The organism is Sulfitobacter sp. D7 (genome assembly GCF_003611275.1).
Taxonomy (GTDB): Bacteria; Pseudomonadota; Alphaproteobacteria; order Rhodobacterales; family Rhodobacteraceae; genus Sulfitobacter; species Sulfitobacter profundi.
Genome location: NZ_CP020694.1, coordinates 1,409,255 through 1,522,234, shown reverse-complemented (window position 1 = coordinate 1,522,234; position 112,980 = coordinate 1,409,255). Strand labels below are relative to the sequence as shown.

Below are 112,980 nucleotides of genomic sequence, written 5' to 3'. Positions count from 1 at the left end.
ACCGTCGTGGTTTGGTCGTTGGTCAGGCTGGGCAGTTGCAACAGGCCGATATCCAGTCCCATGCGATTGCCGAAAGCCTCAGGGGTGAAGGTAAATTCACCGTCATGGGGGTTGGCGTTCACCAGGTCGGGCAGACCTGCCGCGGCTTCGGAAATCGCGCGGTAGTTATTGGCCGGGATCGCACGGATCGTGATCGGACCGCTATAGGCGCCGGAGAGCCCATAGCTCCACGTGCCATCCGTCGCCAGCCCGGGGGTGGCCAGCACCGCGCCGCCACTGTCGAGGATCTCCAACACCGCCGAAGACGCCCCTTCTTCGCTGCCATTGCGCAGCGCGTCATGCGCGGTGCCGCCGCCCGCCCCATTGTCGATGAAGACACGGCCCGTCAGGATCCGCTCACCTGTCACAAGGTTCACGGAATAGGACGCTTCGTCGTCATCGGGCAGCTGGTCGAACAGGTCATCGGTCAACGGCCCCGTATTGGGATCGCTGTCGGGATCGGGCAGCGAGCTATAGATGATCTCGGCCTGGTTGGTGAAATCACCGCTGCCAAGCACCGTGGTGGTGATGGTCAGGGTCTCGCTCGCCCCGCTGAGCAGTTCATCCACGAACCACAACCCGGTATCGGGGTCATAGGTATCCCCGGTCGCGGGCGCATCGTCCGAGACATAGGCAAAGCCGCTTGGTATTTGGTCAATCACCTTGACGCCCGAGGGCGAGCCGCCGCTGACATTGGTGATCGTAATGATCCAATCAATCGTGTCCCCTTCCGAGACATTTGTGATCGGCGTCGTCGTCCCGGTCGCGGCGGCGATTTTGCTGAGTTCAAGATCACTGCCCGCCGGATCGAACCCGAAGTCTTGGTCACTGGTCACGCTATTGCCGGAAACCGGGACGCCAATCAGCGGGTTAGAGGTGCCGATGGTCAGCCCCGAGGGCAGATCAGGGTCCGCCTCATCCAGCGCGACGCGGTAGGTCGTGTTCACCATCAGGTCACCCACCGCATAGGTGCCATCGGCCAATGTATCCGTTGTGACAAGAAAGATATCATCGGCGGTATTGGCCGGGGTGCCATTGTCGGCAAAGACCGAGATGCCCACGCCCGCCCCGAAATTGGTCTCCCCATTGTCCTTCACGTCCGATGCATCCGCGTCCTCATAGATGTTGCCCGAAATGCCCCCCAGCGGGATCGGTGCTGGCCCCCGACAGGAGACGCCATCGCTGCGCCCGCCTTCGTCAAAGGGAATGCCGGAAACCAGCTGCGGCACACCCGTCGCCGTCGAAATCACGAAAAGATTGTTGGTGGTGTTGGAATAGCCATAGAGCCTGCCATCACGGTCAAACCACAGCGCATCGAACTCGCCCGCATAGACGGCAGGGCCAATCGCCTGCGGTGTCACGCTCCCCGGTGTGCCGTTGTTGACCGCCGCGCGAAACAAAAAGCCCGAGTTCCTGTCGATCCCATACATGATGCCGTCGACGGGATTAAAGGCGAGGTCTTCCGCATTGACTCCGATGGTGAGTGCGATGTCACCCAATACAATCGGTGCAGCAGGGTTGGTCAGATCAACGATCTGCCATGTATTTGGGTCAACTTCGTAGATCAGTCGCCCATTGGGTAGAATATCCCCGGCGTTCAGCGCATCGTCCGCGCCGGGGATGTTGCCGAAATCCGTGATGTCGCCAGCCCCATCAATCCGGTAGAGCCTGCGGGTGTTCTGCTCCACGCCATAGATATAGCCATCCAGCGCGTTGTAGCCCCAAGCGCCATCGCGGTTCTGCCCGGTGCTGCCAGAAGCCTCAACCGTCGTGGCGTAGCTGCCGCCGCTATCGCGGAAGGTCATACGCACCAGTGTAGAAGGTCTGTCGACGATGGCATAGAGCGAGGCATCGCAGACCAGCGGTGGCGGATCGCTGGAGATGGTCAGCGTGTAGTCTTCCACCTCCCCTTCGAAAGCAGTGGCAAGGCCGGTGCTGTCCGTCGACCAGCGAAAACGGGCGTAGGTGGGCAATGTGGTCGCCCCTGCGGGCACCGCCACCTCGAAAAGGATTGTCCCATTGGTCAGACCATCCTTATCCAGCAGACCGCCGTCTTGCAGGTTCAGCGCGACCTGCTCTCCGGCTTGGTTAAAGGTGCCGTCGCCATCAAAATCGATGAAGGCTTGAAGATAAGAAGACCCCGGCGCTCCGGCCAGATCGCTGACCGCCACTGTGATCTCGGCCAACCCGCCGCGATAGAACTGTGGCAAGGTCACCCCGTCTTCGTCATCCGACCCATCGGTATCGTCGCCCGTGGCCCCGATGGAGTTCTGCGCCAAAAGATCGATATCGGGCGCTGTGCTGCCCAGATAGACCTCCGGCGCGCCGGGGCCTTCGATGATATGCTGCGGATCGCCATAGCTGGCAGGGGCATCGCCGCGGTCGGCGTCGGGCGGTGTTCTGATGGTAATGCCATAGTCTTCGACTTCCCCATCGGGGGCGGGGGTGATCGCGTCCAGCCCAGGCGTTGAGGACCAGCGCAGTCGGACGAAAGTCGGGGTCAGCACCGCCGTGACCGGCACGCTGACGGGGAATGAAATTTCACCATTCACCAGCCCATCGAGATCCTGCGCCCCGCCGTCTTGGATATCGGTCGCGACCTGATCGCCAAGAAAGAGGCCATCGCCGCCGAAATCGACAAAGGCCTGCAAATATCCGGTGCCGGGCGTGGGCTCGTTCACCACCACGGTTACGGTGCGGGTCAGATCGCCGTAGAGTTGGGGAAAGCTCTCTTCGTCCTCGTCATCCTTGCCGTCGAGGTCATCGCCCGTGCCATCGACGGAATGCTGTGCCGACCCGTCGCCATCACCGTTGAGCGCGCCGATCCAGTATTGCGCGGTATCCGCGTGCTGCGGATCGCCATAGGTGACCGGCGCATCGCCCCGGTCGGGGCCGGAGCCTGCGTAGATCGTCGTGGGGTCATCGCGCCCCTCGCCTGGCCCGTTGGACGCGACACCATCCCCGTCGCCGGGATTTTCGGAATCCGACAGGTCCGAGACAACCGTCCCGCCCGGCGTCTCGGCAGTGACCTCCGCTTGGTTGCTGATCGTGGTGTCCAAATCTTCGGGCACCAATGTGTAGGTCGCCGTATAGACGGCCTTTTCGCCAACCAAGAGCGTGCCTTCGGGCGACAGCGATGTCGCGGCCTGAAAGGTGATCACGGGCGGCACGCCTTTGCCGCTGAACTGCGTTTCGGCAAGCTGCACATTGGTCAGATCGACATTGCCAAAGTTCTCAGCGGTAAAGACATAGGCGATCGTCTCTCCCGGGTCGGCATAGCCGTTCAGGTTGGCATCGACCAATTGCGCAAGTTTCAGCAGACCGACAGAGCCCACATCGATCGAGACCTGCGCCGGGGCCGAATAGGCCCGCGGCTCATTGGGCAGGATGATGGGCGATTGATAGCGGTAGCCGATCGGCGTCGGCGCGGCAAAAAAGGCCACGAAGGGGGTAAAGGTCAACTCTCCGGTCAGATCATCATAGCTCCACGTGCCCTCTCCCAAGACATCGAAACCCACCCGATGGCCTTCGGAATCGGTCACGATATTCTGCGCCCCGGCGGGCGGGATCAGATCGATGGCCTGTTTGGAATATTCGCTGGGCTGCCCGGAATTATTGGCGGGCGCATTGTTATTTTCGGTCGCGACGCTGTCATTGAACAGGATGTTCACCACCACAGGCTCGCTCAGCACCTGCTCTTTCACGTCGTCCTGCAGAACCGGTGCTTTGAAGTCACCACATTTCAGGTCATAGGTCTGCGCTTCGTCATAGGTTGGATTAGCAAGCCGGACGAGGAAGCCGTTGTTGGCGGTCCGGCCAAAGCGAAAGGTCGAGGTCTGCGGGTAGAAGATTTCCAAACCCGATACCGGCTGGTTGCTATAATTGCGATCCCCAGCGAGATAGAACACCTCTGTCCCGAGGTTCGCGTCCGGCCCTTCGATATAGCCGCGATAGGTGGTCGCACTGCGGTCAATCCGAACATATTCGACCGTCCCGTCGCAAATATTTACATAGACCTGCTCATTCAGCGGCCCATCAATGTCATTGATCTGAAAAAAGACATCCGCCACCACCGGCACGCCGCCCGTGTTGGTCGAGATGTTATGGGTGCCTGCCTCATAGAGGAAGAAATCCATGAAATGAGGGTCTTGTCCGGTCGAGGTGATCTGGATCTGCCCGTTGCCAGTGGCGAAAACATGATCCCGACCCGTAAAGATCATCTCACCAACAATATCGACCGTCACCCCGCCAACCGTGCCCGCGTTGCGCCACAAGGCCCGCTCACCAATGCCCGCCCCGACCACAGTGGGGGCGGCGACAGGATTTAGGATCAACTGCTGGGCCACGGCGACCTTGGTCAGCAAGGCGAACGGAAGCAGCGAAAAGAGCGCCTTCGAGATCACCCGCAGCCCTGTCTCCCGCCCGCCCCAAGCGGAGAGAGAGCGCAAACCCTGCGCCACGAACAAGCCGAGAAAATGAAAATAAAAATGCATATCTTTGCTCACAATCTTTTAAAGCAGCCTAGCAATGAACCTTTAAAACAGCTTAGCGACGAAGCGGGTTGGGAGGACTTACGCAGAAAGGTATTAAGATATGCTTCCGGTCAGACAGGTGGCAGAAGACTAGGCGCCGATACTACCTTCGCATATACCGCTACGCCTTAGCCGCTCCCCAAAACGGCCCCAGCCCCTGCCCCGCTTCGGCCTGCTGTTAACCGTGATTCGCCTCCCCCTCGGCCCCTTGCTCATTTTTTCAAAATCCCCCCTTGACCCTCCAGCGACTGGAAGCCCCATATTCGGCATATGACGGATAGAGGACGTGAAATGGGCAAAGCAGATACACTCACTTTTGGCGTGCAAAACATGAGTTGCGCGTCTTGTGTCGGACGTGTGGAGAAAGCGCTGAACGCGCTGGATGGGCTGCACGAGGCACGGGTGAACCTAGCGGCAGAGAATGTGCGGGTGACGACAGAACCGGGTTTTGACGCGGCAAAGATAGATGCGGCTCTGGTGCAGGCGGGCTACCCCCCGCGCAAGACCACCCACCGCCTGCGGCTATCCAACATGAGCTGCGCCTCCTGCGTGGGCCGTGTGGAACGGGCGCTTTTGGCGGTGCCTGGTGTGATCTCGGCCTCGGTGAACCTTGCCAGCGAAGAGGCGACGGTCGAGAGCTTGGAGGATGCCGATCTGTTGCCTGCCCTGCGCGATGCGGCGGCGCAGGCCGGCTATCCTGCGACAGTCGATGCGCCCGCGGCAGGCAGCCCTGATGCGACAGCGCGCAAAGAAGCGGAAGTCTCCCATCTCAAACGGATGACCCTGTTGGCGGCGGCGCTCACCCTCCCGGTCTTCGTGCTGGAGATGGGCGGCCACCTGATCCCTGCATTCCACCATTGGATCGCGGCCACCATCGGGAGGGAGACAAGCTGGTTCATTCAGTTCATCCTCACCACCCTCGTGCTGGCGTGGCCGGGGCGGCATTTCTATAGCAAGGGGCTTCGCGCTTTGGCGAAAGGCGCGCCGGATATGAACTCTCTCGTGGCGCTTGGATCGGGGGCGGCATGGCTCTTTTCGGTCACCGCGCTCTTTGCGCCGGGGGCCCTGCCCGAGGGCAGCCGCGTGGTCTATTTCGAAGCAGCCGCCGTGATCGTGACGCTGATCTTGCTGGGCCGCTACCTTGAGGCACGCGCCAAGGGGCAAACCGGGGCCGCGATTACCAAGCTTATGGGCCTGCGCGCCAGCAGCGCAAGGGTCGAGCGGGATGGCACAGTCGTTGAGTTGCCGTTGGACAAGATCGTCGCGGGCGATATCATCTACCTCCGCCCGGGCGAGAAGATCGCCACCGATGGCGTCGTCGTCGACGGGCAATCCTATGTCGACGAAAGCATGATCACCGGCGAGCCTGTGCCGGTGGAAAAGGCCAAAGGAACGGAGGTTGTCGGCGGCACGGTCAACGGCACCGGCAGCCTGACCTACCGCGCCACCAAAGTGGGCGGTGACACTGTATTGGCGCAGATCATCCGCATGGTCGAAGAGGCCCAAGGCGCAAAGCTGCCCATTCAGGACTTGGTCAACCGCATCACCCTGTGGTTCGTCCCGGTGGTGATCGCCGTGGCGCTGGTGACCTTTGGGGTCTGGCTTGCCTTTGGCCCATCGCTTAGCCACGCTTTGGTGGCGGCGGTAGCGGTACTGATCATCGCCTGCCCCTGCGCCATGGGTCTGGCCACGCCGACCTCAATCATGGTCGGCACCGGGCGCGCGGCGCAACTGGGCGTCCTGTTCCGGCAAGGCGATGCCTTGCAAAGCCTGCAAAGCGTCAAGACTGTCGCTTTGGACAAGACCGGCACGCTGACCAAGGGCACGCCCGAACTGACCGATCTGGTGATGATGAACGACCTGCCCGAGGATGAGTTACTGCCCCTGATCGGCGCGGTCGAGGCGCGCTCGGAACATCCCATCGCCCAAGCCATCCTGCGGCGTGCAGAAGCTGCGGGCCCAATACCGGGCGAGGTCAGCGATTTCCAATCCCACACTGGTTTTGGCGTCAGCGCGACGGTCATGGGCCGCCGGGTCACATTGGGTGCGGACCGCCTTATGACCCGCGACGGGATCGATCTGGGCGACACCGGGCGGATCGCGGCGGAGTTGGCAAAGGCCGGGAAAACCCCGCTCTACGCCGCGCTAGACGGTCAGCTGGCGGCGGTGATCGCCGTGGCCGACCCGATCAAACCCGGCACGCCGGAAGCCATCGCGCGGCTGCATGACCTCAATCTCAACGTGGCGATGATCACTGGCGACAACCGGGTCACGGCAGACGCCATCGCGGCGCAACTGGGCATCGATTGGGTCATCGCCGAAGTGCTGCCAGACGGCAAAGTGGCCGCCATCGACAAGCTCAGAGAGGGCGACAACCGCATCGCTTTCGTGGGCGACGGCATCAATGACGCCCCCGCCCTCGCCCAGGCCGATGTCGGGCTCGCCATCGGCACCGGCACCGATGTGGCGATCGAAGCCGCAGATGTGGTGCTGATGTCCGGGGACCTGCGCGGCGTGGTCAATGCCATCGACGTGAGCCAGCGCAGCATGGCGAATATCCGACAGAACCTCTTTTGGGCCTTTGGCTACAACGTGCTGCTGATCCCGGTCGCCGCGGGTGCATTCTATCCGCTGACCGGCTGGCTTCTGTCGCCCGCTCTGGCCGCCGGAGCGATGGCCCTGTCGAGCGTTTTTGTCCTCAGCAATGCCCTGCGCCTGCGCTGGATTGCCGCCCCCTTGGCAGAAAACGCAACCCCCTCACACGGCCCCCGGGCCACCGCCCCCGTGGCCGCAGAATAGGAGCGCACCATGAACATCGGAGAAGTCTCACAACATACGGGCCTGCCGCCGAAAACCATCCGCTATTACGAAGATATCGGATTGGTCAAACCGCTGCGGGATGCCAACGGCTATCGCGCCTTTCGCGAAAGCGAGATGCACAAGCTCGCCTTTTTAGGCCGCGCCAGAACCTTGGGTTTCAGCATTGAGGATTGCCGCAACCTGCTGGCTCTTTGGGAGGACAAAAACCGTGCCAGTGCCGACGTGCGGGCCATCGCCAAAGAGCATCTGGCGCAGATCGAGGCCAAGATCAGCGGCCTGCAAGAAATGCGCGACACGCTGAGCACGCTGGTCCGCGACTGCGCCGGGGATGATCGACCCGACTGTCCGATCCTAAAGACCTTGGGCACCGCAGCGGCCACATAACCACCGCTTTCAATAGCAAAAGGCGCCGCCCAGCCAAGCCGGGCGGCGCCTTTTGCGTTTTGTCAGATCCCGGCCTAGGCCTTGAGCCGGTCCACGATGCTATGCGCCGTGACCGTCCCGATCTGCGTGCCGTCTTCCATCACCGCCATCGCCGCATCCGCCCCGCGCAGCCGCTCCATCAACGCACGCACCGGGGTCTCTGCCGTGGTTTCGCCCTGCGTCGGAGCGCCGTCAACCACGCCCATCACGTCGCGCGCGGTCAGAACCTCCAGCGGGTTCATATTGGCCACAAACTCCGCCACATAGTCCGAGGCGGGGTTCGAGAAGATTTCACGCGGCGTGCCGATCTGCACAATCCGCCCGCCTTCCATGATGGCGATGCGCCCGCCCAGCTTGAAGGCTTCGTCAAGGTCATGGCTCACGAAGATGATCGTGCGGTTCAGCTCGCGCTGCAGGTCCAGCAGTTCATCTTGCAGCCGCGTGCGGATCAACGGGTCGAGCGCAGAGAATGGCTCATCCATCAGCAAAATCGGCGCTTCGGTGGCAAAGGCGCGGGCAAGCCCCACACGCTGCTGCATCCCGCCCGAAAGCTCGCCCACCTTGCGGTCGGCCCAATCGCTGAGGCTCACCAGTTTCAACTGCCGCTCGGCCCGTTCCAGCCGCTCGGTCTTGGGGACATTCGACAGTTCCAACCCAAGCGCCACATTGTCGCGCACCGTGCGCCATGGCAGTAGGCCGAACTGCTGAAACACCATCGACACGCATTCACGGCGCACGCGGCGCAGCTCTGCGGCATTGCTGGCGTGGATGTCACAAGACCAGTTTTCGTCATGCACATGCACCGTGCCGCGCACCATCGGGTTAAGCCCATTCACCGCGCGCAAAAGCGTCGATTTGCCCGAGCCCGAAAGACCCATCAGCACAAGGATCTCGCCATTCTCGACGGTGAGTGAGCAATCATGCACGCCCAGCACCTGCCCGGTCGCCGCTTCAATCTCGGCACGGCTTTGGCCTTCGTCCATCAGCGGCAAAGCCTTTTCAGGCTTGTCGCCAAAGACGATGGATACATTGTCGAATTCTACTGCTTTATTCATTTCCGTCCCACCCGCAGGATACGGTCAAGCATGATCGCCACGACGACGATCACCAACCCGGATTCAAATCCCAAGCCTGTGTTCACTTGGTTCAAGGCACGCACCACAGGCACGCCCAACCCATCTGCCCCGACAAGTGCGGCGATCACCACCATCGACAGCGACAGCATGATGGTCTGGTTCAGACCCGTCATGATCTGCGGCAGCGCATAGGGCAGTTCGATCTTCCACAGGGTCTGGCGCGGCTTGGCACCAAAGGCCTGCGCGGCCTCAAGCAGCGCCTTGGGCGTCGAAGAGATGCCCAATTGCGTCAGCCGGATCGGCGCGGGCAGAACAAAGATCACCGTGGCGATCAGGCCCGGCACCATGCCGATACCGAAAAAGACAATTGCGGGGATCAGATAGACGAAGGTCGGCAGCGTCTGCATCAGGTCCAAAACCGGGGCCACCCAAGCATACAGCCGGGGCCGATGCGCCACGGCGATGCCAATCGGCACGCCCACACCCATACAGACCACACAGGCCGAGAGCACCAGCGTCAGGCTCTCCATCGTCTCTTCCCAGTAGTCTTGGTTGAGGATGAACAGGAAGCCCAGCACCACAAAGGCCACGGTCTTCCAATTGCGTTGAATGCCCCATGTGATCGCGGCAAACACGGCGATGAGGATCAGCGGGTGCGGGGTTTGCAGCACCCAGAGGATCGCGTCGATCAGCCGTTCCATCAGGTCCGACAGCCCGTCAAAGAACCACGCCCCGTTCGTTTGCAACCAATCCAGCGCGTCTTCGGCCACATCGGCCACGGGGATCTTGTTTTCTGTCAGCCAGTCCATGTCAGTCCTTCAGGATTGGAGAATTTCGCATGAGAATGACCCGCCCCATTACTCTGAGGCGGGTCTTTTCCATCATATCGCGATGATCACTTCAGCGAAGCGACAGCTTCCATCGCGTCGCCACCATCGACGGTGGTCACACCGTCCAGCCAAGTGCTGAGCACGTCGGAGTTCGCTTTGATCCAAGCGGCGGCTGCCTCTTCCGGCTTTTCGCCGTCATCAAGGATCGCGCCCATGATCTCATTCTCCATTTCAAGCGTGAACTCGAGGTTGTTCAGGAATTTACCAAGGTTCGGGCATTCCTCAACAAAACCGGCGCGGGTGTTGGTATAGACCGTCGCACCGCCCAGATCGGGGCCGAAGTAGTCATCGCCGCCTTCCAGATAGGTCAGATCGAAGTTGGCGTTCATCGGGTGCGGCTCCCAACCAAGAAAGACAACGGGCTCTTCTTTGCGGGTGGCGCGCTGGACTTGGGCCAGCATCCCCTGCTCGGAGGATTCAACGACCTCGAACTCGCCCAGTTCAAATGCATTCTCGTCGATCATCGACTGGATCAGACGGTTGCCGTCATTGCCGGGCTCGATGCCATAGATTTCACCTTCCAGCGCATCCGCGTTGGCGGCGATGTCGGCGAAGGTCTTGATGCCCATGTCGGCGGCGGCTTTGTTCACAGCCAGCGTGTATTTCGCGCCTTCAAGGTTGGCGCGCACGGTGTCGACGCTGCCTTCTTCGCGGTACTTCGCGATGTCGCCTTCCATGGTGGGCATCCAGTTGCCCAGAAACACGTCGATGTCGCCCGACGCCATGGAGGTGTAGGTCACCGGCACGGCGAGGATCTTGGTCTCGGTATCATAGCCAAGCGCGTCCAGCACAACAGAGGCGGCGGCGGTTGTCGCTGTGATATCGGTCCAACCCACGTCGGAGAAGGTGACTTCGTTGCATTCAGCAGCAGCCAGCGAGGTCGCGGCGACCGTCGCCAGAGCGGATGTCATAAGCAGTTTTTTCATTGGTGTTCTCCCCAGAGAAGTTTTTATTGACTGATGCGCCAATCAAAAGCCATCGGCCGCGATATTGCAACCGGATTAATTTCGCCAACTTACTGGAGGGCAAAAAGCAATACTACTTGTTTCAAAACTCACTCCCGCGCGGCCTGTTTCGGGCGCAGAACCGGGGTGACATTTTGGTCCGCACCCGGCTCGGGTTCGGCGTCAATCTTCGGGGTCTCTTCGGCGGGGGCGGCGGGCGTCTGAGCAGGCGCAGCCACGGGCGTGGCGGGCGTTGACGGGGGCGCTTCGGGGGTGTCGGCCCCTCGCGTTTCCTCAACGGTTTCAGGGGCTTCTCCCTGCCCCTCTGCCGCTTTCATCCCAAATGCCGCACGGATCGCGGCTTGGGTTCCCTCGCCGTAAAGCCCGTCGATCGCGCCGTCGTAAAATCCAAAATCCGAAAGCTTGCGCTGCAGGGCTTTGCGGGTCTCGCTGTTGAAAAGTTTGGGCTCATCCTGCATCAGCCCCAGCAGCGTGCCGTCCCCCGCCCGCAGCGCGCGATAGAGATAGAGCGCCGCATCCGCCGCCCCGCGACCGGGCACTTTGCCATCGTCGATCATCGCGGCAAAGTTGAACATCGCCGCCGGGTGTCGCCTATCGGCTGCGCGGCGGAAATAGTCCAGCGCCAGATCGGAATCGGTTTCCTGCCCCAATTCGCCCTGCAGATGGATGAACCCCAGATCGTTCAGCGCGCCGGCATGGCCCCGCTCGGCGGCGTCGCGATAAAGGGCCGTGGCGCGGGCCTCATCCTGACCGACGCCGCGCCCTTCTTCGTAGAGTTGTGCAAGCTGATACCGCGCCTCGGCAGAGCCGGTCTCTACCGCCCGCATCAGTTGGGCCACAGCGGTTTCCGGGTCATAGCGCGGATCGTCAGGGTCGCTTTGCAGCGCGGCGAGACCAAGTTGGGATCGGGTGTCCCCTTGCCGCGCCAATTCGGCCAAGCGCTGGCTTTGCGCGGGGTCCAAATCCCCCCATGTCTGCGGGGCCGCATCCGCGCTGTCCGTCTCTGCGATGAAAGCTGGCGTCGGGGTCAGCCGCCCAAAGCGCCGGGCGGAGAGGCTGCCGCCGCTACGGCTGCGCAGCGTAGCGCGAAATCCGTCCAGCATGGCGCCGACTTCGACATCCGGCTCGGTCAAAACCTCGGCCAATGTGGCCGCGAAAAGGCCCGCGTTTTCACCGCCCTTGTCACAGGCGCCCACCTCACCGGAGGTGACGACCAGCGTGCCAAGACGCGGCTCGGGCGGCGGCAGCGGGGCGGTCGACTGGCGCGGGGCGGCATGGCAGTTATCAAGCAAAACAAGCCGTATCTGTCGCGCCTTGCCCGCCGCACGCAGCAGCGCAGGCAGCGCCACCCCCTGTTGCCGCAGCGCCGAGGCCGGGGCCAAGGGCGCATCGACCGGGATCAGATAGCTCTGCCCGCCCGAGGCGACGCGGCGACCCGCGTAGTAGATCAAGGCGATATCCGCCGTTTCGGCCTGAAAGGCAAAATCAGAGAGTTCCCGTTTGAGCGTGGCGCTATCCGTGTCGATCAGCGTGGTAACATCGAACCCCTGCCCCTCTAACGTTTGGGTCAGCAGCGCGGCATCGGCGCGCGGCCCGTCAAGCGGGGCGGCATCCTCATAGGCAGAGATGCCAATCACCATCGCCACACGGTCTTGGGCCGCTGCAGCGAAGGGCAGAAACAACATCAAGAGGATCGCGGTCAAACGCATATGGCGGGCTCCTTTCGGTCAGCTTCGGTTGGGCGGCGCCGCCCATTAACCTATGCTGGCAGGAAAAGGTTTCCACCATCGTAACAGTTTGAAATGAATCCGACCCTTGCTGCCGTGGTTTAGGCGTTGGGCGAAGTCTCTTCGATCTCGCGGTCTTCTTCCGGCACATTGAGCGTGGCCCACGTATCGCCATCCGGCAGTTCCGGCGGATGCGGCAAGCAATCGCGCCGGTGGATATTCGCCTTGGCCATGAAATTTGCCGAAACCGGAGCCGTGACAAAGATGAAGGCCATGATCAGCAGTTCATGCAGCGACCCCGTACCAGACAGAAACGAACTCACCATGGCCGCCAACAGATAGGCCCCGATCCCCAGCGTCGCGGCCTTGGTCGGCGCATGCAGGCGGGTCATCGGGTCGTTCAGCTTGAGCAAGCCAATCCCGGCGACAAGCACGAAGAAACTGCCGATCACCAGCAGCACGATGATAAAATAGGTGGCGATGATGTCGGGGCTCATTCGATGATATCTCCGCGCAAGACGAACCGGGCATAGGCCACGGTTGAGACGAAACCCAGCATGGCGATGATCAGCGCCGCCTCGAAATAGATCTGCGTGCCTTGCAGGATGCCCAAAAGCACGATGATGCCGATGGCATTGATGAACATCGTGTCCAGCGCCAGAATGCGGTCCCCGGTGCCGGGGCCGATCCACAGCCGGATCATCGCCATGAACTGCGCGATGGCGACCAAGGTCAGGGCACCATAAAGCGCAAGGGTCAAAAGGTCGGTCGCTTGGGTCATACGAAAATCTCCTTCAAGCGGCGTTCGTAGCGGTCTTTGATCTCATCGCGCACGGCGTCGGGGTCAGTGGCGTCCAGCGCGTGTACCAGCAGGTAGCGCCCGTTGTCCGACAGATCCGCCGAAACGGTGCCGGGGGTCAGGGTGATGGTGCCCGCAAGGATCGTGATCGCTTCGGGTTCTTTCAGGTCCAGTGGCACGACAACCCAGGCGGGCGACATGCTGGCGTTGGATTTGGTCAGGATGATCCATGCCACTTGGATATTGGCGATGATGATATCCCACAGGACCAAGATCACATAGGCGATCATGCGCAGCGGGCGAATGCCTTGGGGCCGGTCGGTCCACCACCGCGCGGTCAGCACCGGGATCACGATCCCGAGGATCAGACCAAAGACAAGCATGCCAGCGCTGAACTTGTTTTGCAGCAGAATCCACACAACGGTGAGCAACAGGGTCAGAAACGGGTGCGGCAAGAGCCAACGGATCGGTCGCATCATATCAATGGGCCTCCTCTTTGCCGTCCGACAGCTTGCCGGGGGTCTCCAGCACGGTGCTCAGGTAACGCTCTGGCCCGAACAATTGGTTCGAGATCGCCGTGGCATATTGTGTGGCGGGGCCGGCCAGCAGCGTATGCGCAACCAAAAGGGCCAGCAGGCCACCCACGGCCACATAGCTCAGTGCCGATGGTGCCTCGGCTGGGGTGGCCCCGTCTGGTGGCGCGACACTGCGCGACTTCCAAAAAACCATGCTGCCCGCGCGGCCAAAACCCACGAGGCTCAAAAGGCTCGCACCCAAGATCACGGCCCAGATCCAGACCCAATAATCATTCTCGGCAGCGGCATCCATGATCAGCAATTTGCCCAGAAAGCCCGAAAGCGGCGGCACGCCGACCATGGCGATGGCAGCAACGAAGAACAGCGCCGAGGTCAGCTTGGCCCCCGCCACCTGCGGCTGCGCCGTCAGATCAAGGTTATCGCGCCCCGCCCGCGCCAGATCGGCAATTAGGAACAGCGCGCCCGCCGCCAGTGTCGAATGCACGATATAGTAAAGTGCCGCCGCGATCCCCTCGGGGGTAAACAGCGCAATCGAGATCATCACCATCCCCATCGACCCGATCACCGAAAAGGCCACCATACGGTCCAACTGCTTTGCCGCCAGCACGCCGATCATGCCAAGCGCCAGCGACAGCAGCGCGGCAGGCAGCAGCCATGTGGTGTGCAGGTCCGCCGTGGCGGCAAGGTCTGGCGGGAAGATCAGCGTATAGACGCGGATGATCGCATAGGCGCCGACTTTGGTCATGATGGCGAAGAGCGCCGCCACCGGGCCGGGCGCTTCGGCATAGCTGGATGGCAGCCAGAAGTGCAGCGGCACCACGGCCGCTTTGACCGCGAAAACCATCAAGAGCAGCACCGCTGCGATGCGGATACCCACGGTCGCGCCTGCATCAATCAAGGCCACCCGCTGTGCCAGATCGGCCATGTTGAGCGTCCCCGTCTCGGCATAGATAGCCCCAAGCGCAAAGAGAAACAGCGTCGAGCCCAAGAGGTTATAGAGCACATATTGCACCCCGGCCCGCAGCCGCGGCGTGCCGCCGGCGTGGATCATCAACCCGTAGGAAGCGATCAGCAGCACTTCGAAAAAGACGAAGAGGTTGAAAAGGTCGCCCGTCAGGAAAGCGCCCATGATGCCCATCAACTGGAACTGGAACAGCGCGTGAAAATGCCGCCCGCGTTCGTCCCATTTCGAGCCGATGACATAGAGCAGCACGAAGAGCGCCAGCACCGCCGTCAACGTCACCATCAGCGTCGACAGACGGTCGCCCACCAACACGATGCCAAAGGGTGCTGCCCAATCGCTGAGACGGTAGAGCATGACATCGCCGCTCGACGCCTCAAGCGACAGGCCAAGGCCCACGGCGACCAGCGCCAGCGCCCCGAACAGCGACAGCACCCGCTGGATGGTGATGTGATAGCGTGCGGCCAGAATGATGAAGGGCGCAATGAATGCGGGCAGCACGATGGGCAGGATCAGCCAATGGGTCATGTGCGGTCCTCCGCCTTGGTATCGGTCAGCGGGTCGTCGACATGGTCGTCATTGTTGCCCAGATAGGCTCCGAGGGCGATCATCACCACCACGGCGGTCATGCCGAATGAAATCACGATGGCGGTCAGCACCAGCGCTTGGGGCAGCGGATCGGTATAGCGCGCGGCATCCGTGAGGATCGGCGGCGCGCCCACGGTCAAACGGCCCGAGGCAAAGAGAAACACGTTCACCGCATAGGTTAGCAGCGATGTGCCCATGATGACGGGAAAGCTCCGCAAGCGCAGCACAAGATAGAGGCCAGAGGCCGTCAGGATGCCGATGGCGGATGCGACGAGAAGTTCCATGTTTATGCCTCCGCCTTGGTGGTGTCTTCGCGCGATGGGTCGATGTCCATCGGGTGATCGGCCTCAGGCACATGCGCCCGGCGGGCCAGCCGCGAGAAACTTTCGAGCGACAGCATCACCGCCCCGACAACGGCAAGGAACACGCCAAGGTCAAAGAGCGCGGCAGTCGCCAGTTCGAACTTGTCGAAAGGCGGGATGCGCACATAGGTGAAATCCGAAGTCAGGAAAGGTTTGGCAAAGAGCCACGACCCGATCCCCGTCAGCCCCGCGATCAAGACGCCGGTGCCGATGATCCCGTGATAGGGATAGCGCAGCCGCGCCGAAGCCCAAGCAAAGCCGCTTGCCATATATTGCATCACCACCGCGATCGACACGATCAACCCGGCGATGAAACCGCCGCCCGGCTCGTTATGGCCACGCAGGAAGATGTAGAAACCCACCATCAGCACCACTGGCATGATAACGCGGGTCATGACCACCATCATCATCGGGTGCCGGTCCCCTGCCCGCGGCTGGTCTGGCTTGCGGTTCAGCAAACGCGCCCGAACGGGGCCCGACAGCAGCGTTTCGGTCAGCGCATAGATCAGCAGCGCGGCGATGCCCAGAACGATGATCTCACCATAGGTGTCAAAGCCCCTGAAATCGACAAGGATCACGTTCACCACATTGGTGCCGCCGCCACCTTTGTAGGAGTTGGCAAGGTGGAATTCGGAAATGCTCGGCGCGACGGTGTCACGCAGCAGGTAGTGATAAGACAGCGCCATGGTCGCCGCCCCCGCCGCGAGGGAGACCACAACGTCGCGCGTCCGACGCAGCACGCTGCTTTCAATCGGTGTGCGGTTGGGCAGGAAGTTCAGCGCCAAGAGCAGCAGGATAATCGTGACCACCTCAACCGTCAGCTGAGTCATCGCCAAGTCGGGCGCGCTGAAGAAGACAAAACCAGCCGAGACGATCAGCCCCACGATGCCGATCAAGATCAGCGACAACAGGCGGTTGCGGTGCAAGAACACCAAGCCGCAGGCCGCCGCCACCAGCATCAGCCAGCCCGCGATCTGAACCGCATTGGTCGGCTGCACCGCGCGGGTCGCCGCTCCCACCGTGCCAGTGGCCCAAGCGTAATAGCCCACTGCCACGACCGTCACCGCCATGATCGCGGCATAGCGCGAGAACGCCCCGTCGTGCAGACGCAGCGAAATCGCCTGCGACAGGCCGACAAAGGCCGCGATGATGCGGTCAAAGATCGACTTGGCCTCGGGCCGGGGCGTGGCATCCCAAACACGCAGAAGCGGGGTGAAAAGCGCCAGCAGGATCAGGCCACCGACAACGGCGATGATCGACATATAAAGCGCCGGACCCAGCCCGTGCCAGATTTTGAAATGCGCCGAGGGCATCTCGGCCGCGCCGCCGAGGACGGAGGCGGTCACCAGTTTGACGAAAGGCTCGGCGAGGAAAGGCGCAAGACCGATCACCACCACGGGGATGATCAACAGCGCAGGCGGCAGCCACAGGCCGGGCTTAGGGTCATGCGGATGGTCGGGATAGTCGTCACGCTCTTTGCCAAGGAAGGTATGGCCGATCAGGCGGAAACTATAGGCCGCCGAGAAGAGCGCACCAAAGGTCGCAAGCCCCGGCACCAGCCACGGCATGTCAAAGAGCTTCGTGTGCAGGGTCTCTTCCAGCATCATCTCTTTCGACAGGAAGCCGTTGAGCAGCGGGATCCCCGCCATCGACAGCGCCGCCAGCGTGGCAATGACAAAAGTCACCGGCATCAGATGCCGCAGCCCGCCCAAGCGGCGGATGTCACGGGTATGCACCGCGTGATCCACGATCCCCGCCGACATAAAGAGCGCGGCCTTAAAGGTCGCGTGGTTCAAGATGTGAAACACCGCCGCCATCGCGCCAAAGGCCGTGCCGGTGCCCAAAAGCATGGTGATCAGACCAAGGTGGCTGACGGTCGAAAAGGCCAGCAGCGCCTTCAGGTCATGTTTAAACAGCGCAATCACCGCGCCCAGCACCATGGTGATCAGACCCGCCGTGGTGACGATGACGAACCATTCCGGCGTGCCAGACAGCACCGGCCACATCCGCGCCATCAGGAAAATCCCCGCCTTCACCATCGTGGCGGAGTGCAGATAGGCCGAGACCGGCGTTGGTGCTGCCATCGCGTGGGGCAGCCAGAAGTGGAACGGGAACTGCGCCGATTTGGTGAAACAGCCCAAGAGGATCAGGATCAGCGCGGGCAGATAGAGCGGCGAGGCTTGGATCATCTCGCGGTTGTCGAGGATCACGCTCAGGTCATAGCTGCCGACGATTTGACCCAACAGGAGCATGCCACCAATCATCGCCAGCCCGCCCATGCCCGTCACGGTCAACGCCATGCGTGCGCCTTGACGGCCTTCGGGCAGGTGTTTCCAATAGCCGATCAGCAGGAAGGACGACAGCGAGGTCAGCTCCCAGAAGATCAGCAGGATTAACACGTTATCGCTTAGAACGATGCCGACCATCGCGCCTTGGAACAGCAGCAGATAGGTGAAAAACTCACCCATATGATCGTCGCGTGACAGGTAAGACCGCGCATAGGCGATGATCAACAGACCGATGCCAAGGATCAGACAGGCAAAGAAAAAGCCGAGGCTGTCGAGCATCAAGGTCAGGTTCAGGCCAAGCTGCGGGATCCAGTCAACCCGCGCGGTAACCAATTCGCCCGCCAGCACGGCAGGCAGATGCGTTAGCAACCCCACCAGCGCCACGAGGGTCACCATAAAGGTCACCCCGGCGCAGGCTTGACGCCCTGCGGAATTCATCAGTCCGGGTAACAATGCGCCCAAGAAGGGCAAGGCAACGATAAGGAAGAGGGACACGCGAACTCCTGATCTGGCGGACTGAAAGGTCACCACGTTCTGTAGAAATTTTCCCGGCACCTCAAGCGAAACCGGGCATTAAACGCCAGATTGTCGCAGGTTACACCGCAGTCCTGCCCCGTGGGATGGCGATACCGCCGCCCCTATGCCCGCTAGAATGGCCCTCGGGCGCCCCTACCCCGGTTGAAACAAGTCCCGGTAGGTGTCGCGCAGCACGTTCTTTTGCACCTTGCCCATCGTGTTGCGCGGCAATTCCGGCAGGACGATCAGCTTGGCGGGTCGTTTGAACTTGGCCAGCGATCCGGCCACATCCCCGGCGATTTGCGCAAGATCCAGCTCCGCGCCCCGCCGCGCCACCAACACCGCCACAACGCTTTCCCCGAAATCGGGATGCGGCACGCCGAACACCGCGCTTTCCAGCACGCCCGGTTGGTCGTCGAGCAGCAGTTCGACCTCCTTAGGGTAGATATTATAGCCGCCCGAGATGATCAGGTCTTTGTCGCGGCCCACGATGGTCACATAGCCATCCGCATCGCGCCGCCCCAGATCGCCGGTGATGAAAAAGCCATCTTCGCGCAGTTCGGCGGCGGTTTTCTCGGGCATCTGCCAATAGCCCTTGAAGACATTCGGGCCACGTACTTCGATGCTGCCTATCTCTCCGTCCGGCAGGGTCGCGCCGGTTTCGGGGTCGGTGATTTTCAACTCCACATCCGGCAGCGGCAGGCCCACGGTGCCCGCACGGCGCTCGCCCTCATAGGGGTTTGAGGTGTTCATATTGGTCTCTGTCATGCCGTAACGCTCAAGGATACGGTGGCCGGTGCGTTCCTCAAAATCGACATGGGTTTCGGCCAAAAGCGGAGCCGACCCCGAGATGAACAGCCGCATGTTCGCTGTCGTCTCACGGGTGAAAATCGCGTCGTCCAAAAGCCGGGTGTAGAAGGTCGGCACCCCCATCATCACGGTGGCATGGGGCATCCGGTCGATCAACCGGTCGATGTCGAGCTTGGGCATAAAGATCATCGCGCCCCCCGCCACCAGCGTCACATTGGTCGCCACGAACAGCCCGTGCGTGTGAAAGATCGGCAGCGCATGCAGCAGCACGTCACTTGCGGTGAAGCGCCACAGGTCGGCCAGCGTCTGCGCGTTCGACAAAAGGTTTGCCTGCGTCAGCATTGCCCCCTTCGAGCGCCCCGTGGTGCCGGAGGTATAGAGGAAGGCCGCAAGGTCATCCGCCGTCCGCGCGACGGTCTCGAATTTATCGGAAGCCGAGGTGGCGCGATCCGCAAAGCTGCCATCGTTCTCCGTACCAAGCGTCTCAAGCTGGCACCCTGTATCCCTAGCCAGCGGTGCCATTTCATCGCGGCGCGCGGGCTGGCAGACAAAGGCCGCGGCCCCGCTGTCGGTCACGAAATAGCGCACCTCATCCGCGGTATAGGCGGTATTGAGCGGCAAAAAGATCACCCCCGTCTGCACGCAGGCGGCATAGAGCGCCAGCGCATCGGCGGATTTGTCGATCTGTACCGCCAGCCGGTCGCCGGGCTTCACCCCCAACTCGGTCAGCACATGGGCAAAACGGGCGGCCCGGCCCAGAAAACCCGCATGGGTCAGCGTCACCCCGCCTTCGAGATGGAGAAAGGCCGTCGTTTTGCCAGCGTGACGGCCAAACAGAGTGTCATAAAGGGGGTTTGCCATCACGGTGCTCCTCGCGTGTTGTTCTTGGGAAAGCCGACTGCCTCCTTGCGGGATTACAACCGCATTACGTGGGGTAATGCAAGCCGACCAAAGCCCGCGCGCGGCGGCACAGTCGGCAAATGTCGAATTAAGGCAATAGCTTGCGGGGCGGCGCTGAGGCGCGCCGCCCCAAGGTTCAGCGGCCCATCAAACTGGGCAACCAAGTGCCGATACCCGGCAGCCAGACGATCAGGGCCAGAACGAAAAGCTTGATCAGCAAGAACGGCATCACCGACGCATAGATCTGTGGCATCCGGATTTCAGGCGGCGCCACTCCCCGCATGACGAACAGCAGCAGACCAAAGGGCGGTGTCAGCAAACCGATCTCCATGGTCAGCAGATAGACCACGCCAAGGGTCAGCTCATTGATCTCCATCGCCCCCGCCAGCGGCACGAAGACCGGTACGGTGACCATCAGCATTGAAACCTGATCAATGAAGCACCCCAAAAAGAGCAGGATCGCGATCATCCCCAAAAGCACCATCAGCGGCGTCGGATCGACCGCGTTGATCGCGTTGATCAGCCCATTGGTGGCCCCCGAGAACGACAACACCTGCGCAAAGGTCTGACTGGCCGCGATGATGAACAGGATCATCACCGACAGCTTTAGCGTCTCCATCAGCGCGCGGCCCATCTTCTCCCAACTCAGGGCGCGATAGGCGGCCCCGATGATTACGGCGGTGATGCTGCCAAGGGCGGCGCTTTCCGTAGGCGTGGCAATGCCCGCGAGCAGCGAGCCGATCACCACCGCGAAAAGCACCGACAGCGGCAGCACATAGATCACGAAAGGCGTCCAACGTTCGCGCAGCGGCATTTCTTCGTAGACATCGGGCGGCGCGACTTTCGGGTCGAGAAGGCTCCGCCCCACCACATAGGCCACAAAAAGCACCGCCAGCAGCAGCGCGGGCAGCACCCCCGCGATCAGCAGCCCGGCGATGGAAATACCCGCGAGCGAGCCCACGAGAACCGCCAGCGCCGAGGGCGGGATCAACATCGCAATCGCGCCCGAGGCCATGATCGGCCCCATTGCCATCGACGGATGATAGCCCCGTTTCAGCATCCCCGGCAGCAGCGTGCCGCCCAGCATCGCGGTATTGGCGATGGTCGAGCCGGAAAGGGCTGCAAAAATCGTGCCGCCAAAGATCGTGACGACCGACATGCGGCCCGGGATGCGCGTCACCACCCGTTCAATCGCGTCAATGGCGCGGTGCGCGACCCCGGTTTGAAAGAGTATCTCTCCCATAAGGATAAACAGCGGTATCGGCGCGAGCTGAAAATTCGCCACCGATTGCGCCGAGTTGCGCGCCAGTTGCAGAATGCCCCGGTCTCCGCCCAATACGAAGTAGGCGCCTACGGTGGTCACGGCGATGAAAGCAAATGCGACCGGCAAGCCGATCAGCAGCAAAACCGCCAATCCGCCCAGCATCAAGGTCAGTGTCAGGCCCCAATCCATGTCAAAGACCACTCAAACTACGCTCGGCCGTTTCCGGATAGAGCAGACGGCGAATAAAGATGATCGTGCAAAGCGCCAGCGATAGCGGCACAAAGGCCAGCATCCACCACTCTGGGATCACGAAAGACGTGCGGATCATCGACCCGCGTGCGGCAGAGGCCAGCACCGCTTGCAACCCGTACCAGCCCAGCACCCCTGCCGTCACCGCGCCAATGGCGCTGGTCAGGCGGGTCAAAGCATAGGCAGTGCGTTGCGACAGGTTGCTGGTGATCAGATCAACCTTCACATGCCCGCCAATCGACAGCACCCAAGGCGCGCCAAGGAAGGTGGCGATCATCAGCGCATATTGGATCGCATCCAGTGCCCCATAGACCACCGGCAGCCCCAGATTGCGCAGCACCACGTTGATCGCGATAAACACCGCGATCACCCCGAGGATACCGGCCGAGAAAACGGCCAGCCCCCGGAGTGTCCGGTCAAACAATGTTGAGATCATGGGGCGATCACTTGGTCATGCAGGCGCGCATCTGCTGCGCAAGATCGGCATCGACCTCTTCGACCGCCGCCCAACCGGCATCGCGCGCGGCATTGGTCCACGCTTCGGCATCGGCCTCGCTGAAGGTGATCGTCTCGATCCCCGCATCCGCCTGTGCGGCGTATTCCGTCGCGTTGCGGTCGGCGTTGTCGTTGTTAAGCTCTTCCATCCAAGCCGCGCCCTCTTCGAGTTTGGCGCGTTGTTCGTCGGTCAGGCCATTCCATGTGTCGAGGTTCACCAGCAGGTTCACGTCGACGTTGTAAAAGCTCGGATCGACCCGGTATTTGGTCTGCTCGTCCCAACCGAGATCCAGCACCCCTTGGCTCGGCCAGCCGTAGCCGTCGATCGCGCCGCGCTCCAGCGCGCTATAGACTTCGCCCGGCGCGGTGCGCACCAGATTGGCGCCCAGTTGCGTGAACATCGCCTGATAAACCGGTGTGGTGCGGATGGTCAGACCGCTCAGGTCCGGCCCCTCGACCGGTTTGGTCAGATAGAGGTGATAGCCGATCCCGTCGCCGCCATGGCCGAGGTATTTGACGTTCATCTGCTCTTGGTGGATGCGGTCGACCAGTTCATAGCAGCCATTCTCGCGCTGTTCTTGAATGGTGTTTTCCGCCAGATGCAGCGCGTCGCCCGTGGGCAGCAGGTTGGGGTAATAGGCCGTGGTGTTATTGGCGATGTCGACAACGCCAGATTGCACCGCGTTGCCCAATTCAAAGGGCGGCACGGCTTCCGGCCCGCCGACCATATTGATCTGCACGACCCCCTTGCCGTTCTCGTTGATCCATTCGACAAAGGATTCAAACTCGCGGCTAAAGGCGGTGCCAAGGGTAAAGGCCGACACGGCGCGCAGCGTCACTTCGTCGGCGCTGGCGGTGCTGGTGGTGGCAAGGGTGCTGACGGCAAAGAGCGCCGCGCTTAGCGTGGTTGTTGTTTTCATGATCGTCTCCCAGTTGTGATCAAAAGCCCGCGATCTCTGCCCCGGTGCTCTCGCATGCATATGCATAATATGTATCTGCATGTAATTCGTAGCGACAAGATTTCGCTACGTCAATTTAAACTCTCACCCCCTGCCCGCGCCATCGCACAGGCGGTGCCCTGCGCAGATTGTCGCGGCATTAAGATAGTTTAATGACACCCTAGCCATGAGAACATATATAGAACGCATGGCAAAACAGACACTCGATCAAAAACTGGCGATTCTCAGCGACGCGGCGAAATACGACGCCTCCTGCGCCTCCTCCGGCTCGACCAAACGCGACTCGCGCGATGGTAAGGGGCTGGGCTCAAACGAAGGCAGCGGAATCTGCCACGCATACGCCCCCGACGGGCGGTGCATCAGCCTGCTCAAGATCCTGATGACGAATTTCTGCATCTACGATTGCAGCTATTGCATCAACCGCGTGTCCTCGAACGTCGACCGGGCGCGGTTCAGCGTGGATGAGGTGGTTAAGCTCACCATCGAGTTCTACCGCCGCAACTATATCGAAGGGTTGTTTTTGTCCTCGGGCGTGATCCGCTCCCCCGATGCGACGATGTCGGACATGGTGCAGATCGCCCGCAAACTGCGGCACGAAGAGAACTTTCGCGGCTATATCCACCTCAAGACGATCCCCGATGCCTCCCCTGAGTTGATCGAGGAAGCGGGCCGTCTGGCGGATCGTCTGTCGATCAATGTCGAACTGCCCACCGACACCGCGGTGCAGCAATATGCGCCGGAGAAAAAGCCCGAGCAGATCCGCCGCGCCATGGCCAATGTGCGGATGGTCAAGGACGCCAGCAAAGAGAAATCCTTCTCCGGCAAGCGCCCGCCGCGTTTTGCGCCCGCCGGTCAATCCACCCAGATGATCATCGGCGCGGATGGGTCGAACGACGCCACGGTGCTGGGGCAATCGACGCGGCTTTACTCCAGCTACAAGCTGAAGCGCGTTTACTATTCCGCCTTCTCGCCAATCCCCGACAGTTCCGCCAAACTGCCGCTGATCCGCCCGCCCTTGCAACGCGAGCATCGGCTTTATCAGGCCGACTGGCTGCTGCGCTTCTATGATTTCCAGTTGGACGAGATCACCTCCGTCACCCGCGACGGCAATCTTGATCTTGAAATCGACCCCAAGCTCGCTTGGGCGCTGGTGCACCGCGAACATTTTCCCCTCGATGTGAACCGCGCCAGCCGCGAGATGCTGCTGCGGGTGCCGGGGTTTGGCGTGAAAACGGTGACCCGCATCCTCGCCGCCCGACGCCATCGGTCCCTGCGCTACGAAGACCTGACCCGCATGGGCGCCTCGATGAAAAAGGCCCGCGCCTTTGTAACGGCAGGCGGCTGGTCGCCCGGTGGGCTGACCGACAGCGCCGACCTGCGCGCACGTTTCGCGCCGCCGCCCGAACAGTTGACCCTGTTCTGATGCACCGCGTCTCCCTGCCCCCGATCGGCGCTGCGAAAGCATGGCGCGAGGCGGCACGCGGCTTTCTCGCGGCCGGTGTCTCGCCCGAGCAAATCCTCTGGGGCGACCATGCTGCCGCGCCCGATCTGTTCGGCGGTGAGACTGTGTCGCCAAAAGGCGGACAGGTCTCGGTCCCGCGCAGTTTTGTCTCCATGGCCGAAACCGCCGTCTGGCACAGCGACCCCGAACGCTTCGCGCGGCTCTATGCCTTTCTTTGGCGCGTGAAAGACGCGCCGCATTTGATGTCGGACCGGGGCGATGCCGACCTCGCCGTGCTGCGCGGGATGGAGAAGAACGTCCGCCGTTGCCAACACAAGATGAAGGCCTTCGTCCGCTTCCGCGAGATCGGCGCGCCCGATGCCCCGCGCCGCAGCTTCGCCGCGTGGTTCGAGCCGACGCATCACACGGTGGAGCCCACGGCGGATTTCTTCGTGCGGCGATTTTCCGACATGGATTGGCGTATCCTGACGCCCGATGTCTCGGCCATTTTCGAGAACGGCAAACTCACGTTCCAAGAGGGCCACGCCAAGCCCGACCTGCCCGAGGACGCGGGCGAGCAGCTTTGGATCACCTACTTCCAGAACATCTTTAACCCCGCCCGCCTGATGGTGAAGGCGATGCAGTCCGAGATGCCCAAGAAATACTGGAAAAACATGCCCGAGGCCGCCTTCATCCCCCAGATGATCGCCGAGGCCCCCGCCCGCGCCCGCGCCATGGCCGAGGCAGCACCAACCCTGCCGCCGGTGCGCATGGACCGCGTGCAGGCGCAGCTTTCGGCCTTCTCATCCGCTTGGGACGGCCCGATGGAGGACCTGCCCACCGCGATCCGCGCCTGCACCCGCTGCCCGCTGCATTGCCATGCGACCCAAGCCGTGCCGGGAGAAGGCCCCGCCCGTGCCGATCTGATGGTGGTCGGCGAACAACCCGGCGATCAGGAGGATCTCGCGGGCCGTCCCTTTGTCGGCCCAGCCGGACAGATGTTCGACCGCGTGGCCGCCGAGGCCGGGCTCGACCGCGAGGCGGCTTTCGTCACCAATGCCGTCAAACACTTCAAGTTCACCGCCCGCGGCAAACGCCGCATTCACCAGCGTCCCGAGACGCCCGAGATCGACCAGTGCCGCTGGTGGATGAACGCCGAGGTGGCGCAGGTGCAGCCCAAGCTGATCCTCGCCATGGGCGCCACAGCGGCGCAAAGCCTGACGGGCAAGGGCACGGGCATCCTGAAACGCCGTGGCACGATCGAGACGGGGCCAGAAGGCATCCCGGTGCTGATCACCCTGCACCCGTCCTATCTGCTGCGCGTGCCGGATCCGGCGCTGCGCGAAGAGGCCACGGCGCAGTTCCGCTCCGATCTGGCGATGGCGGCACGGATGATGGCAGAGGCGGCTTAATCCTCGGGGTCGATGACCTGGAGCGTGCCGTCCGGCAAGGGGCGTTGCAGGCTGGGCAGCTCGGCCGTTTCAACCGTAAGCCAGCGCTGCACGTCGTCGGGGTTGGTCAGGATCACCGGCATCGCCTTGGGGTGCACGGCCCCGACCTCGGCATTGGCTTCGGTGGTCAGAAAGCCATAGAGGGTATCAGTGGTCTCGCCGTCCTTCAGTTTGCGCACGCTCGTCCATTCGGTCCAAACGCCCGCAAAAAAGGCCAGCGGACGGTCCTCGCCAAGCGCGAACCAGACCGGGCGCGAGCGCTCTCCGGGGCGGTTCAGCGGTTCGGAAAAGGCGGTGAAGGGCACCACGCAGCGATGCTCGCCCCCCAGCCAGCGCCGCCAATGGGGCGAGGCGATGTTGCGGATGTTGGTCACGCCGCGGTCGGTCTTCTTGCCTTTGAGCGCGAAGGCCGGAGAGGGCATCCCCCACCGCATCATCTCCAGCACCGGACCGCCATCGCCGTGGCGCACCACCGGGGCGGCATAGTCGGGGTAGATACCGGGCATCGGCGGCAGGTTGCCTGTTTGGTCGTCGATGCCGTCGAACCAGCCGCGGATCGCGGCCTGCCCCTTGGTCAGGGAATAGAGATTGCACATCGGTTGGCCCCCTTGCCGTCATCTTGGCCCATTAGATGCGGTTTTGCCCGCGTCCGGCAAGGGCCACAGGATCTTTGACAGCACCGCAATTGATGATTTATAACCAGAACAAAATGTGAACATATGGAGTCGTGCATGACAACCGATTCTACATATGGGCAGGTCCTTACCCTGCCGCGGCGGCTGCCGTCGACACCCCCCGAACCGGGGGTTCTGGCAGCACACGCGCCGCTGACGGATGTCTTTCCGGGGGCCTTCGCCACGGCCCCGGCCAGTGCCTTCGTGCTGTCGCTCTTGCCGCGTGGCAAGGGGCCGGTGCTTTGGGTGCAGGACTTTCTGTCGCGGCGCGAGAATGGGGCACCCTATACGCCCAGCTTGCGCGGTTTCGGGCTGGAACAACCGGTGCTGCTGGTCACCGTCAACCACCCGCGCGACGTGCTTTGGACGATGGAGGAAGGGGCCGCCTGTGCGGGGCTTTCTGCCGTGATCGGCGAGGTGCACGGCGGGCCGGAGGTGCTGGATTTCACCGCCACCAAACGGCTCTCGCTTCGGGCCGAGGCCTCAAATGTGCCGCTCTATCTCATTCGCAGCGGCGATCCCGGCGGCTTGAGCGCGGCGCGGATGCGGTGGCGCATTTCCTCGCTGCCCTCTCAGGCCCATCCATACGATGCACAGGCCCCCGGCGCAGCCCGCTGGGATTTGGAACTGTTTCGCGCGCGTGGCCATGCGCCGGGGCGTTGGGTGGCTGCCCATGACCCCGACAAAAGCCAAAGCCCCCGCGCCGCGGATCGTCTCCGTCTGGTTCCCTATGCTGACGATGGAGCGGTGGCGCCGGGTGATCGCCCAATACCGCAGCGTTCCGGGGGATGAGGTGCCCGTCGTCCTGTCGCGCGACGGAACCCATGGGCCGGTGGTCCATGGGCTGAGCGCTGCCGCCACGATGCGCGGAATCGAGGCGGGCGCGCGGGTGGTCGATGTGCAAGCGATCCACCCCGATCTGCATGTCGAGCCCGCCGATCTGGAGGGCGATGAGGCGCTGATCCAACGGCTGGTGCATTGGGCGCGGCGCTGGTGCCCTTGGACGGCGCGGGATCAGGACCATGGCCTGCTGCTGGACGTGACCGGCTGCACCCATCTGTTCGGCGGAGAGGTCGCCATGCTGCGCGACATCCGCAGCCGTTTTGCGCTACAGGGGCTGACCGCGCGGGTCGCCATGGCCCCCACTCCCGGTGCCGCGCAGGCACTGGCACGCTTCGGCTCCGGCGCGCAGATCTGCGGGGCTGAGGACGTGGCCACCGCCCTCGCCCCCCTGCCCGTCGCCGCCCTGCGGCTGGATGCGCAGACCACACGGCTCTTGGACCGTCTTGGCCTCAAGACCATCGGCGCGCTGAGCGACTTGCCCCGCGCCGCGCTGATGCGGCGCTTTGCCAGCCTCAAGCCCGATCGCAACCCGCTGATCCTGCTCGACAAAGCTCTCGGCAAGGCCCCCGACCCGCTGAACGCCCCGCCGGACCACCGCCATTTCATAACCCGCAGCCGCTTGCCTGAGCCGGTGATCGACCCCGCCCCGCATCTGCCCGCGCTGGTCGATGACCTCTGCACCCTTCTGGCCCGCGCCGAGCTTGGCGCGCGGCGGTTGCGCCTGACCATCTACCGCATCGACGGCGATTGGCGCGCGCTTGGGGTCGCCACGGCGCGGGCCAGCCGTGACCCCGCGCATCTGCGCAGGCTGTTCGACGGCAAACTGGAAAACATCGACAGCGGCTTCGGCTTTGACCTGCTGACGTTGGAGGCGCTGACCAGCGAACCGCTGCCGCTGATGCAAGACCACCTCGACGGCAAACGCGACCCTTCGGCGGATGTGGCCGGGCTGCTCGACCGGCTCGCCGCGAAGCTGGGCGCGGACAAGGTCAACTGGCCGCAGTGGCGCGAGACCCATAAGCCCGAACGGGTGGAGCAACGTGTCGACGCCCTGCACGGCACGCCTACAGCCGCACCCGCCTTGCTGCGCGACCGTCCGCTGCGTCTGCTGACCCCCGCCGAGGAGGTGCGCGTGATCTATGCCGTGCCCGAAGGCCCGCCCTCGCAGTTCAACTGGCGGCGCGTCACCTATAAAACCATGCGCCACACCGGGCCGGAACGCATCGCGCCGGAATGGTGGTGCGACCGCCCCGGCACCCGGCTGCGCGATTACTACAAAGTCGAGGTCCAGGGCGGCCAGCGTTTCTGGCTCTACCGCGAGGGGGTGATCTATGACGGTCGCGGGGCCGAGCCGCGCTGGTTTTTGCATGGGCTCTTTGCCTGATGCCCGAGCAGGAAGGACATAAGCGCCGCACCTTGGGCGAAGACGGTTTTGCCGACCCGCCGCAGGCGGAGTACGTGGAGTTTGGGCTGGCCAGTTGCTTTTCCTTCCTGCGCGCCGCCTCGGACGCCGTGGATCTGATCGAGATGGCCTATCACCACGGCTATGACAGCCTCGGCATCGCCGACCACAACACGCTGGCGGGCGTGGTGCGGCTACATGTGGAGGCGGAAAAGGCGCATATCCGCCCCCTGATCGGCGCGCGTCTGGTGCTGCTTTGTGGGACCGAACTGCTGGCCTATCCGCAAGACCGCGCCGCTTATGCGCGGCTCTCGACGCTGCTGTCGGCGGGCAAGATGCAATCGGTGGACGGCGAATGGCAGCAAAAGGGTGAGACCCATCTGACGCTGGAGATGCTGGCGCAACATGCCGAAGGGCTGCACCTCATCCTCATGCCACCCGAAAACCTTGATGTCTTTGCCGCCGGCCTGCCGCGTCTGGTGAAAGCACTGCCGGACATGCGGCATGTGGGCGCAAGCTTCCTTTATCGTGGCGATGACCGGGCGCGGATCAACCGCTTGGACGCACTGGCCCGCGCCCATGGGCTGAGGATTTTGGCCACCAACGATGTGCTCTACCACGCGCGCCACCGGCGGCCCTTGCAGGATGTGATGGTGGCGATCCGCGAAGGCGTGATCGTGCCCAAGGCGGGCTATCTCTTGGCCGCCAATGCCGAACGGCACCTGAAATCGCCCGAGGCGATGCTGCGCCTCTTCGCCGACTGGCCCCATGCCATCGCCGAGACGCGGCGTCTGGCGGACAGGATCACCTTTCGCCTCACCGATCTGGCTTACGAATACCCGCATGAGATCGTCCCCGAAGGCCGCAGCCCGATGGAGGAACTCGCCCGCCTCACATGGGAGGGCGCGGCGCGGCGCTACCCGCAAGGCGTGCCCGAGGCGGTGATCAAAACGATCGAAAAGGAATTCGCGCTCATCTCCGCCAAAAAGATCGCCCGCTATTTCCTGACCATCTACGACATCGTGCGCTTTGCCCGCGAGGAAGCTGAGCCGCCGATCCTCTGCCAAGGGCGCGGCTCGGCGGCCAATTCGGCGGTCTGTTTCTGCCTCGGCATCACCTCGGTCGACCCGGCGGTGCATAACCTGCTGTTCGAGCGGTTCCTTTCCGAGGAACGCGATGAGCCGCCCGACATCGACGTGGATTTCGAGCATGAGCGGCGCGAAGAGGTCATCCAATACATGTACGGCAAATATGGCCGCCACCGCGCCGGGCTCTGCGCCACGGTGATCCACTACCGCCCACGCTCGGCCATTCGCGAGGTCGGCAAGGCGATGGGGCTGTCGGAAGACGTGACCTCAAAACTCGCGGGCACGATCTGGGGCAGTTTCGAGGGCCAGATGGACGATGACCGCGCCCGCGAGGCGGGGTTGGACCTGTCAGATCCCTATCTGCGCATGGTGCTGAAACTGGCCTCCCAGATGATCGGCATGCCGCGCCACCTGAGCCAGCACGTCGGCGGCTTCATCCTGACCGAACGCCCCCTGACCGAGATCGTCCCCATCGGCAACGGCGCCATGCCCGAGCGCAGTTTCATCGAATGGGACAAGGACGACATCGACGCGCTGCAAATTTTCAAGGTCGATATCCTCGCGCTTGGTATGCTCACCTGTATCGCCAAATGCTTTGATCTGATCGAGGCGCATTACGACCGCCCGCTGGAACTGGCCACGGTCCCGGTGGAGGATCACGAGGACGACGCCACCGGGCGACCCACCTACGACATGCTCTGCCGGGGCGACAGTCTGGGCGTGTTTCAGGTCGAAAGCCGCGCGCAGATGGCGATGCTGCCGAAGCTGCGCCCCCGCGTGTTCTATGATCTGGTGATCGAGGTCGCCATCGTCCGCCCCGGCCCGATCCAAGGCGACATGGTCCACCCCTATCTGCGCCGCCGCCAGGGGATGGAGAGCGTCGTCTACCCCGCCCCCGGCCCGGCCTATCCGCAGGACGAGTTGTTCAGCATCCTCAGCCGGACGCTGGGCGTGCCGATCTTTCAAGAACAGGCGATGAAAATCTCCATCGACGCGGCACAGTTTTCCCCGACCGAGGCCAATGAGCTGCGCAAGGCCATGGCCACCTTCCGCTCGCGCGGGACGATTGAAAAGCTACAAGACAAGATGGTGGGCCGGATGACCAACCGCGGCTATGACCCGGTCTTTGCGCAGCGCTGTTTTGACCAGATCAAGGGGTTCGGCGAATATGGTTTCCCCGAGAGCCATGCGGCGAGTTTTGCCAAGCTGGTCTATGTCTCGTCTTGGATGAAATGCCACTACCCGGCGGCCTTTGCCTGCGCGCTGCTGAACTCGCAGCCGATGGGGTTTTACGCCCCCGCCCAGATCGTGCGCGACGCCCGCGAGCATCAGGTCGAGGTGCGCGCGGTTGATGTGAATTACTCCGACTGGAACTGCACGCTGGAGCCTTGTGGCAACGGTTTCGCCCTGCGGCTGGGGTTGCGCATGGTGGACGGGTTGCAGGAGAAAGCCGCCGCGCGGATCATGGACCGGCGCGAGGCGCCTTTTGCGGATGTCGAAGACCTCAAGTCTCGCGCCGGGCTCGATGCCAAGGCGATCCGCCAGCTTGCCGCCGCCGACACGATGCGCAGCATGGGGATCGACCGACGTCAGGCGCTGTGGCAGGCCCAAGGGCTGCGCGACGCGCCCGCCTTGCCGATCTTTGACCATGCGGAGGCCGCGGCTCAGGGGCCGGAGCCGGAGGTCACCTTGCCGGTGATGCCGAAGGCCGAACAGGTCGTGGCCGACTACCAAACGCTGCGCCTGTCGCTGAAGGCGCATCCGATGTCCTTTTACCGCTCCAGCCTCGCCGCGCAGGGGTTTGCTTCGGCCCGCGATTTGGGGCGAATGGGCCACGGGCGGCGGGTCAAGCTCGCCGGGCTGGTGCTGGTGCGGCAAAAGCCGGGCAGCGCCAAGGGGGTCTGTTTCATCACGCTGGAGGATGAATGCGGCGTGGCGAACCTCGTGATCTGGCCCAATATGTTCAAGCTTTACCGCCCCACGATCATGGCCGCGCGGCTGCTGGTGGTCGAAGGGCGCGTGCAGACCGACGGGCGGGTGATCCATGTGGTGGCCGACCGGCTTAAGGACCGCTCTGACAGGCTTGCATCGCTGTCGGACGCACCGATGCCCGGCATCACCACGCGGGGTGATCACCCGACCCATCCGCTGCCCGGTCAGGTGGCGATGCATAGCCATCCGCGCGACGCGCGTGTGATCCCGAAGTCGCGGGATTTTCATTAACGAATCTTCATGTATTTGATGAAGTGTGACTCGCAAATAGTTGATACAGAACGACAACTCATAAATTAACCATCACCAGTTGACCCTGCCAGCCCGCCTCGCTAGCCTGCCCGCAATCCGTTGGGGTGCCGCAAGGCTGAGAGGTGAAAACCGACCCATCGAACCTGATCCGGGTCGTACCGGCGTAGGGAACGGAACCAAGCATCGGCCCCACGCGGCCCGTCGTTTATCCCGTATCCACACGCCCTTGGCCCATCTAACACATGGGGGCCAAATGGCGTTTCAAGCACTGACGATTGCGGGGTCCGACAGCGGCGGCGGGGCGGGGATTCAGGCCGATCTGAAGACCTTCAGCGCACTTGGCGTTTACGGGGCCAGCGTGCTCACCGCCGTGACAGCCCAGAACACCCGCGCGGTGACCGGGGTCGAGATGATCTCTCCCGCGATGATCCGGGCGCAGATGGCGGCGGTCTTTGACGATCTGGCGATCGGTGCGGTGAAAATCGGCATGTTGGGCGATCCTGAAACGATCACCGCCGTGGCCGAGGGGCTGGCGGGCTGCGCCGCGCCTGTGGTGCTCGACCCGGTGATGGTGGCAAAATCCGGCGATACGCTGCTCTCTGCCGAGGCGGTGGCGACACTGCGTGACCGGATGCTGCCCTTGGCCCATGTACTAACGCCAAACCTGCCCGAGGCCGCACGGCTGCTGGACAGGCCGGAAGCCACCGATGAGGCCACCATGCTGGAACAGGGCCGCGCCCTGCTCTCGGCCGGTCCCGGCGCGGTGCTGATGAAGGGCGGGCATGGCAAGGGGGAGACCTGCGTCGATCTGCTGATCACCGCGGCTGAAACCCTGCGCCTTTCCGCGCCCCGCCAGCACACCGCCAACACCCACGGCACCGGCTGCACCCTTTCCGCCGCCATCGCCGCGGGGCTGGCGCGGGGGCAAACGTTGCCGCAGGCCGTGCAGGCTGCGCATGCCTATCTGCAACGCGCCATTGCCGCTGCCGACACCCTCAACATCGGCAGTGGCCACGGCCCGGTGCATCATTTCCACGCGGTTTGGCCCCATGAGTGACGTCACCATCATCGGCGCAGGCGTGGCGGGGCTTTGGGCCGCGCGGGCCTGTCTGGCGCAGGGGCTGCGGCCAAGGCTCGTCGACCGCAAAGGCACGCCCGGGCCGCATGGCTGTTCATGGTGGGCGGGCGGGATGCTCGCGCCCTTCTGCGAAGGCGCGCTGAGCGAGCCTGCGGTGGTGACCCACGGGCGGCGCGCGGCAGCGCTCTGGTCTGAGATTACCGAGGTCACCCACAGGGGCACGCTGGTCCTCGCCCCGGAACGGGACCGCGCTGAAATCCAGCGGTTCGCCGACCGGACCGACGGCCACACCCCTTGCGACGCCGACGCCATCGCGGCCTCCGAGCCCGAGCTTACCGGGCGTCATCGGCGCGGGCTGTTCTTTGAGGAGGAAGCGCACCTGAACCCGCGCCAAGCCCTGCATGATCTTACCCAAACGCTCGCCGCCCATGGGGTGAAGGTCGAGCCCACGCCCCTCACCCCATCCAAGGTCGCAGGCCCGGTGATCGACTGCCGTGGCATGGCCGCCAGCGCCGACCTACCCGGCCTGCGGGCGGTGCGCGGCGAGATGATCTTGCTGCGCGCGCCTGAGATCACCCTCACCCGCCCGATCCGCCTGCTGCACCCGCGCCACCCGCTCTATGTGGTGCCGCGCGGGAACGGAATTTATATGCTGGGCGCGACCCAGATCGAAAGCGCCAGTCGCGCCCAAATGACCGCGCGCTCGGCGCTGGAACTGCTCTCGGCGGCCTATGCGCTCGACCCGCGCTTTGCCGAAGGCGAGATCATTGAGATGGGCGCCGACCTGCGCCCCGCCTTTGCCGACAACCTTCCCGGCATCGTGCAACGCGGCGCAGTGCTGCATCTTAACGGATTGTTTCGGCACGGGTTTCTCATGGCACCGGCCTTGGCAGAACAGGCCGCAGCCTTTCTTGCAACAGCGACAACAGGGGATTTATTCCGTGAAAATTGAAGTGAACGGCGAAGCGCGTGAGGTCACTGCCACGCAGCTTAACGCGGTCTTGGTGGAGCTTGGCTGGGGCGAAGCCAAGGTCGCCACCGCACTCAACGGCAATTTCGTCCCCGCAGGCGCGCGGGGCGCGACGACGCTGAGCGATGGCGACCGGCTTGAAGTGCTCAGCGCCATGCAGGGGGGCTAAGCGATGCGCGACTTTTACGGCGTTTCTCTGCCCCTGCCGCTGATGCTGGGCACCGCGCGCTACCCCTCGCCTGCGGTGATGGAGGCCGCCTTTCGCCAAAGTGCCGCCCCGGTGGCAACCGTTTCCCTGCGCCGCGAACAGGGTGCGGGTCAGGCGTTTTGGGATATGGTGCGCGGGCTCGGCGTGCATCTGCTGCCCAACACTGCCGGTTGCCATTCGGCGCGGGAGGCGATCACCACGGCACAGATGGCGCGGGAGTATTTCGGGACCAATTGGATTAAGCTGGAAGTTATCGGCCATGCCGACACCCTGCAGCCTGACCCCTTCGGCTTGGTTGAGGCCGCCGAGGCGCTTTGCGCCGATGGGTTCGAGGTTTTTCCCTACACCACCGAGGATCAGGTGCTGGCCGGGCGGCTGGTCGATGCGGGTTGCCGGGTGCTGATGCCTTGGGGCGCGCCGATTGGGTCAGGGCTGGGGCTGAACAACCTGCACGGGCTGCGCAGCCTGCGGGCGGCATTTCCGGAGGTGGCGATGGTGATCGATGCGGGCCTTGGCATGCCCAGCCATGCCGCGCAGGCGTTGGAGATGGGGTTCGACGCGGTGCTCCTCAACACCGCCGTCGCCGAAGCCCGCAACCCCGCCGCCATGGCCGAGGCCTTTGCGCTGGCCTGCCGCGCGGGCGCGCTTGCCGCCGCCTCCGGCCCGATGGGCCAGCGCGATATGGCGGTGCCCTCCAGCCCCGTGATCGGAAAGGCTTGGCTATGACCCTGCCGCGTTTTTATCCCGTGTTTGACAGTGCTGCATGGGTTGTGCGGGCGGTGCCCTTGGGCGTGAAACTGGTGCAGCTGCGCATCAAAGACGCGCCGTATGACCTGCTGCGGACCGAGATCACCACCGCGCTTGACCTCTGCCGCCAATACGGCGCGCAGTTGGTGGTGAATGACCATTGGGAACTGGCGATTGAACTGGGGGCCGAATGGCTGCATCTGGGTCAAGAGGATCTGGACACAGCCGACATCCCCGCGATCCGGCGCGCGGGAGTGAAACTGGGCCTCTCCACCCACGACCACGCCGAACTTGACCGCGCGCTGGCCCTCTCCCCCGATTACATCGCCCTTGGTCCGGTCTATCCGACCATTCTGAAAAAGATGAAATGGACCGAACAGGGCCTCGATCGGCTGACCGAATGGAAGGCGCGGATCGGAGACATCCCGCTTTGCGCCATCGGCGGCATGTCGGTCGCCCGTGCGCCGGGGGCCTTTGCCGCCGGGGCCGACACGGTGGCGGCGGTCACGGATATCACACTGAACGCCGACCCCGACGCGCGGATGCGCGAATGGCTCAAGGTGACGGCATGAGCCGCTACGCCCGCCAGACCATTCTGCCGCAGGTCGGTGCCGAGGGGCAGGAACGGCTTGCCGCCGCGCGTATGCTCGTTGTCGGTGCCGGGGCACTGGCGGTGCCGGTGCTGCAATACCTCGTCGGGGCCGGTGTGGGGCGCATCACGCTGGTCGATGGCGATGTGGTGGCCGAGAGTAACCTGCACCGCCAACCGCTCTACCAAATGGGCGATATCGGCAGGCCCAAGGTCACCGCCGCGGCAGAGGCGATGGCGGCGCTGAACCCGGAGGTGACGCTCACCCCGCGTGCCGAATGGCTTACCCCCGCCAACGCCCCCGGATTGCTGGCGGAGTGCGATATTGCCCTCGACTGCGCGGACACTTTCGCCGCCAGCCTGACGCTTTCGGATCTGTCTTTGGCGCAAGGCAAGCCGCTGATCTCGGCTTCGGCGCTTGGGATGTCGGGCTATGTTGGCGGCTTTTGTGGGCCTGCCCCCTCTCTCCGCGCGGTTTTCCCAGATTTGCCGCAGACGGCGGCCACCTGTGCCACGGCGGGCGTTTTGGGCCCCGTGGTGGGAGTAATCGGCGCGGCGCAAGCGCAGATGGCGCTGTCGGTGCTGCTGGGGCTGTCGCCTTCTCCGCTCGGGCAGCTGATGATCTGGGACGCCGCGCAATGGCGGATGTCGGGCTTTCGCTTTGACAGCGCTCCCGAACCTGCGTCGCCCGTAAATTTCATCGCCGAGAGCCAGATCGCCCCGCGCGATATGGTTATCGACCTGCGCGCCGAAGCGCCCGCGCCCTTCTCAGCCCAAGCGCGCCATGTCCCCCCCGAGGCGCTGCCGGACCTGCCGCTGCCCCCACACACACCGCGCATCGTGCTCGCCTGCCGCACCGGCCTGCGCGCGCATCACGCGGCCAACACCCTCCGCGCCCGCTGGCCGGGAGAAATCGCCCTGCTGGCCCTGTCCGGTGCCTGACCCTTTCTTGAACAAAACCACAAAATGGAGCCTTTCGTGAAACACATCCTTACTCCCCTCGCCCTGACATTGATCGCCGCCCCGGCCTTGGCCCAAGACAAGATGACAGTTATGCTGGATTGGTTCATCAACCCCGACCACGGGCCGATCATTCTGGCCGAGGAAAAGGGCTATTTCACCGAAGCGGGGCTGGAGGTTGAACTGATCTCTCCCGCTGACCCGAACGATCCGCCGCGCATGGTGGCGGCAGGCCGGGTCGATCTGGCGGTCTCCTACCAGCCGGAACTGCATCTCGCCCAGCGCGAGGGGTTGGACCTGCGCCGCGTGGGCACCTTGGTCGAGACCCCGCTGACCTGCCTCGTGGTGCGCGCCGACGGGCCGGTCAAAGAGATGGCCGACCTCAAGGGCCGGAAAGTGGGTTTCGCCGTGGCAGGCGTGCAAGAGATGCTGTTGGACGCGATGCTGAGCCACCATGGCGTGGCCCCCTCTGAGGTTGAGCAGATCAATATCGGCTGGTCGATCTCGCCCGCGCTCATGTCGGGTCAGGTCGACGGCGTGATCGGCGCGTTCCGCAATTTCGAGCTGAACCAGATGCAGATCGAAGGCCATGAGGGCCGTTGCTTTTATCCCGAGGCCGAAGGCGTGCCCGCCTATGACGAGCTGATCTATGTCGCCCATGCCGAGGATATGGACCGCGAGATGATCGCGCGCTTCCTGCATGCCACTGAACGTGCCGCGGCCGATATCGTCAACGATCCGGCTGCCAGCGGTGAGACCTTTTTTGCCTCCGATGCCGAGTTGCGCAACGAGCTGAACACCCGCGCCTGGGAAGACACATGGCCGCGTTTCGCCACCCGCCCCGCCGCCGTGGATCATGGGCGCTACGACCGGTTCGAGGCTTTCATGCAGGAAAGCGGTGTGGTCGAGACCGTGATCCCCGCCGCTGATCTGGTGGTCGATGTCACCGCGCAGGCCAAGCCATGACGGCACCCGACTACGGCGATGCCTTTGCCGCATGGCGCAGCGGCGCCGGAGAGGCGTGGCGGGACTACACCCGCCATGCCTTTGTCGAAGAGTTGCGCGCGGGGACGCTGCCACAGGCCAGCTATCTGCACTATCTACGGCAGGACTATGTCTTTCTGATCCATTTCGCCCGCGCATGGGCGCTGGCCGCAGCCAAGGCGGAAACGCTGGATGAGATGGCCGCAGCCAGTGCCACGGTTCATGCGCTTGTTCATGTAGAGATGCCACTGCATGTGGAAACCTGTGCCCGCCAAGGCATCGACCGCGCCACGCTTGAGGCCACGGCAGAGGCACCGGGCAACCTCGCCTATACACGCTATGTTTTAGAGGCGGGCTATTCCGGTGATTTCCTTGATCTGATGGCCGCACTTGCGCCCTGTGTGTTGGGCTATGGTGAGATTGGGCTGAGCCTTCGGGGCAATGATGGCCCCTATGCCGATTGGTGCGCCGTCTATGGCGGCGAAGATTACCAAGCGCTTTGCCGGGATGTTGGTGCTTTGATCGACGGCGCATTGCGGCGGCGTCTGAGCGCGGAATGGAAAACACTGCCGCGCGCCAAAACCCTGCAAGAGCGTTTCAATACCGCGACCCGGCTTGAGGTTGGTTTCTGGGGCATGGCGCTTGCGCCCGCCGCACCATGACAGCGCCTGCAATTCATCTGTCAGGCGCGCTGCAGGGGGCCGCTGCCCCCTTGATCGACAGGTTCGATGTCACCCTCAGGGCGGGGCAATGGAACGTGCTGCTCGGCCCGTCCGGTGTTGGAAAAACGTCGCTATTGCGACTTCTGGCGGGCCTGCCCTCTGCCGCCCGTCTAAACGGGCGCATCGCAGCCGATGACGATCGGCCCCTCGCGCCCCGCGTCGCGATGATGGCGCAGGATGATCAGTTGCTGCCATGGGCGAGCGCCATGGAAAATGTCACCATCCCCGCCCGCCTGCGTGGAGAGCGCGCGGTTCCTGACCGCGCCACTGCGCTTTTGGCCGAAGTGGGCCTCGCCGCCGAAGGGGGCTGCAAACCCGCCGAGCTTTCCGCCGGTCAGCGCCAGCGCGTCGCCCTTGCGCGTACCCTCTACGAAGATCGCCCCGTTGTCCTGCTGGATGAACCCTTCTCTGCCCTCGACGTGGTGACCCGCCTTAAAATGCAAGACTTGGCGGCGCGGCTGCTTTGCGGGCGGACTGTCGTGCTGATTACCCATGACCCTGCCGAAGCCCTACGGCTGGCCGATCATGCGTGGGTCGTGAGCCGCCAAGGGATCACCCCCTGCAGCCTGCCCGAAGCGCGTCCACCGCGCGAGATCGACGCGCCTAAGACCCTCGCAGCCCAAGCCGATCTCCTCCGCCGGATGGGGCTGGCCGCACCCGCGCAGGTCGCTTGATGGCGCATGTGGGGCATAGACTATGGCGCGGCGCGGTATGCTTTGCGCTTGCTCTGGCGATTTGGCAGCTTGTGGTCACCCTCAGCGGGGTGCCGCGTTTCATCCTGCCGGGGCCATGGCTTGTCGTGCAGGCGCTGGGCGTGAATGCCGCGCTGCTGTGGCAGAATGCGCTGTGGTCGGCGGGCAATCTGGCACTTGGGTTGGGCGTGGGGATTTTTTTGGGCATTGAGACGGCGCTGCTGCTGACCCTTTCGCGCCGCGCGCGCTGGTTGCTGCGCCCGATGCTGGTGGTGGCACAAGCCGTGCCTGTCTTCGCGCTCGCCCCGGTCATCACCCTCTGGCTTGGTTACGGCATGCCGTCCAAAATCGTCACCATCGCGCTTGTCACCTATTTCCCCATCGCCTCTGCTCTCTTCGACCGGCTGATGGCGCTGCCTGCGGGCCTGAGCGATCTATCGCGTCTCTCCGGCGCCAACCGTTGGCGCGAAACGCTGCTGCTGCGCCTGCCCCATGCGGTGCCCGGCCTGATCTCGGGCCTGCGCCTCGCGGTGGTCTACGGCCCCCTCGCCGTGCTGATCGGCGAATGGGTCGGATCCTCCCGCGGCTTGGGGCATCTGATGCTGATGGCCAATGGCCGCGGCCAAACCGCTCTGATGTTCGCGGCGTTGATCGTGCTGGCGGCGCTGTCTTTGCTGCTTTGGACCGCGGTCGAAGCACTGGCCCGCGGGGCGGCACGGCGGTTTTATCTGTAAGGGGCTGCGATCTGGGGTATGCTGGCGGAGGAGGTGTCCGATCAACATCCAGCCCATCCTGTTATTATATCAATACTTTTCGGACATGATCAACAGCTCACCCCACAAATACGCCCACAGTATTTGGCGTCTGGACGACTGGCCAAGTCATTGGCGGATTGCCAAGGACGGACGGACAGGCCCCAAGACCCCCCAAGGGGCTTGGGGCCTGTCCGTCCGTCCGGGATAACTCTTTTTTTTCGTTTTAATTTTTGTCCGGGCCCAATCGGAACAATGTTCTCTGAGAAGGGGTAGCGATGATGCCGCCCCCCAAACCCAGAAGGCACACATCCATGGGATATAGAACTACAACTGCACTGCCCCAACCACTCTGCACCAGGGCGGCCGATTTCCGGCCGGAACTTAATCGGCGCTATATTGTCAAAAACCTATTATGGCCTGGTGAAGTCGGCATGATCGCTGGCGCGCCCGGCTTGGGCAAAACGACCATCGTCGCCGCGTTGGCCGCTCACGTGTCCCAGGGTCGGAACTTCGGCGGCCTCTCGGTCAAAAACGCTGTCGTGATATACTATGCCGCCGAAGACCCGCACGGTGTTTTGTGCCGAGCCTTCCCCTACGCAAGCAATCCCTCTTTTGCGACTGCGCCATTCTATGTGGTGCACGGCGCTCCAGACCTGACCGATCCTTCTTGCGTGGCCAAGATTACGGCGTTCTGTGAAGCCAAGAAAGCCGAGCATCATTCAGATCGGGTGCTGATCGTCTTCGATACACTGAACCGTTGTATCGGAGATGCGGACGAAAACTCCTCATCCTCAATGGGAGCAGTGGTAGGAAACGCAGGCAGGATTGCTCACGCCGCCGATGCATCCGTATTATTTGTGCACCACGTCGGTAGCGGCAACTCCGACCGCCCACGGGGCTCCTCGGCGCTCGAAGGCAACCTTGACCTCCTCTGCATGCTGAACAAAGCCCCAGAAAGCGAAACAAAGAAGGTCGTGTTCCTGACCGCCAAAAAGCAGAAGAACGCTCAGGAGATCGGTGCGGTGCCCTTTGAAGTTACCAGTCACCGCATAGGTTTCGATGATGACGGTGAAGCGGTTTCAGTGCCCGTCGCAAGGCCCATGGAACCTCGCGCGGTTGCCAAAATTGCGTGCCCGGCGAACAAAAACAAGAAACCGCTTAGCAAAGCAGATGCACGCAAGGAGGACGTTCTGCGGCTCATGAAGGAGTTTGCCGCTCAAAACCCGGCGACCGTAGTCCAAGCGACTGCTGTCGGTGCCGGCTGTGGCGCCGCATTCAGCGAAGTGCGGGACAATCCCGATAGTCTTCGAAAAGCAGTAAAGCGCGCGCTGGAAGGCCTTGTAGCAGACGGGCGGATCGAGGAAGTCGACGGCGGGTACAGGTCCAGTCCACCCGCTGTTAGCGAGCCTGGGGTTGTGATCGAATAATATTGCGGCCACCCCCTGCCATATCCTCATTCGAACCGGAGGGGCGCGAACCTGCCCCTCCGCTTACTAAACGCTCTGACGCGGCGATTTCTTCTTCGAGCCAGTCCAACATTCCTGATGCCAATCCAAGCCGGACCGCTTTCGATACGCGCGAAAAGTCGTGTTGAGATAATCGAAAGCGCGCGCAATGCCGAAGAGAGTTTATTAGCACTCCTTCCAACGACTGCTCCATTTTTTCATTCATGATAAAGTTCCCTATGTCCAAATTTGTAAGGCGCACAACGGATAAAATAGTCATTTTATCCCACAAACCCAAACGGCACGCACATGGCACTTTTTTCTCTAAGGCACTCTGTTAAGACTTTTTCGCCGAAATGCAGAAACGCGAACCGCACCGCAGCTCATGGGCAAACTGCGGCGCATTTGAGATATATAACCAGAGAAAGTGCCGCACGAGTTGTCATCCGGCAGCGTCTCGAAGGTGCGACCGATAGCAAACAAGCCAGGTTATCCGAAAGAGCAGCAGAGAAGCGCAAAGGGCGTGCATGTGAGCGGTTCATTATCGCGTTGCCTCTGGAAGCGACGACGGAGCAGCGGGTACTTCTCGCCCGAGAGTTTGCGGAATTGCTCACCAATGGCCAAGCAGGATATGTCCTCGCTATCCACGATAAGACTGGAAACGATCGCCAGAATCCCCATTTCCATTTGGCCGCCTTCGATCTGCATTTGTCATCAGGGGGGAGAGGTCGCCCCAAAAGCGTATTGGGCATGGCCAGGAAAAACGCGGTCGAAAAGCGAGCTGCGCAATGGGCCACCCTTCACAACAGGATGATGCATAGCTGGGGGTATGGCCCCTCATCCGAACTCAGTCACCTCTCATACGCTGAAAGAGGTATCGACCGCGTCCCCGAAATACATGAGGGCCCGGTTGCGAGGCGAATGCACAGCCAGGAAAAGGCACACATCATAAAGCCAGCTTGGACGCACATTGACGCGGGGAAAAGCCGTCACGATGCGAATATAATCATTCGTGAGATAAACCTACTTAAGAAGGAAGAACAGAATGCGAGAGCCCATCGATTGGGAAAAGGAAATCCAGAGTACTCGACTTGCAGCCAGAGCGGCCGCAAGATCTTCGGAGAGAACTGTAGGAGGAGTGGCAGAGGTACTTTCCCTCCTGCGAGAACAGCAGACAAAAAACGGTGCTCTGAAGTCCGCACTGACAGCGATAGACACCCGACTCGGGAACTTGGAGACTGCGCAGCGCAACAGCGAGGCCCAACACAGCAGCCCCCCTTCGCTACACAGGCAAAAAAAGCTACCACTCCTATGGCTCATCAGCGGGGCGCTGGTAGGCGCGGCATCAGCCGCGTTTTTTATGAGCTAATCATGTTGCGAGACACACTTCTGGCGCGGATCGCAAACCGCGATGTTCGCCACTCCTCTCTTTCGAACAGGCAGCTAACGCAAGTGAATGCCCATGAACCGCTGACGTATGAGCCCCCGGGTAGCCCTCGCAAGAGGAGCCTCGCAAGCCAAACCAGATGAGCTACGAGAAGGCTTCCATCATATCCCGTTCAAGATCAGCTATCTCCCGACTGATGCACTTCACAAACAAAACCTCCAAATCTTCGGGAGACAGGGCGTCCAGCTCTTCCCTGGATTTTCTTGGCATCAAAACACCAATCTGTTGTTTCTTTTGCTCAGAATCAAAATTGTCGAAGTTCGGAAAATAGGCACTGTTATCTGCATTGTATCTTATTTCGTGATAAGTCTTTACAAATCTCTTAATTCTTTCCAAGTCACCCGCGGCAAGCACCTCACCGGCCTTTTGCTTAACAAATGCATCTAATCTCGATAGCTGTTTTATGTTTTTCGTCTGGGAAAAGAAGAACAGCCATCCGATATTTTTATTGGCAAAGTGGCAGCCTGAGATCCTCAGGTTCATCTTCCATATCAGCGGGCCCTTGTTCTTCGCATACTTCATTCCTGAAATAATTTTCATGATATTGGAGAACATTTTCTTGTATGAAGCGCGTCGGACTTCAATTCGATCCAGTCGAAAATAGTACCCTAAGTAATCGATGCCATTTGGGAGCGGAACAATCACGCTTTTACCCGAGGGCCCGACTGGATGACACTTGATCTTACGCTTAGATTTCAGAAGCTTCGGTAGAGATAACGATAGCTCACTCACTTGAGCGGGGTTCCCTAAAATCAAAACATCGTCTACATATCTGAAATAACTTATATCGGGAACTTCACTCATCTTATTATCAAAGTCTGATAGATATATAGACGAAAGAATATTCGATATGCTTAGCCCTTGCGGAACACCCTTTTCATTCCGCTGACCAACGATCTTTTTGACGCCGGTTGGCGTACTAATCGCATTCTCAATGAGATGCAGCACTTCCTTTTTTCTTATCTTCCTACGCAGTATGCGCATGAGGATCTTGTGATCTATTGAAGGAAAATAGCTCTCGATATCAAGGCGCAGATAACTGTCGGAGGCAGGCCTATTTTTTGAAGCTAAATGCACCTGTTTGATTGTAGAATGAGGAACGCGCGAAACATGTTCGGGGTATACTCTTGCGAGGAACTCAGCCAAAAACTTCAATACCAACTTATCACGAACGGTTGGTATTGATATTTGGCGCGGCGGCTTAGACGGTCCCTTTGATATCAACTTTTCCCGGTATGAAGAGAACTCATAGCTACAGTTTCGCACTTTTCGAAGAATGATATCCATCTCAGAGTCAATCCGGGATGCAAACACCTTTGACGAAACACCGTCGCGCCCAACGGCAGACCGTTCCTCAATGTATAGATCAAATAGTTCTTTTAGTTGCACCGCATTAAAAGATGCATCGAAAATTCGTCCTGGAGTTTCTTTCATGATACCCGGCAATAAATCAAAATAAAAGTCGAGAGGCCGAGCATGAATACGAAAGCGCAAGCACCCCAGAATAGAAAACCGAAGAATAAATGCTTTAATAGCATTGTCCACGACCAAACAATGCCTGAACCGTCTCTCCCCTGAATAGCGTTTTCCTGCCCTTTCCTTTTATTAAAAAGGGTTGAACTCAGCACCAGAGATTCAAAATCCCAGCTGCTATGATTTCCGTATCCAGCAAGTATCTCGTGATACTGCTGAACGAAATCTTCTTCAGGGACTTCAGCAGCCAGTAGCTTTTGGAGCCTTAAATAGCATTCTCTATGCTGAGCAGCACCTTCACCAAACTTGAAGCCGAAGACAATAACCGAAAATGCGAACACGAATACCGATAGGATCGCTGCATATACGTCAATCAAAGCACCATTTTCGACTGAAGATCTGGCAACCGACCAAGCAATAACACTAAGAGACAGCCAGCTTAGGAGTAGGTGGGCCATCCAATCGTATAACCGCAGACGTTTTTCTGCGTACATGCGACTTTTGGAAGTAATCCAGGCAGCGGCTCCGACCCCCTCTCCGGTCTTGTGAAAACCCATTTACCCAATCTCCGCACCGAAAACTTATATGTGTGTGCGAGGCATCAATCTGGTAATCATTTCCTCCGAAGAAGATAGCCGAAGCTCCAGCAAAGCCACACTTCCCAAGTTTAGCCCGTTTCCGAGCTGGCAGAATCTCTGCCCCCTCGCACACGAGGAATAAGGTGCTACCTGTAGCTCGTATTGTCCAGCATCATTTCAACCATGGCGAGATTACCCAGCAAGCAAGCGAAACTGCGAAGCCGCTGAGATCAGAGATTTTCGCCTCCCACCCACCGCTTCATGATTTCGCCATTGATCGTCTTCATGTCGTTAAAAGGCATGTGGTCGCCCGTGACCCATAGACCCCACTGTTCCATCAGCATGTGCCTTTCGTCGAGATGTTCAGTCCTATTATAGGCACGAACTGTCTTACTCCCGACGACGTGCGCCAATGCAGTTTCTGCTACATCGTCCCGTGCATTTGCCACCTCGGCTGCCCATGTACGAAACGCGGCGCGCATACCGTGGACAGTAGCAGTCGGATAATGCGACTGGAGAAGTTTCCTCATTGTGTTCTCTGAGATAATTTTGCTCGGGTTGCTTGGAGATGGAAACACTAAGTGATTGGCAGGGGATCGCGTTTCACGCAGAGCCTTAAGAAGCTCTTTGGCAGGCATGGATAGCGGAACAACGAACTTTTCTCTGCCCTTCATGTTCTCCCCCGGGATGGTCCATTCCTCAAGAGATTCATCGAACTGGTCCCACGTGGCGAGACGCACCGTTCCTGATCTGAGCGCGGTTAAGATTGTAAAGCGAAGCGCATACGCGCCCACAGAACTCGAACGGGATAGAATGCGCCAAAGATGCGGCATGTTCGCATAGTCCAGGGCTACAAAGTTCTTCGGCTTATCCCTCTGGTCGCGCATAAGCCTTGCCAAGCCCTGTGCTGGATTACCTCTCGTTCGGAAGCCCGCACCGCAGGCATGATCAAAAACGGTAGAAATTCGCTGAAGCACTCGCCGAGCAGTCTCAGGCTTTGAGGTCCAGATTGGGTCAAGGATATGCTCGATTTCGTCTTGGTGGATGTCATCAACCGAAACGCTTCCGATCGTTGGGAATGCATAGGTCTCCAAGGTCCGAATCCATTGCGCAATGTGCTTGCCGTTGTTCTTCCGATCCTTGAACTTCCTTTCATGCACCCGTCGCGCCATTTCCGAGAAGGTGATGTCCTTACCCTTGACTGCCCTTGCATAGGACCGTGGGTTTCCGCCACCTGCCACGACACGTCGTAGCTCAAGGGCTTTAGCACGAGCATCTGCCAGCGAGATTATGCGCGCGGAACCCAGACCATAGTCGCGGCGTCGGCCTCGCACGGTCAGACGCAGCAGCCATCGCCGTGCGCCAGTTGCATCGACTTGAAGATATAACCCCCCTCCATCTGTGTGCCTGCCCGGAGGCGCTGAGCGCACGAAGGCTGCGGTGAGCCTGGATTCTAAATGCGGACCGCGCTTTTTGCCCATTCCGCCGGTATCAATGAGACTTCCATCCATATTCTCACCCCACATTTTATCCCACAAATCTCGTGGGCTTGTTTGGGGGTGGATGTTGTACTTACAATGGACAAACCGTGGAAATACTGTGTCCAAATGACCGCCTATCTGCGTCAATCGAAACAATTGGCGGAGGAGGTGGGATTCGAACCCACGGTACGCTCTCACGCACGCCGGTTTTCAAGACCGGTGCATTCGACCACTCTGCCACTCCTCCGTAGCACGCTCCTCCTAGTGCGCCCAGATTGATTCGGCAAATGCACATTTTCGCGGCCAGACGCCCGCTGCCCCTTGGGGAAATTCGCCGATCTGCCCTGCGCGGTCTTTTCAAGGGCCGCTCGGTCGGGTTACTCTGCGCCAAAGCCCCTTTCAGGGGGGCGAAGGGCGTGCCGATCCAACGGCGCGACATTCTCGCGGGACATGGGTCGCGGCGCGCGACGACAGCAGGCAAGGACATCGAAGGCATGAGCAGGGACAATCAACCGTTGCGCATCAAGAAAAGCCGCGCAGCGGGCTTGGGCGTGGGCATTTTGGCGCTTGGTTTGCTGGCTGGCTGTGAAGGCGGCGATTTCAAACTTCCCTTCGGCGCGAATGAGGGTGCCAGCGCCCTGCGCAGCACCTCAACCAAACTGGTCGAGCGCGATGTCGAAGCGCCTGAAGTGTTCTCGGCCACGGATGAGGGTCTGTGGGACGGACGCCCTTCGCTTGGCGGGGTCTGGGTCGCGCATCCAGATGTGACCGAGCCTGAGCGCGTGATCGTGCGCAATGAGGCGAACGGCAAATTCGTGATCGGCGCGCTGTTTCGCCGTGAGCGGGAACTGCCCGGCCCGAAATTGCAGATTTCCTCGGACGCTGCCGCAGCACTTGGCATTCTGGCGGGCGCCCCGGCCCCGCTGAACGTGACCGCCCTGCGCCGCGAGGAAAGCGCCGCCTCTGAGGAGAGCTTTGAGGCGGAAAATACCGGCGATGCCGCTGGCACGCTTGCCGCCCCTGCCCCCGTGACGGCCACGGCATTGGAGCCCGCCGCGACCGCGTCGGCCAGTACGGCGGCCAGCACGGCGGCCAATTCAACGTCCACCGCCACAGCCAGCACCACCCCGGCGGCCAAACCGCCAGTCGCCGCGGCCCCGAAACCGGCGCGAACGGCGAGCGGTGCCAAACTGTCCAAACCCTTCGTGCAACTGGGCATCTTCAGCGTTGAGGCCAATGCCACCCGCACTGCCAAACAGATGCGCGGCGCGGGCATGGTGCCCACCGTCAAACAAAGCGCGATCAACAACAAACCCTTCTGGCGCGTGGTCATCGGCCCCGCCACCAGCCAATCCGAACTCGACGCCCTTCTTAAAAAGGTCAAGGCCGAGGGCTTTACCGACGCCTACGCCGTGTCGAACTGACAAACCGGAGGAAATGCTTCCTATGATCCGCCTTTTTGCTGCCGCCGTGGCGCTGGTGCTGACACTCCAGCCTGCCGCCGCCTTCGATACCCGCGCCACTGCCGCCTATGTGCTGGACCAGACCACCGGCACCGTGCTGTTGGCCAAAAACGCGGATGAGCCGTTGCCGCCAGCGTCGATGTCCAAGCTGATGACGCTCTACATGGCCTTTGAGGCCGTGGAACGCGGCAAGCAGAACGGCGGGCTCGACCTTGTCGAAAAACTGCCCGTGTCCGAACATGCCATGTCCTATGGTGGCTCGACCATGTTTCTCGACACCACCGACCGCATCTCTGTCGAAGACCTGATCCGGGGCATCATCGTGCTCTCGGGCAACGACGCCTCCGCCGTGATCGCAGAGGCGCTGAGCCCCGATGGCACGGAATACGGCTTTGCCCGGCTGATGACACAGCGAGCGCAGCAGATGGGGATGACCAATTCCACTTTCGCCAACTCCAACGGCTGGCCGCAGGCGGGGCATCTGATGTCGGTGCGCGACCTTGGGTTGCTGGCCAACCGGATCATCTCGGACTACCCGCAGTTCTACCCGCTCTTTGCCGAACGTGAGTTTGCCTTTGATGGCCGTGCGCCGCAGAACAAGACCAACCGCAACCCGCTTTTGGGTCTCGGCATCGGCGCGGACGGTCTGAAAACGGGCCACACCAGCGAAGCGGGCTATGGTCTCGTCGGTTCGGCCAAACAGGGCGACCGCCGGGTGATCTTTGTGCTGTCGGGCCTCGACAGCGCCGCTGCCCGCGCGCAGGAGGCTGAATCGGTGGTCAACTGGGCCTTCCGTCAGTTCACGCAGCGCGATCTGGGCGCGGCGGGCAGCCGCATCGCCGAGGCGCCTGTTGCCCTTGGCACGACCCAATCGGTCGGGCTTGAGCTGAAGGACGATCTGTCGATGCTGGTGCCCGTCACCGGCGGGGATGAGATCGAAGCCGAGGTGATCTATACTGGCCCGTTCCAAGCGCCGATCAGCAAGGGCGACGAATTGGGCGAACTGGTGGTCGACCGGGGCGAATTGCCCGCCATGCGCGTGCCGCTGGTGGCCTCCGCCTCCATCGCGCCGGGGGGGTTCATGGTTAAAATGACCGCCGCCGCGCTGCATCTGATGAACCGCCTTAACGCGGGGCCGCAGGCGACCCCTGACGTGGAAGCGGAAGCTTCGTGACCAGCGTAGAGAAGGCCCGCGCGCCGGGCCTCTTCGTGACGTTCGAAGGCATCGACGGGTCCGGCAAATCCACCCAAGCGCGGCTTTTGGCAGACCATCTGACAGCGCAGGGCCATGACGTCGTGCTGACCCGCGAACCGGGCGGCAGCCCGGGGGCCGAAGAAATCCGCGCGCTCGTCTTGCAGGGCGATCCCGATCGCTGGTCGGCTCAGACCGAAATCCTGCTTTTTACCGCCGCCCGCCGCGACCATCTGGAGCGGACCATTCGCCCCGCCCTGGAGGCAGGAAAGATCGTCATCTGCGACCGTTTTGCTGACAGCACGCGGATGTATCAGGGCCTCTCGCGCGGTGATCTGCGGCAGATGGTGGACGATCTGCATGCGCTGATGATCGGCGTAGAGCCTGACCTGACCCTGTTGATCGACATGGACCCGGCCAATGGGCTGGAGCGCGCCTTGTCACGCCAGACGGCGGAGGAGCGGTTTGAGGATTTCGGCGTCGAGCTTCAGGCCAAGATGCGGGCCGGTTTTCTAAGCCTTGCCGAAGAATTCAGCGACCGTTTCCAAGTGATCGACGGGGGCCGCGACATGGACAGCGTGGCCCATGACGTGACCGCGACCGTGACCGCCCACTTGGGGTGATCGCCCTGCCCGCTTCCCTCTGCGGCGAAACATGCTAGACCGAGGCCATGACAGACGACGCCCCCCAGCCAGACCGTGTGGAAGGTGCCCGCCACCCGCGCGACACGCCGAAACTGATCGGCCAAAGCGCAGCCGAGGCCGCCTTTCTCGACGCGTTTAACAGCGGAAAATTGCACCACGCCTGGATGCTGACCGGCCCACGCGGCGTCGGCAAAGCGACGCTGGCATGGCGTATCGCGCGGTTCCTTTTGGCCACGCCCGACCCCGATGGCGGCATGTTCGACCTGCCCCCGGCTGACACGCTTGAGATCGACCCCGAGCATCCTGTCGCCCGCCGTGTGGCCGCCGGGGCCGAAGCGGGGCTGAAATCCGTCACCCGCACGCTGAACCCCGACACCAAGAAAATGCGCAAGCAGATCGTCGTCGATGACATCCGCGCGCTAAACGGGTTCTTCCAGATGTCCGCCGCCGACGGGGGCCGCCGCGTGGTCATCATCGACGACGCGGATGAGATGAACCCCAACGCCGCCAATGCCTTGCTCAAGATGCTGGAAGAACCGCCAGAACGGGCCATCCTGCTGCTGCTGAGCCATCAACCCTCCAGCCTGTTGCCCACCATTCGCTCGCGTTGCCGTACGCTGCGGCTTGGCACGCTCGACGCGGACCAGATGGCCGAGGCGTTGGCCGGCTCGGGGGTGGAGGTCGAGGGCGACCCCGGAGCGCTGGCCGAGCTTTCCGGTGGGTCGGTCGGCGGCGCGCTGCGCCTGTCGCTGATGGGCGGGGTCAAAACCTATGCCGATCTTGTGGGGCTGATCTCTTCGCTGCCGCAACTCGACCGAGGCCGCGCCATCAAGCTGGCCGAAGCCGCAGCACAGCGCGGGGCCGAAGCCAAGCTCGACCTGCTTTTTACCCTGCTCGACCTGCTGTTGGTCCGTCTGGCACGCACCGGGGCCACTGGTGCGCCGCCTGCGCGAGCCGCCTGCCCCGATGAGATCGCCGTGCTGCAACGTCTCTCGCCCAGTCCCGCACAGGGCCGCGCTTGGGCCGATGCCGCGCAACAGATATCCGACCGCGCCCGCCATGGACTGGCGGTGAACCTTGACCCTGCCGCGCTGGTCCTAGATACCCTGCGGCAGATAGGCCAGACGGCGCCGCGATAGCCGAAAGGACAGCATGACCGACACGCCCCACATCACCGACAGCCATTGCCACCTCGACTTCGAGAGCCTGCAAGAAGACCTGCCCGCCGTCATCGCCCGCGCCGCTGACGCAGGCGTCACGCGCATGGTCACCATCTGCACCCGGCTAAAGAATGAGCCCGCCGTGCGCGCCATTGCCGAGGCGCATGATCCGGTGTTCTACGCCGCGGGCACCCACCCGATGTCCGCCGCCGAAGAACCGCTCGCCTCGGTCGATGAGTTGCTCGCCCTGACCCGCCACCCCAAGATGGTCGGCATCGGTGAGACCGGCCTTGATTACCACTACACCGCCGAGAGTGCGGAGGTGCAAAAGACCTCCCTGCGCATCCATATCGCCGCGGCGCGGGAAAGTGGCCTGCCGTTGATCATCCACGCCCGCGATGCGGATGACGACATTGCCCGCATCCTGCGCGAGGAACATGCGCAAGGTGCCTATTCCTGTGTCATGCATTGCTTCTCCTCCTCGGCTGAACTGGCCCGCGCTGCGCTGGACCTGGGGTTTTACCTGGCGATGTCCGGCATCACCGCCTTTCCCAAGTCGCAAGATCTGCGCGATATCTTCAGCCAAGCCCCGCTCGACCGTATCTTGGTGGAAACTGACGCGCCCTACCTCGCGCCGCCCCCGCATCGGGGCAAGCCGAATGAGCCCGCCTTCACCGCCCATACCGCCCGCCGCGCGGCAGAGACATTCGGCCTCGACTACGCCGATTTCGCGGCCCGCACGCAGGAGAATTTCGAGCGGCTATTTGCGAAAGCCGCCGCTTGGGAGCCCGCGCGCTGATGGCTGAGCTGCGGGTGACCATATTGGGCAGCGGCTCTTCCGGGGGCGTGCCGCGGATCGGCGGCCACTGGGGGGACTGCGACCCGAATGAGCCCAAAAACGCCCGCCGCCGCTGCTCGATCCTTGTGGAGCGGGTGACGGATGCGGGCACAACCACCGTTCTGATCGACACCTCCCCCGACATGCGCAGCCAACTTCTCGACGCGGGCGTCGGACGGCTTGATGCGGTGATCTACACCCATGCCCATGCGGACCACGTGCACGGGCTGGATGACCTGCGCATGGTGGTAATGAACATGCGCGCCCGCCTGCCGGTCTGGGCCGATGCGCCCACGCGGGACGCGCTGATCGAGCGCTTCGGCTATGCTTTCGTGCAGCCCGAATGGTCCAGCTATCCGCCCATCCTCGACATGCATGACATCACCGGCGAAGTCCGCATCGACGGCCCCGGCGGCACGCTCGAATTCGCGCCCTTTTCCGTGACCCACGGCAATATCGACGCGCTTGGCTTTCGCTTTGACGATATCGTCTATTTGCCCGATGTCTCAGCCATTCCCGAGGACTGCTGGCCGATGATGGACAACCTGCGCTGCTGGATCGTCGATGCGCTGCGCCGTGACCCGCATCCAACCCATAGCCATTTGGCGCAGACGTTGGAGTGGATCGACCGGGTGGCCCCACAAACCGCCGTTCTGACCAATATGCACAACGATCTTGATTACCACACCGTCGCCGCAGAGACGCCGGATCATATTCAACCGGCCTATGACGGGCTGACCCTTCATTTCCCCCTTCCTCATTCAGACTAGGCGGCGCCGGGCGCAGGCCAGAGGGTCGGCGCCCCCGGCGAGCCCCCAAAAGGCCCCTTTTAAGTGCAAACTCTTTTAGACGTTATTCTGCCGGTCTTTCTGGTCATCGGCTTTGGTTACGTGGCAGTCTGGCGCGGGCTGTTCCCCGTCTCTGGCATCGACGGGGTGATGAAATTCACCCAAAATTTCGCCATCCCCTGCCTGTTGTTCCAAGCCATTGCCCGCATTGATCTTTCCAGCAGCTATGACCCGCGTCTTCTAAGCAGTTTCTACGGCGGGGCGGCGCTGTGCTTTGCGCTTGGCATCCTCGGCGCGCGGGTGCTCTTTCGCCGCGATTGGGAGGACAGTGTGGCGATCGGGTTTTGTTGCTTGTTCTCGAACTCGATCCTCTTGGGCCTACCGATCACCGAACGCGCCTATGGGCCAGAGGCGCTGGCCGGAAACTATGCGATCCTGTCGTTCCACGCGCCCTTTTGCTATGGCTTGGGCATCACGGTGATGGAATTCGTGCGCAACCGCGGGCAATCGGGCCTGTCGCTGTTGCGCAACGTCAGCCGCGCGATGTTCCGCAACGCGCTGGTGATTGCGATCCTTGGCGGATTTGCCGTCAACCTCAGCGGCTTGCCGATCCCCGGTGTGGTGGATGACGCGCTGTCGCTCATTGTCCGCGCCGCTCTGCCTGCCGCCCTCTTTGCGCTTGGCGGGGTGCTGCTGCAATACAAGCCCGAAGGCGACATGAAAGCGATCCTCATGGTCTGCGCCATCGCCCTCTTGGTACATCCCGCGCTGGTCTGGAGCTTTGGCACCATGTTTGACCTGCCGCAGGCGGGATTTCGGTCCGGCGTGCTGACGGCGGCCATGGCACCGGGGTTCAACGCCTATATTTTCGCCAATATGTACGGCCGCGCGCGCCGTGTCGCGGCAAGCTCCGTGCTGATCGCGACGGGCAGTTCGATCTTGACGGTATGGCTTTGGTTGACGGTTCTGGGTTGAACGAAAGCGTCCGCGAAAAGCCTGAAATATCCGTCATTTAAGAGGGGAAGTGGTGCGGGTGAAGGGACTCGAACCCCCACGCCATAGGCGCCAGAACCTAAATCTGGTGCGTCTACCAATTCCGCCACACCCGCACTGCACCAACCGGTGCCCGCGCTGATTAGCAAACCCGCGCGGCAGATGCGAGAGCAAAAAAGCACAAGACATTAACCAGATGTTTGCATATGGTTGGTGATACCTGAGGCAGGTACAATAGAAAGAGACGCCCATGAAACCGAATACGGTCGGGTGCGTAGGCGACAACGATCGCCGTGGGGGGCAGTTTTCCCCATTTGCTGCGCTGGACACCGGTCTTGTGCAGGGCGCCCTAATTCTGACGCTGGACGGTGAAATCCCGGTTGAGTTCCTCTCGGTCGGGGATCGGGTCATCACGCGCGACAGTGGCTTTGCCAAAATCCTCCATATTCAACGCACGACCCGCAAGGTGCGGCGCATCGCGCTGGCGGCAGGATCGCTGGGCCACACGCGGCCCGAACGCGATGTGCAGCTCGCCGGGGATCAGATGCTGCTGGTGCGCGATTGGCGCGCGCGGGCGCTTTTCAACTCCGAACGCGCCTTGGTCGCAGCGCGCGCATTGGTCGACGAGGAATTCATCACCGATCTGGGTGAGGAAGAGACGACGTTGATCCAGATTTTCTGCAACGGCCCGCATATCATCTATGCCGATGGGCTGGAGCTTGGCACCGCCGATGCCGCCCGCGCTCGCGGCGCGGTGCTGCACGCCGCTTAGACCCCCAAGTCGCGCAACACCTGTGGCATCAGGTCCGGCAGGTCCTCAGCGATCAGCCCCGGGCCGTGCAGCAACGCCGCCTCCGCATGCATCCATGTGGCGAGGGTGGCCGCCTCTACCGGTGCGACCCCCCGCGCGAGCAGGCCGGTAATAAGCCCCGCCAACACATCGCCCGCCCCCGCAGTGGCCAACCACGGTGTCGCGCGGTCTTGGGTCGCACGGTGACGCCGCAGGTCCCCCTCAGGCGTGGCGATGATCGTCTCGGGCCCTTTCAGCAAGACCACGCACCCAAATCGCACGGCAGCATCCCGGGCGGCCTGCGCTTTGGCGCCCTGCCCCTCATCCTTGGCGGCCTCCGCCAAATCGGGGGCCAGCCGGGCGAACTCTCCCATATGGGGGGTCAGGACGCAGCCGGGGTGAAGGGCGGCGCGCAGATCAGCGTCTTGCGACAGCAGGGTGATCGCATCAGCGTCCAGAACAACTTGGGGCGCGGCAAGGGCGGCCTTGACCATGTCCGCCGCACGCGCCCCCAATCCCAAGGCGGGACCAAGGCAAAGCGCATTGATCCGGCTGTCTTTCAACGCCTCCGACAGCGCCGCGCCATCCGGCACTCTTTGCAGCATGATCGCCGTGACTTGCATCGCCGTTTCAAGCTGCGCCGCTGGCGGCACGCCCAATGTCACAGCCCCGGCGCCGATCCTCAGTGCCGCGCGCGCCGCCATCCGTGCGGCACCGGTCTGGCCCGGCCCGCCGGACAGGATCAGCGCATGGCCGTGGTCGTATTTATGCCCCGGCTGCTTGCGCAACAGTGCAACATCAAGGCTCTCACGGGTGATCTCGGAAATGGTCATGCAATGGGATCTAGCAACTGCCGCCCAAAGGTACAGCCTGAGACCGATTCACGAATGCTTATTTATTAGGCAAGGTGCGCAAATTCTCAGCGCCCCTTGGCAAATGCATCCGCCGCGCCATGTTACCCCCTGCCCGGCGCTGGACGTTACGCGGGCAGGATGCTCTGTCGAAACCAGAGCATAAATGCGCGGGAATTGTCAGGGGAATACCATGAAAAAGATCGAAGCCATCATCAAGCCGTTCAAACTCGACGAAGTCAAAGAAGCCCTTCAAGATGTGGGCGTTCAAGGCCTCAGCGTGATTGAAGTAAAAGGCTTCGGCCGTCAAAAAGGCCACACCGAACTCTACCGTGGTGCGGAATATGTTGTAGATTTCCTTCCCAAAGTGAAGGTGGAAGTGGTATTGGATGACGATCAGGTCGATGCCGCTATTGAGGCCATCGTCGACGCCGCCAAAACGGAGAAAATCGGTGACGGCAAAATCTTCGTTTCCCCTGTAGAACAAACAATTCGCATCCGTACCGGTGAATCCGGTTCAGACGCACTTTGACATCGGCCTTCGGGCCCAGACTACGAATAGACCATAAAGGACCTACACGATGGATACCCAGGAATTCCTGAGCAAAATCAAAGATGAAGGCATCGAATATGTCGACATCCGCTTCACTGACACCCGCGGCGCCTTGCAGCACGTTACCATCGTAAGCGATCTGGTCGACGAAGATTTCCTCGAAGAAGGCTTCATGTTCGACGGCTCGTCCATCGCAGGTTGGAAAAGCATCGAAGCCTCCGACATGAAGCTGATGCCCGACGTCAGCACCGCCTATGTCGATCCCTTCTATGCAGAAACCACGATCTGTCTGCATTGCTCCATCGCCGAGCCCGACACCGGCGAAAGCTATGAGCGTGACCCCCGCGGCACCGCCGAAAAAGCCGAAGCCTATCTGCGCTCCTCCGGCATCGGCGACAATGCCTACTTTGGCCCCGAGGCCGAGTTCTTCCTTTTCGACAACGTCAAGTTCTCGAACCAGATCAACAAGGTATCTTACGAAGTTGACGCATCCGACGGCTCGTGGAACTCCGACACCGATTATGAAATGGGCAACATGGGTCACCGCCCGGGCCTCAAGGGCGGCTACTTCCCGGTGAACCCGGTGGACGAAGCCCAAGACCTGCGCGCCGAGATGCTTTCGACGATGAAGCGCCTTGGCATGAAGGTCGACAAGCACCACCACGAAGTTGCGTCCTGCCAGCACGAACTGGGTCTGATCTTTGGTGAATTGACCGAACAGGCGGACGAAATCCAGAAATACAAATACGTGGTTCACAACGTGGCTCATGCCTATGGCAAGTCGGCCACCTTCATGCCCAAGCCGATCTTTGGCGACAACGGCTCTGGTATGCACGTGAACATGTCGATCTGGAAAGACGGCAAGCCGCTGTTTGCAGGTGACAAATACGCCGACCTCAGCCAAGAAGCGCTGTGGTTCATCGGCGGCATTCTGACCCACGCCAAATCGCTCAACGCCTTCACCAACCCGACGACCAACAGCTACAAGCGTCTGATCCCGGGTTTTGAAGCCCCCGTTCTGCGCGCCTATTCCGCGCGTAACCGGTCGGGCTGCGTGCGTATCCCATGGACCGAAAGCCCCAAAGCCAAGCGCGTTGAGGCCCGTTTCCCCGATCCGGCGGCGAACCCCTATCTGGCCTTCTCGGCCCTCTTGATGGCTGGCCTTGACGGCATCAAGAACAAGATCGATCCGGGCGAGGCGATGGACAAGAACCTCTATGACCTGCCCGCAGAAGAGCTGGCGGACATCCCGACAGTGGCCGGTTCGCTGCGCGAAGCGCTAGACGAACTGTCCAAGGACATGGACTACCTGCTGGCCGGTGACGTGTTCACCCGCGACCAGATCGAAGGCTATATCGGGCTGAAGATGGAAGAGGTTCTGAAATTCGAACAGACCCCACACCCCGTCGAATTCGGCATGTACTACAGCTGCTGATCCATCCCCGCCCTACCGGGCGATTGGAGAAATTAGAAAGGGCGCGGTTCATTCCGCGCCCTTTTGCATGGCCCCCCCGGAACAGAGCCTCCCGTGCCGCGTTGGCTTGACAGAGCAGCGAGAGAGGGGTGCGGATCATGGCCGAGGATTCAACGGCGCTGACGGATGTTGTTGACGAGCTGAAAGACGCCTCCCAGGGGAAAGACACCGTTGAAGTCGGCCAATTGATCGACGCGCTAGACCAACGGGGCTACGGCCCTGCCCTTGCTGTCATTCCGCTGATGGAGCTTACCCCCTTGGGCGGCATTCCCGGTTTCCCAACCGTTCTGGCGCTGTTGGTCGGCATCCTCGCGTTGCGGCTGCTGCTGGGCTATGAGCATTTTTGGGCCCCGAACTGGCTGCGCGAACGATCTCTGAAATCCGAAAAGGTGTTAAAGTCGGTTGAGTGGCTGCGGCCCGTGTCAGAATGGATCGACGACAAGTTGCATGCCCGGCTGTCCCGCTTTGCAGGCCCCACCGGTCAAAAGGTCGCCTGTGTCGTCATCCTTTGCCTTTGCTTCTCCGTCCCGCCGCTTGAGGTGGTGCCCTTTGCCACCTCGGCACCGATGATCGTGATCTCGATCTTCGGGCTGGCGCTGCTCTATCGTGACGGCCTGCTGATGTTGCTGGCCTTCATCGGGGCGGGCATTGCGGGACTTGCCGGCGCGTCCTATTTTCTAGGCGGCTGACCGCAACCCGCCCCACCATCGCCATAAAAGGGCCACAGGACCTAAGCAATCTTTAACGAGACCCTGCAAAGGAAGCAGATAAGATGGCGACTTCCACGACGACCTTCAACGAGCGGCTGACCCGCATTGAACAGCGCGCAAAACGCGCGGAAGGCAAGCACCGCCGCGCCAAACGCAGCCGAAAAGGGCTGATGTTTCTGGTGACCCTCGGTTTGCTGTTCGGCGGGGCGAGTTTTGCCCAAGATAGTGCCCCGCAGGTCAATGCCTGGGCAGGCACTGCGATCGAATATGTCCGCGCGCTGCTGCCGCGCTGAGGGTCAAAGATTTTACCTTTCCTTCACCAACTGAGTTGAACCGTTGTCCAGACGGGCTAACCTCTGATCGGCACACAGACGCAGAGGGTCAAACTCATGTTCAAATCACTTTTCACCACCACCGCGGCCATCTGCACCTTTATGGCCGCGCCCGCATTGGCAGCCCAATGCGGCAATACGGCCAATGGCTTTGAGGCCTGGAAAGGCGCTTTCGCCCAAGAGGCCCGCGCCGCCGGAGTAGGCCAGCGCGGACTGGATGCCTTGGCCAGCGCCCGCTACGCCAATGGGACCATCGCCGCTGACCGGAACCAGAAATCCTTTAAGTATTCCCTGTCCAAGTTCATGCAGGTGCGTGGCGCGGATACGATCGTGGCCCAAGGCCGCAAGCGTAAAGCCCGCAGTGCGGGGCTCTTTAACGCGCTTGAGCAACGCTATGGCGTGCCCGCGGGGGTTTTGCTGGCGATTCACGGGATGGAAACAGGCTTTGGCGGTTTCATGGGCAATAGCGCGGTCGTCTCGGCGATCACGACGCTGGCCTATGATTGCCGCCGCTCCGACTTTTTCGTGCCCCACGCCATCGGTGCCCTAAAGCTGGTGGACCGCGGCGCGATCACGCCCAACACCCAAGGCGCGAAACACGGTGAGCTTGGCCACACCCAATTCCTGCCCGGCAACGCGCTGACCTATGGTGTTGATGGCAACGGTGACGGCCGCGTGGATTTCTATAACGAAGTCGACGCGCTGGCTTCGACCGCCAATTTCCTGCGCCAGAAAGGCTGGCAGCCGGGGGCTGGCTATCAGGAAGGGCAGCCGAACTTCCGCGTCATTCAGGCATGGAACGCGGCGGGCGTCTATCAAAAGGCCATCGCCATCATGGCCAGCCGCATCGACGGCTAAGAACCACTTAACCTTTGTTAAGCCGCGGCGCGTCCCCTTGGGGCGCGCCGCTTGCGTTTGTGGGCTCAGCGGGCCTCTGAGCCCGTTTAATTCCCACAGGCCAACGGGTTCCCTGCAATCTTTTGGTCTGACCGGGGAACCGCCCGCAGCGTCAGTCGTTGGACTGTAGATAAGATAATTGCTGCAGACGAATGGAGGGACCCATGCACGGAATTTTCTACCTCATCGGCCTGATCGTGGTCGTTCTCGCGATCCTGAATCTCGTATTTTAAAGGAGGTCACCATGCCCGACGACAAAAACACACAGACCCAAACCGCCGCCGCGAAAGAGCAGGCGACCGCTGCGAAAGACAAAGCCGCCGCTGCCGCCAGCAGTGCTGCCGAGAGCGCCAAGGCACAGGCCCGGGACGTGGCCGACACCGTATCTGCCGAAGCCACCAACTATGCCTACCAAGCGCGTGACACCGCCGCCGACGAAGTCAAAGGCGTCGCTTCCGCACTGCGCACCGCAGCCGATGAGCTGCGCAGCGGCTCCCCGCAGGAGCGCAGCTTTAGCCAACTCGCCGATGGCCTTGCCGATGTTTCCGACACCATGCGCGACAAAGATCTGGGCGAGATGATGGGCGACCTTAATGGCTTTGCCAAGCGCAACCCGCTGGTCTTCCTTGGTGGCGCTGCCCTTCTAGGCTTTGTGGCGACCCGCTTTGCCAAAGCGTCCAGCGACCGGCCTCAGGGCGGCTATGGCGGCAGCGGCGTCGAATATGACGACGACGACCGCATCGACCGTCCCATGCCGGGTACGCCGCCCACAGGTGCCGCAAGCACCGTGCCCGGCCGCACCGCCGCACAGCCGACCCCGCAGCCTGCCGCGCCCAACGTCGTAACAGGAGAGAAAGCATGACCACCGAAAGCAATAAATCCGCCGGGAGCCTGCTGACCGAAGCACTCTCCCACGTCAGTTCCCTGATGCGCAAAGAGGTCGATCTGGCCCGCGCCGAAGTGAACGAGAACCTGAAACATGCGGGCGTGGCCATTGGGCTGATCGTCGGCGCCGTTGTCGTGGCCCTCACTGCACTGAATGTGCTGAGCGCCGCCCTCGTCGCCGCCCTGACCGAAGCTGGCATCGCCGCTGGCTGGTCCGCCGTGATCGTCGGCGTTCTTCTGGCCATCGTCGCCTACGTGATGGTCCAGAAAGGCACCAGTGATCTGAAACTCAGCAGCCTTGCGCCGACCCGCACCGCCAAAAACGTCAAGCGTGACGCAGCAACCATGAAGGAGGTCTACGATGACAAATGACTCCAGAAACCCCGAAGAAATTGAACGCGAAATCGAACGGGAGCGCGCCGGTCTGGCCGACACGCTGGACGATTTGCAAGACCGCTTCTCGGTCGAAGGCATCGCGCGTCAGTTTTCTGACCAGTTCCGCGAACATGGCGGCGACTGGGGTCGCTCCATCTCTGACGCGGCCAAGCGCAACCCAGTTGCTCTGGCGCTGACGGGTGCTGGTCTGGCGTGGATGATGTTCGGCAGCGGCAACAGCCGTGACCGCCGTGGCTACGAAGGGCTGGACCGCGACCGCGCACATCCCGTGCCGGTGCCGGTGACCAACACCGAAACCCGTCCCGCCGTGCGTGACGCACGCCGCTCCTCCGCCCCTGCAAGCGCCTATGCCTCCAGCTATGGCTCCGAGCGTGGCGCAGGTGACAATGTGCCCGCATGGGCCCGTGATGTGCATCATGATGACGATGATAGCCGTGGCTTGGGCGACCGTGCCCGCTCTGCCGCTGGTAGCGTAAAGGGGGCCGCAGGCTCCGCCGCGAGTGGTGTGTCCGGTGCCGCAGGCTCCGCCGCCGGTAGCGTCAAAGGCGCTGCAAGCTCGGCTGCTGGTCGTGCCCGCTCTGCCGGGTCGTCGGTTGCCAGCGGTGCCCGCTATGCCCGTGATCGCGCGTCTTATGGTGCAAGCTCTGCCGTAGACAGCATCCGCAGCACCGCCAGTGGCGCCGCCCATAGCGTGCGTGACAGCGCCAATGCTGCCAACGAGCGTGCCCATGTGCTGCGCGACCGTCTGTCGGAAGGCACCGAGAACATGACCGCCGAAGCGCGTGAGCGCATCGTGATGGCCCGTGCTCGTGCCGTCGATGCGTGGAATGCCGGTGGCCGCTATGCCCGTCAGGGCGGTGAGCGTGCCTCGGACATGTTCGAAGAGCATCCGATGGTCGCTGGTGCATTGGCTCTCGCAGTGGGTGCCGCCATCGGTGCCGCCCTGCCCCGCAGCCGCACCGAAGACGCCTATCTGGGCGAGCACAGCGATGCGCTCTTTAACGAAGCCGAGCGTATCTACGTGGAAGAGCGTGACAAGCTGAGCAAAGTAGCCAAGGCCGCCACGGATGAGGCAGGCAAAGTCTTGAAAGAGACGAAAGCCAACGCCGATGCCGCAGCCGACGAAGAGACCGCCGCCGACGCCGCCGTGAAAAAGGCCAAGGAAAGCGGTCAGCGCGTTGCAGATGCTGCCAAAAACGAAGCCGACAAGCAAAAGCTCGGCGACGTGAAGAGCTAAGCGATACCATTGCCCGCTCCCGGTACCCGGGGGTGGGCTCCTTTTTTACGACAATAATTGCAAGTCAGAGGTACGATTATGGCGCGCGGACGTGAAGCGGAAACGCCGATGGAGATACCGGCCCCCGGATGGAAAGACATCCTGTTTCGGGTCAAGGATGAAATCGCCGCCGATCACGTGTCGCTCGTTGCCGCCGGTGTTGCCTTTTATGCGCTGCTGGCGATTTTTCCCGCTGTCACCGCGCTGATGGCGCTGGCCGGGCTGGTGATGGAGCCTGCACAGGTCACCGCCCAGCTTGAAGCGCTCACCAACCTCATTCCCAAAGAAGCTGCAACCATCATTCTCGATCAGGCCGTTGCCGTGACCGGGTCGGAAGAGACGGGGCTCGGCTGGGCCTTTCTCATCGGTCTGGGTCTTGCGCTCTACTCTGCCTCCAAGGGCGTTGGCAGCCTGATGGAAGGTCTCAACGTGGCCTATGATGAGAATGAAACCCGTGGTTTCGTCACCAAATTGATCTGGACACTGGGCCTCACTGTGATGTTGATCGGTGTGCTGCTCTTGGGTCTTGCCGCGACACTGGCGGTGCCTGCGGTAGTCGCCTTCCTCGCCCTGCCGGATTGGGTTGAGACATTGCTTACCTATGGCAGTTGGGTATTGCTTGCCGCGCTCACAACGCTCGCGCTGGCCGTGCTTTACCGCTATGGCCCCGCCCGCGATGACGCAGAGTGGAAATGGCTCACCCCCGGCTCCGTCATTGCCTGCATCCTGTGGATCGTCGCCTCTGTCGGTTTTTCGATCTACGTCAGCAACTTCGGCAGCTATAACGAGAGTTTCGGCAGCATGGCCGGGGCGATCATCCTGCTGATGTGGCTGTGGATTTCGGCCTTCATCGTGCTCTTGGGGGCCGAGTTCAACTCCGAAATGGAAGCCCAGACCCGTAAGGACAGCACCACCGGTCCAGAAGAGCCGATGGGCCACCGCGACGCGGTCAAGGCCGACAGGCTGGGCCGCGCCAAGGGTAAATAGGAGGGGATCCAATGGCACCGCGCGCACTCTGGAAAGGTCAGCTTCGCCTCTCATTGGTGTCGATCCCGGTCGAGATATTCTCGGCTACCAAGACCAGTTCCAAGGTCTCTTTTCGGCAGATCCACAAACCCTCGGGCAAGCGGGTTCGCTATGAGAAATCCGTGCCCGGAATCGGGCCGGTCAAGGCAGAAGATATCGTCAAAGGCTATGAGGTCGGCAGTGACGAATATATCCTGCTTGACCCCGACGAAGTGGATGAGATCAAACTCGAGACGAAGAAGACCTTTGAGTTGGTGCAATTCGTCGACGCCTGCGAGATCTCCCCGCTCTACTTTGACAAACCCTATTACATCACCGCCTCCGACGATCTGGCACAAGATGCCTACCGCGTGGTGCGCGACGCGCTGCGCCAAGCGGGCAAGGTCGGTTTGGGGCAGGTCACCATGCGCGGCAAAGAATATCTGGCCTGCGTCAAACCCTGTGGCGACGGGCTGCTGATGGAGACGCTGCACTACGCCGATGAGCTGCGTGAGGCGGATCAGATTTTCACCGATATCGAGGATGAGAAGACCGACAAGGACCTGCTTGATGTGGCGACATCGCTGATCGACAAGAAAACAGCCCCCTTCGACGCCTCCGCCTATACCGACAAATACGCCGAGGCGATGCAAAAGCTGTTGGAAGCGAAGGTGAGGAACAAGAAAACCCCGCGCGTGCAAGCCGGGGATGACGGCCCTGCCGAGGGCGAGAATGTCATCGACTTGATGGGCGCATTGAAAGAGAGCCTGAAGGAAGCGGGCGGTAAATCCAGCGCCAAGAAGAAGGCGCCACGCAAGAAGGCCTCGTGATGGCCAAATCCCCCGACAGGCTTGCCAATTATAACGCCAAGCGTGATTTCGAGACGACAGCCGAACCCCGTGGCCAGATCGGCAGCGGCGCGGGCCAAAGCTTCGTTGTCCAAAAACATGACGCCACCCGCCTGCACTATGACTTTCGTCTTGAATGGGAAGGGGTGCTGCTGAGCTGGGCCGTCACCAAAGGCCCCTCTCCCGACCCATCCGAAAAGCGTCTTGCCGTGCGGACAGAGGATCACCCGCTCGACTACGGCGGGTTCGAAGGGACGATCCCAAAGGGGCAATATGGCGGCGGCACGGTGATGCTCTGGGACCGGGGCACTTGGATGCCGCAGGGCGATGTCGCCAAGGGATTGAAGGACGGCAAGCTCAAATTCACGCTGCAAGGCCAGCAGATGCAGGGCGGTTGGACACTGGTGCGGATGCGGGGTCAGGAAAAGCGTGAGAACTGGCTGCTGATCAAGGAACGAGACGACTATGCCCGCGATGTACCGGATGGGCTGACCAAGGGCACCGCCCGGTCGATCACCACAGGCCGCACCATGGCGGAAATCGCCAAGGATGCCCCCGCGGGAGATGTCGCGGACCCAGAGCCCAAGCGCAAAGGCAAGAACCCCAGCTTCGTCAAACCACAGCTTGCCACGCTCGTTTCCGACGCGCCCGAGGGCGAGGATTGGATGCATGAGACGAAATTTGACGGCTACCGCTGTCTGGTTTCTCTCGGCAAGGGCGGTGCGCGGCTCTATACCCGCTCGGGCAAGGATTGGACCGACAAATTCAACGGACTTGGTCATGCTTTTGATCCGCTGCCCTGCGACCGCGCCCTGCTGGACGGAGAGGTCATGGCGGCCAAGATCAATGGCTCTGCGTTTTCATCGCTACAAAAGGCGCTGAAAGAGGGGCATCCGCTGGTTTTTTACGCTTTCGATTTGCTGTCACTTGATGGCGATGACTTTCGGAGCGATGCACAAAAAGACCGCCGCGCGCGTCTGGCAAAGCTGCTTTCCGGCGTGCCAGCGGGCGGGCCGTTACGGCTGAGCGAACATGTTGTCGGTCATGGCCCCGAAGTCTTTGACCGCGCGTGCAAAGCCGGGGCCGAGGGGATCATCAGCAAACGTATCGACGCGCCCTACTCCGGCAGACGCAGCAAGAATTGGCTCAAGGTCAAATGCACCCGGCGGCAGGAATTCGTCATCATCGGCTATTCCCCCTCTGACAAAAAGGGCCGCGCCTTTGCCTCGCTCCTGTTGGGCAGTCATGAGGGGGGTGAATTACGCTATAAAGGCCGTGTCGGCACGGGGTTTTCCGAAGCGGTGATGGCCGATCTTGCCCGTGCCATGACCGCCCGCAAAACCCCGCCCGCCAGCGACGTGCCAGCCGAGGTTGCGCGGGATGCCAAATGGGTCCGCGCCGATCTGGTGGCCGAGGTCGACTTTACCGAATTCACCGCCGATGGCGTGATCCGCCACGGCAGTTTTCTGGGCCTGCGTCAGGACAAGGACGCCGGCCAAGTGACATTGGAGGAACCGCAGGAGGAGCCGAAGATGGGCGATGACAGCAAGATCGGCGGCGTGCAGATCAGCAACGCCGACCGCAAGGTTTTCCCCGATGCAGGCTGCACCAAGGGTGACGTGGCGCGGCATTACGCGCGTGTCGGCCCGCGCATGATTGAACTCATGGGCCATCGCCCCCTGTCGCTGTTCCGCTGCCCCTCGGGGATCGACGGGCAATGTTTCTTTCAAAAACACGACAGTGGCGGGATGCCTGATGCACTGTCGCGGGTATCGATTGAGGAAAGCGATGGCGACGCGGCGGATTACCTCTATGCCACGCGGCCCGAAAGCCTGATCGCGGCGGCGCAGATGGGCAGTCTGGAATATCATATCTGGGGCGCGCGGGTTGACCGGTTGGACCGCCCCGACCGGCTGGTCTTTGACCTTGACCCCGATGAGGGGCTGGACTGGCCCGATGTCCGCGCGGCAGCCTTTGAGCTGCGCGACGCGCTGGCGGCTCTGGGCCTGCAGTCGGGTGCCATCGTCACCGGCGGCAAGGGCGTGCACGTCTGGCTGGCCTTACGCCGGACACGCGGCTGGGAGACGGTCAAGCTGTTCTCCAAGACCTTTGCCCATGTCATGGCGGCGCAGAACCCTGATCGCTATGTCGCGACCATGTCCAAGGCCAAGCGCAAGGGCCGCATTTTCATCGATTGGCTGCGCAATGAACGCGGGTCTACGGCCATCGCGCCCTATTCCCTGCGCGCGCGCCCCGGTGCGCCGGTCGCCGTGCCGGTAACGTGGGAAGAGTTGGGAAACCTCGACAGCGCCAACGGGTTCCGCATGGGCGATATCGCCGCGCGGCTGGATCGGCCCTGCCCCGCGCTGGCGGTGCAAGACGATTTGCAATCGCTGACCGATGGGGTGATCAAGAAGCTGCAGGCTTGGTCTGAAAGCTAGCGGTCGTTTTTCGCGCATCGGGACGGGCACAACACCGTGCCTCGGGCGAGATTGGCCGCGGAGGCCCGCGGCCAATGAGGTTACTGGCCGAGCGCTTGCCCCAGATCAGCACCAAGGTCTTCGACATCCTCAATCCCGACCGAGAGCCGCAGCAGCCCTTCGGGGATCCCGGTGTGCGGCTCAATCGTGTGGCGATGCTCGACAAGGCTTTCCACACCGCCAAGCGACGTGGCGCGGTGGAAAAGCTCCAACCGCCCTGCCGCTTTCAGCGCCGCTCCCGCCCCGCCTTTGACGACAAATGACAACAGCCCGCCATAGCCCCCGCTCATCTGCTGCGCAGCAAGGGCGTGGCCGGGATGGTCCGGCAGGCCGGGATACATCACCTGTTCGACCTGAGGGTGATCCGCCAGAAACTCCGCCAATGTCATGGCATTGCGGGACATCTCGCGCATTCTGAGCGGCAGGGTACGCATGCCGCGCGCCAGCAACCACGCCTCCATCGGGCCGATCACCGCGCCCGCCTCGTTCCGGTCATCGCGGATCATCTGCCAGCGCGGCGCGCCTGCGTCATTGGTGGCAAGCGAGCCGGCCAAAACATCGGAATGGCCGTTGATCCCCTTGGTGGCCGAATGCATCACGATATCCGCGGCATGCTCGAGCGGGTGGCTCAGCACCGGCGAAGCCGCCGTGCTATCGACCACTAGCGTCGCGCCGACCTCATGCGCGGCGGCGGCGGCCCCGGCGATATCGGTGATCCGCAGCCATGGGTTCGAAGGGGTCTCGATCAAACACAGGTCAGGCTTTTCGGCCCTGCAAAGCGCGGCAAAGGCATCAAGATCGCTGGCGTCCACCTCATGCAACGCAATCTGCCGACGGGTGCAGAAATCGCGGATCCATTTCGTCGTGCCCCAGTAAATCTGGCTTTGCACCACCACGCTCCCGCCATTGGGCACGGTCCGGAAGACCGCCGCGATGGCGGCCATGCCCGAGGGGAAAATGAGCGTCTCTTCGGCCCCTTCGAGCGCGTTCAGGATACGCTCCGCCACACGGGTGTTTTCGTTGTGAGAGCGCAGATAGACGTTGTCGGGATTGACCAGATCGTAGTTCTCATCGCGCAGATAGGTGGTGGCAAATTGCACCGGCGGCACCACCCCGCCCGAAGCGGGATCGACGGCGCCTGCGGCCTGAGCCGCGATGGTGGCAGGGTGCAATTGGGGTTTGGGAGGCTGTGCCAAGTGGTTTCTCCAACAGATGTTTTCTCAAGTGGTATACAAAGCAACAAGCCGGGGCAAATGGGATCACGGCCAGTGCTTTCACGTAACGCTTGGGTGAGCAGAGAGCCGCGGCCCTTGATCCACCGGCAGAACATGTCACCTTTGACGCACCCCAAACTGGAGCGCCCCATGGCCACTGAACGTATCACATTCCCTGGCCCGGATGGCACGGAACTGGCCGCCCGGCTGGACATGCCCGAAGGGCCGCATCTGGCGACCGCGCTATTTGCGCATTGCTTTACCTGTGGCAAGGACATCCCCGCCGCGCGGCGTATCGCCGGGCGGTTGGCGGCGATGGGCATCGCCGTGCTGCGCTTTGATTTTACCGGGCTGGGCCATTCGGGCGGCGAGTTTGAGAACACATCGTTTTCCTCCAACGTCGACGACTTGATCGCTGCCTGCAGCTATCTATCGAGCCGAGACATGGCCCCGGCGCTGTTGATCGGTCATTCTCTGGGCGGAGCGGCGGTACTGAAAGCCGCGGCGCAACTTGCCCATGTCAAAGCCGTCGCCACCCTCGGCGCGCCCTTTGATCCGGCCCATGTCACCCATAATTTCGCCGAAAGCCTGCCCGAGATTTCGGCCAACGGCAGTGCTGAGGTCAATCTTGGCGGGCGGCCTTTCACCATCAGTCAGGGCTTTATCGACGATGTGCAGGGTGCCTCCCTCGCCGCTGATATCGCCAAGCTGAAAGCCGCGCTGCTGGTGCTCCACGCCCCGCGGGATGAGATTGTCAGCATCGACAACGCGGGCCAAATTTTCTTGGCCGCGAAACATCCTAAAAGCTTTGTCACGCTGGACGATGCCGATCACCTGATCACCCGCGCGGGCGATGCCGAATATGCAGCCGAGATCATCGCCACATGGGCGGATCGCTATATGACACTGAAATCTCCCGCCCCGCCCCCCGGCGCGCCGGAGGGGATCGTGCGCGTGACCGAAGCCGACGCCGATGGGTTCTTGCAAGACGTGAACGCAGGCCCCCACCACCACGCTTTGGCGGATGAGCCGCTGGCTTATGGCGGCACCAATCGCGGCATGTCGCCCTATGGGTTTTTGTCTGCGGGCTTGGGCGCTTGCACGTCAATGACGATCCGCATGTATGCGCGGCGCAAGGGCTGGCCGCTGACGGGTGTCAGCGTGGATGTCTGCCATGACAAGGTCCATGCGCAGGACGCGGGGACTGGGGCAGCGGAGAAGATTGACACGTGGCGGCGACGTATCCGGTTGGAGGGGGATCTGAGTGAAGAACAGCGCCAACGGTTGTTGGAGATCGCGGAAAAGTGCCCGGTGCATCGGACGTTGGAGCGGAGTTCGACGGTGCTGACGGAACTGTTGTAAGAAGGATGAAACCGGTCACAGCCCGGAATTAAGCCGTCGGCGCCGGGCCATCGCCTGCCCGTACCGTCACGCCGGAGGCGTGCCGAATAATTGCGGTGCACCTGCGGTGCGACGGGCCGGCGATTTGGTGAGGCTGGGCGTCCGTCTTCGAGGTCACCCGAAGGCTGCCCCATTAAGTGGCACGAAGCCACCTGAGCATCGCCACTCCACGGGCAGACACTGACCCGCCCTCCTCACACTTGTCCTTAACCCCAAGTCAGTCTATGCCGCCCCTGACCCATCCCCTGTCCTAAAAAGGTGCGCGCATGATCCCCCGCTACTCCCGTCCCGATATGGTTGCCGTTTGGTCGCCGGAAACGAAATTCCGCATCTGGTTCGAGATCGAGGCCCATGCCTGCGACGCGATGGCCGATCTGGGCACCATCCCGCGCGAGAATGCCGACGCCGTGTGGAAAGCCAAAGACGTTGAATTCGACGTGGCCCGTATCGACGAGATCGAGGCCGTCACCAAACATGACGTCATCGCCTTCCTGACCCACTTGGCCGAACATGTCGGCAGCGACGAAGCGCGTTTCGTGCATCAGGGCATGACCTCGTCGGATGTGCTCGATACCTGTTTCAACGTACAACTGACCCGCGCCGCTGATCTGCTGCTGGTCGGCATGGACAAGCTGCTGGCCGCACTGAAGAAACGCGCGCTTGAGCATAAAGACACCGTCCGCGTCGGCCGCAGCCATGGCATCCACGCCGAGCCTACGACCATGGGCCTGACCTTTGCCCGCTTCTACGCCGAGATGGACCGCAACCGCGCTCGTCTTGTCGCCGCGCGTGAGGAAATCGCCACCGGCGCGATCTCGGGCGCTGTCGGCACTTTCGCCAATATCGACCCGCGCGTCGAAGAGCATGTCTGCGAGAAACTGGGCCTCAACCCTGAGCCGATCTCGACCCAAGTGATCCCGCGCGACCGTCACGCGATGTTCTTTGCCACGCTCGGCGTTATCGCCAGCAGCATCGAAAACGTGGCGACTGAAATCCGCCACATGCAGCGCACCGAAGTACTGGAAGGCGCGGAATTCTTCTCCATGGGGCAAAAAGGTTCTTCGGCCATGCCGCATAAAAAGAACCCCGTGCTGACCGAGAACCTCACCGGGCTTGCCCGTCTGGTGCGCATGGCCGTGGTTCCGGCGATGGAGAACGTAGCACTTTGGCATGAGCGCGATATCTCGCATTCATCCGTCGAGCGTGGCATCGGGCCTGACGCGACTGTCACGCTGGACTTTGCCCTGCACCGTTTGGCAGGGGTGATCGACAAAATGCTCGTCTTCCCCGAGAACATGCTGGAGAACATGAACAAATTCCCCGGTCTGGTGATGAGCCAGCGGGTGCTTCTGGCCCTGACCCAAGCTGGCGTAAGCCGCGAAGACGCCTATTCCATGGTGCAGCGCAACGCGCTGAAAGTCTGGGAAGAACGTCTTGATTTCCGCGAATTGCTGCTCGCCGATGAAGAGGTCGTCGCGGCCTTGGGCGAAGATGGCATTAACGAGAAATTCGACATGGGCTATCACACCAAACATGTCGACACGATCTTCAAGCGCGTCTTCGGCGCGTGATGCGATCATCGTAATGCTTTGAGATTGGCGCGGACGGGTGTACCCTGTCTGCGCCTGTCAAAGGAGCAAACGACATGAAACTCGCACTGACACTCGGCGCCCTTATGGCGCTCACGGCCCCCTCCCTCGCCCTTGCATCGGGCTGCGTTCATGACAAACAGGTCATGACCTGCGCCGAGGGAATGAAACTCGACATCAGCAGCGGCACCTGCGTGCCAGACGCCACCGCCTGAGGTTTTCAACGGCGGCAGGGTTTCTCATTGCTGGATCAGAGGGCCGCGCCCTGGCGGCCCCCGCGGCTGCGACTGCGCGGGCCTTCGACGGCTGACCCCGGCCTATGACGCGCGGGATGGCTTGTTGCGCGGGGCGGCGCAGGCTATGTCAGGAAAACTTTAACAGCCTGTCAGAGCCCATGTCGGACCAAGCCCCCCAAGTCAAAAATCCCTATCCCTTCGGTCGCCGGGCGCGCCATTACCTGAGCAATCTGCTGATCGTCGGGATCATTCGCACGGCTTTGGCCCTGCCCTATAAGGCGCGGCTCAGCTTTGTCGGCAGCTTGGTGCAGCATGTCTTGGCCCCGCTGGCGGGCTACCGCCGCCGCGCGCTTGATAATCTGGAACATGTCTGGCCCGAGATGCCGCTCGCCCGTCGCGAAGAAATCGCCACGCGCTGTCTCAACAACCTTGGCCGGTCTTTCATCGAGAATTACTCGGCCGATGATTTCCCCAAACGCATGGCCGATGCCGAGCCGCGGGGCCCCGGCATGGCGGCGCTGGAGGAGGCCAACCGCAGTGGCCAGCCGGTGATCTTGGTGACCGGGCATTACGGCAATTACGAAGCGGCGCGGGCGTCCCTCGTGGCGCGGGGCTATGACATCGGCGGGCTCTACCGCGAGATGAAGAACCCTTATTTCAACGCGCATTACGTCAAAACGCTCGAAGCCTTCGGTGGGCCGGTGTTTCCGCAAGGGCGGCGCGGCACGGCGGGGTTCGTGCGGCATCTGAAACAGGGCGGTCGGCTGGTGCTGCTGTTTGACCAGCATGTCATCCGCGCGCCGATCCTCGACTTTATCGGCAAACCTGCCCGCACCGCGATCTCGGCGGCAGAGCTGGCGCTGCGCTATGACGCGCTGTTGATCCCGTTCTACGGCATTCGCCAAGACGATGGGGTCAGCTTTGACGTGGTGCTTGAAGCGCCGGTCCCGCATAGCGATCCGATGACTATGACGCAGGCGCTGAACGACAGCCTGACCGCGCAGATCACCAAGACACCTGAGCAGTGGTTCTGGGTTCACCGCCGCTGGCGTCCGCACGAGAAGTAACGGCTGCCGCGGCTTATTTGCTGCGCGCTGCCGCAAGAATCGCGCCCGGACCGCCCTTCTCTTGGCGTTGAATGATCACGACAACAGGCAAATCACCCTCGACCTTCGCGCTCAGCGACAGGGGTGCCGACCCGTCCCAATCGGTTAAGACTTGCCAGTCTTGGACGACATTGCTGTGCTCCATGACATGGCCCGCATTCTCGCCGCGGGTGACCTTGGTCCGCTCCATCGGAGAGTAGCGCAGCATGTGCACATGCATCGGCTCTGATGTCGTGGCCAACGGCTCCGCTTCAATTTGAACGGCATCGCCTGAGCGGCTGATCGCCAGCGCTACGCGCGGCGTGGCCTCAGCGTGTTTCTCGACCGCGTCCATCAGCTTCATCGGTTTGGCGCCCACAATGTCGGTCTGCCCCTGCACGATCAGCTCCGGCGTATAGACACTGCGCCGCCCGCCCACGGCGGCATAGGCGCGCTGGCGCTCGGCATGGGCCGGGTCGCCAAAGGGGTCTTCCCAACCGATATAATCCCAGTAATCCACGTGCAGCGCCAAGGCGATAATGTCGTCCCGATCGGCCAATTCGGCGAGCATTTCATCGGCGGCGGGACAAGAGGAACAGCCCTGAGAGGTAAAGAGTTCGACCACCACAGGCTGATCCTGCTCGGCCTGCAACGGGGCGGCCAGCAGCGAAAACGCGGCGAGAACGGGATAAATCAGGGGCTTCATAAAATTCCAGACGGATCAATATCGCGGTGATGGCATTGGTCTAACGGCTTGGTGGCTGAAACACCAATCAACCTTTGTTGAGACGCCCGTTAGCGCCCCCAGCGGGCTTTGCGCAGACTGCCCCCTTTAATCTCGGTACACAATGGTATACAAAATCGTCCGAACCCGCTTGATAACAGTTGAACCGCCGCGCCTCTAGTGGCATTGAGACGGCAATCTAGCCACCCATCAGACCCCGAAGGGAGCCCGCCATGACGATCCAAGTTGGTCACGACAGTGCCAAGACCCGCAAGACCCTCTCCGTTGGCAGCCAGAAAGTCGCCTATTACTCCATCCCCGCCGCCGAGGCCGCGGGCTTGGGCGATTTCTCCAAATTGCCAGCGGCGCTGAAAGTCGTTCTGGAAAACATGCTGCGTTTCGAGGACGGCAAGACCGTCACTCAGGACGATATCAAGGCATTTGCCGAATGGGCGACCAAAGGCGGCAAGAACCCCCGTGAAATCGCCTACCGTCCGGCCCGCGTGCTGATGCAGGACTTCACCGGTGTTCCAGCCGTTGTTGACCTTGCCGCGATGCGCGATGGTCTAGTGGCCTTGGGCGGCGACGCCGACAAGATCAACCCGCTGAACCCCGTTGATCTCGTCATCGACCACTCCGTCATGATCGACGAATTCGGCAACCCGCGCGCGTTCCAGATGAACGTCGACCGCGAATATGAGCGCAACATTGAGCGTTATACCTTCCTCAAGTGGGGCCAAAAGGCGTTTAACAACTTCCGCGTTGTGCCCCCCGGCACCGGTATCTGCCACCAGGTGAACCTTGAGTATCTCAGCCAGACCGTTTGGACCGACAAGGACCAAAACGGCGAGGAAGTCGCCTACCCCGACACGCTCGTCGGCACCGACAGCCACACCACCATGGTCAACGGCGCTGCCGTTCTGGGCTGGGGTGTCGGCGGGATCGAGGCCGAAGCCGCGATGCTGGGCCAGCCGATCTCTATGTTGATCCCCGAGGTCATCGGCTTTGAGCTGACAGGCCGCATGATGGAAGGCACCACCGGCACCGACCTCGTGTTGAAGGTCGTTGAAATGCTGCGCGAAAAAGGCGTGGTCAGCAAATTCGTCGAATTCTACGGCGAAGGTTTGGATCACCTGCCGCTGGCAGACCGCGCGACCATCGCCAACATGGCCCCCGAATACGGTGCCACCTGTGGGTTCTTCCCGATCGACGACGAGACCCTGCGTTACCTGACCAACACAGGCCGCGACAAGGATCGTGTGGCGCTGGTCAAAGCCTATGCCCAAGAGAACGGCATGTGGCGCGATGCGAACTATGCGCCGGTCTACACCGACACGCTGTCGCTCGACATGGGCACCATCGTGCCTGCGATTTCCGGCCCCAAACGCCCGCAGGATTACATCGCTCTCGACAGTGCGCACACTGCATTCGCCGAATACGTCAAAGGCATCCGCGAAGGCAAAGACACTTCGGCCAACTCGGAAATCCGTTGGGAAGGCGAAGGCGGCCAGCCCGAGCCGCGCGACATCCCCGGTGACGAAGGCCACCACAACCGCGGCTATGTCGCCACGGATGATGGCAACTACCAGCTGCACGACGGCTCCATCGTGATCGCCTCGATCACGTCCTGCACCAACACCTCGAACCCCTACGTCATGATCGGCGCGGGCCTCGTGGCACGCAAAGCGCGTGAATTGGGCCTGACCCGCAAACCTTGGGTCAAGACATCGCTGGCGCCGGGCTCGCAGGTCGTGTCGCATTACCTTGAGGCCGCTGGCCTGCAAGAAGACCTTGATGCGATTGGCTTCAACCTCGTGGGCTATGGCTGCACCACCTGCATCGGCAACTCCGGCCCGCTGGAAGCGCCGATCAGCAAGGCGATCAACGATTATGACCTGATCGGCACCTCGGTCCTCTCAGGCAACCGTAACTTCGAAGGCCGGATCAGCCCTGATGTACGTGCCAACTACCTCGCCTCCCCGCCCCTCGTGGTGGCCTATGCGCTGGTGGGTGACATGAACCACGACCTGACAAACAGCCCGCTGGGTCAGGACAAGAACGGCAACGACGTCTACCTGAAAGACATCTGGCCCTCGACGCAGGAAGTCGCTGAACTGGTCGAACAGACCGTGACGCGCGAAGCCTTCCAAGAGAAATACGCCGATGTCTTCAAAGGCGACGAAAAGTGGCAGTCGGTCGAAACCACAGACAGCAAGACCTACGACTGGCCGCCGACCTCGACCTACGTCCAGAACCCGCCCTACTTCCAAGGCATGTCGCCAGAGCCGGGCGTGATCTCCAACATCGACGGCGCGAAAGTGCTGGCGGTGCTGGGTGACATGATCACCACCGACCACATCTCGCCGGCTGGTTCTTTCAAAGAAACCACCCCTGCGGGTCAGTACCTGACAGAGCGTCAGGTGCCGGTGCGGGAGTTCAATTCCTACGGTTCGCGTCGCGGTAACCACGAAGTCATGATGCGCGGCACCTTCGCCAACATCCGCATCAAGAACGAGATGCTGGACGGCGTTGAGGGCGGCTATACCAAAGGCCCCGATGGCGCGCAGACCTCGATCTTTGATGCCGCCATGGCGCATCAGGAAAACGGCACCCCGCTGGTGATCTTCGGTGGCGAACAGTACGGCGCGGGCTCCTCGCGTGACTGGGCCGCCAAGGGCACAGCCCTGCTGGGTGTGAAGGCCGTGATCGCCGAGAGCTTCGAGCGTATCCACCGCTCCAACCTCGTCGGCATGGGCGTCATCCCGTTTGAGTTTACCGGCGGCGACACCCGCAAATCGCTGGGCCTGACCGGCGAAGAAACCGTGTCGATCAGCGGGTTGGACACGATCAAGCCGCTGCAGGAAGTGCCCTGCACGATCACAATGGCCGATGGCAGCACCAAAGAGATCACGCTGAAGTGCCGCATCGATACCGCGATTGAGATCGAATACATCGAACACGGCGGCGTGCTGCACTACGTGCTGCGCAACTTGGCGAAATCGGCCTAAGCGCCGATAGCCCTCGCGAACTGATCCAAGGAGCGGCCCCCCAGCGGGCCGCTCCTTTTCTTTTTGCCCCAAGCCCCTGCGCGGGAACCTGCCTGCCGATCACGGGTTGCCCCTGTAAGACGATCGCGTTCGGGGAAGGCAAAGCAATGATAGCAGGTTACGCGCTTGGCGCTTTGGGCGCGCTGATCCTAGCTATCGTGCTGCTGGACTTTCTCTATACCGCCATCGGTGCCGCCCCTGTCGCGCCCTTGTCGGAGCGGGTTGCACGGGCGGCGTTCTTCGTCTTTTCCAAAATCATGCCAGAGGGCAACGCCCGCCACCGCCTCTCTGGCCCGGTGGTGATGACAGCCATTGCGGTGACGTGGATCATACTCGTCTCGCTTGGCTGGACCTTGGTCTTTCAGATAAGCCGCGAGGCCGTGGTGATGACCGAAAGCGAACGCCCGGCGGGCTTTCTGCGCGATTTCGCATTCGTCGGCCATCTGCTCTCAACCCTCGGCGGCGGGCCGTTTCAGACCGAAAACCCCTTTTGGCTGGTGCTATCGGTCCTTGCCGGGGTCAACGGTATGGTGATCCTCACGCTGTCGGTCAGCTTTGTGCTGTCGACCACCACCACCGTGGCCCAAGCGCGCGGGCTGCTGACCAAAGCGTCCATGTTTGCAGCCGATAGCAACGAGATGAACACCATCATCCTGCCTGAGCTTGCCGATCTGGTGTCGAACCTCAACGCGATGCAATTCGCGCTCTACTACAGTGCCGAACACCCTGCCCGCCGCGTGCCCGCGGCGATGGTCGAGTTGGCCCAGCGGGTCGCACCCTACCCCGAACAGATGCGCCGCCTGCGCATCGCACTAGAGCCGCTGCCCGATTTTACCGCGCCTGAGGGCACCTTGGATCAACTGACCGATGCGCAGTTCATCGCCCGACTGCGAGACTGGGCGCGGCAGTATTCGCTTTGAGCGGGAGGAACAGAACACCCTGCGAGCCGTTGATCTTGACGCACCCAAGCGAAAGGACACCTCATGAGCCCGAAAATCACCGTTCTTTTCTATTCCACCTATGGCACAAACCACGCCATCGCTGAGGAAGCCGCCCGCGCCGCCAAAGAGGCAGGCGCCGAGGTTCGCCTCCGCCGCTGTACCGAAACCGCCCCAAGAGCCGTTGTCGACGGACAAGATGCGTGGCGCGAACAGTTGGACAAGATGAAAGACATTCCCGAGGCCAAGCCCGAAGACATGGAATGGGCCGACGGCTATTTCATCTCTGTCCCGACGCGCTTTGGCGTCGCCGCCAGCCAGTTCCGCGCCTTTATCGACACGTTGGGGCCGCAGTGGCAATCAGGCGCGCTGGCCAATAAAGCGGTCACCGCGACAACCTCTGCCCAGAACCCCCACGGGGGCCAAGAGACCACACTCCAATCGATCTATGTCACTGCGATGCACTGGGGCGCGATCATCGTGCCGCCGGGCTATGCCGATGGGGTGAAGTTCGAGGACGGCGGCAACCCTTACGGCTATTCCTGCGAGCCCGGCCCGATGGGTGAAACGGGCAAGAAATCCGTCGCCTTTCAGGCCAAACGTCTGGTCGAATTCGCAGGCAAGATCAGCGGCTAAGCGCGTCTTGCAATGCCGGGAGGAACCGCTGCTCGTAATCGCTGCCGACCAGCGGCCCGGCAAATCGGAACAGCACCGTCCCGTCACCGCCAACGATGAACGTCTCTGGCGGGGCGGTCACGCCCCAGTCGATCGCCACCCGCCCTTGGGGGTCGAAACCAACCCCGGCAAAGGGGCTTTTTTCGTCTTCCAGATAGGCGCTGGCGTTCTTCTCGGTATCCTTGAAATTCACGCCGATGATGTTCATCCCCTCGGCCTGCAATTCCAGCAGCTTGGGATGCTCAGCACGGCAGGGCGGGCACCAGCTTGCCCAGAAATTCACAAGGCTCACCTCCCCCCCGCGCAGCATGTCGTCGGTGGCCTGCGGATAGCCGGGCAACGCGGCCTCGGGCATGGCGGGCGCCTGTTTGCCAACCAGCGTAGAGGGCAGCCCCTCAGGGTCATCGCGGTACATGCCGACCGCCGCCAGCGCCACGAAGGCCGCGAAGATCAGCGGCGGGGCGATCATCATGGGAGAGAGTTTAGCCACGGCGTCCGGCCTCCGCTTCGACCTCTTCCAAAGCGCAGCGTGCCGCCCGGCCCCGCAGCAGGGTCAGCCCCACCAATGCGGCCAACAGCAGCAGCGACACCCCATAGGCCGAGAGCACCTCGGCCGCATATTTTCCAAGTTCCGGCATCACGCCCCCCTGTTCATCCGCGCCCGCAGCGCCGCCGTGCGGCGCAGGCGAATTTCGGTGCCCGTGCGGTAGACCACCAGCGCCAGAAACAGCAGGCCGAAGCCGATCATCGCCAGCACCAAAGGATAGAAAAATACATCCGCCACGCTGCGGTTGCCCGTGGCCACGGGGATCGACGTGCCCTGATGCAGCCCTTGGTTCCAAAACTGCACCGCATAGCGCGACAGCACCGCAAAGACCGAGCCCACAAGGCAGAGGACCGATGTCAGATCGGCAGCGATGTCTGGGTCTTCGACCGCCTGCCACAGCGCGATATAGCCAAGGTAGAACAAAAACAGGATCAGAAACGACGTCAGCCGCGGATCCCACGCCCACCATGTGCCCCACATCGGCTGACCCCAGATCGCCCCCGTCACAAGCGCGATTAACGTCATGACCAGCCCCACGGGGGCCGCGGCCTTGGCCGCCAAGGCGCTGACGTGGTGCCGACGGATCAGCCAGATCAACGAGGCGACCAGCATCATGAACCATGCGTTGATCGCCATCAGGGCGGCAGGCACATGCAAATAGATGATCTTGACCGTGCTGCCTTGGCGCGCGTCATCGGGCGTGCCGAAGAACCCCCAGAGCAGGCCGAGGCTTACAAAAACAGCCGCAAGCGCCCAAAGCACAGGCTGCACACGCTCTGAAAGCGCAAGGAATTTGACCGGGTTTGCGTATTGCCAAAGGGACATGCGGACTACCTATCGCGCGGGTGGGTGGTGCTCAATGCACAAATACTTGGGGCACGATTTCTTGGGGTCATCGCAACCCCATCCGAAGCACCGCCGCTGCGGCAAATGGCATCAAGGCCAGAACGGCCAGCGTCAGCCCCGCCAGCATGAAAAGCGGTGTGCTGGCATCCAGCCCCGCCGCCCCGCGCCGCGCGACCTCGGCGCCGAAGATCAGCGTGGGGATATAAAGCGGCAGTACCAGCAGGGACAGCAACAGCCCGCCGCGTTTGATCCCCACCGTCAGCGCCGCGCCGAACATGCCGATAACCGAGAGCGCAGGCGTGCCGAGTGCGAGCGAGGCCAGCAGCCACAGATGACCGGGCGCCGCGAGTTGCAGCATCACCCCAAGGAAAGGCGCCGCCAGCACCAGCGGCAATCCCGTGGTTAGCCAATGCGCCAAAGCCTTGATCGCCAGCGCCCCTTCGAGGGGCAAAGGTGCGGTGAGCAGCAGTTCGAGAGAGCCGTCTTCGAGGTCGAGCGCCAGCAGACGGTCGAGCGACAATAGGCAGGCCAACAGCGCCCCGAGCCAGAGCACACCGGGGGCAATCGCCTTGAGCAGCGTGGCCTCTGGCCCAACGCTAAAGGGCACCAGCATCGTCACGATCAAAAAAAACGCCAGCCCAAGGCCAAAGCCTCCGCCCGCGCGCAGCGCCAGCCGCAAGTCCCGCAGCAACAGCGCCTTCATAGGAACGCCGCGTCGCTGGCGCCGAAATTGGCATCGGGGGCCGCGCGAAATGCGCTGATATCAAGCACGCGGGCATCGACCCCCAGATCAATATGCGTGGCCATCAGCGCCGATCCCCCCGCCGCGAGATGCCCGCGCAGAACGCTGCCGAACAGCGCCACGGCATCCGCATCGAGCGAAACCGTCGGCTCGTCCAACACCCAAATCGGCCGCCCAGTCACCAACAGCCGCGCCAGCCCCAACCGTCGCTTTTGCCCGGCAGACAGCGTTCCTGCCAAACGGTCGGCCAAGGGGCGCAGCGCATAGCCATCAAGCGCCTCAGCAATATCTGTGTTACCAAAGACTTGCGCCCAAAAGCTCAGGTTTTCCCGGACCGTCAGCATGGATTTCAGCCCATCCGCATGAGCGGCATAGGCCACACGGTCCGCTGACCCGTCGATCCGTCCCGACAGCGGCGCTTGCAGCCCCGCAATGCAGCGCAGCAGCGTCGTCTTGCCCGCCCCGTTGGGGCCGCGCAGCACCAAAGCCTCCCCCGCGGCCAGTGCGAAGGATACGCCCGCAAGCACAGGCACCCCGCCGCGCGCCACGCTGAGATCGCTTATTTGCACCGGCGTCGCCGCTCCGCCTTCAGACCGGCAAGAGGGCCAGTGCGATGCGCCGCCCCTCGCTCAGCAAGATGTTATAGGTGCGGCAGGCGGCGGGGGACGACATGACCTCGACCCCCAGACCAGCCTCCTCCAGCGTTTCACGGAGGTCGTCGGGGATATGCGCCACGTCCGGCCCGGTGCCGAGGAAGACCACATCGACCTTGCCCGCCAGCGCCAACACCGGCGCGGGATCAGCCAGACCGCCCCAGCCTGTGATGCCGTCGGGGCCGATCACTTGCGGCCCTTGCACAACCTCTCCGCCAATGCGGAAAAAGCCGGGGCCGTAGCCGTCGATCGGTTTGGCGTCGGTATAGGTGATCTCATTCAATCGCATGTCATGTCCCTCTCAGGCTCAGGTATTCCACAGCGGCAGGCCAAGGATAGCCGATGCGGCGATGACGATATAGGCCACCGCGCGAAAAAGCCGCTCTCGGCCCGGATCAAATAGCCGCGCCCCGACGATATTGGCGATGACATTCGGCACCCCGGCCAAGAGGCCCAGCATCAGCACCGGCCAGACCACCTGCCCCGTCGCTGCCAGCATCGCAAAAAGCATCAGGTCGAGCCCCAGAAGATAGAGCAGGAAATTGGCACGGATCACCGCAGCGGGCCGCCGGCTGGCCATATAGAGCAGGATCACCGGCGGCCCGGCGATGCCCGCAAAACCGGTCATGAAGCCGCCCAAAGCGCCAGTTGCCGTCACCAGCTTCGCGCTCAGCGGCCCATGATAGCGCCAGCCCGCCAGCAGCAGCGCCAAAAGCCCCAGAACCACGCCGGAAACGATCCAGCCAAAGCCCTCGGGCGACATCAGCGACAGCCCCCAGAGCCCCAGCGGCATCCCGATCAGCACGCCCAGCAGTAGCCGCCCCACTTCACGGGGGGCACCTTCGCGCAGGGCATCAGGGAAGTTTGGCAGGGGGCCGATCAACTCGGCAGCGGTCATGAACAGGATCGCTTCGACCGGAGAGAGCACAGAGGCCGCCGCCGGCATGATAATCATGGCGGAGCCAAATCCCGCAAAGCCGCGGACCAGCCCCGCCACGATCACGGCCAGCGCAAGCCAAGCCACCCCGGGGGTGGCCATGGCCTGCGCCAGCAGGTCAGGCATCAATATTGGCGAATTGTGTGCCCGCGCCCGCGTCGGGCTTGGACCAGTCGCGTTTCACGCCAAGGTACAGCACCACATTCTTGGCCACATAGACCGAGGAATAGGTGCCGACGATCACGCCCCATGTAATCGCAAAGACAAAGGCCCGGATCACATCGCCGCCCAAGATCAGCAGCGCGATCAGCGCCAGCAGCGTGGTGCCCGAGGTCATCAGTGTCCGGCTGAGCGTCTCGTTCACGCTGAGGTTCATCACCTCACGCAGAGGGCGCTTTTTGTATTTGCGCAGGTTCTCCCGCAGCCGGTCAAAGATCACCACCGTATCGTTGATCGAATAGCCAATGATCGTCAGGATCGCGGCCACCACCGGCAGGTCGAAACGGATTTGCAGGATCGAGAACAGGCCGATCGTCAGCACAACGTCATGGAACAGCGCCACCACCGCGCCCACCGAGAACTGCCATTCGAACCGCAACCAGATGTAGATGAGGATCGCCGCCAGCGCCCCGCCCACGGCGAGGAACGCCGTCTGGATCAGCTCGCCCGAGACCTTGGGCCCAACGGATTCCACCGATGTGAACTTGATGTCGGGGGACACGCCTTGCAGCGCGGCCTCGATGGTTTGGATGGTTTCCGTGGTCGCCGCTTCTTGGCCCTCTTGGGCCTGCACGCGGATCATCGCCACATGGCGATCCGCGCCGAAACCGGGGTCAAAGACCTCGGAAATCGTCACGTCGCCCAGTTCCAAGGGGCCGAGGGCATCGCGGTAAGCGCCCACGTCGATGGCCTCAGAGCTTTCGGTTCGCAGCGTGGTGCCGCCGCGGAAGTCGATGCCAAAGTTCAGCCCCATCACACCCCAAGCGATCAGCGACAGGATCATCGCCACCACAGACGCGCCAAAGGTGATCTTGGCATAGCCGAAGAAATCGAAGTTCGTGTTGTCGGGTACCAGCTTCAGTCGCATGTCAAACCTCGATTGTCTTGGGACGGCGGCGTTCAAACCAGATCACCACCAGCAAGCGGGTGACGAAGAAGGCGGTGAAGACCGATGTCATGATGCCCAGTCCCAGCGTTACGGCGAAGCCGCGCACCGGGCCAGAGCCTAGGGCAAAGAGGATGACCGCCACGATGAAGGTCGTGATGTTGGCATCCAGAATGGCGCTGAGTGCGCGCTCATAGCCCAGCGAGATCGCCCGCGCGGCTCCCTTGGCGTTGCGTTGCTCTTCGCGGATACGCTCAAAGATCAGCACGTTGGCATCCACCGCCATGCCGACCGTCAGCACGATCCCGGCAATGCCCGGCAGGGTCAGCGTGGCCCCGATCAGGCTCAGCAGGCCAAAGATCAGCCCGACGTTGATGATCAGCGCAATATTGGCGAAGAACCCGAAGAGCCCATAAGACGCCCACATGAAGAACAGCACAGCGGCAAAGGCCACCATGGTCGCGATCTTGCCCGCGTCGATGCTGTCTTGGCCCAGTTCCGGCCCGATGGTGCGTTCTTCGACAAAGCTCAGCCCCGCAGGCAGGGCCCCGGCGCGCAGCAGCACGGCAAGGTTGGTGCTTTCCTCGACCGAGAAGCGCCCGGTGATGATGCCTGAGCCGCCGGGAATATGGCTTTGGATGGTCGGCGCGCTGATGACTTCATCGTCAAGCACGATGGCAAAAGGCGAGCCGATGTTCTCGGCCGTGTAGTCCCCGAATTTGCGCGCACCGGAGGTGTCAAAGCGGAAGGACACGGCAGGTGCGCCGTTCTGATCAAAGCTTGGCTGCGCGTCGACGAGTTGCTCGCCGGTGACGACGGGGGCGGTTTCGATCGTGTAGAACACGCCCTCTTCATCCGCCGCCGGCAGGATCGCGTTGCCGATGCCGGGGTTGTCGTTTTCATTGGAGCCACGGTTGACCACCGGGTTGAAGGTCAGCTGCGCCGTGGTGCCGATGATCGCCTTCAACTCGGCAGCAGAGCCAATGCCCGGCACCTGAATCAGAATGCGGTCTGCACCCTGACGCTGGATCGTCGGCTCGCGGGTGCCGACTTCGTCGATGCGGCGGCGCACAATTTCGAGGCTCTGCTGCATGGTGCGCTCATCGGTGGCCTGCATTTCGGCCTCCGACAGGGTGATTGTGATGACGCCATCAGCGCCGCTCACGTCGATGTCGCTGCCGCCTGCCCCGGTCACCGTGGTGACGGGACGTGCCAGATCACGGGTGATCTGCAGCGCTTCGGCCATTTTCGACGGATCATTCAGACGGACCCGCAATTCCCCCGCTGGCGCTTCTTCGCGCCGGACCGGGGTCAGGCTGCGCAGGGCATCGCGGACCTCAGGCCATTGGGCTTCCATCCGCGAGGCATAGACATCGGCCAGTTGCACTTCGGCCAGCAGATGCGCGCCGCCGCGCAGATCAAGGCCAAGGTTCACCAACCCCGAGGGCATCCATTCAGGCCAAAGCGCGCGCTGCGCTTCCAGTTCGGGCGTGCTGCCCTGAACTTCGATGGCCGCAACGGCGTCATTGTGCTTTTCAACAGGAGCGTAAAAGGCATTGGGAAGCGCCAGCCAAAGCCCTGCCAAACAGGTCAGGACAATGACAATCCGCTTCCACAGATCAATCTGTAGCATAGTTCCGCCTTTGGGTTGCGGCCTCGGGGTAGGGTTTATTTCGCCGGTTCGGTCTTGGAAACGACGGTCGCGATGGTGGCCTGCACCACGCGAATTTTCACGCCTTCGGCGATTTCCACCTCAAGCTCGCCGTCGTCTTTGACCTTGGAGACCTTGCCGATGATCCCGCCTTGGGTGACGACCTGATCGCCGCGGCGCAGGCCGGCCACCATGGCCTGATGTTCTTTGGCCTTCTTCTGCTGCGGGCGGATGAGCAGAAAATACATGATCGCGAAGATCAGGATCAGCGGCACAAATTGCTGGATGCCTTCCATGGGGGTCGTCCTTTTCGATGGGTATTGGGCCGCAGGATGGGCCCTGAGAATTTGGCCAGAACCTATGCGCGGCGGCAGCGGGGTGCAAGGTGGAAAGCCGCCGCCGCATGGCCGCCTGCGCGGGGCCAATCGCCGCACGGTTGCGGCCCCTACCGCCGCGCAGCACATTGAGGCATAAGGCAGCAAAACCGACTCACCCGATTTTGAGGACAAACCCATGCACGACATCCGCGCCATCCGCGACAATCCCGAGGCTTTTGACGCCGCTCTCGCCCGCCGGGGCGAGGCTGCGATGTCGCAGACGGTGCTGTCGCTCGATGCCGCGCGCCGCGCCAAGATCGCCGCCGCCGAGACCGCCAAGGCCGAGCAGAACAAGGCCAGCAAGGAAGTCGGGGCCGCCAAGGGCCGCGGCGATGAGGCCGAGTTCGAGCGCCTGCGGACGCTGGTCAGCGATAAAAAGGCAGAGGTCGCCGCGATGAACGTCGAGGCGCAGGAGTTGGACGCGAAGCTGACCGATATGCTCGCCCGCATCCCCAACAACCCCGCCGATGATGTGCCCCAAGGCGATGACGAAGGTGACAACGTCGAGGTGAAAAGCTGGGGCGAGAAGCCCAGCTTTGATTTCAAACCGGTCGAGCATTACGAGATTGCAGGCGTCAAACCCGGCATGGATTTCGAGACCGCGGCCAAGACTTCGGGCGCGCGGTTCGTCATGCTGAAAGGTGCCGTGGCGCGGGTGCACCGGGCGCTGGCGCAGTTCATGATCGACACCCATGTGGATGAGAACGGCCTGACAGAGGTGAACTCCCCCGTGCTGGTGCGCGACGAGGCGATGTATGGCACGGATAAGCTGCCCAAATTCGGCGAGGACAGCTATCAAACCACCAATGGCTGGTGGCTGGTCCCGACCTCGGAAGTGCCGCTGACCTATTCGGTGGGCGGCGATACGTTAGAGGAAAGCGCCCTGCCGATCCGGCTGACCGCCCATACCCTCTGCTTCCGCTCCGAGGCCGGGAGTGCTGGCCGAGACACCGCTGGCATGCTGCGCCAACACCAGTTTGAGAAGGTCGAGATGGTCTCGGTCACCCACCCGGATGAAAGCGACGCCGAGCAGCAGCGCATGGTTGGCTGCGCCGAAGGTATCCTTGAAAAACTCGGCGTACCCTACCGCACGGTGATCCTCTGCACCGGGGACATGGGCTTTGGCGCGCGCCGCACCTATGACATCGAGGCTTGGGTGCCGGGGCAGAATTGCTACCGCGAGATTTCCTCGGTCTCGACCACCGGGGATTTTCAGGCGCGGCGCATGAACGCGCGGTTCAAGCCCGAAGGCGGCGGCAAGCCGCAGTTCGTGCATACGCTAAACGGTTCTGGTTTGGCCGTCGGGCGCTGCTTGATCGCCGTGTTGGAGAATGGTCAGCAGGCGGATGGGTCGGTGAAACTGCCGGACGCGCTTGCGCCCTATTTGGGTGGGAAGACGACGCTGTCCGCGGAAGGTGTGCTCGCCTAAGGATGGGGCATCCACTAGGCCCGATCCGCGCCGCATGCGCCGGGCCATCGCCTGCCCGCCCGGACGGGTAGGCGATGGCCCTTGGTTGCCATGGTTCCCGCCCGCTCTAAGATTACCTGTACCGCAACAGCTAATCCCGCGAGGCCCCCGCTTGCCCAAATCCTCCCGCACCCTGATCGCAGCGCTCGCACTGCTGCTCAGCATCTCCTTCGCGATTTCGCCCTTCTTCGTGCCCAGCTTTTCAGGCTTTGACCCAAACCAATTCCCGATCCCGCAAGACAACCCGCCCGCGCAGCCTGCGGGCTATGCGTTTTCCATCTGGGGCGTGATCTATCTTTGGCTGATCATCGGACTGGCCTATGGGCTTTTGCGCGCGCCGCGGGATGGGCAGTGGCACGACATGCGCGTGCCGCTCTGCCTGTCGCTCGCCGTGGGGACAACATGGCTCGCGGTGGCCACCATGAGCCCGATCTGGGCGGCGGTGCTGATCTGGGTCATGCTGATCACCGCCCTGATCGCCCTGTTCCTCGCCCCGGTCGAAGACCCGCTGTGGGCCGCGGCCCCGGTGGGGCTCTACGCGGGCTGGCTCTCTGCCGCATCCTGTGTGTCGCTGGCGCTGCTGGCGGCGGGCTATGGCTATCTGGAAGAGCAGACGGCAGCCGTGGTCTTTGTCGGGCTCGCAGGGGCAATCGGGGCCATCGTGCAAACCGCCCTTGGCCGGACCCCCACCTACGGTATCGCGGTGATCTGGGGGCTGGTGGGCGTGATCGTGACCAATTGGGGCGAAACGCCCTTGGTTGCCTATCTGGCGCTTGGGGGCAGCATCCTTGTGGCGCTGCCCACGCTCAGGGCGTTTCGGCGGGGCTGACCGAGGTCAGTCCCGGCGGCGGCCGTCGGTGTGCTTGCGCAGCTTCGACGGCGCGGCCTTTTTGCGGTTTTTATAGGGGTTGGCATCCGACTGGCCGCGCATCCACAGACGGATCGGCGTGCCGGGCATGTCGAAATCCAACCGCAACCCGTTGACCAGATAGCGCGTGTAGCTGTCCGGCACCTTGTCGGGATGGCTGCACATCACAACGAAGCCCGGCGGACGGGTCTTGGCTTGGGTCATGTAACGCAGCTTGATGCGCTTGCCCTGCGGCGCGGGGGGCGGATGCGCCTCCATCATGCCCGAGAGCCAGCGGTTAAGCTGTGCGGTGGTGATCCGGCGGTTCCAGACCTCATAGGCGCGCATGATCGCGGCCTGAAGACGGTCAAGCCCCCTGCCCGTTTTGGCCGAAACAGTGATCAGCGGCGCGCCACGCAACTGCGGCAAGAGCCTCTCAAAGCTTTCCTTGAGATCGCGCAGCTTTTCCTGACGGTTCTCTTCGATGTCCCATTTGTTCACGGCCACAACGACCGCGCGGCCCTCACGTTCGGCCAGATCGGCGATGCGCAGGTCTTGCTGCTCAAACGGGATTTCGGCGTCGAGCAGGACGACAACGACCTCGGCAAATTTCACCGCGCGCAGACCATCGCTGACACTGAGCTTTTCAAGCTTCTCCTGTACCTTGGCCTTTTTGCGCATCCCGGCGGTGTCGAAAATCCGCATTGGCACCGGATCACCATCCGGCCCGGCCCATTCGGCCATGAGAGAGATCGCATCGCGGGTGATCCCCGCCTCCGGCCCGGTGAGCAAGCGGTCCTCGCCCAAAATCTGGTTAATCAACGTCGACTTGCCCGCATTGGGGCGGCCCACCACAGCAACCTGCAAAGGCTTGGCGCGCGTGGGCATCGGCACGGATTCGGCTTCGAGATCGGCGTCATCCTCAGGCAGGTCCACATCCGTCTCGGGCGCGTCCTGCGTGGCGCGGTCCTCATATTCATCGGCCAGCGGCATCAGCACGGAGTAAAGATCGGTCAGACCTTCGCCATGTTCGGCGGACATGCGAATGGGCTCGCCCAGACCCAGCGAATAGGCCTCGATCATGCCAGCATCGGCGGCTTTGCCCTCGGCCTTGTTACCGGCGAGAATCACATGGGCGGATTTTTTGCGCAGGATCTCGGCAAAGACCATATCCGACGGGGTCACGCCGACACGGGCGTCGATCATGAACAGACAGATATCGGCCATATCCACGGCACGCTCGGTCAGGCGGCGCATCCGGCCTTGGAGGCTGTCGTCGGTGACCTCTTCCAGACCGGCCGTGTCGATCACGGTAAAGCGCAGGTCGGCCAGTTTGGCCGCCCCTTCGCGCAGATCGCGGGTCACGCCGGGCTGGTCGTCGACCAGCGCAAGGCGTTTGCCGACAAGGCGGTTGAACAGCGTGGATTTCCCGACATTGGGACGGCCCACGATGGCAAGGGTAAAGGACATAATTCAGGCTCCGGGCCCCGGTTGGGCCAGTTCAGACACGCGCCTTAGCCTATTTGCGGCCTAACGGAAAGCGTGCAATTGCCCCTTGGTGGAGACGACATAAAGCGTGCCGCCTGCCACGACGGGGGCAGTGGTCGCCCCGCCGGGGATTTGGGTGGTGCCCGTCAGCCCGCCGCCCACGGGGTCAAAGCTGCGCAGCACCCCGTCGTTGGACGCCACGATCACGCGGCCTCCGGCGATGATCGGGCCGTAATGCGCCACGACTTCGGATTGCCTTCTGGGCCGGTCCTTGACGAAATTCGGCAGCGGCGTGCCCCAGATGCGGCGGCCCGTGCTGGCGTCGAGCCGCACAAGTTCATTGAGGTCGGTGACCGCGAAAACAGAATCGCCCGCAGGCCAGACCGGGCCGATCGCCCCGTCACGGGCGACCCATTTACGGTCCCCGCTGTTAACGTCGAGCGCGGCCAGACGGCCCGAATGGTTGCCCACATAGACAGTCCCGCCCGAGACCACGGGCGCGCTTGTCACGTCGCCAACAAAGCTCAGCGCGCGGCCCTGACGTTTGCCCAGAACAGAGGTCGCCCACCGCTCAAGCCCGCCTTGACGGAACAGCCCCTGCACCTCACCCGAGCCGAAGGCGAAGATCGCAAGATCATTGGTGACGGCGGGCGCCGGTGCGCCCAACACATTGCTGAGGCTGGTGACAGCACCGGTCTGCCACTGGATGCGGCCTGTGGTTTTGTCGAGCGCGAAGCCGGTATCGTCACCCGCCGTGAGATAGACCAGATCGCCCGAGACGGTCGGCGTGCCGGAGCCCGTGGCGTCGAGGTCTTGCGTCCAACGCACTCCGCCTGTCGTCACGTCGAGCGCGGCCAGAACACCAAAGCCCACAGAGACGTAAAGCGTTTCGCCGTCCACGGCGAGCCCGCCACCGGTGGCTTGGCCTTCGCGGTCGGATGCGGGGGTGAGATCACGGGTCCAGAGCGTTTGGCCTGAGGTTGAGGTCGCAGTGACCTGCGCGCCTGCATCGAGCGTAAAGACGCGCCCGCCCGCGACCACCGGATCGGCAGTGATGCGCTGTTTGCGGCTGTCGCCCGCGCCGATCTTGGCGCTCCAGACCGGCTGCAATGTGCTGCGCAACGCGGGGTGGCCCACGCGGGTCGAGGGGGTGCCGACACTGTGGGTCCAGTTGGCGTTGTTTACCGCGCCGCCCAAAGCGATGGCGCGGCTGGTGTTTTCTGGCACCGGGCCGTCGATGGCGTCAAAGGCCGGGTCTTGCACACCGGGGTTTTGCAGCACCGCGCGCACGTCTTCGCGTTTGCCCGGCAGATAGGTCTGCTCATCCGCGCAGGCCGTCAGCAACAGCGCGGCACCGATGGCCCCCGCCACGCCCAGCCCCCGCAGACCCGCATGGCCGGGTTCGGATTCGCGATGCTTCGTCATGGACCTGCTCACTTTCTGTCTTTCCTCAACCTTCACGCCCCCGCCGTTTTCGGCGGGTGGATATGTGTCAGTCACCCGTTGCTTCGGGGATCTCCAACTCAGCCGCTGCAGCAGCGTCTTCGACCCCCGGTTCTTCACCCAAGGCCACAATCACCTGAAGGGCGCGTTGTTGCAAGTCCGGGGTGGTTTCCGCATCGGAGAGAATGGATTGGTAGCGCGCCACGGCCTTGTCGGTCTCACCCTCTTGGATGTCGATCAGGGCCAGTTGCTCTTCGGCCAAAAGGCGCAGCGGGGCACCGGGCTGGGCCAGCGCTTCGAGCGCCTGACGCCGCTCTGCCACGGGCACCGATTGGCCCTGAAGGGTCACGGCTTTGAACTGCGCCAGTTGGCGGTAAATCGGCGCAAGATCGCCATCGAGCGCCACGGCGTCGAGCTGTTCAACGGCGGCGTCAATCTCACCGGCCTCGGCCAAGGCATCGGCGCGCATGAAATTCAACACGGCGCGGGCACCGGGGCCTTCGGCCTCAATCGGGGCAAGCGCTTCGGCGCGGGCATTGCTGGCATCCGCTTCAAGCGCTTCGAGCATGGCATCGCCCAAGGCTTCGGCCTGCGCGCGTTCTTGCGCTTTGCTATATTCGTTCCACGCGGCACCGCCGACGATGGCAACCACAGCGACCACAGCGATCCAACCATAGCGGCGCAGCAGGCCATAAAACCGGTCGCGGCGGACCTCTTCGTTCACTTCGTCAATAAAACTGTCGGTATCGCTCATCGCGCCCTGCCCCCGGCCTGATTTTGCCCCTCTTACCGCGCGTGAGCAGCCAAGCCAAGACCCAGCGAACCGCAGCACGGTGTTGAGCGCTTGGCGCGGGCCGAGGTCACGCTAAGTCAGAGGCAGGATGCAGCGAAAGGAGACGATGATGAGAGCGATTGCAATGGCGGCAGGTCTGGTGATGGCGGCGGTGCCCGCCTTGGCCCAAGATTTGGTGGCCAAAGTCTCACCCCATGACGTGGTGACGACGATGGACCGGCTGGAAAGCGCCGTCGAAGAGGCCGGGGCCGAGGTTTTCGCCCGCGTCGATCACGCCGCAGGGGCCGAGAAGGCTGAGATGGAGTTGCGCCCAACGGAGCTTTTGATCTTTGGCAACCCCAAGCTTGGCACGCCCGCGATGCAGGACGCCCAGACCGCCGGGCTAGACTTGCCGATGCGGGTGCTGGTCTATGCCGATGGCGAAGGGGCCGTGCATGTGACCTATGCCGACCCTGAAACACTGGTTACGGCCCATGGCCTGCCCGAAGACGCGGAATATATCACTAAGATGACCGAGGCACTGGATAACCTGACCGCCAAGGCGATTGGCGAAGAGTAACGCTTCTCCCCGCCCGGCTTTTTAGGGTTTGGGCGGGGTGTTCTGCGCTTTGATCAGGTTTTCAAGATCGGTCAGCCGCGACATGACCTCATCGCGGTAGGTATTGGTCTGCTCGTTGCTTTCCTCATGATGCGCGTCTTGCATCGAGTTCACAATCAGACCGACCAGCAGGTTCACCACCGCGAAGGTCGTGACCATGATGAAGGGCACAAAGAACATCCACGCATAGGGATAGACCTCCATCACCGGGCGCACGATGCCCATCGACCACGACTCGAGCGTCATGATCTGAAACAGCGAATAGCCCGAGCGCCCCAGCGTGCCGAACCACTGCGGGAAATCCGCGCCAAAGAGTTTGGTGGCCATGACGGAGGCGATGTAAAAGATCACCCCCATCAGCAGGAAAACCGACCCCATACCGGGCAGCGCGTTCACCAACCCCTCAACCACACGGCGCAACGAGGGGGCGACGGAGACCACGCGCAGCAGGCGCAGGATACGCAGGGCACGCAACACGCTGAGCCCTTGGGTCGCCGGGATCAGCGAAATGGCAACGATCACGAAGTCGAAGATGCTCCAGCCGCGTTTGAAGAAATCCATCCCCCGACCGTAGAGTTTTATCGCGATCTCAATGACAAAGATGCCAAGGCAGACCTTGTCGAGCAGCAGGATCAGCGACCCCACCTCCGCCATCACCTCATCCGAGGTTTCCAGCCCCAAGATCACGGCGTTGAACAGAATCACGCCCAGAATGAAGTTCTGAAACGATGCGCGGTCAGCCAGTCGCGCCGCGCGGGCGCGCAGCGATTGTGGCGAGGGAGGGGAGAGATCGGTCATGGCGGTAGATATCGTGTGCCGCTTGACACAACGCAAGAGCAGATCAGCAAGGTTTGCACCATCGGCGGCAATGCCCCGCCCGTCTGCCGAAACAGAAGGCGGGGCCTGCGCGGCGTTTACTCTTCTTCCGCCTGCTGGCGCTGCCATAGCTGGGCATAACGCCCGCCTTGGGCCAAGAGCACCTCGTGGCTGCCCTGCTCGATGATCTCGCCCTTCTCCAGCACGACGATGCGATCCGCCTCTGCGATGGTCGACAGGCGGTGGGCGATGGTCAGCACCGTGCGCCCCTGCCCGGCCCGGCGCAGCGCGTCTTGAATCTCATGCTCCGTCTCACTGTCAAGCGCGCTTGTCGCCTCGTCCAGCAGCAGGATGGGCGGGTCTTTCAGCAACGTCCGGGCGATGCCCACGCGCTGTTTCTCGCCGCCCGAGAGTTTCAGCCCCCGCTCGCCCACCGTGGTCTTATACCCCTGCGGCAGCGCCATGATGAAATCGTGGATCTGTGCAGCGCGGGCGGCGGCTTCGACCTCTTCCTGCGTCGAACCATCGCGTCCGTAGGCGATGTTATAGCCGATGGTGTCGTTGAACAGCACCGTATCCTGCGGCACCACGCCGATGGCCATATGCAGCGAATGCTGGGTCACATCGCGCACGTCTTGCCCGTCGATTTTCAGCGCGCCTCCGGCGACATCGTAGAACCGGAACAACAGCCGCCCGATGGTGGATTTGCCCGAGCCCGTCGAGCCGACGATCGCCACCGTCTCTCCCGGTCGCGCCTCAAGCGAGATGCCTTTGAGGATTTCACGGTCGGTGTCATAGGCAAAGCGCACATTCTCCAGCGTCACATGGCCGCCCGTCACCTTGAGGTCCGGCGCATTCGGCTTGTCGTCAATCTCTGCCGGTTGTTCGAGCAGGCCGAACATCTGGCCCATATCCACCAGCGCCTGACGGATTTCGCGGTAAACGGTGCCAAGGAAGTTCAGCGGCACGGTCAATTGGATCATGTAGGAGTTCACCATGACGAAGTCACCGACGCTGAGTTCGCCACTTTGCACGCCCATCGCCGCCATGACCATGACGCCCACAAGCCCCGCGGTGATGATCAGCGCTTGACCAAAGTTCAGGAAAGCGAGCGAATAGTTCGTCTTGATTGCCGCGTTTTCATAATCCGCCATTGCCAAGTCATAACGCGCGGCCTCACGGCCCTCGGCGCCGAAGTATTTCACCGTCTCATAGTTCAGCAGGCTGTCGATCGCACGTTGGTTGGCCTCGGTGTCGCTGTCGTTCATCTGCCGCCGCAGACGCACGCGCCATTCGGTCACGGCAAAGGTAAACCAGACGTAGACCGCGATGGTCACGGTCACGACCGCCAGATACCAAATGTCGAACAAAACGGCGAGGATCACGCCGACGAGGATCAGCTCAAGGATCAGCGGCCCGATGGAGAACAGCAAAAAGCGCAGCAGAAAATCGACGCCTTTGACACCGCGCTCAATGATCCGGCTCAGCCCGCCGGTCTTGCGGGTGATGTGATAGCGCATCGAGAGTTTGTGGATGTGCTGAAAGGTCTCAAGCGCCAACATCCGCAGGGCGCGCTGCCCAACACGGGCAAAGACCGCATCGCGCACCTGTTGAAAGCCCACGCCCATCAGCCGCGCCATGCCGTAGGCCACGGTCAGGCCAATCGCCCCAAGCGCCAGCATCGGCGCGCCCTCGCCCGCCAGCGCATCCACCGCGTCGCGGTAAAAGAACGGCGTGGCGACGATGATCAGCTTCGACACCAACAGCGCCAGCATCGCCAGAACCACCCGGCGCTTTACCCAAGGCATATCCTTGGGCCAGAGGTAGGGTGCCACTTTGCGCAGCACCAAAAAGCCCGACTGCCGCTCGGCGGCGTCGATCATCTCGGCCTCTGTGGGGATGCGGTCAGGCTTGGGGGTTTTGCGGTCGCGCTGACGCGCGGCGGGCGTTTGGTCTGTATCGGCTGGCATGGGAATTCCTGAAGTGATTACAGGCTACATAGGCCCCAAAGCCAAGGGTTGCCAGTGTGAGGCGGCGCACAGCCGGTCTGCGCGCTGCGAATGCCGCCCCGGTTTGGGCCCCTGAGGTCGGGCGTCGGATCACTCCGATGCGGGTTCTTCGGGCAAATCGAAAACCTGTCCGGGGTAGATCAGATCGGGGTCGCGGATGTTGCCGCTATTGGCCTCGAACACCTTCACGTAAAGCAACGGATCACCGTAGCGTTCGCGTGAGATCGCCCAGAGCGTGTCGCCTTTCTGGACCGTCACAGCGCTCAGCGGGCCGCTCAGCCCTTCGGTGGCGGCGGCCAGCACCTCGGGGGATTCGCGCTTGAACGGAGTCTCCACCCGGCTGGTCACGTCGCCCGCGCGGGAAAGCTCATCCACGCGCAGGGTATAGACGCCCTCATCGACGTTCGGCAGATCGCCCCGCCAGCGGCCCTCCTGATCGACCGGCAGGCTGATCACCGCGTTGTTGTTGAGATAGACGCGCACTTCGCTGGTGTCCGGCTGCGCACGGCCTGCAAGCTGCACGTCCCCCTGATCGGAATAGCCGATAGTGTCGAGCGCTACATTGGTCATGACTTGCGGTGGCGCGGTGTCGAGCCGCTCCACCCCCTCGGCCGTGGATTTCAGCACCGGGGCTGGCGCAGATGGCTGAGCCGGGGCGGCGGTGGTGTCGGTTTCTTTCGTGGGCGTCGGGTTTGTGGTCTCAGGGCTGGGCGCGTCGCGTTCCGCGAGGCTGGGGGCATCGGTTGTGGGATTTGGCGTCGTGGCCCCCTGCGCAGGGGATGCGGTATCATCGGCAGCGCCAGTGGCGGGATCCGCCGTTCCCGTCTCCGCCAGCGGCGTGGCTTGGGCTAGGGCGTCGGAGGTCGCCTGTTGCCCTTGGTCAGGCGCAGTATTGTCGCCCGCGCCGGTGCCCGTTCCGGCCAACCCCGCGCCAGTGCCCGTTCCGGCCAACCCCGCGCCAGTGCCCGTTCCGGCCAACGGAGTCGCTTGAGAGGGCGCGGTGCCGGTGGCAAGGTCTTCCCCCGCCTCGGTGGCTTGGTCCTGCTCCGGTGCGGAGCCCGCTCCCTCCGCGGTGCCGGTTTCGGAAAGCGGTGTGGCCTGAGTGGGGTCAGAGACGGTGGCAGTCTCTCCTTCGCCCGCGGCAGCCTCTTGCTCTGGGGCGGCGTTCACGCCCTCCGCCGTGCCAGTTCCGGAAAGCGGTGTGGCTTGGGTGGGGTCGGATATGTTGGCAATCGCTCCTTCACCCGCGGCAGCCTCTTGCTCTGGGGCGGAGTTCGCGCCCTCCGCGGTGCCGGTTCCGGAAAGCGGTTTGGCCTGAGTGGGGTCGGATACGTTTGCAATCTCTCCTTCGCCTGCGGCAGGCTCTTGCTCTGATGCGCTGCCCCCGGGCCTGTCGGTTTCCGTAGGCTCGGATTGGCCTCCGCCCTCAATGGTCTCTTGCTCCGCTGTGGCCGTCTCGCTTGCAGCGGCGGGCGCTGGCGAACCGTCGTCAGATGATGGCTGGCTTTCGGCAGCCTCCTCAGCCTCGGCGGTCGCAGTCCCGGCGAGCGGGGTCGCCTGTGCCGGAGCGGTCGCGGCGGGCTCGATTGCGGCCTCGTCCCGCTCTTCGGCAGGAGCATCGGTCGAAGCCGTCTGATCCGCAGGCGTCTCTCGCGTCATCTCCGCCTCGGCAAGCGAGGTCACGTCAGAGGCTTCAGACTCAACCTGCGCGTCGCCCGGCGATGCGGGGTCAGGCTCGGCACCCTCGTCTGCTGCCGCCTCGCCACCGGGGTCCGCGCCCTCCTCCGCAATCCCAAGCGGGCTTTGCTCGAGCGTGGTGTCCGCCTCTGCCATCTGCAGAGGCGCTGCGTTCGGCGTGAGGATGATTTCTTCTTCCGAGGCGAGCTTGGTCTCACCGTCCTGCCCCAAAAGCGTCAGCACATGGCCCTTGCCGTCGGGGGGGATCATCGCGAGGGTCGCGAACTTTCCGGACCCATCGGCGGTGGCGGTGGCGATCTCCTTGCCGTCTTTCAACACTGCCACGCTGCTGCCGGGGGCCGCGCGGCCTGCGATCACGGTCATCCCATCGCTTTCGCGGCGCACTTCGTCAAAGGCTGGGGCCTGCGGCTCTGGCGCTTGCGGCTCTGTCGCTTGCTGTGTGACCGTGGGCTCCGTCGCTGCCGCGTCTTCGGGGCCCACGGAAACGCCCTGCACGGCATTTGGCACAAGCGTGGCGTTCTCTGGGGTGGCATCGCGTTCGGGGAGTACGGCCACCGTGGTTTGCCCTGCCTCCTCCGGCCCGCTGCGCTTGCTGCCGATCCACGCGCCAAGCGCCAGCACCGCCGCCGCAAAGGCGCCCGCCGCCATCGCCCCCATGCCGCCAAACCGGCCAAATCCCTTGAACATCTTCTACTTCCCCTGTGGTTGAGCCTTTTTAGCAAGCAGGCTAACAGGGGTCAAAAGCGCAGACGATCCGCGCCGAATTTTCCTAATCATCAGGACGCTTTACCATGCAACATTCTGTCTGTGTCTATTGCGGCTCCCGCCCCGGCGATGACGATGCCTTCACCCAAGACGCCGAAACGCTGGGCCGTGGTCTGGCCGAAGCCGGGCTGCGGCTGGTCTATGGCGCGGGGGATGTCGGCCTGATGGGCAGCGTCGCCCGTGCCGCCCAAGCGGCTGGCGGAGACACCTTTGGCGTGATCCCCGCGCATCTTGTTGCATGGGAAGTCGGCAAGACCGATCTGACCCGCTACATCGTAACCGAGACGATGCATGAGCGCAAAAAAGTGATGTTCATGAACTGTGATGCCGTAGCCGTTTTGCCCGGTGGCGCGGGATCGCTGGATGAGCTTTTCGAGGTGCTGACATGGCGCCAGTTGGGCCTACATGAAAAACCGATTTTCCTTGTGAACACAAATGGATACTGGGATCCCTTCATGTCACTTATGAACCATGTCGTGACCCATGGTTTTGCCGATGCGACCCTGTTGGATTACGTTACCGTCGTCACCGATGCCGATGCTGCCCTCACCGCCTTGCGCCGCGCTTTGTCCTGACGGAACGTGCTGACCGAGTAGAGCGCCAAGGCGCACCAAATCAGCACGAAGGCTTGGACATGCCAGCCGGTGAACGGCTCTTGGAACAGGACCACGGCGCAGAAAAACTGCAAGGTCGGGTTGATATAGCTTAGCAATCCGGCCGTCGCCATCGACAGCCGCCGCGCGGCGTAGCTGAACAGGATCAGCGGTGTCGCCGTGATCGGACCGGCAAGCATCAAGAGCGCCGTATCGCGGACTGAGCCACCAAAAGCCCCGGCCCCATTGTCACCCGTTTGCCACAGCACGAGCACCGCGAGGGGCGACAAAAGCAGCACCTCCGCCGTGACGGAGACCACCGGCCCCACCGCCAACCGCTTTTTCGCCAACCCATAAAGCCCGAAGGAGGCCGCCAGCGCCAGGGCGAGCCAGGGCGCGGTGCCCAGCCCATAGGTGAGAAATGAGACGGCCACGGTGACCAAACCGACCGAGAAGAGCTGCACAGGGCTCAGCCGCTCGCCAAAGACCAGCCGCCCCAGCAGGACGGAGACCAGCGGGAAGATGTAGTAGCCCAAAGCGGCCTCGGTCGCCTGCCCGCTCTGCACCGCTGAGATGAAAAGATACCAGTTCGTCGCGATCACCAGCGCCGCGAAGGCGAGCAGACCAAAGGCCCGCGGCCCCGCCATCGCGTCGAATACCGCCCGCAGACGCCGCTGTACCGTCAAGACGATGATGAAAAACACCAGCGACCATAGGGTACGATGCGCGAGCACCTCGGCGGCGGGCACATGCGACAACAATTTATAGAAGATCGACGACAGCCCCCAGATGCAGCAGGCCGCGATCATGGCGGCGAAACCCTTGGTGGTGTCGGTCATTGGAAATCCTTGGCGCGGTAGACTGCTTCCTTGTGAAGGCAATCAATTCCCGCGCCAAGGGAAAAGTCAGGCCTGGGCCAGTTCCCCGGCCACGATCTTTTCGATCTCATCAATGGGGTGGTTGGTCAGGGTCTTGGGGATTTCGCCCACGACCTTGTTCCGCACCTCTTTGTGAAGATCATCGCGCAGATCACCCAACACGGCGGGTGGCGCCACCAGAACGATCCGCTCGAAACGTCCCTTGTGGGCAAGCTTGTAAAGAATGTCCGCCAAGTCTTTGGCAAAGCGCTCTTTTTCCAGCTCGTGCCAATCGGTATCGTCAAAGGCAGAGCGGTGCCCGCTGGGCCCGTCGCTCATACGTCCGGGGCGGTTGGCGGCTTGTTCCCGCGTCGGGGGATTTTCCTGCTCTTCCTTGCGCACGACCTGAAGATAAGGGTCTTCGCCATCCGTGTGGTTTTGCAGGAAAAGGGCTTTTTCGCCGTCCGCGATCAGCACCCATGTATCTTGGCTGAGTTTGGTCATGAAGGCTCTCCGTGGTTGCGTTTGTCTTCGCCGGTGACACGGGTCACGCCGTCTTCGCCCTTCTCGGCGCGGCGCATGGCATCTTGGGTGCCCACGTCCTTTTGCAAGTCACCCCCGGCGCGGCCACCTTGGTCTGGCGTCTCAGTCTCGGAGAGGAATTTTTCCGTTTCCTTGGTACCGTCGTTGGATCGTTTCCGCTCGGCCATGTTGTCCTCCTTTTTTGACGTGAAGTCTCAGGGGAAAAACATCCGCGAAGGGGCTTGGGTTCCAACGAAAAAACCCCGCAGCAGGCTGCGGGGTTCTGTCTGTCACTCGGGGCCGACCCGAGGGCCGGACGGTCACGTCACAGACGCGAGGCGACGTTGTCCCAGTTCACCAGATTGTCGAGGAAGTTCGAAAGGTAGTCGGGGCGCGCGTTGCGGAAGTCGATGTAGTAGGAGTGTTCCCACACGTCGCAGCCCAGCAGTGCCGTTTGGTCAAAGCAGATCGGGTTCACGCCGTTCTCGGTCTTGGTGACCTTCAGGCTGCCGTCTTTATCCTTAACCAGCCACGCCCAGCCCGAGCCGAACTGGCCCGCGCCTGCGGCTTTGAACTCATCCTTAAACTTGTCGACGGAACCAAAGCTCTCGGTGATCGCTTTTTCCAGCTCGCCGGGAAGCTTGTTGTCTTCGGGGCTCATCATTTCCCAGAACTGGTTGTGGTTCCACAGCTGGCTGATGTTGTTGAAAATGCCGGACTGCGCCACGGCGTTCGGGTCATAGGTGCCCTTGATGATCTCTTCGAGGGTCTTGCCCTCCCACTCGGTGCCTTCGATCGCCTTGTTGCCGTTGGTCACATAGGCGTTGTGGTGCTTGTCGTGGTGGTATTCCAGCGTTTCCTTGGACATGCCTTTGGATGCAAGCGCGTCGTGGGCATAGGGGAGATCGGGAAGTTCAAAAGCCATTTCTGGGCCTCCTCATTTGGGAATTTCGCTGCGGCCACTTGATGGGGATCAAGCGCCAACGTCAAGGTCAACGTCTGCAAATCACATCCGTTCCAAGCGAAATAGTCAGTTTTTCTCCCGACTTATACCGTTTGGAAATGGCCCACCTCGCTGCCGGGCTGGGCCGCGACACTGAGCAGGTCGAACATATACTGGGCAACCGACCGAAAGCAGATCACCTCAAAGGCACCGTCTTCGCGCAGCCAAAAGGCCGCTGGCACCTGCCCCATGCGGGTGCGGCGGAACATGCCGGAGGTGAACTGACCGGGGGCGAGGTCAACCGGCGCCAGCTTGGCCAGCACCTCGCGCGCATGGGGGCCTTCGACGCGGAATACCGCCCGCGCGCCAGAGACATCCACCGCTGTGGTATGGGTATCCTCAAAGGCCGCATGCAGCCGGGCCAGCACCTCTGGCACCTGCGTATGCGGACATAAAAGCAGCAGTTCGTCGGGCGACATCCAAGCCACACCGGCTGCGCCTTCGAACTGGCACTGCCCGTGCTCCGGGCGGTCAACGCCGGTGAGTTTTTTGGTCACCTTGCGGACATAGGGGGCATCCAGATCGCCGCGAATGGTGATCATACCCAAGGGCGCGACTTCGGAAATCGTAGCGATACCAGCGTCATAGCGGGCGTTCTTCAACGCGGTCACGGGTTCAGACATTCTGTTTCTCCCCTTTGGGATCATAAAACACCGGGTCGACGATCATCGCCTCATAGGTTTTGCCATCGGTGCCGGGGAAGGTCAGCACTTCGCCCATCCGGTCCGGCCCGTTCAGCACCAGCCCCATGGCAATGCCGCGCTCGAGCGTCGGCGAATGATAGGTCGAGGTCACACGCCCCTGCATCACCTTTTGCCCGTTCTCATTCTCTCCTTCGCCAAGCGCATATGCGCCATCCGGCAGGGTGCTGCCATCCGTGGTCTCCAGCCCCACCAACTTCCAGCGTGTCGGGTCCTGCATATGGCTGCGCTGCTGGGCGCGTTTGCCAAGGTAGTCGTCTTTCTTTTTCGAGATCGCCCAGTTGAGGCCAAGGTCTTGGGGGATCACCGTGCCGTCGGTCTCATCCCCGATCATGATAAAACCCTTCTCGGCGCGCAGGATGTGCAGACATTCCGTGCCATAGGGCATAACGCCCAAGTCATGCCCGGCGATCAGCAGCGCGTCCCAAAAGGCCTGCCCCTGCCCGGCCTCCACCGCGATCTCATAGCTCAGCTCGCCCGAGAAAGAGATGCGGAAGACGCGCACCTTGAAACCGCCAAGCTCACCGTCGGTCCATTCCATGAAGCCAAGCGCCTCGCGGCTGAGGTCCATGCCGCCGAGTTTCTCCAGACATTTGCGCGCATTTGGGCCGACCACGGCCACCTGCGCGTAATTTTCGGTGGCGTTGACCACATGCACTTTCCAATCCCACCACTCGGTCTGGAGCCACTCCTCCATATGCGCGTGGATGCTGTCGGCGCCGCCGGTGGTCGTGTGACAAAGGAAGGTCTGCTCATCCAGCCGCGCGACCACGCCGTCGTCGATCAGGAAACCGTTTTCATTGCACATCAACCCATAGCGGCATTTGCCGGGCTTCAGCGTCGACATCATATTGGTGTACATCATGTCGAGGAACCGCGCCGCATCCGGGCCGCGCACGATCAGCTTGCCCAGTGTCGAGGCATCCAGCAGGCCGAGGTTTTGCCGCGTATTCGACACCTCGCGCATCACCGCGTCATGGGTGCTTTCGCCGCTTTGCACATAGGCATAGGGCCGCCGCCATTGGCCGACCGGCTCCCACACCGCGCCATTGGCCGCGTGCCAATCATGCAGCGGAGTGCGGCGGATCGGTTGGAAGGTATCGCCCCGCGCCGCCCCCGCAATCGCCCCCATCGAGATCGGGTGATAAGGCGGGCGGAAGGTGGTGGTGCCAACGCTGGGGATCTCGGCGTCCAGCGCGCCTGCTAGCGCGGCCAGCCCGTTGATATTGCTGAGCTTCCCCTGATCCGTGGCCATGCCGAGCGTAGTATAGCGTTTGGCATGTTCAACCGAGACGAAGCCCTCTTGCGCGGCCAGACGCACATCTGAGACTTTCACGTCGTTCTGGTAATCGAGAAAGGTCTTCTCGCGCAGTTTGACGCTGGCGCCCTGCGGCATTTGCCAGACCGGCATCATCGGCGCTTCCTCGCGACGCACGGCCTCGGGCGAGGTGAAATCGCGCGGCATCTTGAACCCGAGCGAGGTGGCCACCCCATCGGCGGCGGCATGGGCGTCGTGCAACACGTCGTCGAGCGCGAAGACCCCCGCCGCAGCCCCCGCGGGCGTGACGAAACCGTGGCCATCCGCCCCGGTGGGCGGATGATCCTGATCGGGGCGGAAACAGGCATGCGTCTTGTCCCATGTCAGCTTGCCGCCGCAATGGGACCACAGGTGCACCACGGGCGACCAGCCGCCCGACATGGCGACGGCGTCGCAGGCGATCTCTTCCAGCACCGCGCCTTCGCCCGCCTGCGAACAGACCGCCACGCCGGTCACGCGCTTGCCCCCCTGAACCGAGGAAACCGCATGGCCCATGACCACCCGAATGCCGAGCGCTTTGGCCTTTGCGACCAATTCGCTATCTTGTGGCAATACCCGGGCATCTAGCACGGCAGGCACATCCAGCCCCGCCTGTTTCAGCGCAATGGCGGTAAGATAGGCGTTGTCGTTATTGGTGACCAGAACAGTGCGGTCCCCCGGCGAGACCCCGTAATTCGCCACATAGTCGCGCATGGCCGAGGCCAGCATAACGCCGGGCACGTCATTGCCCGCAAAGCTCAAAGGCCGCTCAATCGCGCCTGTCGCGGTGATCACATGCCCGGCCCGAACGCGCCACAGCCGGTGGCGTGGTCCGGCATCCTCCGGCACATGATCGCGTATCCGCTCATAGCCCAGCACATAGCCGTGATCGTAGACACCCGCGCCCATGGTCCGGTCGCGCAGGTCGACATTCTCCATGCCGCGCAGACGGTCGAGCGTTTGGGCAATCCAATCCTCAACCAGTGCGCCGTCCACTGTGCCGCCGTCGACCGGCGCACGCCCGCCCCAATGGGCGGATTGCTCCATCACGATGACCCGCGCGCCGCTCAGCCCCGCCGCCAGCGCCGCTTGCAGCCCCGCGACCCCGCCGCCGATGACCAGCACGTCGCAGAAGGCGTGGAAGTGTTCATAGGTATCCGCATCCGCCGCCTTTGGCGCTTTGCCCAGGCCTGCGGAATGGCGGATGATCGGCTCGTAGAGATGCTTCCACAGTGGGCGCGGATGCATGAACATCTTGTAGTAGAACCCCGCGGGCAGAAAGCGGCTGAGGTGTTTGTTAAGGGCGCCGACATCGAACTCAAGGCTCGGCCAATGGTTCTGGCTCGCCGCTTCCAACCCTTCATGCAGTTCGGTCGTCGTAACACGGGCATTGGGCTCGAACTGCCCCTCTTGGCCCAGCCCCACCAAACCGTTGGGTTCTTCGGGGCCGGAGGTCACGATGCCGCGCGGGCGGTGGTACTTGAACGAGCGCCCGACCAACACCTGATCGTTGGCCAGCAGAGCCGAGGCCAGTGTGTCGCCCTCATAGCCGCGCATTTGCTTGCCGTTGAAGGTGAAACTCAGCGGTTTGCTTTTGTTCAGCAGGCGGCCGCCTGTGGCCAGTCTTGTGCTCATCTTGGAAAACCTTGCGGGCTGAAGAAAGAGGGATGCCGATGTGGGGATCGGAACCGAACGGGGCTAGTTGGCGCTGCGCCACTGCCAGTCGGGATGGCGTTTGCGGATCGCATCACGGATGTGATCGGGCGGGGCGAGGGTCTGGGCCGCATAGCTGCCAAAGACCTCAAGCGTAGCGGTATCACGGGCCATGTGAAACCACTTGCCACAGCCATAGACATGGCGCCACCGCTCCAGATGCACTCCCTTCGGGTTCTCGCGCATGAACAGATAGCTCTCGAAATCGTCGTCCGCGCCGCCGGGGCCGACACGTTTCAGATGCGCTTCACCGCCGCCGTGAAACTCTGTCTCCTCGGCGGTGACATGACAGCAAGGACAGGTGAGGATCAGCATGGGCAGGCTCCTTGTCGTATGGAGAACGGCAAAACGCCGCCCCGGCGCAAAAGCGCGGAACGGCGTTGGTCATGAAAGGGCAGCGCCACGCGGGACGCTGCCAAAGTCGGTTTATTCAGTCGGTGTGGCTGTCTCTTCGACGGCGTCCGCTGTGCTTTCGGCTGCGCCTTCGATGGCTTCGCCTGTGCTTTCGGTTGCGCCTTCGACGTTGATGTTAACGTCATTCGCACCGTCGATGTCGCCACCTGCAAAGAGGAAGTAGGCCAGCAGAGCCACGACAACGACAACCGCGCCAACGATAAAGGCAAGGCCGCTGCTGCCACCACGGTCCGTCGTTGTTGTGGTCGTGGTGGTGTTTGTGTGGTCGGTATGATCGGTACGGTTGTTTTCCGGGGTTGCCATTGTTCAGCTCCGTTATATTCAATGTCTGAACAGGCAACTCCAGCGCGGGCGAAATCGTTCCGCGCAATACAACGCTTCAGCGACTTGTGGCCGATCCGCAACATCAATGCGCCACCCCGGCGGCCACGGATTCGTCGATAAAGCGGCCTTCGGCGAACCGCTCTAGCCCAAAGGCGTCGGTCAGCGGCGAATGCCCCTTGGCCATCAACTCGGCAAAACCCCAGCCCGACCCGGGGATCGCCTTGAACCCGCCCGTGCCCCAACCGCCGTTGATAAAGACCCCCTCCACCGGGGTCTTGCTGAGGATCGGAGAGCGGTCGCCGGTCACATCCACGATCCCGCCCCACTGCCGCAACATCTTGAGCCGTGAAATCATCGGGAAGGTCTCAACCAGCGCGCGCACGGTCTCTTCGATATGATGAAAGCTGCCGCGTTGGGTGTAGTTGTTGTAGCCATCCGTGCCGCCACCGATGACCATCTCGCCCTTGTCGGACTGGCTCATGTAGCCGTGCACCGTATTGGCCATCACGACCACATCCATACAGGGTTTGATCGGCTCGCTGACCAGCGCTTGCAGGGCCACGCTTTCCATCGGCAGACGGAAGCCCGCCATATTCGCCAACTGCCCGGAATGCCCGGCCACCACCATGCCCAGCTTATCGCACTCAATATCGCCGCGCGTGGTGCTGACGCCGGTGACCTTACCGCCCGTCTGGCGCACGCCGGTGACCTCGCATTTCTGGATGATGTCCATGCCCATATCCGAACAGGCCCGCGCATAGCCCCAAGCCACCGCATCATGCCGCGCCGTGCCGCCGCGGGCTTGCCACAATCCGCCGAGCACCGGATAGCGCGGCCCGTCGATGTTGATGATCGGCACCAGTTGTTTAACCCGGTCCGGCCCGATGAATTCGGTGCTGACGCCCTGAAGCGCGTTGGCATGCGCCGTGCGCTGATAGCCGCGCACCTCATGTTCGGTCTGCGCCAGCATGATCACCCCGCGGGGGCTGAACATGACGTTGTAGTTCAAATCCTGGCTCATCGTCTCGTAAAGGCTGCGCGCCTTTTCATAGATCGCGGCCGAAGGGTCTTGCAGATAGTTCGAGCGGATGATCGTCGTATTGCGCCCGGTGTTACCACCGCCGAGCCATCCCTTTTCAAGCACCGCTACATTGGTGATGCCGAAATTCTTGCCCAGATAATAGGCCGTGGCCAGCCCATGCCCGCCTGCGCCGACGATGATCACATCATAGCGTTTCTTGGGCTGCGCATCGCGCCACGCGCGGGTCCAGCCCGTATGATGGCGCATGGCCTCTCGGGCCACTGCGAAAACGGAGTATTTCTTCATCACTTCACTTCCCGGCAAGGATTCGGGCCGCGCGGGCGGCTGAGGTCTGTTCTGAGCCTAGGAGCAGATATTCGAAATGACCACCACGGCATTTGGATGCGGTTTTGCGACATGTGGCGCGATTGGTGAAAAATGCCGCAGGGGGCGCGGCATTTGCGGTCTTTTGTCGGGGCCGGTCAAAGGTTAGGTAGAGGGCATGATATTTTGGTTTCTCTCTGGCGCGATGGCGCTTGTCGTGGGCGGTTTTCTAGCGCGGGCCGCGTGGCGCGGCGCGGATACGCCCCTGCCCGCGCAGGCGGATTATGACCTCAAGGTCTACCGCGACCAATTGGACGAGGTCGAGCGTGACCTCGCCCGCGGTGTGGTGTCTGAGGCCGATGCCGTCCGGATCCGCACCGAGATTTCGCGCCGCATCCTTGCCGCCGATGCCGCGCAGGATGGGGGCAAGCAAAACACCTCGCGGCCCCCGCCCGTCGTGCTGATCGCAGGGGTCGTGGTCTTGGGTGCCGGTTCACTGGCGCTCTACTGGCATCTGGGGCAGCCCGGCTATGGCGATCTGGCCTTGGCAGACCGCATCGCCTTTGCCGAAGACATGCGCCGCAACCGCCCCAGCCAGCAAAGCGCGGTGGAAAGCCTGCCTGCCAGCCCCAGTACCGAGGGGCTGAGCGCGGATTACCTCGCGCTGATGCAGCAGCTTCGCGCCACGGTCAAAGAACGGCCCGAGGATTTGCAGGGCCAGACCCTGTTGGCGCAGAACGAGGCCCGTGTCGATAATTTCGCCGCCGCAGCCGAGGCGCAGGGCAATGTGCTGCGTCTCAAAGGCGCGGACCGGACCGCGAAGGACATCGCAGATTACGCCGAACTTTTGGTGCTCGCCGCGGGGGGCTATGTCTCTCCCGAGGCGGAAACCGCCCTGCGGGAAGTGCTCAACCGCGATGAGCAGGATGGCCGCGCACGCTATTACCTTGGCCTGATGATGGTGCAGACTGGGCGGCCGGATGTCGGTTTCCGCATTTGGGACGCGCTGTTGCGGCGCGGGCCTGCGGATGCGGCATGGATCGAGCCGATCCGCGCGCAGATTTCGCAGGTCGCCAGCCTTGCCGGGGTGAATTACGAAATGCCTCAGATCGGCACCGGCGCCCCTGCGCGGGGGCCATCCGCCGAAGACATTGAAGCCGCCTCGGAGATGAGCGCGGACGACCGGATGGAAATGATCGGCGGCATGGTGGCTGGCCTGTCGGATCGTCTGGCCAGCGAAGGAGGCCCCCCGCAGGACTGGGCGCGGCTGATCACATCGCTCGGCGTTTTGGGGGACACCGATCAGGCCCGCGCGGTCTATGACAACGCGCTTGAGGTCTTTTCAGGCGATAATGCGGCGCTGGACATGATCCGCAGCGCCGGAGAACGTGCAGGAGTGGCAGGATGATTTACGACGACACGGCAGATTTCATCGCCGCCCTGCCCCCGATGCAGGCGCTGATCGGGCTTGATCTGGGCGAAAAGACCATCGGCGTCGCGGTGAGTGACAGCTTCCAATCCGTCGCCACCCCGCTGGAAACCGTGCGGCGCAAGAAATTCGGCGTGGATGCCGCCCGTCTGGCCGAGATCATCGCCGAGCGCCGTATCGGTGGGCTGGTTTTGGGATTGCCGCGCAATATGGACGGCTCAGAAGGGCCGCGCTGCCAATCGACCCGCGCTTTCGCCCGCAACTTCGACCGGCTCACGCCGCTGCCCATCACCTATTGGGACGAGCGGCTGTCGACCGTGGCCGCCGAACGCGCATTGCTAGAGGCCGACACCACCCGCAAACGCCGCGCCGAGGTGATCGACCATGTGGCCGCGGGCTATATCCTTCAGGGGCTGCTGGACCGTTTGCAGGTGATGCGCCGTGACTAAGAAGCTCTGGCAGCGCAATGAGGTCGAAAGCCCCTGCATCAACATCTGCGTGGTGCACCCCGAAAGCCGACTCTGCACGGGCTGTCTGCGGTCGATTGATGAGATTGGCCGCTGGTCGGCGATGAGCGCGGAGGAGCGCCGCGCCATCATGGCGGAGTTGCCCCAACGTGAAAGCGCCCACGCAAAACGGCGCGGGGGCCGCGCGGCGAAACTGGCGCGGCGGCGCGACTAGCGCGGCCTTAGGCGCCGCGACGCTGGACGATCTCGTTCAGGAAAATAAGAGCCGCTTCGCCGTTCGTGGCATCGTGGAGGCCCATCGGGGTCGCGTTGTAATTGGCCGCGGGCACCGAGGCACGGGCAAATGTCAGGCTGGTTTCGCGGGTGAACATCCCGTCAAAGCGAAATGCCCGACGGCCACGGCGCGCAGGTTTCCAATAGGCGAGGTCACTGCCCTGCCCTTTGAGGATGATCGCTTTGGTCCCGCTTCGGCGCATCTCGTCACGTCCCTTGGTTCGGATGATTCTGCGTTTGTTAAGGCAGTAAGCCAGTCGTTTGTGTCGAGATTGCGGCAATTTGATGAACATTGTCCGAAATTGGGCAGAAACCATCACATTCCGGCAGGTTTAAGGTCAAAAACGGGTCAACTCAGCCCCAAAGTGCTTTTCTCAACATATTTAGCGCCACCAGCACCAGAAACACGGCAAAGACCCGTCTGAGCGGCTTGGGGTCCATCGCATGGGCCAACCGCACGCCCCAAGGCGCGGTGATGAGCGTCATTGTCACGACGACCCCGAAGGCACCTAGATTAACCGCGCCGATGGTCAAGGGCGGGCGGCTTTGCGCGATATCAACGAAGAGAAAGGCAATCACCGAGGGCACGGCGATCAAAAGCCCAAAGCCCGCCGCCGTGGCCACGGCCCGGTGAATGGGCCGACCATGGAGCGTCATCAGCGGCACGCCAAAGCTGCCGCCTCCGATCCCCATCAGCACCGACAGAAACCCGACCATCGGCGACAGGGTCGCACGTTTGATGCCACGCGGCATGGTCTCTCCCAAGCGCCAATCGCTGCGCCCGAACCCTAGGTAGAGCCCGACAATCAGCGCCAGTCCGCCAAAGATCGCCTGAAGCGTCTGGGTGCGTAATTGCGCCACCAGCAGCACGCCCAAGATGGCCCCCACCATGATCCCCGGCGCCCACGTGCGCAGGATTTCCCAATCGACCGCGCCCTTTTTATTATGTGCATGGACCGAACGCGCAGAGGTGACGATGATCGTCGCCAGTGATGTCGCAAGGCAAATCTGCATCAGCTGTGGCCCGTCATAGCCGAGCGATTGCAGCGCATAGAAAAACGCGGGGACCAAGACAATCCCCCCACCGACGCCCAGCAGCCCTGCCAAAACCCCGGCAAAGCCTCCGATCAGGGCGATAAGCACCAGCATCGGCAAAAGATCGTTCAACTCTGGCATGTGGCCCCTCCCGGCTGTCGATGCGCCTATCAAGCCCTTTCGCGCCGGGGGTTCAAGCGATAACGCCGGGGTTGCACTTCCCCCAAGGGGGGTTAGGTTGCGCGCGAAAGTCGGCCCCAGACATCGGTCTGCGCTTGCCGCCTTGCCCATTTGGCCCCGGCCATCCCATCCGAAAGGACATCACGTGCTACGTTCAGCGCTCATTCTCGGGTTGCTGGGGCTGGTCGGCCCCTTCGCCATCGACATGTATCTGCCCGCCATGCCTGCCATCGCCGCCAGCTATGGCGCGTCAGAGACGGCGGTTCAGGCGACCATCACGGCCTATTTCATCGCCTTCGGGCTGGGTCAGCTTTTCTATGGCCCATGGGCCGATCAGGCGGGGCGCAAGCTGCCGATCATGGTGGGGCTGGTGCTGTTCCTCATCGCGTCATTCGGGGCCGCCTTCGCGCCGACGATGGCGGCGCTGACGGGCTGGCGCGCGCTGCAAGGGCTTGGCGGGGCCGTGCTAATGGTGGTGCCGCGTGCGATCATCCGTGACCAATACACCGGCACCCAGGCGACGCGGTTGATGGCGATGCTGATGCTGGTGATCTCGATCTCGCCGATGTTGGCCCCACTGGCGGGCAGCGCGGTGATGGCGCTCGCCGATTGGCGCGCGATCTTCGTAACCTTGGGTGCTTTGGCCATCGCCGCGCTGGCACTCACCGCCTTCGCCCAGCCCGAGACGCTGCCCGTCAAACGCCGCGTGCGGATCAACCCGCGCAACCTTTGGCGTGGGGCGAAAGTGCTGCTGAGCGATCCGATCTTCATGGGGCTGACCTTTATCGGCGGCTTTGCCATGGGGTCATTCTTTGTCTTCATCGCCTTTGCGCCCTTTGTCTATACCGGGCAATACGGGCTGGGGCCGACGGGGTTTTCGCTGGCCTTTGCGGTCAACGCGGTCGGCTTCTTCTCGGCCTCGCAACTGGCGGGGTGGCTGGGCGAACGCTGGGGCATGCGCAGCCTTGTGCGGCGCGGTGTGGCGGGCTTCGTCTTCTTTTCCGCCGCGATCTTTGTCACGGCGCTGGCAACCGATCCGGGCCTCTATCTGGTGATGGCGGGGCTGTTTTGCGCCAACGCCTGCCTTGGCGTTGTGGTGCCGACAGTGATGGTCGTGGCGCTGGACGATCACGGCGATATCGCTGGTCTCGCCTCTTCGCTGGGCGGCACATTGCAGATGGTGGCGGGTGGCCTCTCCATTGCGCTGGCCGGGCCGTTTTTTGACGGGACTGTCACACCGATGCTGGGGGCGATTGCGGCCTGCGGACTGGTGGCCGCCCTGCTCACGCTGGCGCTGCTGCGGCCCCGCCCGGTGGCAGAGCCCACGGTCTAACCCTACCCCGCCGCGGCGATTTCCTGCGCCGCGGCGACCTCGGCCAAGGCGGCCTCGACCAGTTCCGGCCCCGCGCCGGGCTTATGCGCCCCTTCGGACAGGATACGCCGCCACTGCCGCGCGCCGGGCCGCCCGGCAAAAAGCCCCAGCATATGTCGGGTGATCTGCCCCAGACGCCCGCCGCTGGCCAGATGCGCCTCGATATAGGGCAACATCCCCTGCACCGCGGCCTCTGCAGTGCTGTCAGCACCCCGCCCGTAGATGCGCCGATCAGCGCTGGCGAGGATGTCAGTCGGCGCATGATAGGCGCTGCGCCCCACCATGACGCCATCTAACCCGGCATCCAGAAAAGCTTCGGCCTGATCGAGCGATGTGACCCCACCGTTGACCGAAATATGCAGGTTCGGAAACAGCCCCTTCATCTGATGCACGAGATTATAGTCCAACGGCGGAATATCGCGGTTTTCCTTGGGGCTCAGCCCCTGCAGCCACGCCTTGCGCGCATGGATCGTGACACGGGTGCAGCCCGCCGCCACGATACGCGCGAGGAACTCGGGCAAGATTTCCTCAGGGTTCTGATCGTCCACGCCGATACGGCATTTCACGGTCACCTCGACATCGCAGGCCGCGCGCATGGCATCAACACAGTCCGCCACCAGCCCCGGCTGCTGCATCAAGACCGCGCCAAAGGCGCCCGATTGCACCCGATCAGACGGGCAGCCGCAATTGAGGTTAATCTCATCATAGCCCGTGTCAGCCCCCAACCGTGCTGCCCGTGCGAGCTCTGCGGGGTCCGACCCGCCAAGTTGTAGGGCCACGGGATGTTCCGAAGGGTCATGATCCAGCAGATGCAACGCCCCACCCCGCACCAGCGCGGGGGCGGTGACCATCTCGGTATAGAGGAGCGTCTCACGGCTTAGCTGCCGGTGGAGGTAGCGGCAGTGGCGGTCGGTCCAGTCCATCATGGGTGCCACGCTCAGGCGGGCTGATTTTTCAACCTTATTTTTCAATCTCTTAACCTCAGCTCCGAATGAACTTCATGTAGCACGCTATGCGTGGATTTCCGGGGGTTTTCCCCGATTATCCGGGGTTTTCGATTCTGCATTGCTACCGTGTAGCAGATCCGCATTGCCAGAACACCGCCACTTCATCCGGCCTGGTTCGCCCCGCGGTCCGCCCCTTCGCGCTGTCCCTCAACCAAGGAAGTCGGGAATCAAACCGAGAACACTTTTTTCGCGGAAGCGCCGACTTCCTTCTCACAACAGCACAGAAGGAACTTTCTTTATGACCACCATCGACGACAGCACCAAGAACGTTTTGGCTATGATCACCGCGGAGCGAGCCGCCTGCCGTAACAATGCCCCTGCTTGAGCGTTTAAGCTAGGCGAGGTTTTCCGCGCCGTTTTAGGTCAGGCACATAAAAGAGAACTGCAATTTCCGCGTCAGGACCCCAACAGAGCACGACTACGCTGTTCGCGCACGGTGATGTAGATAACCGTTAGATCGATCGCAGTCAGGATCAGCAAAGCCACGCCGCCAACAGTGAGCCATTCGAATAGTTGATAGATCACAAATGCCCAAAGCACGAAAAGCGCTGCGCGATGCGCCCATGCTGCGCCGTAAAGCAGGGCCACGACGATCGCGATATGAAGCCCGCCATGCGCCAGAAAGTAAGTGGTATAGAACGCGAGATCCGATGTCGGGATGACACCGGCGAGCGACATGGCGCGGGTCGCGAGGAAATCATTAGGGTTCTCCGCAAGCTCTGCGCGAAAGAACCATTGGGTGAGAGCAGGAAGGCGATCTGCTGCTCCCGCGAAGATCGCCGCAGCCGTTGCCAATTGAAGAACGCCCAAGACTGCTTTTGCAAAAAGGGTCACCGCAAATAATCGGTGGTTCAAGCTTTTTGAATTATGCTGTTTTAACGCTGTCATCTTTCTGCTTTGGGGCGAAGCAACCGCCATACATAAAGCACAAGAAGGCCTCCAAGCAGGACGTTTGTCACCGGATTGATCCACGTCTCAACTTTGGCAAACTGCGCTTCCAGCAGATAGCCTGAAATGGTGAGGGCGGCCGTCCAGAGCAGGCTGCCCAACCCTGTGTAGAGTAGAAATGGCAGCAGCGGCATCCCCGTCATTCCGGCGGGGACGGATATGAGCGTTCGGACCCCCGGAACCATCCGGCCCAGAAACACCGCCATGCCGCCATTGCGCCGAAACCACGCAAGGGAACGATTGAGATCTTGTTCTGAGATGGTCAGCCACCTGCCGTGCCGCACGATGAGCTCGCGCAACCGTGTTTCAGAAGCCAATGTGCCGATCCAATACCATAAGAATGCGCCGGCCACTGAACCGATCGTGCCTGCGATCACGACACTGACGAAGTAGAGGTCACCGCTCGCCGCGAGATAGCCAGCGAAGGGCATGATGACTTCCGAAGGGATCGGAGGGAAGACGTTCTCAAGCAGCATCAGGGTAGCGACGCCCAGGCTGCCCATGGAGGCGAGTAGCGATGTGATGAAGTCAAACATGGTCGGGCCTTTGCGGGTGGCTGTGCTGGACTGCGGGTGTCAACATTGGACCGTGCCGCTGTCTGTTTCCATCGATCCGGGACCGGTGAGGTAGGTCCAGCTGGCCGTTTTATTTGTGAAGGTCAGCTTCAGCATGCCTGTCGTTCCGGTGATTAGTCGCTCGGAGAAGGCCGCAGGCTCAAGGTTGCCCTGTGTTGATTTGCCACCGGCCCCAACCACGAAGGCGGTCGTGCCGCCCTGGTCCGGTTTGCCCTCGGCATTCAGCGGCGCAGTGCGTTCGTAGAAGTGGTTGTGTCCATGTAAGACAAAGCGGACGCCTGCTTTCGCGACAAGCCGGAACAGCGCCCGCGCACTGTCAGTTCGGCTGCGCGTCACGCTCGAATACGCAGGTTTGTGGAAATATGCCGCAGTGCAGCTGTCTGTGTGCGCTGCGAGCACTTCCTTTACCCATTCTGCCTGTGCAGACCCTGGGGACGCATCAATCTCGCTGTTCAGCGACAGGATCAACCAGTTCCCGGCTTGCAGGGCGTAATAGCCGTTTCGGTCTGGCCCCGCGCGATCTTGCCAGTAATCGTAATAGGCATATGCATAAGGCGAGTGGTATTCGTGGTTTCCGGGGGTCGGCCATGTTCGTGCCCATGCAGCCCCCCAATATGGGTCGTAGCAATCTTCAAAGCCCACAGCTTCGCCGTGTTTATAAACCAGATCCCCCAAGGCGAGCACCGCCGTATTGGGGTGTTGGTCTAAGATACTTTTGGTTTCCAACATGCCCTCGTTCGGCGCGGCCTCTGCCCTGGGGAGACCAATCGCATAGCGTAGGTTTCTATTTGTTCTTCCAAAGTAGCCCCCGTTTGCGCAGGAGGCGACGTCACCTGCCGCGAGAGCAGAGAACGGCAGTGTCACATCCAGCTTGTGGACCCGGTTTGTGTCAAACAGTTGCGAATGAGAAGAGTTGGTCAGTGACCTTATGCCGGAAGCCGCAATTGAGAAAATTTGCCCCTCGGTCCCAGCGATCAGAATGACGGCCGCCGATGCAGCCAGTAGGGTTCGAAAGACGGTTTTTTTCATCGGGTTCTCCTCAAAAGCACCTGTAGAGTTTGCCGACTGATGAAAGGCTTACCGAAAGGTTACCAATTGGTAAGGTGTCGCTCGGATTACCGGCGGCGCTTAGGATGAAGGGAAAGGAAAATTCCAGCGCGGCAGCAAGATGATCCTGTGCCGCGCCG

The 112,980-nt window shown here is 62.2% G+C and carries 106 protein-coding genes, 2 tRNA genes and 1 riboswitch (1 of these 109 running past the window's edge); of the genes, 53 read left to right on the top strand and 55 right to left on the bottom strand.

The window, feature by feature from the left end; all coding sequences use genetic code 11:
- A protein-coding gene (locus B5M07_RS07345) for a DUF11 domain-containing protein (RefSeq protein WP_120350820.1) crosses the window boundary here: on the bottom strand, positions 1-4,532 show its 5' portion. The gene continues 688 nt to the left of window position 1, outside the view; 4,532 of the gene's 5,220 nt are visible here — the first part of the coding sequence; it begins with the start codon at positions 4,530-4,532; its stop codon lies off the left edge, out of view.
- Between the two features lie 330 nt (positions 4,533-4,862).
- On the opposite strand from B5M07_RS07345, the gene B5M07_RS07340 reads away from it, so the two are divergent.
- Positions 4,863-7,370 (top strand): heavy metal translocating P-type ATPase, encoded by a 2,508-nt coding sequence (locus B5M07_RS07340; RefSeq protein ID WP_120350819.1) that lies wholly within the window; start codon positions 4,863-4,865, stop codon positions 7,368-7,370.
- A 9-nt stretch (positions 7,371-7,379) separates the two neighbouring features.
- Positions 7,380-7,775, top strand: a complete 396-nt coding sequence (gene cueR / locus B5M07_RS07335; protein WP_120350818.1) for a Cu(I)-responsive transcriptional regulator — start codon at positions 7,380-7,382, stop codon at positions 7,773-7,775.
- Between the two features lie 74 nt (positions 7,776-7,849).
- On the opposite strand, the gene choV is transcribed toward cueR, so the two are convergent.
- From choV to dctP, 14 genes are all read right to left on the bottom strand, one after another.
- Complete coding sequence (choV, locus tag B5M07_RS07330) at positions 7,850-8,869, bottom strand: choline ABC transporter ATP-binding protein (RefSeq protein ID WP_120350817.1); 1,020 nt, start codon at positions 8,867-8,869, stop codon at positions 7,850-7,852.
- A complete protein-coding gene (gene choW / locus B5M07_RS07325) occupies positions 8,866-9,699 on the bottom strand; it encodes a choline ABC transporter permease subunit (protein ID WP_067626912.1) in 834 nt (277 codons plus the stop codon). The genes choV and choW overlap by 4 nt, the downstream gene beginning before the upstream one ends.
- 86 nt (positions 9,700-9,785) lie before the next feature.
- Positions 9,786-10,706, bottom strand: coding sequence for a choline ABC transporter substrate-binding protein (locus B5M07_RS07320; RefSeq protein WP_120350816.1), 921 nt, complete (start codon positions 10,704-10,706; stop codon positions 9,786-9,788).
- A 128-nt stretch (positions 10,707-10,834) separates the two neighbouring features.
- On the bottom strand, positions 10,835-12,454 hold the full coding sequence (locus B5M07_RS07315) for a caspase family protein (RefSeq protein ID WP_120350815.1): 1,620 nt from the start codon (positions 12,452-12,454) through the stop codon (positions 10,835-10,837).
- Positions 12,455-12,573: 119 nt separating this feature from the next.
- Positions 12,574-12,969 (bottom strand): monovalent cation/H(+) antiporter subunit G, encoded by a 396-nt coding sequence (gene mnhG, locus B5M07_RS07310; RefSeq protein ID WP_067630875.1) that lies wholly within the window; start codon positions 12,967-12,969, stop codon positions 12,574-12,576.
- The gene (locus tag B5M07_RS07305; RefSeq protein ID WP_067630872.1) at positions 12,966-13,253 is read right to left on the bottom strand and encodes a K+/H+ antiporter subunit F; all 288 of its coding nucleotides are present in this window, start codon (positions 13,251-13,253) and stop codon (positions 12,966-12,968) included. Before B5M07_RS07305 ends, mnhG begins: the two co-directional genes overlap by 4 nt.
- Positions 13,250-13,750 carry a Na+/H+ antiporter subunit E gene (locus B5M07_RS07300; RefSeq protein WP_067630869.1) on the bottom strand — a complete coding sequence of 167 codons (501 nt, stop codon included), beginning with the start codon at positions 13,748-13,750 and terminating at the stop codon, positions 13,250-13,252. The genes B5M07_RS07305 and B5M07_RS07300 overlap by 4 nt, the downstream gene beginning before the upstream one ends.
- A gap of 1 nt (position 13,751) precedes the next feature.
- Positions 13,752-15,296, bottom strand: a complete 1,545-nt coding sequence (locus B5M07_RS07295) for a monovalent cation/H+ antiporter subunit D (protein WP_120350814.1) — start codon at positions 15,294-15,296, stop codon at positions 13,752-13,754.
- A complete protein-coding gene (locus B5M07_RS07290) occupies positions 15,293-15,640 on the bottom strand; it encodes a Na+/H+ antiporter subunit C (protein ID WP_120350813.1) in 348 nt (115 codons plus the stop codon). Before B5M07_RS07290 ends, B5M07_RS07295 begins: the two co-directional genes overlap by 4 nt.
- Before the next feature lie 2 nt (positions 15,641-15,642).
- Positions 15,643-18,501 (bottom strand): monovalent cation/H+ antiporter subunit A, encoded by a 2,859-nt coding sequence (locus B5M07_RS07285; RefSeq protein WP_120350812.1) that lies wholly within the window; start codon positions 18,499-18,501, stop codon positions 15,643-15,645.
- A 174-nt stretch (positions 18,502-18,675) separates the two neighbouring features.
- Positions 18,676-20,193, bottom strand: coding sequence for a malonate--CoA ligase (locus B5M07_RS07280; RefSeq protein ID WP_120350811.1), 1,518 nt, complete (start codon positions 20,191-20,193; stop codon positions 18,676-18,678).
- Between the two features lie 175 nt (positions 20,194-20,368).
- A complete protein-coding gene (locus tag B5M07_RS07275) occupies positions 20,369-21,685 on the bottom strand; it encodes a TRAP transporter large permease (protein WP_120350810.1) in 1,317 nt (438 codons plus the stop codon).
- Position 21,686: 1 nt separating this feature from the next.
- A complete protein-coding gene (locus B5M07_RS07270) occupies positions 21,687-22,181 on the bottom strand; it encodes a TRAP transporter small permease (RefSeq protein WP_007120055.1) in 495 nt (164 codons plus the stop codon).
- Between the two features lie 7 nt (positions 22,182-22,188).
- The gene (gene dctP, locus B5M07_RS07265; RefSeq protein ID WP_120350809.1) at positions 22,189-23,160 is read right to left on the bottom strand and encodes a TRAP transporter substrate-binding protein DctP; all 972 of its coding nucleotides are present in this window, start codon (positions 23,158-23,160) and stop codon (positions 22,189-22,191) included.
- Between the two features lie 226 nt (positions 23,161-23,386).
- Here dctP and B5M07_RS07260 point away from each other — a divergent pair, with 226 nt between their 5' ends.
- Positions 23,387-24,622 carry a putative DNA modification/repair radical SAM protein gene (locus tag B5M07_RS07260; protein ID WP_120350808.1) on the top strand — a complete coding sequence of 412 codons (1,236 nt, stop codon included), beginning with the start codon at positions 23,387-23,389 and terminating at the stop codon, positions 24,620-24,622.
- Positions 24,622-26,052 (top strand): UdgX family uracil-DNA binding protein, encoded by a 1,431-nt coding sequence (locus B5M07_RS07255; protein ID WP_120350807.1) that lies wholly within the window; start codon positions 24,622-24,624, stop codon positions 26,050-26,052. Before B5M07_RS07260 ends, B5M07_RS07255 begins: the two co-directional genes overlap by 1 nt.
- On the opposite strand, the gene B5M07_RS07250 is transcribed toward B5M07_RS07255, so the two are convergent.
- Complete coding sequence (locus tag B5M07_RS07250; RefSeq protein ID WP_120350806.1) at positions 26,049-26,687, bottom strand: SOS response-associated peptidase; 639 nt, start codon at positions 26,685-26,687, stop codon at positions 26,049-26,051. The genes B5M07_RS07255 and B5M07_RS07250 overlap by 4 nt on opposite strands.
- Before the next feature lie 135 nt (positions 26,688-26,822).
- Between B5M07_RS07250 and B5M07_RS07245 the strand changes: the two genes are divergently transcribed.
- The 15 genes from B5M07_RS07245 (at position 26,823) to B5M07_RS19725 (ending at position 43,022) form a co-directional block, all read left to right on the top strand.
- Positions 26,823-27,557 carry an ImuA family protein gene (locus tag B5M07_RS07245; RefSeq protein WP_254693977.1) on the top strand — a complete coding sequence of 245 codons (735 nt, stop codon included), beginning with the start codon at positions 26,823-26,825 and terminating at the stop codon, positions 27,555-27,557.
- Positions 27,505-28,992, top strand: coding sequence for a Y-family DNA polymerase (locus B5M07_RS07240; protein ID WP_120352185.1), 1,488 nt, complete (start codon positions 27,505-27,507; stop codon positions 28,990-28,992). Before B5M07_RS07245 ends, B5M07_RS07240 begins: the two co-directional genes overlap by 53 nt.
- A complete protein-coding gene (locus B5M07_RS07235; protein WP_120350804.1) occupies positions 28,992-32,321 on the top strand; it encodes an error-prone DNA polymerase in 3,330 nt (1,109 codons plus the stop codon). Before B5M07_RS07240 ends, B5M07_RS07235 begins: the two co-directional genes overlap by 1 nt.
- A gap of 111 nt (positions 32,322-32,432) precedes the next feature.
- Positions 32,433-32,529, top strand: a riboswitch (TPP riboswitch).
- Between the two features lie 66 nt (positions 32,530-32,595).
- Positions 32,596-33,399 (top strand): bifunctional hydroxymethylpyrimidine kinase/phosphomethylpyrimidine kinase, encoded by an 804-nt coding sequence (gene thiD / locus B5M07_RS07230; protein ID WP_120350803.1) that lies wholly within the window; start codon positions 32,596-32,598, stop codon positions 33,397-33,399.
- Positions 33,392-34,372, top strand: a complete 981-nt coding sequence (locus tag B5M07_RS07225; protein WP_120350802.1) for an FAD-dependent oxidoreductase — start codon at positions 33,392-33,394, stop codon at positions 34,370-34,372. Before thiD ends, B5M07_RS07225 begins: the two co-directional genes overlap by 8 nt.
- Complete coding sequence (gene thiS, locus B5M07_RS07220) at positions 34,362-34,559, top strand: sulfur carrier protein ThiS (RefSeq protein WP_120350801.1); 198 nt, start codon at positions 34,362-34,364, stop codon at positions 34,557-34,559. The genes B5M07_RS07225 and thiS overlap by 11 nt, the downstream gene beginning before the upstream one ends.
- Positions 34,560-34,562: 3 nt before the next feature.
- Positions 34,563-35,324, top strand: coding sequence for a thiazole synthase (locus B5M07_RS07215; RefSeq protein ID WP_120350800.1), 762 nt, complete (start codon positions 34,563-34,565; stop codon positions 35,322-35,324).
- Positions 35,321-35,917: a thiamine phosphate synthase gene (locus B5M07_RS07210; RefSeq protein ID WP_120350799.1), complete on the top strand. Its 597-nt coding sequence runs from the start codon at positions 35,321-35,323 to the stop codon at positions 35,915-35,917. Before B5M07_RS07215 ends, B5M07_RS07210 begins: the two co-directional genes overlap by 4 nt.
- A complete protein-coding gene (locus tag B5M07_RS07205; protein WP_205570911.1) occupies positions 35,914-36,876 on the top strand; it encodes a HesA/MoeB/ThiF family protein in 963 nt (320 codons plus the stop codon). The genes B5M07_RS07210 and B5M07_RS07205 overlap by 4 nt, the downstream gene beginning before the upstream one ends.
- Before the next feature lie 36 nt (positions 36,877-36,912).
- Positions 36,913-37,860, top strand: a complete 948-nt coding sequence (locus tag B5M07_RS07200) for an ABC transporter substrate-binding protein (RefSeq protein WP_120352184.1) — start codon at positions 36,913-36,915, stop codon at positions 37,858-37,860.
- Positions 37,857-38,540 (top strand): TenA family protein, encoded by a 684-nt coding sequence (locus tag B5M07_RS07195; protein ID WP_120350797.1) that lies wholly within the window; start codon positions 37,857-37,859, stop codon positions 38,538-38,540. The genes B5M07_RS07200 and B5M07_RS07195 overlap by 4 nt, the downstream gene beginning before the upstream one ends.
- Positions 38,537-39,274 carry an ABC transporter ATP-binding protein gene (locus B5M07_RS07190; protein WP_120350796.1) on the top strand — a complete coding sequence of 246 codons (738 nt, stop codon included), beginning with the start codon at positions 38,537-38,539 and terminating at the stop codon, positions 39,272-39,274. The genes B5M07_RS07195 and B5M07_RS07190 overlap by 4 nt, the downstream gene beginning before the upstream one ends.
- Positions 39,274-40,026 (top strand): ABC transporter permease, encoded by a 753-nt coding sequence (locus tag B5M07_RS07185; protein WP_120350795.1) that lies wholly within the window; start codon positions 39,274-39,276, stop codon positions 40,024-40,026. Before B5M07_RS07190 ends, B5M07_RS07185 begins: the two co-directional genes overlap by 1 nt.
- A gap of 296 nt (positions 40,027-40,322) precedes the next feature.
- A complete protein-coding gene (locus tag B5M07_RS07180; protein ID WP_120350794.1) occupies positions 40,323-41,474 on the top strand; it encodes an AAA family ATPase in 1,152 nt (383 codons plus the stop codon).
- Positions 41,475-41,801: 327 nt separating this feature from the next.
- Positions 41,802-43,022 carry a MobA/MobL family protein gene (locus B5M07_RS19725; RefSeq protein ID WP_120350793.1) on the top strand — a complete coding sequence of 407 codons (1,221 nt, stop codon included), beginning with the start codon at positions 41,802-41,804 and terminating at the stop codon, positions 43,020-43,022.
- Between the two features lies 1 nt (position 43,023).
- On the opposite strand, the gene B5M07_RS07170 is transcribed toward B5M07_RS19725, so the two are convergent.
- The 4 genes from B5M07_RS07170 to B5M07_RS07155 form a co-directional block, all read right to left on the bottom strand.
- A complete protein-coding gene (locus tag B5M07_RS07170) occupies positions 43,024-44,373 on the bottom strand; it encodes a reverse transcriptase/maturase family protein (protein ID WP_120350792.1) in 1,350 nt (449 codons plus the stop codon).
- A complete protein-coding gene (locus B5M07_RS07165) occupies positions 44,370-44,969 on the bottom strand; it encodes an SLATT domain-containing protein (protein WP_120350791.1) in 600 nt (199 codons plus the stop codon). Before B5M07_RS07165 ends, B5M07_RS07170 begins: the two co-directional genes overlap by 4 nt.
- 251 nt (positions 44,970-45,220) lie before the next feature.
- Entirely contained in the window at positions 45,221-46,528 is a 1,308-nt protein-coding gene (locus B5M07_RS07160; RefSeq protein WP_162931828.1) for a tyrosine-type recombinase/integrase, read from the bottom strand.
- A 100-nt stretch (positions 46,529-46,628) separates the two neighbouring features.
- Positions 46,629-46,718 (bottom strand) — tRNA-Ser (locus B5M07_RS07155).
- Positions 46,719-46,965: 247 nt separating this feature from the next.
- Between B5M07_RS07155 and B5M07_RS07150 the strand changes: the two genes are divergently transcribed.
- The 7 genes from B5M07_RS07150 (at position 46,966) to B5M07_RS07120 (ending at position 53,531) form a co-directional block, all read left to right on the top strand.
- Positions 46,966-47,895, top strand: coding sequence for an SPOR domain-containing protein (locus B5M07_RS07150; protein ID WP_254693975.1), 930 nt, complete (start codon positions 46,966-46,968; stop codon positions 47,893-47,895).
- Positions 47,896-47,917: 22 nt separating this feature from the next.
- Positions 47,918-49,108 (top strand): D-alanyl-D-alanine carboxypeptidase family protein, encoded by a 1,191-nt coding sequence (locus B5M07_RS07145; RefSeq protein WP_120350789.1) that lies wholly within the window; start codon positions 47,918-47,920, stop codon positions 49,106-49,108.
- The gene (gene tmk / locus B5M07_RS07140) at positions 49,105-49,749 is read left to right on the top strand and encodes a dTMP kinase (RefSeq protein WP_120350788.1); all 645 of its coding nucleotides are present in this window, start codon (positions 49,105-49,107) and stop codon (positions 49,747-49,749) included. Before B5M07_RS07145 ends, tmk begins: the two co-directional genes overlap by 4 nt.
- A 47-nt stretch (positions 49,750-49,796) precedes the next feature.
- Entirely contained in the window at positions 49,797-50,909 is a 1,113-nt protein-coding gene (locus B5M07_RS07135; protein ID WP_120350787.1) for a DNA polymerase III subunit delta', read from the top strand.
- Between the two features lie 13 nt (positions 50,910-50,922).
- Entirely contained in the window at positions 50,923-51,729 is an 807-nt protein-coding gene (locus B5M07_RS07130) for a TatD family hydrolase (protein WP_120350786.1), read from the top strand.
- Positions 51,729-52,538: an MBL fold metallo-hydrolase gene (locus B5M07_RS07125; protein ID WP_120352182.1), complete on the top strand. Its 810-nt coding sequence runs from the start codon at positions 51,729-51,731 to the stop codon at positions 52,536-52,538. The genes B5M07_RS07130 and B5M07_RS07125 overlap by 1 nt, the downstream gene beginning before the upstream one ends.
- A 63-nt stretch (positions 52,539-52,601) precedes the next feature.
- On the top strand, positions 52,602-53,531 hold the full coding sequence (locus tag B5M07_RS07120; protein WP_067939491.1) for an AEC family transporter: 930 nt from the start codon (positions 52,602-52,604) through the stop codon (positions 53,529-53,531).
- Positions 53,532-53,581: 50 nt separating this feature from the next.
- Here the strand turns inward: B5M07_RS07120 and B5M07_RS07115 are convergent.
- A tRNA-Leu gene (locus B5M07_RS07115) sits at positions 53,582-53,665 on the bottom strand.
- A gap of 134 nt (positions 53,666-53,799) precedes the next feature.
- Here B5M07_RS07115 and B5M07_RS07110 point away from each other — a divergent pair.
- Entirely contained in the window at positions 53,800-54,321 is a 522-nt protein-coding gene (locus B5M07_RS07110) for a Hint domain-containing protein (protein ID WP_067625769.1), read from the top strand.
- On the opposite strand, the gene B5M07_RS07105 is transcribed toward B5M07_RS07110, so the two are convergent.
- Positions 54,318-55,172 (bottom strand): NAD(P)H-hydrate dehydratase, encoded by an 855-nt coding sequence (locus B5M07_RS07105; RefSeq protein WP_120350785.1) that lies wholly within the window; start codon positions 55,170-55,172, stop codon positions 54,318-54,320. The two genes, B5M07_RS07110 and B5M07_RS07105, sit on opposite strands and share 4 nt — an antisense overlap.
- 211 nt (positions 55,173-55,383) lie before the next feature.
- Here B5M07_RS07105 and B5M07_RS07100 point away from each other — a divergent pair, with 211 nt between their 5' ends.
- The 11 genes from B5M07_RS07100 to ligD all read left to right on the top strand — a co-directional run bounded on the left by B5M07_RS07100 (position 55,384) and on the right by ligD (position 66,007).
- Positions 55,384-55,722, top strand: a complete 339-nt coding sequence (locus B5M07_RS07100; RefSeq protein WP_067266338.1) for a P-II family nitrogen regulator — start codon at positions 55,384-55,386, stop codon at positions 55,720-55,722.
- Between the two features lie 49 nt (positions 55,723-55,771).
- Positions 55,772-57,178 carry a type I glutamate--ammonia ligase gene (glnA, locus tag B5M07_RS07095; RefSeq protein ID WP_067625776.1) on the top strand — a complete coding sequence of 469 codons (1,407 nt, stop codon included), beginning with the start codon at positions 55,772-55,774 and terminating at the stop codon, positions 57,176-57,178.
- A 137-nt stretch (positions 57,179-57,315) separates the two neighbouring features.
- Complete coding sequence (locus tag B5M07_RS07090) at positions 57,316-57,906, top strand: exopolysaccharide biosynthesis protein (protein WP_120350784.1); 591 nt, start codon at positions 57,316-57,318, stop codon at positions 57,904-57,906.
- An 83-nt stretch (positions 57,907-57,989) separates the two neighbouring features.
- Entirely contained in the window at positions 57,990-58,220 is a 231-nt protein-coding gene (locus B5M07_RS07085; RefSeq protein WP_120350783.1) for a hypothetical protein, read from the top strand.
- Between the two features lie 96 nt (positions 58,221-58,316).
- Positions 58,317-59,117, top strand: a complete 801-nt coding sequence (locus tag B5M07_RS07080) for a lytic murein transglycosylase (RefSeq protein WP_067625783.1) — start codon at positions 58,317-58,319, stop codon at positions 59,115-59,117.
- A 283-nt stretch (positions 59,118-59,400) separates the two neighbouring features.
- Positions 59,401-60,018, top strand: a complete 618-nt coding sequence (locus B5M07_RS07075; RefSeq protein ID WP_120350782.1) for a hypothetical protein — start codon at positions 59,401-59,403, stop codon at positions 60,016-60,018.
- On the top strand, positions 60,015-60,413 hold the full coding sequence (locus tag B5M07_RS07070) for a phage holin family protein (protein WP_120350781.1): 399 nt from the start codon (positions 60,015-60,017) through the stop codon (positions 60,411-60,413). Before B5M07_RS07075 ends, B5M07_RS07070 begins: the two co-directional genes overlap by 4 nt.
- Complete coding sequence (locus tag B5M07_RS07065; protein ID WP_120350780.1) at positions 60,403-61,674, top strand: DUF3618 domain-containing protein; 1,272 nt, start codon at positions 60,403-60,405, stop codon at positions 61,672-61,674. Before B5M07_RS07070 ends, B5M07_RS07065 begins: the two co-directional genes overlap by 11 nt.
- 78 nt (positions 61,675-61,752) lie before the next feature.
- Positions 61,753-62,700: a YihY/virulence factor BrkB family protein gene (locus tag B5M07_RS07060; RefSeq protein ID WP_067623518.1), complete on the top strand. Its 948-nt coding sequence runs from the start codon at positions 61,753-61,755 to the stop codon at positions 62,698-62,700.
- An 11-nt stretch (positions 62,701-62,711) separates the two neighbouring features.
- A complete protein-coding gene (ku, locus tag B5M07_RS07055) occupies positions 62,712-63,548 on the top strand; it encodes a non-homologous end joining protein Ku (protein ID WP_120350779.1) in 837 nt (278 codons plus the stop codon).
- Positions 63,548-66,007: a DNA ligase D gene (gene ligD / locus B5M07_RS07050; protein ID WP_120350778.1), complete on the top strand. Its 2,460-nt coding sequence runs from the start codon at positions 63,548-63,550 to the stop codon at positions 66,005-66,007. The genes ku and ligD overlap by 1 nt, the downstream gene beginning before the upstream one ends.
- Positions 66,008-66,087: 80 nt before the next feature.
- On the opposite strand, the gene B5M07_RS07045 is transcribed toward ligD, so the two are convergent.
- Complete coding sequence (locus B5M07_RS07045; RefSeq protein WP_120350777.1) at positions 66,088-67,242, bottom strand: trans-sulfuration enzyme family protein; 1,155 nt, start codon at positions 67,240-67,242, stop codon at positions 66,088-66,090.
- Between the two features lie 168 nt (positions 67,243-67,410).
- On the opposite strand from B5M07_RS07045, the gene B5M07_RS07040 reads away from it, so the two are divergent.
- The 4 genes from B5M07_RS07040 (at position 67,411) to B5M07_RS07030 (ending at position 71,553) form a co-directional block, all read left to right on the top strand.
- Positions 67,411-68,622 (top strand): bifunctional alpha/beta hydrolase/OsmC family protein, encoded by a 1,212-nt coding sequence (locus tag B5M07_RS07040; protein WP_120350776.1) that lies wholly within the window; start codon positions 67,411-67,413, stop codon positions 68,620-68,622.
- Positions 68,623-68,927: 305 nt separating this feature from the next.
- A complete protein-coding gene (gene purB / locus B5M07_RS07035; RefSeq protein WP_120350775.1) occupies positions 68,928-70,232 on the top strand; it encodes an adenylosuccinate lyase in 1,305 nt (434 codons plus the stop codon).
- Between the two features lie 74 nt (positions 70,233-70,306).
- Positions 70,307-70,465: a hypothetical protein gene (locus B5M07_RS19420; protein ID WP_162931827.1), complete on the top strand. Its 159-nt coding sequence runs from the start codon at positions 70,307-70,309 to the stop codon at positions 70,463-70,465.
- Positions 70,466-70,644: 179 nt separating this feature from the next.
- Complete coding sequence (locus B5M07_RS07030) at positions 70,645-71,553, top strand: lysophospholipid acyltransferase family protein (RefSeq protein WP_120350774.1); 909 nt, start codon at positions 70,645-70,647, stop codon at positions 71,551-71,553.
- Positions 71,554-71,566: 13 nt separating this feature from the next.
- Here B5M07_RS07030 and B5M07_RS07025 read toward each other — a convergent pair whose 3' ends face one another.
- Entirely contained in the window at positions 71,567-72,277 is a 711-nt protein-coding gene (locus B5M07_RS07025) for a DUF1223 domain-containing protein (RefSeq protein ID WP_120350773.1), read from the bottom strand.
- 251 nt (positions 72,278-72,528) lie between these two features.
- On the opposite strand from B5M07_RS07025, the gene acnA reads away from it, so the two are divergent.
- The 3 genes from acnA (at position 72,529) to B5M07_RS07010 (ending at position 76,916) form a co-directional block, all read left to right on the top strand.
- Positions 72,529-75,303 carry an aconitate hydratase AcnA gene (acnA, locus tag B5M07_RS07020; protein WP_120350772.1) on the top strand — a complete coding sequence of 925 codons (2,775 nt, stop codon included), beginning with the start codon at positions 72,529-72,531 and terminating at the stop codon, positions 75,301-75,303.
- A 146-nt stretch (positions 75,304-75,449) separates the two neighbouring features.
- Positions 75,450-76,262, top strand: a complete 813-nt coding sequence (locus B5M07_RS07015) for a hypothetical protein (RefSeq protein ID WP_120350771.1) — start codon at positions 75,450-75,452, stop codon at positions 76,260-76,262.
- A gap of 63 nt (positions 76,263-76,325) precedes the next feature.
- A complete protein-coding gene (locus tag B5M07_RS07010; protein ID WP_120350770.1) occupies positions 76,326-76,916 on the top strand; it encodes an NAD(P)H-dependent oxidoreductase in 591 nt (196 codons plus the stop codon).
- Here B5M07_RS07010 and B5M07_RS07005 read toward each other — a convergent pair.
- The 10 genes from B5M07_RS07005 to yajC all read right to left on the bottom strand — a co-directional run bounded on the left by B5M07_RS07005 (position 76,906) and on the right by yajC (position 83,732).
- Positions 76,906-77,424, bottom strand: a complete 519-nt coding sequence (locus tag B5M07_RS07005) for a DsbE family thiol:disulfide interchange protein (RefSeq protein WP_162931897.1) — start codon at positions 77,422-77,424, stop codon at positions 76,906-76,908. The genes B5M07_RS07010 and B5M07_RS07005 overlap by 11 nt on opposite strands.
- Before the next feature lie 13 nt (positions 77,425-77,437).
- The gene (ccmD, locus tag B5M07_RS07000) at positions 77,438-77,593 is read right to left on the bottom strand and encodes a heme exporter protein CcmD (RefSeq protein ID WP_120350768.1); all 156 of its coding nucleotides are present in this window, start codon (positions 77,591-77,593) and stop codon (positions 77,438-77,440) included.
- A complete protein-coding gene (locus B5M07_RS06995; RefSeq protein WP_120350767.1) occupies positions 77,593-78,327 on the bottom strand; it encodes a heme ABC transporter permease in 735 nt (244 codons plus the stop codon). The genes ccmD and B5M07_RS06995 overlap by 1 nt, the downstream gene beginning before the upstream one ends.
- Before the next feature lie 67 nt (positions 78,328-78,394).
- The gene (gene ccmB, locus B5M07_RS06990; RefSeq protein ID WP_120350766.1) at positions 78,395-79,051 is read right to left on the bottom strand and encodes a heme exporter protein CcmB; all 657 of its coding nucleotides are present in this window, start codon (positions 79,049-79,051) and stop codon (positions 78,395-78,397) included.
- The gene (ccmA, locus tag B5M07_RS06985; protein WP_120350765.1) at positions 79,048-79,659 is read right to left on the bottom strand and encodes a heme ABC exporter ATP-binding protein CcmA; all 612 of its coding nucleotides are present in this window, start codon (positions 79,657-79,659) and stop codon (positions 79,048-79,050) included. Before ccmA ends, ccmB begins: the two co-directional genes overlap by 4 nt.
- Positions 79,660-79,678: 19 nt before the next feature.
- A complete protein-coding gene (locus B5M07_RS06980) occupies positions 79,679-80,032 on the bottom strand; it encodes an Mth938-like domain-containing protein (protein WP_120350764.1) in 354 nt (117 codons plus the stop codon).
- Between the two features lie 18 nt (positions 80,033-80,050).
- Positions 80,051-80,782, bottom strand: coding sequence for a sulfite exporter TauE/SafE family protein (locus tag B5M07_RS06975; RefSeq protein ID WP_254693974.1), 732 nt, complete (start codon positions 80,780-80,782; stop codon positions 80,051-80,053).
- Positions 80,783-80,798: 16 nt separating this feature from the next.
- Complete coding sequence (gene secF, locus B5M07_RS06970; RefSeq protein WP_120350762.1) at positions 80,799-81,767, bottom strand: protein translocase subunit SecF; 969 nt, start codon at positions 81,765-81,767, stop codon at positions 80,799-80,801.
- Between the two features lies 1 nt (position 81,768).
- A complete protein-coding gene (gene secD, locus B5M07_RS06965) occupies positions 81,769-83,418 on the bottom strand; it encodes a protein translocase subunit SecD (protein WP_120350761.1) in 1,650 nt (549 codons plus the stop codon).
- A 35-nt stretch (positions 83,419-83,453) separates the two neighbouring features.
- Positions 83,454-83,732: a preprotein translocase subunit YajC gene (gene yajC, locus B5M07_RS06960; RefSeq protein ID WP_067627241.1), complete on the bottom strand. Its 279-nt coding sequence runs from the start codon at positions 83,730-83,732 to the stop codon at positions 83,454-83,456.
- Between the two features lie 217 nt (positions 83,733-83,949).
- On the opposite strand from yajC, the gene serS reads away from it, so the two are divergent.
- Positions 83,950-85,242 carry a serine--tRNA ligase gene (gene serS / locus B5M07_RS06955; RefSeq protein WP_120350760.1) on the top strand — a complete coding sequence of 431 codons (1,293 nt, stop codon included), beginning with the start codon at positions 83,950-83,952 and terminating at the stop codon, positions 85,240-85,242.
- 151 nt (positions 85,243-85,393) lie between these two features.
- Positions 85,394-86,110, top strand: a complete 717-nt coding sequence (locus B5M07_RS06950; protein ID WP_120350759.1) for a tryptophan-rich sensory protein — start codon at positions 85,394-85,396, stop codon at positions 86,108-86,110.
- A gap of 6 nt (positions 86,111-86,116) precedes the next feature.
- On the opposite strand, the gene der is transcribed toward B5M07_RS06950, so the two are convergent.
- The 3 genes from der to B5M07_RS06935 form a co-directional block, all read right to left on the bottom strand.
- A complete protein-coding gene (der, locus tag B5M07_RS06945) occupies positions 86,117-87,598 on the bottom strand; it encodes a ribosome biogenesis GTPase Der (RefSeq protein WP_120350758.1) in 1,482 nt (493 codons plus the stop codon).
- Positions 87,599-87,658: 60 nt separating this feature from the next.
- The gene (locus B5M07_RS06940) at positions 87,659-89,041 is read right to left on the bottom strand and encodes a PQQ-like beta-propeller repeat protein (RefSeq protein WP_120350757.1); all 1,383 of its coding nucleotides are present in this window, start codon (positions 89,039-89,041) and stop codon (positions 87,659-87,661) included.
- A 67-nt stretch (positions 89,042-89,108) separates the two neighbouring features.
- Complete coding sequence (locus B5M07_RS06935) at positions 89,109-89,813, bottom strand: tetratricopeptide repeat protein (RefSeq protein WP_120350756.1); 705 nt, start codon at positions 89,811-89,813, stop codon at positions 89,109-89,111.
- A 148-nt stretch (positions 89,814-89,961) separates the two neighbouring features.
- Between B5M07_RS06935 and B5M07_RS06930 the strand changes: the two genes are divergently transcribed.
- The gene (locus B5M07_RS06930) at positions 89,962-90,411 is read left to right on the top strand and encodes a DUF302 domain-containing protein (RefSeq protein WP_205570927.1); all 450 of its coding nucleotides are present in this window, start codon (positions 89,962-89,964) and stop codon (positions 90,409-90,411) included.
- A 21-nt stretch (positions 90,412-90,432) separates the two neighbouring features.
- Here B5M07_RS06930 and B5M07_RS06925 read toward each other — a convergent pair whose 3' ends face one another.
- The 3 genes from B5M07_RS06925 to B5M07_RS19550 all read right to left on the bottom strand — a co-directional run bounded on the left by B5M07_RS06925 (position 90,433) and on the right by B5M07_RS19550 (position 95,660).
- On the bottom strand, positions 90,433-91,248 hold the full coding sequence (locus B5M07_RS06925) for an ion transporter (protein ID WP_120350754.1): 816 nt from the start codon (positions 91,246-91,248) through the stop codon (positions 90,433-90,435).
- Positions 91,249-91,364: 116 nt separating this feature from the next.
- Entirely contained in the window at positions 91,365-93,149 is a 1,785-nt protein-coding gene (locus B5M07_RS06920) for an ABCB family ABC transporter ATP-binding protein/permease (protein ID WP_132443744.1), read from the bottom strand.
- A gap of 216 nt (positions 93,150-93,365) precedes the next feature.
- Positions 93,366-95,660 carry a LysM peptidoglycan-binding domain-containing protein gene (locus B5M07_RS19550; protein WP_254693973.1) on the bottom strand — a complete coding sequence of 765 codons (2,295 nt, stop codon included), beginning with the start codon at positions 95,658-95,660 and terminating at the stop codon, positions 93,366-93,368.
- Positions 95,661-95,764: 104 nt separating this feature from the next.
- On the opposite strand from B5M07_RS19550, the gene B5M07_RS06910 reads away from it, so the two are divergent.
- Positions 95,765-96,313, top strand: coding sequence for a TIGR00730 family Rossman fold protein (locus B5M07_RS06910; protein WP_120350752.1), 549 nt, complete (start codon positions 95,765-95,767; stop codon positions 96,311-96,313).
- Here the strand turns inward: B5M07_RS06910 and rarD are convergent.
- The 9 genes from rarD to B5M07_RS06865 form a co-directional block, all read right to left on the bottom strand.
- On the bottom strand, positions 96,250-97,170 hold the full coding sequence (gene rarD, locus B5M07_RS06905; protein WP_120350751.1) for an EamA family transporter RarD: 921 nt from the start codon (positions 97,168-97,170) through the stop codon (positions 96,250-96,252). The two genes, B5M07_RS06910 and rarD, sit on opposite strands and share 64 nt — an antisense overlap.
- 66 nt (positions 97,171-97,236) lie before the next feature.
- Positions 97,237-97,692, bottom strand: coding sequence for a host attachment family protein (locus B5M07_RS06900; protein WP_120350750.1), 456 nt, complete (start codon positions 97,690-97,692; stop codon positions 97,237-97,239).
- Entirely contained in the window at positions 97,689-97,898 is a 210-nt protein-coding gene (locus tag B5M07_RS06895) for a hypothetical protein (protein ID WP_067630683.1), read from the bottom strand. The genes B5M07_RS06900 and B5M07_RS06895 overlap by 4 nt, the downstream gene beginning before the upstream one ends.
- Before the next feature lie 137 nt (positions 97,899-98,035).
- Positions 98,036-98,635, bottom strand: coding sequence for a superoxide dismutase (locus B5M07_RS06890; protein WP_067942327.1), 600 nt, complete (start codon positions 98,633-98,635; stop codon positions 98,036-98,038).
- A gap of 122 nt (positions 98,636-98,757) precedes the next feature.
- Positions 98,758-99,336 (bottom strand): sarcosine oxidase subunit gamma, encoded by a 579-nt coding sequence (locus B5M07_RS06885; protein WP_120350749.1) that lies wholly within the window; start codon positions 99,334-99,336, stop codon positions 98,758-98,760.
- Entirely contained in the window at positions 99,329-102,346 is a 3,018-nt protein-coding gene (locus B5M07_RS06880; protein ID WP_120350748.1) for a sarcosine oxidase subunit alpha family protein, read from the bottom strand. The genes B5M07_RS06885 and B5M07_RS06880 overlap by 8 nt, the downstream gene beginning before the upstream one ends.
- Positions 102,347-102,409: 63 nt before the next feature.
- Positions 102,410-102,739: a sarcosine oxidase subunit delta gene (locus B5M07_RS06875; RefSeq protein ID WP_120350747.1), complete on the bottom strand. Its 330-nt coding sequence runs from the start codon at positions 102,737-102,739 to the stop codon at positions 102,410-102,412.
- A 111-nt stretch (positions 102,740-102,850) separates the two neighbouring features.
- On the bottom strand, positions 102,851-103,141 hold the full coding sequence (locus B5M07_RS06870) for a hypothetical protein (RefSeq protein ID WP_120350746.1): 291 nt from the start codon (positions 103,139-103,141) through the stop codon (positions 102,851-102,853).
- A 103-nt stretch (positions 103,142-103,244) separates the two neighbouring features.
- Positions 103,245-104,489 (bottom strand): sarcosine oxidase subunit beta family protein, encoded by a 1,245-nt coding sequence (locus tag B5M07_RS06865; protein WP_120350745.1) that lies wholly within the window; start codon positions 104,487-104,489, stop codon positions 103,245-103,247.
- Positions 104,490-104,685: 196 nt separating this feature from the next.
- Here B5M07_RS06865 and ccmI point away from each other — a divergent pair, with 196 nt between their 5' ends.
- The 3 genes from ccmI to B5M07_RS06850 are packed head-to-tail and all read left to right on the top strand — an operon-like array spanning position 104,686 to position 106,617.
- Complete coding sequence (gene ccmI, locus B5M07_RS06860; RefSeq protein ID WP_120350744.1) at positions 104,686-105,915, top strand: c-type cytochrome biogenesis protein CcmI; 1,230 nt, start codon at positions 104,686-104,688, stop codon at positions 105,913-105,915.
- On the top strand, positions 105,912-106,385 hold the full coding sequence (ruvX, locus tag B5M07_RS06855; protein WP_120350743.1) for a Holliday junction resolvase RuvX: 474 nt from the start codon (positions 105,912-105,914) through the stop codon (positions 106,383-106,385). Before ccmI ends, ruvX begins: the two co-directional genes overlap by 4 nt.
- Positions 106,378-106,617: a DUF1289 domain-containing protein gene (locus tag B5M07_RS06850; protein ID WP_120350742.1), complete on the top strand. Its 240-nt coding sequence runs from the start codon at positions 106,378-106,380 to the stop codon at positions 106,615-106,617. Before ruvX ends, B5M07_RS06850 begins: the two co-directional genes overlap by 8 nt.
- Before the next feature lie 7 nt (positions 106,618-106,624).
- Here the strand turns inward: B5M07_RS06850 and B5M07_RS06845 are convergent, their stop codons facing one another.
- Positions 106,625-106,879: a hypothetical protein gene (locus B5M07_RS06845; RefSeq protein WP_120350741.1), complete on the bottom strand. Its 255-nt coding sequence runs from the start codon at positions 106,877-106,879 to the stop codon at positions 106,625-106,627.
- A 151-nt stretch (positions 106,880-107,030) separates the two neighbouring features.
- Positions 107,031-107,852: a sulfite exporter TauE/SafE family protein gene (locus tag B5M07_RS06840; RefSeq protein WP_120350740.1), complete on the bottom strand. Its 822-nt coding sequence runs from the start codon at positions 107,850-107,852 to the stop codon at positions 107,031-107,033.
- Between the two features lie 184 nt (positions 107,853-108,036).
- On the opposite strand from B5M07_RS06840, the gene B5M07_RS06835 reads away from it, so the two are divergent.
- Positions 108,037-109,224 (top strand): multidrug effflux MFS transporter, encoded by a 1,188-nt coding sequence (locus B5M07_RS06835; RefSeq protein ID WP_120350739.1) that lies wholly within the window; start codon positions 108,037-108,039, stop codon positions 109,222-109,224.
- A gap of 2 nt (positions 109,225-109,226) precedes the next feature.
- Here the strand turns inward: B5M07_RS06835 and dusA are convergent, their stop codons facing one another.
- From dusA to B5M07_RS06815, 4 genes are all read right to left on the bottom strand, one after another.
- A complete protein-coding gene (gene dusA / locus B5M07_RS06830; RefSeq protein ID WP_120350738.1) occupies positions 109,227-110,234 on the bottom strand; it encodes a tRNA dihydrouridine(20/20a) synthase DusA in 1,008 nt (335 codons plus the stop codon).
- 432 nt (positions 110,235-110,666) lie between these two features.
- Positions 110,667-111,158, bottom strand: a complete 492-nt coding sequence (locus B5M07_RS06825; protein ID WP_162931826.1) for a DUF2127 domain-containing protein — start codon at positions 111,156-111,158, stop codon at positions 110,667-110,669.
- Positions 111,155-111,754, bottom strand: a complete 600-nt coding sequence (locus B5M07_RS06820; protein ID WP_120350736.1) for a DedA family protein — start codon at positions 111,752-111,754, stop codon at positions 111,155-111,157. The genes B5M07_RS06825 and B5M07_RS06820 overlap by 4 nt, the downstream gene beginning before the upstream one ends.
- A gap of 39 nt (positions 111,755-111,793) precedes the next feature.
- Positions 111,794-112,822 carry a metallophosphoesterase family protein gene (locus tag B5M07_RS06815; RefSeq protein ID WP_120350735.1) on the bottom strand — a complete coding sequence of 343 codons (1,029 nt, stop codon included), beginning with the start codon at positions 112,820-112,822 and terminating at the stop codon, positions 111,794-111,796.
- Positions 112,823-112,980 lie beyond the last annotated feature (158 nt).

Excerpts from the sequence above, each read along its gene's own strand:
- B5M07_RS07340 (WP_120350819.1), top strand. The coding sequence starts at position 4,863 with ATGGGCAAAGCAGATACACTCACTTTTGGCGTGCAAAACATGAGTTGC.
- cueR (WP_120350818.1), top strand. The coding sequence starts at position 7,380 with ATGAACATCGGAGAAGTCTCACAACATACGGGCCTGCCGCCGAAAACC.
- choV (WP_120350817.1), bottom strand. The coding sequence starts at position 8,869 with ATGAATAAAGCAGTAGAATTCGACAATGTATCCATCGTCTTTGGCGAC.
- choW (WP_067626912.1), bottom strand. The coding sequence starts at position 9,699 with ATGGACTGGCTGACAGAAAACAAGATCCCCGTGGCCGATGTGGCCGAA.
- B5M07_RS07320 (WP_120350816.1), bottom strand. The coding sequence starts at position 10,706 with ATGAAAAAACTGCTTATGACATCCGCTCTGGCGACGGTCGCCGCGACC.
- B5M07_RS07315 (WP_120350815.1), bottom strand. The coding sequence starts at position 12,454 with ATGCGTTTGACCGCGATCCTCTTGATGTTGTTTCTGCCCTTCGCTGCA.
- mnhG (WP_067630875.1), bottom strand. The coding sequence starts at position 12,969 with ATGAGCCCCGACATCATCGCCACCTATTTTATCATCGTGCTGCTGGTG.
- B5M07_RS07305 (WP_067630872.1), bottom strand. The coding sequence starts at position 13,253 with ATGACCCAAGCGACCGACCTTTTGACCCTTGCGCTTTATGGTGCCCTG.
- B5M07_RS07300 (WP_067630869.1), bottom strand. The coding sequence starts at position 13,750 with ATGATGCGACCGATCCGTTGGCTCTTGCCGCACCCGTTTCTGACCCTG.
- B5M07_RS07295 (WP_120350814.1), bottom strand. The coding sequence starts at position 15,296 with ATGACCCATTGGCTGATCCTGCCCATCGTGCTGCCCGCATTCATTGCG.
- B5M07_RS07290 (WP_120350813.1), bottom strand. The coding sequence starts at position 15,640 with ATGGAACTTCTCGTCGCATCCGCCATCGGCATCCTGACGGCCTCTGGC.
- B5M07_RS07280 (WP_120350811.1), bottom strand. The coding sequence starts at position 20,193 with ATGGCAAACCCCCTTTATGACACTCTGTTTGGCCGTCACGCTGGCAAA.
- B5M07_RS07275 (WP_120350810.1), bottom strand. The coding sequence starts at position 21,685 with ATGGATTGGGGCCTGACACTGACCTTGATGCTGGGCGGATTGGCGGTT.
- B5M07_RS07270 (WP_007120055.1), bottom strand. The coding sequence starts at position 22,181 with ATGATCTCAACATTGTTTGACCGGACACTCCGGGGGCTGGCCGTTTTC.
- dctP (WP_120350809.1), bottom strand. The coding sequence starts at position 23,160 with ATGAAAACAACAACCACGCTAAGCGCGGCGCTCTTTGCCGTCAGCACC.
- B5M07_RS07260 (WP_120350808.1), top strand. The coding sequence starts at position 23,387 with ATGGCAAAACAGACACTCGATCAAAAACTGGCGATTCTCAGCGACGCG.
- B5M07_RS07255 (WP_120350807.1), top strand. The coding sequence starts at position 24,622 with ATGCACCGCGTCTCCCTGCCCCCGATCGGCGCTGCGAAAGCATGGCGC.
- B5M07_RS07250 (WP_120350806.1), bottom strand. The coding sequence starts at position 26,687 with ATGTGCAATCTCTATTCCCTGACCAAGGGGCAGGCCGCGATCCGCGGC.
- B5M07_RS07245 (WP_254693977.1), top strand. The coding sequence starts at position 26,823 with ATGACAACCGATTCTACATATGGGCAGGTCCTTACCCTGCCGCGGCGG.
- B5M07_RS07240 (WP_120352185.1), top strand. The coding sequence starts at position 27,505 with ATGGAGCGGTGGCGCCGGGTGATCGCCCAATACCGCAGCGTTCCGGGG.
- B5M07_RS07235 (WP_120350804.1), top strand. The coding sequence starts at position 28,992 with ATGCCCGAGCAGGAAGGACATAAGCGCCGCACCTTGGGCGAAGACGGT.
- thiD (WP_120350803.1), top strand. The coding sequence starts at position 32,596 with ATGGCGTTTCAAGCACTGACGATTGCGGGGTCCGACAGCGGCGGCGGG.
- B5M07_RS07225 (WP_120350802.1), top strand. The coding sequence starts at position 33,392 with ATGAGTGACGTCACCATCATCGGCGCAGGCGTGGCGGGGCTTTGGGCC.
- B5M07_RS07215 (WP_120350800.1), top strand. The coding sequence starts at position 34,563 with ATGCGCGACTTTTACGGCGTTTCTCTGCCCCTGCCGCTGATGCTGGGC.
- B5M07_RS07210 (WP_120350799.1), top strand. The coding sequence starts at position 35,321 with ATGACCCTGCCGCGTTTTTATCCCGTGTTTGACAGTGCTGCATGGGTT.
- B5M07_RS07205 (WP_205570911.1), top strand. The coding sequence starts at position 35,914 with ATGAGCCGCTACGCCCGCCAGACCATTCTGCCGCAGGTCGGTGCCGAG.
- B5M07_RS07195 (WP_120350797.1), top strand. The coding sequence starts at position 37,857 with ATGACGGCACCCGACTACGGCGATGCCTTTGCCGCATGGCGCAGCGGC.
- B5M07_RS07190 (WP_120350796.1), top strand. The coding sequence starts at position 38,537 with ATGACAGCGCCTGCAATTCATCTGTCAGGCGCGCTGCAGGGGGCCGCT.
- B5M07_RS07185 (WP_120350795.1), top strand. The coding sequence starts at position 39,274 with ATGGCGCATGTGGGGCATAGACTATGGCGCGGCGCGGTATGCTTTGCG.
- B5M07_RS07180 (WP_120350794.1), top strand. The coding sequence starts at position 40,323 with ATGATGCCGCCCCCCAAACCCAGAAGGCACACATCCATGGGATATAGA.
- B5M07_RS19725 (WP_120350793.1), top strand. The coding sequence starts at position 41,802 with ATGGCACTTTTTTCTCTAAGGCACTCTGTTAAGACTTTTTCGCCGAAA.
- B5M07_RS07170 (WP_120350792.1), bottom strand. The coding sequence starts at position 44,373 with ATGAAAGAAACTCCAGGACGAATTTTCGATGCATCTTTTAATGCGGTG.
- B5M07_RS07165 (WP_120350791.1), bottom strand. The coding sequence starts at position 44,969 with ATGGGTTTTCACAAGACCGGAGAGGGGGTCGGAGCCGCTGCCTGGATT.
- B5M07_RS07150 (WP_254693975.1), top strand. The coding sequence starts at position 46,966 with ATGAGCAGGGACAATCAACCGTTGCGCATCAAGAAAAGCCGCGCAGCG.
- B5M07_RS07145 (WP_120350789.1), top strand. The coding sequence starts at position 47,918 with ATGATCCGCCTTTTTGCTGCCGCCGTGGCGCTGGTGCTGACACTCCAG.
- B5M07_RS07135 (WP_120350787.1), top strand. The coding sequence starts at position 49,797 with ATGACAGACGACGCCCCCCAGCCAGACCGTGTGGAAGGTGCCCGCCAC.
- B5M07_RS07130 (WP_120350786.1), top strand. The coding sequence starts at position 50,923 with ATGACCGACACGCCCCACATCACCGACAGCCATTGCCACCTCGACTTC.
- B5M07_RS07125 (WP_120352182.1), top strand. The coding sequence starts at position 51,729 with ATGGCTGAGCTGCGGGTGACCATATTGGGCAGCGGCTCTTCCGGGGGC.
- B5M07_RS07110 (WP_067625769.1), top strand. The coding sequence starts at position 53,800 with ATGAAACCGAATACGGTCGGGTGCGTAGGCGACAACGATCGCCGTGGG.
- B5M07_RS07105 (WP_120350785.1), bottom strand. The coding sequence starts at position 55,172 with ATGACCATTTCCGAGATCACCCGTGAGAGCCTTGATGTTGCACTGTTG.
- B5M07_RS07100 (WP_067266338.1), top strand. The coding sequence starts at position 55,384 with ATGAAAAAGATCGAAGCCATCATCAAGCCGTTCAAACTCGACGAAGTC.
- glnA (WP_067625776.1), top strand. The coding sequence starts at position 55,772 with ATGGATACCCAGGAATTCCTGAGCAAAATCAAAGATGAAGGCATCGAA.
- B5M07_RS07090 (WP_120350784.1), top strand. The coding sequence starts at position 57,316 with ATGGCCGAGGATTCAACGGCGCTGACGGATGTTGTTGACGAGCTGAAA.
- B5M07_RS07085 (WP_120350783.1), top strand. The coding sequence starts at position 57,990 with ATGGCGACTTCCACGACGACCTTCAACGAGCGGCTGACCCGCATTGAA.
- B5M07_RS07080 (WP_067625783.1), top strand. The coding sequence starts at position 58,317 with ATGTTCAAATCACTTTTCACCACCACCGCGGCCATCTGCACCTTTATG.
- B5M07_RS07075 (WP_120350782.1), top strand. The coding sequence starts at position 59,401 with ATGCCCGACGACAAAAACACACAGACCCAAACCGCCGCCGCGAAAGAG.
- B5M07_RS07070 (WP_120350781.1), top strand. The coding sequence starts at position 60,015 with ATGACCACCGAAAGCAATAAATCCGCCGGGAGCCTGCTGACCGAAGCA.
- B5M07_RS07065 (WP_120350780.1), top strand. The coding sequence starts at position 60,403 with ATGACAAATGACTCCAGAAACCCCGAAGAAATTGAACGCGAAATCGAA.
- B5M07_RS07060 (WP_067623518.1), top strand. The coding sequence starts at position 61,753 with ATGGCGCGCGGACGTGAAGCGGAAACGCCGATGGAGATACCGGCCCCC.
- ku (WP_120350779.1), top strand. The coding sequence starts at position 62,712 with ATGGCACCGCGCGCACTCTGGAAAGGTCAGCTTCGCCTCTCATTGGTG.
- ligD (WP_120350778.1), top strand. The coding sequence starts at position 63,548 with ATGGCCAAATCCCCCGACAGGCTTGCCAATTATAACGCCAAGCGTGAT.
- B5M07_RS07040 (WP_120350776.1), top strand. The coding sequence starts at position 67,411 with ATGGCCACTGAACGTATCACATTCCCTGGCCCGGATGGCACGGAACTG.
- purB (WP_120350775.1), top strand. The coding sequence starts at position 68,928 with ATGATCCCCCGCTACTCCCGTCCCGATATGGTTGCCGTTTGGTCGCCG.
- B5M07_RS19420 (WP_162931827.1), top strand. The coding sequence starts at position 70,307 with ATGAAACTCGCACTGACACTCGGCGCCCTTATGGCGCTCACGGCCCCC.
- B5M07_RS07030 (WP_120350774.1), top strand. The coding sequence starts at position 70,645 with ATGTCGGACCAAGCCCCCCAAGTCAAAAATCCCTATCCCTTCGGTCGC.
- B5M07_RS07025 (WP_120350773.1), bottom strand. The coding sequence starts at position 72,277 with ATGAAGCCCCTGATTTATCCCGTTCTCGCCGCGTTTTCGCTGCTGGCC.
- acnA (WP_120350772.1), top strand. The coding sequence starts at position 72,529 with ATGACGATCCAAGTTGGTCACGACAGTGCCAAGACCCGCAAGACCCTC.
- B5M07_RS07015 (WP_120350771.1), top strand. The coding sequence starts at position 75,450 with ATGATAGCAGGTTACGCGCTTGGCGCTTTGGGCGCGCTGATCCTAGCT.
- B5M07_RS07010 (WP_120350770.1), top strand. The coding sequence starts at position 76,326 with ATGAGCCCGAAAATCACCGTTCTTTTCTATTCCACCTATGGCACAAAC.
- B5M07_RS07005 (WP_162931897.1), bottom strand. The coding sequence starts at position 77,424 with ATGATCGCCCCGCCGCTGATCTTCGCGGCCTTCGTGGCGCTGGCGGCG.
- ccmD (WP_120350768.1), bottom strand. The coding sequence starts at position 77,593 with ATGCCGGAACTTGGAAAATATGCGGCCGAGGTGCTCTCGGCCTATGGG.
- B5M07_RS06995 (WP_120350767.1), bottom strand. The coding sequence starts at position 78,327 with ATGTCCCTTTGGCAATACGCAAACCCGGTCAAATTCCTTGCGCTTTCA.
- ccmB (WP_120350766.1), bottom strand. The coding sequence starts at position 79,051 with ATGAAGGCGCTGTTGCTGCGGGACTTGCGGCTGGCGCTGCGCGCGGGC.
- B5M07_RS06980 (WP_120350764.1), bottom strand. The coding sequence starts at position 80,032 with ATGCGATTGAATGAGATCACCTATACCGACGCCAAACCGATCGACGGC.
- B5M07_RS06975 (WP_254693974.1), bottom strand. The coding sequence starts at position 80,782 with ATGGCCACCCCCGGGGTGGCTTGGCTTGCGCTGGCCGTGATCGTGGCG.
- secF (WP_120350762.1), bottom strand. The coding sequence starts at position 81,767 with ATGCGACTGAAGCTGGTACCCGACAACACGAACTTCGATTTCTTCGGC.
- secD (WP_120350761.1), bottom strand. The coding sequence starts at position 83,418 with ATGCTACAGATTGATCTGTGGAAGCGGATTGTCATTGTCCTGACCTGT.
- yajC (WP_067627241.1), bottom strand. The coding sequence starts at position 83,732 with ATGGAAGGCATCCAGCAATTTGTGCCGCTGATCCTGATCTTCGCGATC.
- serS (WP_120350760.1), top strand. The coding sequence starts at position 83,950 with ATGCACGACATCCGCGCCATCCGCGACAATCCCGAGGCTTTTGACGCC.
- der (WP_120350758.1), bottom strand. The coding sequence starts at position 87,598 with ATGTCCTTTACCCTTGCCATCGTGGGCCGTCCCAATGTCGGGAAATCC.
- B5M07_RS06940 (WP_120350757.1), bottom strand. The coding sequence starts at position 89,041 with ATGACGAAGCATCGCGAATCCGAACCCGGCCATGCGGGTCTGCGGGGG.
- B5M07_RS06935 (WP_120350756.1), bottom strand. The coding sequence starts at position 89,813 with ATGAGCGATACCGACAGTTTTATTGACGAAGTGAACGAAGAGGTCCGC.
- B5M07_RS06930 (WP_205570927.1), top strand. The coding sequence starts at position 89,962 with ATGAGAGCGATTGCAATGGCGGCAGGTCTGGTGATGGCGGCGGTGCCC.
- B5M07_RS06925 (WP_120350754.1), bottom strand. The coding sequence starts at position 91,248 with ATGACCGATCTCTCCCCTCCCTCGCCACAATCGCTGCGCGCCCGCGCG.
- B5M07_RS06920 (WP_132443744.1), bottom strand. The coding sequence starts at position 93,149 with ATGATCGACGCCGCCGAGCGGCAGTCGGGCTTTTTGGTGCTGCGCAAA.
- B5M07_RS19550 (WP_254693973.1), bottom strand. The coding sequence starts at position 95,660 with ATGTTCAAGGGATTTGGCCGGTTTGGCGGCATGGGGGCGATGGCGGCG.
- B5M07_RS06910 (WP_120350752.1), top strand. The coding sequence starts at position 95,765 with ATGCAACATTCTGTCTGTGTCTATTGCGGCTCCCGCCCCGGCGATGAC.
- rarD (WP_120350751.1), bottom strand. The coding sequence starts at position 97,170 with ATGACCGACACCACCAAGGGTTTCGCCGCCATGATCGCGGCCTGCTGC.
- B5M07_RS06900 (WP_120350750.1), bottom strand. The coding sequence starts at position 97,692 with ATGACCAAACTCAGCCAAGATACATGGGTGCTGATCGCGGACGGCGAA.
- B5M07_RS06895 (WP_067630683.1), bottom strand. The coding sequence starts at position 97,898 with ATGGCCGAGCGGAAACGATCCAACGACGGTACCAAGGAAACGGAAAAA.
- B5M07_RS06890 (WP_067942327.1), bottom strand. The coding sequence starts at position 98,635 with ATGGCTTTTGAACTTCCCGATCTCCCCTATGCCCACGACGCGCTTGCA.
- B5M07_RS06885 (WP_120350749.1), bottom strand. The coding sequence starts at position 99,336 with ATGTCTGAACCCGTGACCGCGTTGAAGAACGCCCGCTATGACGCTGGT.
- B5M07_RS06880 (WP_120350748.1), bottom strand. The coding sequence starts at position 102,346 with ATGAGCACAAGACTGGCCACAGGCGGCCGCCTGCTGAACAAAAGCAAA.
- B5M07_RS06875 (WP_120350747.1), bottom strand. The coding sequence starts at position 102,739 with ATGCTGATCCTCACCTGTCCTTGCTGTCATGTCACCGCCGAGGAGACA.
- B5M07_RS06870 (WP_120350746.1), bottom strand. The coding sequence starts at position 103,141 with ATGGCAACCCCGGAAAACAACCGTACCGATCATACCGACCACACAAAC.
- B5M07_RS06865 (WP_120350745.1), bottom strand. The coding sequence starts at position 104,489 with ATGAAGAAATACTCCGTTTTCGCAGTGGCCCGAGAGGCCATGCGCCAT.
- ccmI (WP_120350744.1), top strand. The coding sequence starts at position 104,686 with ATGATATTTTGGTTTCTCTCTGGCGCGATGGCGCTTGTCGTGGGCGGT.
- ruvX (WP_120350743.1), top strand. The coding sequence starts at position 105,912 with ATGATTTACGACGACACGGCAGATTTCATCGCCGCCCTGCCCCCGATG.
- B5M07_RS06845 (WP_120350741.1), bottom strand. The coding sequence starts at position 106,879 with ATGCGCCGAAGCGGGACCAAAGCGATCATCCTCAAAGGGCAGGGCAGT.
- B5M07_RS06840 (WP_120350740.1), bottom strand. The coding sequence starts at position 107,852 with ATGCCAGAGTTGAACGATCTTTTGCCGATGCTGGTGCTTATCGCCCTG.
- B5M07_RS06825 (WP_162931826.1), bottom strand. The coding sequence starts at position 111,158 with ATGACAGCGTTAAAACAGCATAATTCAAAAAGCTTGAACCACCGATTA.
- B5M07_RS06820 (WP_120350736.1), bottom strand. The coding sequence starts at position 111,754 with ATGTTTGACTTCATCACATCGCTACTCGCCTCCATGGGCAGCCTGGGC.
- B5M07_RS06815 (WP_120350735.1), bottom strand. The coding sequence starts at position 112,822 with ATGAAAAAAACCGTCTTTCGAACCCTACTGGCTGCATCGGCGGCCGTC.